General features: G+C 36.9%; 107 protein-coding genes and 1 tRNA gene. 32 read left to right on the plus strand and 76 right to left on the minus strand.

Features of this window, described 5'->3' with window-relative positions; translation table 11 throughout:
• Positions 1–14: 14 nt before the first annotated feature.
• The 6 genes from ABN217_RS15445 to ABN217_RS15470 all read right to left on the minus strand — a co-directional run bounded on the left by ABN217_RS15445 (position 15) and on the right by ABN217_RS15470 (position 2937).
• Positions 15–653 (minus strand): phage N-6-adenine-methyltransferase, encoded by a 639-nt coding sequence (locus ABN217_RS15445; RefSeq protein ID WP_191901980.1) that lies wholly within the window; start codon positions 651–653, stop codon positions 15–17.
• Positions 650–1744 (minus strand): phage replication protein O, encoded by a 1095-nt coding sequence (locus ABN217_RS15450; RefSeq protein ID WP_349459586.1) that lies wholly within the window; start codon positions 1742–1744, stop codon positions 650–652. Before ABN217_RS15450 ends, ABN217_RS15445 begins: the two co-directional genes overlap by 4 nt.
• A gap of 12 nt (positions 1745–1756) precedes the next feature.
• Positions 1757–1936 (minus strand): DUF4222 domain-containing protein, encoded by a 180-nt coding sequence (locus ABN217_RS15455; RefSeq protein WP_004251656.1) that lies wholly within the window; start codon positions 1934–1936, stop codon positions 1757–1759.
• Positions 1926–2105 (minus strand): hypothetical protein, encoded by a 180-nt coding sequence (locus ABN217_RS15460; protein WP_191901978.1) that lies wholly within the window; start codon positions 2103–2105, stop codon positions 1926–1928. The genes ABN217_RS15455 and ABN217_RS15460 overlap by 11 nt, the downstream gene beginning before the upstream one ends.
• Before the next feature lie 88 nt (positions 2106–2193).
• Positions 2194–2652, minus strand: coding sequence for a YmfL family putative regulatory protein (locus tag ABN217_RS15465; RefSeq protein WP_099659595.1), 459 nt, complete (start codon positions 2650–2652; stop codon positions 2194–2196).
• A 51-nt stretch (positions 2653–2703) separates the two neighbouring features.
• Positions 2704–2937, minus strand: coding sequence for a transcriptional regulator (locus ABN217_RS15470; protein WP_191901976.1), 234 nt, complete (start codon positions 2935–2937; stop codon positions 2704–2706).
• Between the two features lie 86 nt (positions 2938–3023).
• On the opposite strand from ABN217_RS15470, the gene ABN217_RS15475 reads away from it, so the two are divergent.
• The 4 genes from ABN217_RS15475 (at position 3024) to ABN217_RS15490 (ending at position 6061) form a co-directional block, all read left to right on the plus strand.
• A complete protein-coding gene (locus ABN217_RS15475) occupies positions 3024–3731 on the plus strand; it encodes a LexA family transcriptional regulator (RefSeq protein ID WP_349459587.1) in 708 nt (235 codons plus the stop codon).
• 384 nt (positions 3732–4115) lie between these two features.
• The gene (locus tag ABN217_RS15480) at positions 4116–4646 is read left to right on the plus strand and encodes an HD family hydrolase (RefSeq protein WP_161681277.1); all 531 of its coding nucleotides are present in this window, start codon (positions 4116–4118) and stop codon (positions 4644–4646) included.
• 61 nt (positions 4647–4707) lie between these two features.
• Positions 4708–4950, plus strand: a complete 243-nt coding sequence (locus tag ABN217_RS15485; protein WP_036894694.1) for an excisionase — start codon at positions 4708–4710, stop codon at positions 4948–4950.
• Positions 4931–6061: a site-specific integrase gene (locus ABN217_RS15490; protein WP_349459589.1), complete on the plus strand. Its 1131-nt coding sequence runs from the start codon at positions 4931–4933 to the stop codon at positions 6059–6061. Before ABN217_RS15485 ends, ABN217_RS15490 begins: the two co-directional genes overlap by 20 nt.
• A gap of 102 nt (positions 6062–6163) precedes the next feature.
• Here ABN217_RS15490 and ABN217_RS15495 read toward each other — a convergent pair whose 3' ends face one another.
• Positions 6164–6859, minus strand: coding sequence for a hypothetical protein (locus ABN217_RS15495; RefSeq protein WP_115349535.1), 696 nt, complete (start codon positions 6857–6859; stop codon positions 6164–6166).
• 100 nt (positions 6860–6959) lie between these two features.
• Complete coding sequence (icd, locus tag ABN217_RS15500; RefSeq protein WP_006537208.1) at positions 6960–8213, minus strand: NADP-dependent isocitrate dehydrogenase; 1254 nt, start codon at positions 8211–8213, stop codon at positions 6960–6962.
• Positions 8214–8351: 138 nt separating this feature from the next.
• On the opposite strand from icd, the gene rluE reads away from it, so the two are divergent.
• The 8 genes from rluE to ABN217_RS15540 all read left to right on the plus strand — a co-directional run bounded on the left by rluE (position 8352) and on the right by ABN217_RS15540 (position 16326).
• Complete coding sequence (rluE, locus tag ABN217_RS15505; protein ID WP_349459590.1) at positions 8352–8981, plus strand: 23S rRNA pseudouridine(2457) synthase RluE; 630 nt, start codon at positions 8352–8354, stop codon at positions 8979–8981.
• On the plus strand, positions 8974–9423 hold the full coding sequence (locus ABN217_RS15510; protein WP_349459591.1) for an NUDIX hydrolase: 450 nt from the start codon (positions 8974–8976) through the stop codon (positions 9421–9423). Before rluE ends, ABN217_RS15510 begins: the two co-directional genes overlap by 8 nt.
• Before the next feature lie 108 nt (positions 9424–9531).
• Positions 9532–10635 (plus strand): tRNA 2-thiouridine(34) synthase MnmA, encoded by a 1104-nt coding sequence (gene mnmA / locus ABN217_RS15515; protein ID WP_109409358.1) that lies wholly within the window; start codon positions 9532–9534, stop codon positions 10633–10635.
• A 2-nt stretch (positions 10636–10637) separates the two neighbouring features.
• Entirely contained in the window at positions 10638–11267 is a 630-nt protein-coding gene (hflD, locus tag ABN217_RS15520; RefSeq protein ID WP_349459592.1) for a high frequency lysogenization protein HflD, read from the plus strand.
• A gap of 31 nt (positions 11268–11298) precedes the next feature.
• Complete coding sequence (gene purB / locus ABN217_RS15525) at positions 11299–12669, plus strand: adenylosuccinate lyase (protein WP_115349533.1); 1371 nt, start codon at positions 11299–11301, stop codon at positions 12667–12669.
• Between the two features lie 212 nt (positions 12670–12881).
• Positions 12882–13556, plus strand: coding sequence for a two-component system response regulator PhoP (phoP, locus tag ABN217_RS15530; RefSeq protein WP_072069878.1), 675 nt, complete (start codon positions 12882–12884; stop codon positions 13554–13556).
• Position 13557: 1 nt separating this feature from the next.
• Positions 13558–15021: a two-component system sensor histidine kinase PhoQ gene (gene phoQ, locus ABN217_RS15535; RefSeq protein WP_197269340.1), complete on the plus strand. Its 1464-nt coding sequence runs from the start codon at positions 13558–13560 to the stop codon at positions 15019–15021.
• 183 nt (positions 15022–15204) lie between these two features.
• Positions 15205–16326: a ribosomal protein uL16 3-hydroxylase gene (locus tag ABN217_RS15540; RefSeq protein ID WP_072069880.1), complete on the plus strand. Its 1122-nt coding sequence runs from the start codon at positions 15205–15207 to the stop codon at positions 16324–16326.
• Between the two features lie 97 nt (positions 16327–16423).
• On the opposite strand, the gene ABN217_RS15545 is transcribed toward ABN217_RS15540, so the two are convergent.
• The 6 genes from ABN217_RS15545 to lolC form a co-directional block, all read right to left on the minus strand.
• Positions 16424–16732, minus strand: coding sequence for a hypothetical protein (locus ABN217_RS15545; protein WP_196553246.1), 309 nt, complete (start codon positions 16730–16732; stop codon positions 16424–16426).
• Between the two features lie 336 nt (positions 16733–17068).
• A complete protein-coding gene (gene pepT / locus ABN217_RS15550; protein ID WP_196553247.1) occupies positions 17069–18313 on the minus strand; it encodes a peptidase T in 1245 nt (414 codons plus the stop codon).
• Between the two features lie 52 nt (positions 18314–18365).
• Entirely contained in the window at positions 18366–19223 is an 858-nt protein-coding gene (gene cobB / locus ABN217_RS15555) for a Sir2 family NAD+-dependent deacetylase (RefSeq protein ID WP_196553248.1), read from the minus strand.
• A gap of 84 nt (positions 19224–19307) precedes the next feature.
• The gene (gene lolE / locus ABN217_RS15560) at positions 19308–20555 is read right to left on the minus strand and encodes a lipoprotein-releasing ABC transporter permease subunit LolE (RefSeq protein ID WP_349459593.1); all 1248 of its coding nucleotides are present in this window, start codon (positions 20553–20555) and stop codon (positions 19308–19310) included.
• Positions 20555–21265, minus strand: coding sequence for a lipoprotein-releasing ABC transporter ATP-binding protein LolD (gene lolD, locus ABN217_RS15565; RefSeq protein ID WP_072069987.1), 711 nt, complete (start codon positions 21263–21265; stop codon positions 20555–20557). The genes lolE and lolD overlap by 1 nt, the downstream gene beginning before the upstream one ends.
• Positions 21266–21305: 40 nt before the next feature.
• Positions 21306–22508, minus strand: coding sequence for a lipoprotein-releasing ABC transporter permease subunit LolC (gene lolC, locus ABN217_RS15570; RefSeq protein WP_072069885.1), 1203 nt, complete (start codon positions 22506–22508; stop codon positions 21306–21308).
• Positions 22509–22701: 193 nt separating this feature from the next.
• Here lolC and mfd point away from each other — a divergent pair, with 193 nt between their 5' ends.
• On the plus strand, positions 22702–26145 hold the full coding sequence (mfd, locus tag ABN217_RS15575; RefSeq protein ID WP_196553250.1) for a transcription-repair coupling factor: 3444 nt from the start codon (positions 22702–22704) through the stop codon (positions 26143–26145).
• An 86-nt stretch (positions 26146–26231) separates the two neighbouring features.
• On the opposite strand, the gene umoD is transcribed toward mfd, so the two are convergent.
• The 21 genes from umoD to yceD form a co-directional block, all read right to left on the minus strand.
• Positions 26232–26732, minus strand: a complete 501-nt coding sequence (gene umoD / locus ABN217_RS15580; protein WP_196553251.1) for a flagellar biogenesis regulator UmoD — start codon at positions 26730–26732, stop codon at positions 26232–26234.
• 853 nt (positions 26733–27585) lie between these two features.
• A complete protein-coding gene (locus ABN217_RS15585; RefSeq protein WP_196553252.1) occupies positions 27586–28893 on the minus strand; it encodes an NAD(P)/FAD-dependent oxidoreductase in 1308 nt (435 codons plus the stop codon).
• Between the two features lie 449 nt (positions 28894–29342).
• The gene (gene ycfP, locus ABN217_RS15590) at positions 29343–29882 is read right to left on the minus strand and encodes an alpha/beta hydrolase YcfP (protein ID WP_072069889.1); all 540 of its coding nucleotides are present in this window, start codon (positions 29880–29882) and stop codon (positions 29343–29345) included.
• Positions 29879–30898: a beta-N-acetylhexosaminidase gene (gene nagZ / locus ABN217_RS15595; RefSeq protein WP_072069890.1), complete on the minus strand. Its 1020-nt coding sequence runs from the start codon at positions 30896–30898 to the stop codon at positions 29879–29881. The genes ycfP and nagZ overlap by 4 nt, the downstream gene beginning before the upstream one ends.
• A gap of 38 nt (positions 30899–30936) precedes the next feature.
• A complete protein-coding gene (locus ABN217_RS15600; RefSeq protein ID WP_197269341.1) occupies positions 30937–31836 on the minus strand; it encodes a phosphotransferase in 900 nt (299 codons plus the stop codon).
• Complete coding sequence (locus ABN217_RS15605) at positions 31814–32395, minus strand: penicillin-binding protein activator LpoB (RefSeq protein WP_196553254.1); 582 nt, start codon at positions 32393–32395, stop codon at positions 31814–31816. The genes ABN217_RS15600 and ABN217_RS15605 overlap by 23 nt, the downstream gene beginning before the upstream one ends.
• A gap of 17 nt (positions 32396–32412) precedes the next feature.
• Positions 32413–32814 (minus strand): YcfL family putative periplasmic lipoprotein, encoded by a 402-nt coding sequence (locus tag ABN217_RS15610; RefSeq protein ID WP_072069893.1) that lies wholly within the window; start codon positions 32812–32814, stop codon positions 32413–32415.
• A gap of 39 nt (positions 32815–32853) precedes the next feature.
• The gene (gene hinT / locus ABN217_RS15615) at positions 32854–33204 is read right to left on the minus strand and encodes a purine nucleoside phosphoramidase (RefSeq protein ID WP_098943364.1); all 351 of its coding nucleotides are present in this window, start codon (positions 33202–33204) and stop codon (positions 32854–32856) included.
• A 42-nt stretch (positions 33205–33246) separates the two neighbouring features.
• The gene (locus ABN217_RS15620) at positions 33247–34032 is read right to left on the minus strand and encodes a metal-dependent hydrolase (protein WP_349459594.1); all 786 of its coding nucleotides are present in this window, start codon (positions 34030–34032) and stop codon (positions 33247–33249) included.
• Positions 34033–34110: 78 nt separating this feature from the next.
• A complete protein-coding gene (holB, locus tag ABN217_RS15625; RefSeq protein ID WP_196553256.1) occupies positions 34111–35094 on the minus strand; it encodes a DNA polymerase III subunit delta' in 984 nt (327 codons plus the stop codon).
• Positions 35091–35738 (minus strand): dTMP kinase, encoded by a 648-nt coding sequence (gene tmk / locus ABN217_RS15630; protein ID WP_196553257.1) that lies wholly within the window; start codon positions 35736–35738, stop codon positions 35091–35093. Before tmk ends, holB begins: the two co-directional genes overlap by 4 nt.
• Before the next feature lie 2 nt (positions 35739–35740).
• Complete coding sequence (gene mltG, locus ABN217_RS15635) at positions 35741–36763, minus strand: endolytic transglycosylase MltG (protein WP_196553258.1); 1023 nt, start codon at positions 36761–36763, stop codon at positions 35741–35743.
• Positions 36764–36780: 17 nt separating this feature from the next.
• Positions 36781–37608 (minus strand): aminodeoxychorismate lyase, encoded by an 828-nt coding sequence (gene pabC, locus ABN217_RS15640; protein ID WP_196553259.1) that lies wholly within the window; start codon positions 37606–37608, stop codon positions 36781–36783.
• A gap of 134 nt (positions 37609–37742) precedes the next feature.
• Positions 37743–38984, minus strand: a complete 1242-nt coding sequence (fabF, locus tag ABN217_RS15645; protein ID WP_072069900.1) for a beta-ketoacyl-ACP synthase II — start codon at positions 38982–38984, stop codon at positions 37743–37745.
• 74 nt (positions 38985–39058) lie between these two features.
• Positions 39059–39295 (minus strand): acyl carrier protein, encoded by a 237-nt coding sequence (gene acpP, locus ABN217_RS15650; RefSeq protein ID WP_004247087.1) that lies wholly within the window; start codon positions 39293–39295, stop codon positions 39059–39061.
• A gap of 157 nt (positions 39296–39452) precedes the next feature.
• Positions 39453–40187, minus strand: a complete 735-nt coding sequence (gene fabG, locus ABN217_RS15655; RefSeq protein ID WP_115349522.1) for a 3-oxoacyl-ACP reductase FabG — start codon at positions 40185–40187, stop codon at positions 39453–39455.
• 8 nt (positions 40188–40195) lie between these two features.
• Positions 40196–41128, minus strand: coding sequence for an ACP S-malonyltransferase (fabD, locus tag ABN217_RS15660; RefSeq protein WP_196553260.1), 933 nt, complete (start codon positions 41126–41128; stop codon positions 40196–40198).
• Positions 41129–41147: 19 nt separating this feature from the next.
• Complete coding sequence (locus ABN217_RS15665) at positions 41148–42101, minus strand: beta-ketoacyl-ACP synthase III (RefSeq protein ID WP_109409383.1); 954 nt, start codon at positions 42099–42101, stop codon at positions 41148–41150.
• Positions 42102–42105: 4 nt separating this feature from the next.
• Positions 42106–43143 (minus strand): phosphate acyltransferase PlsX, encoded by a 1038-nt coding sequence (gene plsX, locus ABN217_RS15670; RefSeq protein ID WP_197269343.1) that lies wholly within the window; start codon positions 43141–43143, stop codon positions 42106–42108.
• A 24-nt stretch (positions 43144–43167) separates the two neighbouring features.
• Positions 43168–43338 carry a 50S ribosomal protein L32 gene (gene rpmF / locus ABN217_RS15675; RefSeq protein ID WP_006537252.1) on the minus strand — a complete coding sequence of 57 codons (171 nt, stop codon included), beginning with the start codon at positions 43336–43338 and terminating at the stop codon, positions 43168–43170.
• A gap of 5 nt (positions 43339–43343) precedes the next feature.
• Entirely contained in the window at positions 43344–43877 is a 534-nt protein-coding gene (gene yceD, locus ABN217_RS15680) for a 23S rRNA accumulation protein YceD (protein ID WP_349459595.1), read from the minus strand.
• Positions 43878–44018: 141 nt separating this feature from the next.
• Between yceD and ABN217_RS15685 the strand changes: the two genes are divergently transcribed.
• Positions 44019–44618, plus strand: a complete 600-nt coding sequence (locus ABN217_RS15685; RefSeq protein ID WP_196553262.1) for a Maf family protein — start codon at positions 44019–44021, stop codon at positions 44616–44618.
• 45 nt (positions 44619–44663) lie between these two features.
• Positions 44664–45059, plus strand: coding sequence for a hypothetical protein (locus tag ABN217_RS15690; RefSeq protein ID WP_196553263.1), 396 nt, complete (start codon positions 44664–44666; stop codon positions 45057–45059).
• 105 nt (positions 45060–45164) lie between these two features.
• On the opposite strand, the gene rluC is transcribed toward ABN217_RS15690, so the two are convergent.
• Complete coding sequence (gene rluC / locus ABN217_RS15695; protein WP_197269344.1) at positions 45165–46118, minus strand: 23S rRNA pseudouridine(955/2504/2580) synthase RluC; 954 nt, start codon at positions 46116–46118, stop codon at positions 45165–45167.
• Positions 46119–46649: 531 nt separating this feature from the next.
• Between rluC and rne the strand changes: the two genes are divergently transcribed.
• On the plus strand, positions 46650–50147 hold the full coding sequence (gene rne, locus ABN217_RS15700; RefSeq protein ID WP_349459596.1) for a ribonuclease E: 3498 nt from the start codon (positions 46650–46652) through the stop codon (positions 50145–50147).
• Positions 50148–50330: 183 nt separating this feature from the next.
• Here rne and tmaR read toward each other — a convergent pair whose 3' ends face one another.
• Positions 50331–50669, minus strand: coding sequence for a PTS system regulator TmaR (gene tmaR, locus ABN217_RS15705; protein WP_036937771.1), 339 nt, complete (start codon positions 50667–50669; stop codon positions 50331–50333).
• 255 nt (positions 50670–50924) lie between these two features.
• A complete protein-coding gene (locus ABN217_RS15710) occupies positions 50925–52187 on the minus strand; it encodes an MFS transporter (protein ID WP_196553266.1) in 1263 nt (420 codons plus the stop codon).
• A gap of 340 nt (positions 52188–52527) precedes the next feature.
• Here ABN217_RS15710 and sbcB point away from each other — a divergent pair, with 340 nt between their 5' ends.
• Together sbcB and ABN217_RS15720 are read left to right on the plus strand one after the other, a co-directional pair.
• Positions 52528–53958, plus strand: a complete 1431-nt coding sequence (gene sbcB / locus ABN217_RS15715; RefSeq protein WP_349459597.1) for an exodeoxyribonuclease I — start codon at positions 52528–52530, stop codon at positions 53956–53958.
• A gap of 161 nt (positions 53959–54119) precedes the next feature.
• Positions 54120–55109, plus strand: a complete 990-nt coding sequence (locus ABN217_RS15720; RefSeq protein WP_349439776.1) for a DUF4917 family protein — start codon at positions 54120–54122, stop codon at positions 55107–55109.
• Positions 55110–55169: 60 nt separating this feature from the next.
• On the opposite strand, the gene dld is transcribed toward ABN217_RS15720, so the two are convergent.
• The gene (gene dld / locus ABN217_RS15725; RefSeq protein ID WP_349439774.1) at positions 55170–56939 is read right to left on the minus strand and encodes a D-lactate dehydrogenase; all 1770 of its coding nucleotides are present in this window, start codon (positions 56937–56939) and stop codon (positions 55170–55172) included.
• Positions 56940–57171: 232 nt separating this feature from the next.
• Positions 57172–58059: a LysR family transcriptional regulator gene (locus ABN217_RS15730; protein WP_349439773.1), complete on the minus strand. Its 888-nt coding sequence runs from the start codon at positions 58057–58059 to the stop codon at positions 57172–57174.
• A gap of 148 nt (positions 58060–58207) precedes the next feature.
• On the opposite strand from ABN217_RS15730, the gene ABN217_RS15735 reads away from it, so the two are divergent.
• Positions 58208–59857, plus strand: coding sequence for an alpha-keto acid decarboxylase family protein (locus ABN217_RS15735; protein ID WP_349459598.1), 1650 nt, complete (start codon positions 58208–58210; stop codon positions 59855–59857).
• A 199-nt stretch (positions 59858–60056) separates the two neighbouring features.
• Here ABN217_RS15735 and ABN217_RS15740 read toward each other — a convergent pair whose 3' ends face one another.
• The 28 genes from ABN217_RS15740 to yieE form a co-directional block, all read right to left on the minus strand.
• Positions 60057–60443, minus strand: coding sequence for a hypothetical protein (locus tag ABN217_RS15740; protein WP_082151817.1), 387 nt, complete (start codon positions 60441–60443; stop codon positions 60057–60059).
• 1022 nt (positions 60444–61465) lie between these two features.
• Positions 61466–61705 (minus strand): hypothetical protein, encoded by a 240-nt coding sequence (locus ABN217_RS15745; protein WP_196553273.1) that lies wholly within the window; start codon positions 61703–61705, stop codon positions 61466–61468.
• Positions 61689–61829 carry a hypothetical protein gene (locus tag ABN217_RS15750; RefSeq protein WP_349459599.1) on the minus strand — a complete coding sequence of 47 codons (141 nt, stop codon included), beginning with the start codon at positions 61827–61829 and terminating at the stop codon, positions 61689–61691. Before ABN217_RS15750 ends, ABN217_RS15745 begins: the two co-directional genes overlap by 17 nt.
• A gap of 26 nt (positions 61830–61855) precedes the next feature.
• The gene (locus ABN217_RS15755) at positions 61856–62101 is read right to left on the minus strand and encodes a hypothetical protein (RefSeq protein WP_349459600.1); all 246 of its coding nucleotides are present in this window, start codon (positions 62099–62101) and stop codon (positions 61856–61858) included.
• 116 nt (positions 62102–62217) lie between these two features.
• On the minus strand, positions 62218–62568 hold the full coding sequence (locus ABN217_RS15760; RefSeq protein ID WP_349459602.1) for a hypothetical protein: 351 nt from the start codon (positions 62566–62568) through the stop codon (positions 62218–62220).
• Positions 62569–63591: 1023 nt separating this feature from the next.
• The gene (locus ABN217_RS15765; protein ID WP_349439766.1) at positions 63592–63924 is read right to left on the minus strand and encodes a hypothetical protein; all 333 of its coding nucleotides are present in this window, start codon (positions 63922–63924) and stop codon (positions 63592–63594) included.
• Positions 63921–64094, minus strand: a complete 174-nt coding sequence (locus tag ABN217_RS15770) for a DNA/RNA non-specific endonuclease (RefSeq protein WP_349459603.1) — start codon at positions 64092–64094, stop codon at positions 63921–63923. Before ABN217_RS15770 ends, ABN217_RS15765 begins: the two co-directional genes overlap by 4 nt.
• Before the next feature lie 514 nt (positions 64095–64608).
• Positions 64609–64944, minus strand: a complete 336-nt coding sequence (locus ABN217_RS15775) for a hypothetical protein (protein WP_349459604.1) — start codon at positions 64942–64944, stop codon at positions 64609–64611.
• Positions 64945–65000: 56 nt separating this feature from the next.
• On the minus strand, positions 65001–66665 hold the full coding sequence (locus tag ABN217_RS15780; protein ID WP_349459605.1) for a VENN motif pre-toxin domain-containing protein: 1665 nt from the start codon (positions 66663–66665) through the stop codon (positions 65001–65003).
• Positions 66666–66855: 190 nt separating this feature from the next.
• Positions 66856–67455, minus strand: coding sequence for a hypothetical protein (locus tag ABN217_RS15785; protein ID WP_196553278.1), 600 nt, complete (start codon positions 67453–67455; stop codon positions 66856–66858).
• The gene (locus tag ABN217_RS15790) at positions 67455–68741 is read right to left on the minus strand and encodes a VENN motif pre-toxin domain-containing protein (protein WP_349459612.1); all 1287 of its coding nucleotides are present in this window, start codon (positions 68739–68741) and stop codon (positions 67455–67457) included. The genes ABN217_RS15785 and ABN217_RS15790 overlap by 1 nt, the downstream gene beginning before the upstream one ends.
• Entirely contained in the window at positions 68710–69522 is an 813-nt protein-coding gene (locus ABN217_RS15795) for a two-partner secretion domain-containing protein (RefSeq protein WP_349459606.1), read from the minus strand. Before ABN217_RS15795 ends, ABN217_RS15790 begins: the two co-directional genes overlap by 32 nt.
• Before the next feature lie 81 nt (positions 69523–69603).
• Positions 69604–71316, minus strand: coding sequence for a ShlB/FhaC/HecB family hemolysin secretion/activation protein (locus tag ABN217_RS15800; protein WP_349459607.1), 1713 nt, complete (start codon positions 71314–71316; stop codon positions 69604–69606).
• Positions 71317–71742: 426 nt separating this feature from the next.
• On the minus strand, positions 71743–72909 hold the full coding sequence (locus tag ABN217_RS15805; RefSeq protein ID WP_340896033.1) for a hypothetical protein: 1167 nt from the start codon (positions 72907–72909) through the stop codon (positions 71743–71745).
• 35 nt (positions 72910–72944) lie between these two features.
• On the minus strand, positions 72945–75530 hold the full coding sequence (locus ABN217_RS15810; RefSeq protein WP_349459608.1) for a fimbria/pilus outer membrane usher protein: 2586 nt from the start codon (positions 75528–75530) through the stop codon (positions 72945–72947).
• Between the two features lie 34 nt (positions 75531–75564).
• Positions 75565–76311 carry a fimbrial biogenesis chaperone gene (locus tag ABN217_RS15815; protein ID WP_349439758.1) on the minus strand — a complete coding sequence of 249 codons (747 nt, stop codon included), beginning with the start codon at positions 76309–76311 and terminating at the stop codon, positions 75565–75567.
• Between the two features lie 4 nt (positions 76312–76315).
• Positions 76316–77008 (minus strand): fimbrial biogenesis chaperone, encoded by a 693-nt coding sequence (locus ABN217_RS15820; RefSeq protein ID WP_197269355.1) that lies wholly within the window; start codon positions 77006–77008, stop codon positions 76316–76318.
• 8 nt (positions 77009–77016) lie between these two features.
• On the minus strand, positions 77017–77544 hold the full coding sequence (locus tag ABN217_RS15825; protein ID WP_349440171.1) for a fimbrial protein: 528 nt from the start codon (positions 77542–77544) through the stop codon (positions 77017–77019).
• 25 nt (positions 77545–77569) lie between these two features.
• Complete coding sequence (locus ABN217_RS15830; protein ID WP_072069924.1) at positions 77570–78124, minus strand: fimbrial protein; 555 nt, start codon at positions 78122–78124, stop codon at positions 77570–77572.
• Positions 78102–78800, minus strand: coding sequence for a fimbrial biogenesis chaperone (locus ABN217_RS15835; RefSeq protein ID WP_115351021.1), 699 nt, complete (start codon positions 78798–78800; stop codon positions 78102–78104). Before ABN217_RS15835 ends, ABN217_RS15830 begins: the two co-directional genes overlap by 23 nt.
• A 58-nt stretch (positions 78801–78858) precedes the next feature.
• Positions 78859–79410 (minus strand): fimbrial protein, encoded by a 552-nt coding sequence (locus tag ABN217_RS15840; RefSeq protein ID WP_072069926.1) that lies wholly within the window; start codon positions 79408–79410, stop codon positions 78859–78861.
• Between the two features lie 575 nt (positions 79411–79985).
• A complete protein-coding gene (locus ABN217_RS15845) occupies positions 79986–81365 on the minus strand; it encodes an APC family permease (RefSeq protein ID WP_072069927.1) in 1380 nt (459 codons plus the stop codon).
• Positions 81355–81564: a hypothetical protein gene (locus ABN217_RS20690; RefSeq protein ID WP_071788546.1), complete on the minus strand. Its 210-nt coding sequence runs from the start codon at positions 81562–81564 to the stop codon at positions 81355–81357. The genes ABN217_RS15845 and ABN217_RS20690 overlap by 11 nt, the downstream gene beginning before the upstream one ends.
• Before the next feature lie 757 nt (positions 81565–82321).
• The gene (locus ABN217_RS15850; RefSeq protein WP_072069928.1) at positions 82322–84340 is read right to left on the minus strand and encodes a ligand-gated channel protein; all 2019 of its coding nucleotides are present in this window, start codon (positions 84338–84340) and stop codon (positions 82322–82324) included.
• Between the two features lie 171 nt (positions 84341–84511).
• Positions 84512–85294, minus strand: a complete 783-nt coding sequence (locus tag ABN217_RS15855) for an ABC transporter ATP-binding protein (RefSeq protein WP_349439756.1) — start codon at positions 85292–85294, stop codon at positions 84512–84514.
• The gene (locus ABN217_RS15860; RefSeq protein ID WP_419775814.1) at positions 85294–86301 is read right to left on the minus strand and encodes a FecCD family ABC transporter permease; all 1008 of its coding nucleotides are present in this window, start codon (positions 86299–86301) and stop codon (positions 85294–85296) included. Before ABN217_RS15860 ends, ABN217_RS15855 begins: the two co-directional genes overlap by 1 nt.
• A 566-nt stretch (positions 86302–86867) precedes the next feature.
• Positions 86868–88358: an amino acid permease gene (locus tag ABN217_RS15865; RefSeq protein WP_072069931.1), complete on the minus strand. Its 1491-nt coding sequence runs from the start codon at positions 88356–88358 to the stop codon at positions 86868–86870.
• A 118-nt stretch (positions 88359–88476) separates the two neighbouring features.
• On the minus strand, positions 88477–89370 hold the full coding sequence (gene yieE, locus ABN217_RS15870; protein WP_072069932.1) for a DNA-binding transcriptional regulator YeiE: 894 nt from the start codon (positions 89368–89370) through the stop codon (positions 88477–88479).
• A 184-nt stretch (positions 89371–89554) separates the two neighbouring features.
• Between yieE and ABN217_RS15875 the strand changes: the two genes are divergently transcribed.
• Positions 89555–90649, plus strand: a complete 1095-nt coding sequence (locus tag ABN217_RS15875) for a YeiH family protein (protein WP_197269359.1) — start codon at positions 89555–89557, stop codon at positions 90647–90649.
• A 168-nt stretch (positions 90650–90817) separates the two neighbouring features.
• Positions 90818–91660 (plus strand): deoxyribonuclease IV, encoded by an 843-nt coding sequence (gene nfo / locus ABN217_RS15880; RefSeq protein WP_115351016.1) that lies wholly within the window; start codon positions 90818–90820, stop codon positions 91658–91660.
• A 46-nt stretch (positions 91661–91706) separates the two neighbouring features.
• Here nfo and fruK read toward each other — a convergent pair whose 3' ends face one another.
• Complete coding sequence (gene fruK, locus ABN217_RS15885) at positions 91707–92645, minus strand: 1-phosphofructokinase (protein ID WP_196553288.1); 939 nt, start codon at positions 92643–92645, stop codon at positions 91707–91709.
• Between the two features lie 186 nt (positions 92646–92831).
• Here fruK and ABN217_RS15890 point away from each other — a divergent pair, with 186 nt between their 5' ends.
• The 3 genes from ABN217_RS15890 to yeiP all read left to right on the plus strand — a co-directional run bounded on the left by ABN217_RS15890 (position 92832) and on the right by yeiP (position 95494).
• Entirely contained in the window at positions 92832–93248 is a 417-nt protein-coding gene (locus tag ABN217_RS15890) for a nucleotide triphosphate diphosphatase NUDT15 (RefSeq protein WP_072069936.1), read from the plus strand.
• Positions 93249–93538: 290 nt separating this feature from the next.
• Entirely contained in the window at positions 93539–94780 is a 1242-nt protein-coding gene (gene mtr / locus ABN217_RS15895; protein WP_349439755.1) for a tryptophan permease, read from the plus strand.
• A 141-nt stretch (positions 94781–94921) separates the two neighbouring features.
• The gene (gene yeiP / locus ABN217_RS15900) at positions 94922–95494 is read left to right on the plus strand and encodes an elongation factor P-like protein YeiP (RefSeq protein WP_072069938.1); all 573 of its coding nucleotides are present in this window, start codon (positions 94922–94924) and stop codon (positions 95492–95494) included.
• A gap of 141 nt (positions 95495–95635) precedes the next feature.
• Here the strand turns inward: yeiP and ABN217_RS15905 are convergent, their stop codons facing one another.
• Positions 95636–95965 carry a YmdA family protein gene (locus tag ABN217_RS15905; protein ID WP_072069939.1) on the minus strand — a complete coding sequence of 110 codons (330 nt, stop codon included), beginning with the start codon at positions 95963–95965 and terminating at the stop codon, positions 95636–95638.
• A gap of 266 nt (positions 95966–96231) precedes the next feature.
• Positions 96232–96543, minus strand: a complete 312-nt coding sequence (locus tag ABN217_RS15910; RefSeq protein ID WP_196553290.1) for a YmdA family protein — start codon at positions 96541–96543, stop codon at positions 96232–96234.
• 346 nt (positions 96544–96889) lie between these two features.
• Here ABN217_RS15910 and ABN217_RS15915 point away from each other — a divergent pair, with 346 nt between their 5' ends.
• Both ABN217_RS15915 and mepS read left to right on the plus strand, forming a co-directional pair.
• Complete coding sequence (locus ABN217_RS15915; protein ID WP_196553291.1) at positions 96890–97597, plus strand: phosphatase PAP2 family protein; 708 nt, start codon at positions 96890–96892, stop codon at positions 97595–97597.
• Between the two features lie 364 nt (positions 97598–97961).
• Positions 97962–98576, plus strand: a complete 615-nt coding sequence (gene mepS / locus ABN217_RS15920) for a bifunctional murein DD-endopeptidase/murein LD-carboxypeptidase (RefSeq protein ID WP_072069942.1) — start codon at positions 97962–97964, stop codon at positions 98574–98576.
• 125 nt (positions 98577–98701) lie between these two features.
• Here the strand turns inward: mepS and ABN217_RS15925 are convergent, their stop codons facing one another.
• From ABN217_RS15925 to rsuA, 3 genes are all read right to left on the minus strand, one after another.
• Positions 98702–99049, minus strand: coding sequence for a YejG family protein (locus ABN217_RS15925; RefSeq protein ID WP_072069943.1), 348 nt, complete (start codon positions 99047–99049; stop codon positions 98702–98704).
• 521 nt (positions 99050–99570) lie between these two features.
• Entirely contained in the window at positions 99571–100755 is a 1185-nt protein-coding gene (locus ABN217_RS15930) for a Bcr/CflA family multidrug efflux MFS transporter (protein ID WP_231619316.1), read from the minus strand.
• A 37-nt stretch (positions 100756–100792) separates the two neighbouring features.
• Positions 100793–101497: a 16S rRNA pseudouridine(516) synthase RsuA gene (gene rsuA, locus ABN217_RS15935; protein WP_164526138.1), complete on the minus strand. Its 705-nt coding sequence runs from the start codon at positions 101495–101497 to the stop codon at positions 100793–100795.
• Positions 101498–101690: 193 nt separating this feature from the next.
• Here rsuA and radD point away from each other — a divergent pair, with 193 nt between their 5' ends.
• Both radD and rplY read left to right on the plus strand, forming a co-directional pair.
• A complete protein-coding gene (radD, locus tag ABN217_RS15940; RefSeq protein WP_196553293.1) occupies positions 101691–103454 on the plus strand; it encodes a DNA repair helicase RadD in 1764 nt (587 codons plus the stop codon).
• A gap of 144 nt (positions 103455–103598) precedes the next feature.
• The gene (rplY, locus tag ABN217_RS15945) at positions 103599–103883 is read left to right on the plus strand and encodes a 50S ribosomal protein L25 (RefSeq protein WP_006537318.1); all 285 of its coding nucleotides are present in this window, start codon (positions 103599–103601) and stop codon (positions 103881–103883) included.
• A gap of 83 nt (positions 103884–103966) precedes the next feature.
• On the opposite strand, the gene yejK is transcribed toward rplY, so the two are convergent.
• Positions 103967–104971: a nucleoid-associated protein YejK gene (yejK, locus tag ABN217_RS15950; protein ID WP_196553294.1), complete on the minus strand. Its 1005-nt coding sequence runs from the start codon at positions 104969–104971 to the stop codon at positions 103967–103969.
• A 155-nt stretch (positions 104972–105126) separates the two neighbouring features.
• Here yejK and ABN217_RS15955 point away from each other — a divergent pair, with 155 nt between their 5' ends.
• The 4 genes from ABN217_RS15955 (at position 105127) to ABN217_RS15970 (ending at position 107691) form a co-directional block, all read left to right on the plus strand.
• Positions 105127–105354, plus strand: a complete 228-nt coding sequence (locus ABN217_RS15955; protein ID WP_004247042.1) for a YejL family protein — start codon at positions 105127–105129, stop codon at positions 105352–105354.
• A gap of 26 nt (positions 105355–105380) precedes the next feature.
• Positions 105381–107117: an LPS biosynthesis-modulating metalloenzyme YejM gene (gene yejM / locus ABN217_RS15960; RefSeq protein WP_197269362.1), complete on the plus strand. Its 1737-nt coding sequence runs from the start codon at positions 105381–105383 to the stop codon at positions 107115–107117.
• Between the two features lie 85 nt (positions 107118–107202).
• A tRNA-Pro gene (locus ABN217_RS15965) sits at positions 107203–107279 on the plus strand.
• A 178-nt stretch (positions 107280–107457) separates the two neighbouring features.
• A complete protein-coding gene (locus ABN217_RS15970; RefSeq protein WP_349459609.1) occupies positions 107458–107691 on the plus strand; it encodes a DNA polymerase III subunit theta in 234 nt (77 codons plus the stop codon).
• A 39-nt stretch (positions 107692–107730) separates the two neighbouring features.
• Here the strand turns inward: ABN217_RS15970 and ABN217_RS15975 are convergent.
• A partial coding sequence (locus ABN217_RS15975) for a phage tail fiber protein (protein ID WP_349459611.1) occupies positions 107731–109131 on the minus strand: 1401 nt, incomplete at its 5' end.

Raw genomic sequence — 109131 nt, forward strand, 5'->3', positions numbered from 1 at the left:
TTGCTCTGTGATTTTCATGCAACACCTCTCGATACAAGCCATTTAGCCTGTTCAACAAATGTTTTACCGATTTGCTCCAACTCACTACGTTGAATGTAATCAATAGCTTTACCATTCCACGTTTTATCAAACACCACGATAGCACCCGCAAAAAACGCACCCGTTGGCACTTGGGTTTCATCTGCAGGAACAAACCATTCAGGAACATCAAAACCAACACGACCGCGAATAAAACAAATATGATCCGCTTCTTCACACCACCATGTTTCGCTTGTCGCCACTTTCAACAGGAAGACATATCGACCACCTTTTTCACGCATCGCTAACGCATGATTCATAATGTGGCGAACACCAGTAACAGCTTGTTTTTCATGATATGAACTACGTGAATAGGGTGGATTAGCGAAAGCTGCACCGCCAATTTCTTTGAGTTTTTCTGACCAATCTTGGGTAAGCGCATTATCCTCAACGGTGTAGAAATGAGGGCATTTGCTGTTTTGCGCATCAGTAAATAGATCTAGCGTGAACGGCCCATAGAGTGAATTGATACCCCAATACAGATTTTCAGGTGTTCGCCATTGATCACCAATTTCTTTTAATTTGTGAGCAGATTGGCTTTTTAATGCCTGTAATTTCAGTGCGTAATCAATCATTGCTGAACCTCCTGTGACATTTCAGTCGCTTGTTTCCAAATGCTGTTCCATGCTTGACGACCAGAAAACTCACTCATACGACGAATGCCTGTCTTACCTGCTAATTCAAGTGCGATCTCTTCAATACGGTTTTGAGGTTTAGAACGAGAACCAATCAAGCGAGAGAAGGCGCTGTCACGTTCAACGGTATCAACTTGAACCTTCGGCTCATCCTTTGGCTTTTGGCTACGAACGATCAGCTCATCAAAGTGTTTACGTAATTTACGAGGGCTTAAAATGTTTTGGTGCCAGAATGAATCTTTGTTGGCCCAATCGAACAAGGCACAAATTTGTTCATGGGTACGTCCATCGATTTGGCGCATCAAACGAATATCGTTCGCCCAGTCATACCAAGTAGGCTCTAGTGCAAATGAATTCAGTTTTTTAACACGACCAAACATCCATTTTGCCGTTTTCAAATCACCTTCATCACCCCATTTCTGGAAATTAGTGCTGTAAATCACGGCTTCTGGATAGCAAGTTAAAAAATCATTTTTCGGCTGGTCGCTGGATTCGCCAGAATTCTGCGACGAATGATCTGTTTCTGTTGTACTCTCTGAAGTAATCTCTGTTGTATTCTCTGTAAGAACAGGCCATTTTGACCCGTTCAGAACAGCGCATTTTGAACTGTTTGAAGGTTTCAATTTGCGCTTATCGATAAGGTCATTTTGAACTGTTCGATGAGATGAGTTATCGCTATTCGATTGGGTCATATTGACCTCATCGGTCAGCAGATGATGACCGTAGTTAATCGCATAATAATTAGTACGGTCATGGTTCGATTTATTGATTTGCTCGATGCGTAAAACGCCCTGCTTTTTTAAATTAGTAAAAGCACGTTTAATCGTTGATTCAGAGAAAAAAGGAAATTGATTCTTCCACTCTTCGACGGTGTTATAAATCCAGCGCGAGCCGTCATATTCAACACCTGAAGTAGTTTCAGTTAGCCAATATTGAATTTGCTGTAACAGCATCGCCTCATTTAAACCAAGACGTACCGCTAATTCAGGAATAACGACTAAAGGGCGACTTTTTAGTAATAATAAACTCATCTTGCCACCTCATTACTTAATACGAGTGTACTTCTCTTTAAATCGCTGTACCGGTTCACATTGTGGATCGTCACAACCATCCAGCATAAAAATGACTCGCTGTTTTTCTCTGTCATAACGAACAACATGAACAACGATACCTCTGTGATTTTTGTAGTAGCGATCAAGTTGGTTTGGGTTCTCATTGTTCATTGCCCGCCCTTAAACCATGTTTTGAATTGAAATCATCTACAAGCCAACGCATAAATTGGTAGTTTGTTTCTTCATAGCCTTCTGGTACTTTAATTTCATAGACAAAACGACCATCACGCATTGAAGCCCGTACTTGCGTACAGCATGCTAAGTTTGATAATCTACTCATGCTAATTTCTCTTCACACAATTGAAATTTGCAAACCGAAGCCAGAGGCCGTACACCTTTGGCTTCACCCTTTCTGGATATAGCCATCTTTAATTTCTCTTTTGATGTAACGAAACAAACGCATTCATAAAGGTGCGGATTTGCGAAATTAATCCATCCAACATCATTTTTATCTTTTGCTCTTCTTCGTTATCAATAACGCCATCAGCCAAGCTATCTTTCATGAATAAAGCTAAACGCCCCTGCATTTCGTCAACACCACTACGCAGTACAAACAATTCCGTTTCATCCAGTTCCGCAGGACTGATCCGGTCCACAAGTAAGCGATTTGATTCCCGAGCGACAAATTCAGCAAATAAAACGGTCTTAGAAATATCTTGCATAGCTAACAGCTCGTTTAAATCAAACGAACGACAACCGTTTTTCTCATAAAGCTTGTTGTTGAATGATGTTAAAGACAGACCTAGTGCTCCAGCCATTGCCTCTCGCCCACCAGCTGTCGCTTCACACATTTCTTTCACTACCTGTTTTATTGATTGGTTACTCATTTCCTACCACCATTGATAAATTCTTGTAGTTAACTGCTTTAAACGGTTTTGTTATTGTTTTGGTAGACCATCGGTTTTATTTGGGTAGAGATCAGGTCGTAGTTGATGCGGTGATACAACCCAACCACCTAACTCACATAGTTGGATCACTCGCTCTGCTGGTACTTTGTTATTTTTAATCCAGTTAAAAACTGACTGAGGGGAATTAAAGCCAAACATTCGAGATACAGCAGATGGCACCCCGACTGTTCTAATTGCTTTTTCTGTATAATTTTCTTGGTGCATAGATGCCTCTCCTTAAGTAATACATCAATACTACTTAAAGTAGACAAATAAAACAACTTAAAATAGAAATGACAAGGGTGAGATTGGTGGATAGAATTCTACTTATGGTAGAAAATAACAAATACGATAGTTTCGCTAAACGACTAACCCAGCGAATGAAAGAGGTTAATGTAGATATTCGGCAATTGTCCGAACAAGTTGGTGTGTCTTATGAAATGGCACGTCGATATACATTAGGCACAGCCAAACCTAGAGATGATAAGATGGAATTAGTTGCTAAAACCGTTTTTTCAACCCCCGCATATCTTGACTATGGTGTAGGTCTACAAGCTGATCCGCAAAACGAATTTAATAAAAATACAGCCACAGTTAGACAAATCGAGGCTTTTGCGTCAGCAGGAAATGGCTATATTAATAATCCATTCCCAGAAGTAGTTAGATCAATAGAAATACCACAAGAACGTATTTATGAGTTATTTGGCCGTAGTAATCTAGATGGCGTAATGATCATCAATGTGGATGGTGATAGCATGACTCCCACACTGAACCCTAAAGACTTACTTTTTATAGATACCAAAATAAATCAGTTCAATGGTGATGGTATTTATATCTTTAACTTTGAAGATTCTACCTTTATTAAACGATTGCAACGCGTTAAAGGTAGAAAGTTAGCTGTAATATCAGATAATGATTTTTACCCTCCATTTTTTATTGATGATCATGAAATACATGAAGTTTATTTTCATGGAAAGCTTATAAGAAGCCTACCAATGTCATTTAAACAATTCGCATAAACATTAAAACCAACTAAAAGTTGGTTTTTTTACGCCCTTACTTTCTACTTTTAGTTGTTGACAATATCTACTTTTAGTTGCATTCTATTTCTAAAGCGAAATAAACTGTGTGAAGAGGAACAATGGCTGGCTGAGTCTTAAACCATTAACGGGGGTGTGGTGATAATGTTCTGCTCAGTCAGCCATTTTATCAAATCTAACAATAAGTAAGGGTGCTGGCATTCATCCATGACAGTCCATATCAGGTATCTACTGTAGCTAGTGCCCTTTCTTATTGTGTGAAGTGTAAATCCATTTTTATTTTTTATTAGCAACACCAGGGAAATGTAATCTCGATTAATTCGAGAGGGATTTTTATTACCTAAAAATTGTGTGGAGAGAATAATGTCTTATATTGCAACAGCAACAAATAAACATTTCTATTATCTCGATGTACGGATCGAAGATATAGATATTCAAGATATTGCTAGTGGCCTTGCTAATGAATGTCGCTTTAATGGACAGATTGATAATTTCTATTCTGTTGCTCAGCATTCTGTATATGCAAGTTATTTAGTTGCACCTGAATTTGCTTTAGAGGCCCTACTTCATGATGCCAGTGAAGCTTATGTCAAAGACCTACCATCACCACTTAAAAAGCTATTGCCTGAATATAAATTAATTGAATTACGTGTAGAAAAGATGATCCGCAAAAAGTTTGGGCTACCTGAATCTAAATCTGATGCAGTTCATTTTGCTGACTTAATGATGTTAGCCACAGAAAAGCGTGATTTAGAAATTGATGTAGGTAGTAATTGGTTAATGCTTGAAGGTATTCCAGCAAGTGATTTTGTTGTTAACCCACTAACACCACCACAAGCAAAAGCTTTATTCCTCCGCCGTTTTAATGAACTTTATAAAGAGAAAAAGGGCTAATAACCACCAGCATCAACTAATATCTATTTAAACTGTGTACGGACAGTGTGGAGAGAAAAATATGCAAATGTTGACTTTAGAGGAGTGGGCGCAAGAAAGATATAAAAGTCGTCCACCAAAGTTAGGAACGCTACAACGATATGCTCGTGGTGGCCTGTTCTATCCACCAGCAAGGAAAGAAGGTGGCATTTGGCGCGTGAGAGAAGATGCCGACCTTGTCGGTAATTTGACATCACCGGTTATCAATAATAACGATAACCCTATTTTACAAAGGATCCTCAAAGATGGCTGCCAGACCTCGTAAAAATAACGTCAATATCCCTAATCTTTACCCTTTATTTAGTCGTAAAGCTAACAAGGTTTATTGGCGTTACCGCCATCCTATAACAGGTAAATATCATGCCCTCGGTGACAATGAAGCCGAGGCGAAAGCAATAGCCATTGAAGCTAACACAAGGTTAGCGGAACAACGTAGCCGACAAGTTATGGCTATTGGTGATCGGGTGGCAAAAATAAAAGGTAAAGAAATTACGGTTAATACTTGGTTGGATAAATACTGGATTATTCAAGAAGAGCGTTTAAAGGAAGGTGATATAAAGCCGAATACTTATAAACAAAAAAGGAAGCCGGTAGATTTAATGAGGCAAGCCTTATCCATGAAACCATTACCCGCTGTTGATGCCAGAGATATTGCTGAAATTCTTGATGAGTATAAATCTAATGGCCAACACAGAATGGCTCAAGTTATTCGCTCTGTTTTAATTGATGTGTTTAAAGAAGCACAACATGCCGGTGAAGTTCCTCCTGGTTACAACCCTGCCCTTGCCACTAAACAGCCAAAACGAAAAGTAACTCGCCAACGCCTTAATTTTGATGAATGGAAAAAGATATTTGAGATTGCTGATAAACAACATCGTTATGTTGGGAATGCCATGTTGCTTGCACTTATTACAGGCCAACGATTAGGTGATATTTCCGCAATGAAGTTTAATGATATTTGGGATGATCATTTGCATATTACTCAAGAGAAAACGGGTACTAAATTAGCTATTCCATTATCACTACGTTCTGAACAATTAAATATGTCATTACGTGATGTTGTTTCCCGTTGTCGTGATCGCGTTATTAGCCCTTATCTTATTCATTATTTTCATACCACTTCACAATCTAAACGTGGTGATCAAGTTACAGCAAATACGCTAACGACTAACTTTAAAAAGGCGAGAAATAAAACAGATATTGATTGGGGAGAAGGAACGCCTGCAACATTTCATGAACAACGATCTTTATCTGAAAGGTTATATAGAGCACAAGGTATAAACACTAAAGATTTGCTGGGTCATAAAAACCAACAGCAAACCGATAGATATCATGATGACAGAGGAAAAGATTGGCTAGTTATTAAATCGTATTAACTTGGACTTTAGTTAATATATTTTTATAAGTAGAACATAATCAAACTTGATAATCTAATCTGAGCAAGTAGCAGACTTTATTATTTAAAATAATAGTAAGTCTTAATTTTTCAGTATTCTGATCTCGATAATATCTTTTGATGTTACAGGTATTATCTGACATCCATCTTGGTCAATTCCACATGCGTTTGGGTTGATTAACTTATGAAAAGAGGAAACTAATATTTTTCCCCAAGGATACTCAGTAAAAGTTTTTACTTGATTAGGATTAAGGGAGCACCGAACAACTATTGGTACTCCGATTTTTCCAAGTTTAAGTCCAATTGGGTCATCTAATTCAAAGCACATACTGACCTGCTCACCACCATATAACCCAAGTAGGTGCTTTGTTCCTTCGCCCCCAAGTGCAGATTCTGTAAAATTGAAAAAAATACGATTATTTCTAATGGAGCTCTGATTATGATTAAAATAACTCTTCCATCGATTCTTGATCTCCAAAATTTCTTTCTGTGTAAAGAGATGTCCATGTTCATTCAGAAATGTATCCCTGATCGTCTCTCCATCCCGAACTAATAGTCCTTGTGAGCGAATACTTTCAGGCATAGCTCTTGTGTAATGTATTCCTATAATTCGATTGCTTCTACAGTATTGATCAATATCTCTAACCAAAGAATAAACACTACATTGCTCGATTAGTGATTCTGAGTATTGTTCATCTATACATGAGTTTCCAATCGCCTTTAACCGATTAACAAATTTATTGGGCAACTCTAAAGGTTTGCAAAGGTCTATATTCATTTTGATAATTCGTTTTGATAACTTTTTGATAACCGTTTCAAAATTGACAATAAAAAACGGGAACTAATAAGCTCCCGTTAACTATTTATCAAATCAACAATTACATGTGTTTGATAATCGCGTCACCAAACTCGCTACATTTCAGCAGTTTAGCACCTTCTAACTGACGTTCGAAATCATAAGTTACGGTCTTAGCGGCAATCGCCCCTTCCATACCTTTAATGATTAAGTCAGCCGCTTCTGTCCAACCCATATGGCGTAGCATCATTTCCGCGGAAAGGATAATTGAGCCTGGGTTAACTTTATCTTGACCTGCATATTTAGGTGCTGTGCCGTGTGTTGCTTCAAATAATGCACACTCGTCACCAATATTTGCACCTGGTGCAATACCGATACCACCTACTTGCGCAGCTAATGCATCAGAAATATAGTCACCATTTAGGTTCATACATGCAATGACATCATATTCTGCTGGGCGTAACAGGATCTGTTGCAAGAATGCGTCGGCGATAACGTCTTTAACGATGATCTCTTTACCTGATTTTGGATTTTTAATTTTAACCCAAGGACCACCATCTAATAATTCACCACCAAACTCTTCGCGTGCTAATTCATAACCCCAGTCTTTAAAGGCACCTTCGGTAAATTTCATAATATTACCTTTGTGTACCAGAGTGACTGAATCACGGTCATTATCAATCGCGTATTCAATCGCCGCACGAACTAAGCGCTTAGTCCCTTCTTCTGAACAAGGCTTGATACCAATACCACAATCTTGTGGGAAGCGGATTTTGGTAACACCCATTTCATTTTGCAGGAATTTAATTACTTTATCAGCTTCTGCTGAGCCCGCTTTCCATTCAATACCTGCATAGATATCTTCTGAGTTTTCACGGAAGATAACCATATCAGTTAGTTCAGGTTGTTTAACTGGGCTTGGTGTGCCTTTATAGTAACGTACTGGGCGTAGGCAAATATAGAGGTCGAGTTGTTGACGTAATGCAACGTTTAATGAACGGATACCACCGCCAACTGGGGTAGTAAGAGGACCTTTAATAGAAACACGATATTCACGGATAAGATCTAAGGTTTCTTCTGGTAACCAAACATCTTTACCATATACCTGTGTTGATTTCTCACCGGTGTAGACTTCCATCCACTCAATCTTACGTTCTTTGCCGTAAGCTTTCTCAACTGCTGCATCAACAACTTTTAACATTGCTGGCGTGACATCGATACCGATACCATCCCCTTCGATATAAGGGATAACCGGATTATTTGGAACAACAAGCTTACCTTTAGCATCTAGTGTAATTTTAGCGCCATTAGCCGGAACAACTACTTTGCTTTCCATTTACCTCTCCTTTCATGTAAGCGCACGCTTTGTTAATTTTTTGTAAGAGACCTGTCAATACTACTTGATTATTCAGCTAACGCCAATCGCTTCTCTTTTAAGGTATAATCAATCTCCCATTTTTTACAAAAATTAACTATGCCAAATCAATTTAAAAATAGTGCTAAATCGAAAAAATACCATACTCCATCAGCCCAGAAGAAAGCAGTACGCCCTAGAGGTGAGCGCAAAGTGGTTATCTTTAATAAACCCTTTGATGTGCTAGTCCAATTTACCGATGAAAGTGGCAGAAAAACACTAAAAGATTTTATTCCTATTCGTGACATTTACGCAGCTGGACGTTTAGATAGAGACAGTGAAGGACTTTTAGTCTTAACAAATGATGGAAAGCTACAAGCAAAATTAACACAACCAGGTAAAAAAACAGGAAAAATCTACTATGCTCAGGTAGAAGGTGTTCCTTGTACAGTAGCATTACAACAATTTCGAGATGGATTAGAGCTTAAAGATGGCAAAACATTGCCAGCTCAAGTCGAAATAGTTGAGCAACCCGAATGGCTATGGAAGAGAAATCCGCCTATTAGAGAACGCCAAACTATTCCCACAACTTGGCTAAAAATTACCTTATTTGAAGGTAAAAACCGGCAAGTAAGGCGAATGACGGCTCATATTGGTTATCCTACATTACGCTTGATCCGCTTTAGTATGGGAAATATTGCATTGGATAATTTATTACCCGGTGAATGGAAGGAGATTGATTTTGTTTAAACCTCATGTGACTGTCGCGTGTATTGTTCATGCGCAAAATAAGTTTCTCGTTGTTGAAGAAACTGTCAATGGAAAAGCAACGTGGAATCAACCTGCAGGGCACCTTGAAGCCAATGAAACACTTATCCAAGCCGTTCAACGTGAGTTATGGGAAGAAACAGGATTAACACTTCCTGTTCAATATTTTCTTAAATTACATCAATGGATTGCCCCTGATAAAACCCCTTTTTTACGTTTTCTCTTTCTAATTGAAGCACAAGAACAATTTGAAACTCACCCTAATGATAGCGATATCAATTGTTGTTACTGGGTTAGCGCAGATGAAATTATCCAAAGCCAGCAATTACGTTCGCCTTTAGTAAGAGAAAGCATGCTATGTTATCAACAAGGTGAATGTTACCCTCTTTCTATTTTAACTAGCTTTGGCGCCCCCTTTAACTAAATGACAGAGAATGGAAAACAAAGCATCAAAAACAGAGCAACACTTGATGCACCTGTGTCAGTGATATGGTAAAGTATGGCGCTTATTTTTCCGCAGTGAGATCCAGTCATGTCAGATAACAGCCAAAAAAAAGTCATCGTAGGAATGTCCGGTGGCGTAGATTCATCCGTCTCAGCCTATCTTCTTAAGGAACAGGGATATCAGGTCGTTGGTCTGTTTATGAAGAACTGGGAAGAAGACGACGATACAGAATATTGTTCAGCTTCAACGGATCTTGCCGATGCGCAAGCTGTGTGCGATAAACTTGGCATTGAACTTTATACTATCAATTTTGCCGCTGAGTATTGGGATAATGTTTTTGAACATTTTTTATCTGAATATAAAGCAGGTCGCACTCCAAACCCCGATATTCTGTGCAATAAAGAAATAAAATTTAAAGCATTTTTAGAATATGCGGCAGAAGATTTAGGTGCTGATTATATCGCAACAGGTCACTATGTTCGCCGTCGTGATATCAATGGCAAAAGCCAATTACTTCGTGGCGTCGATAATAACAAAGACCAGAGCTATTTCTTATACACGTTAAGTCACGAGCAAATCGCACAAAGCCTTTTCCCTGTTGGTGAAATGGAAAAACCTGAAGTTAGAAAAATCGCTGAAAAGCTTGATTTAGCAACAGCAAAGAAAAAAGATTCAACAGGTATTTGTTTTATTGGTGAGCGTAAATTTACCGATTTCTTATCACGTTACCTCCCAGCTAAACCTGGTCCTATCATCACAGTTGACGGTGAAACTATTGGTGAACACCAAGGATTGATGTATCACACATTAGGTCAACGTAAAGGTTTAGGTATTGGTGGAACAAAAGACGGTGGAGATGATCCTTGGTATGTCGTTGATAAAGATGTTGAAAATAATATTCTTGTTGTGGCGCAAGGTCATGAACATCCAAGATTAATGTCTGTCGGCTTAATTGCTCAACAATTACATTGGGTATCGAGAGAGCCAATTACTGAAGCTTTCCGTTGTACTGTTAAAACACGATATCGCCAACCTGATATTGCGTGTACAGTAACACCATTAAGTGAAGATAAAATTGAAGTCCGCTTTGATTATCCCGTTGCTGCTGTAACGCCGGGACAATCAGCCGTCTTTTATCAAGACGAAGTCTGTTTAGGTGGCGGTATCATTGAAACCCGTATTCAGGAGTAGACGTGGCTAAAGATTTTCGTGATATTACACTTGCACTGGCAGGCGTCTGCCAGGCAAGTCGTCTTGTTCAGCAAATTGCTTACCAAGGTAGTGCGAACGAGAATGATATTGAAGTGATGGTTAACAGTATTTTTAATCTCAATCCAACATCAACACTTGATGTTTATGGCAATCAAATCAGTCATTTAAAATTAGGCTTTCAAACACTGAAAGCTATTCATCAGGCAGTAAGAAGAGAAAAGTTAACGCTAGAATTGATGACTTATCAACAAGGTTTAATCAACTTAGAACGCTTAATCGGACGAAATGATGATTATAGTTCACGTTTATCACAAAAAATTTCTCAATTAGAGCGTCAAAAAAGCTATTTTGAACCTATGTCCGAAGGTGTATTTAATGCACTCGCTGGAGTTTATGTTGATGCGGTTAGCCCTGTAGGCTCTCGCATTCAAGTTCATGGCTCTATTGAACTGTTAAAAAACCCAATTATTCAAGCTAAAGTTAGAGCGTTATTATTAACGGGTATCCGTAGTGCCGTGCTCTGGCGTCAAGTTGGTGGTCGTCGTTTTGATTTTTTATTGCATCAAAAGACGATCATCCGACAAGCTGATGATTTTCTCGCTCAATGTTAATACTTTAAATTCAACCTGGGAGTTGCCAACAATGGAATTATCTTCGCTGACAGCGATTTCACCGATTGACGGTCGTTACGGTAGTAAAACTTCGTCGTTACGTTCTATTTTTAGTGAATTCGGTCTTCTGAAATTCCGTGTACAGGTAGAAGTTCGCTGGCTACAAAAGCTGGCATCTTGCACCGACATTAAAGAAGTTCCCGCCTTTGAAAAAAACGCAAACGATTACCTTGATACAATTGTTGCTAATTTTAATGAAGAAGATGCAGCACGCATCAAATCTATCGAACGCACTACTAACCACGATGTAAAAGCCGTAGAATATTTTTTAAAAGAAAAAGTGGCAACTATCCCTGCTTTACATCAGGTTTCTGAATTTATTCACTTTGCTTGCACTTCTGAAGATATTAATAATCTGTCTCATGCCATTATGCTAGAAACAGCCCGCCAAGAAATCCTGCTACCTGCATGGCGTGAACTTATTGATACAATTAGTAAAATGGCGCAAGAATACCGTGACTTACCTCTTCTTTCTCGCACTCATGGTCAACCTGCTACCCCGTCTACAATGGGTAAAGAGTTTGCTAACGTGGCTTACCGCATGGAACGTCAATATCGTCAACTTACGCAAGTTGAGATTTTAGGTAAAATTAATGGTGCCGTCGGTAACTATAACGCCCACTTGGCCGCTTATCCTGAAGTAAACTGGCACCAATTTAGTGAAGAATTTGTGACTTCATTAGGTATTACATGGAACCCATACACAACACAAATTGAGCCGCATGATTATATTGCTGAACTTTTTGATTGTATTAGTCGTTTCAATACCATTTTGATCGATTTCGATCGTGATATTTGGGGTTATGTCGCACTGAATCACTTCAAACAAAAAACTATTGCGGGCGAAATTGGTTCATCGACCATGCCACATAAAGTAAACCCTATTGATTTTGAAAACTCGGAAGGAAACTTAGGGTTAGCTAATGCCGTTATGGGGCACCTTTCTAGTAAATTACCGCTTTCTCGTTGGCAACGTGATTTAACTGATTCAACCGTTCTGCGCAATTTAGGTGTGGGTATTGGTTATGCGTTAATTGCTTACCAATCAACCATGAAAGGCCTTAATAAGCTTGAAGTAAATGAAAAACATCTTCGCGAAGAGTTAGATTGTAACTGGGAAGTGTTAGCAGAGCCAATTCAAACTGTAATGCGTCGTTATGGCATTGAAAAACCTTATGAAAAATTAAAAGAATTGACTCGTGGTAAGCGTATTACTGAGCAAGATATGGTTATTTTCATCGACGGTTTAGAATTGCCTGAGCATGAAAAAACTCGCTTAAAAGCGATGACACCTGAAAGTTATATTGGTTTTGCAACTCAGTTTGTTGATAAGTTAAACTAATTTATCACACGAAAAGGCAGATAATTTCTGCCTTTTTTTATAACAAAAAACGAAGAAAACTATCTATAACCTAAACACGTTGCGGGCCACAGTATTTTTTAATCAATAGATTGTCTATGATAACCTTATATTTTTATCTAATAGACTGACTATCATGTCCTATATTTATTTTACAACGGTGTATTTTTACCGATTGTACTCAAGGTGGAATAATGCGGATCTTAATTATTGAAGATAATATTTTACTTCGTCATCACTTATCTGTGCAGTTTCGTGATGCAGGCCATCAAGTTGACGCAGCAGAAGATGCCAAAGAAGCAGATAGTTTTATAACCGAAGGTACACCCGATGTTGCTATTGTAGATTTAGGATTACCTGATGAAGATGGCATTAGCCTTATTCGAAGATGGCGAGAAAACAATATTACGTTACCTATTATGGTGTTAACTGCGCGTGAAAGTTGGCAAGAAAAAGTCTCCGCATTAAATGCGGGCGCTGATGATTATGTGACAAAACCTTTTCATTTTGAGGAAATTGTTGCACGTATTCAGGCATTAATGCGAAGAAACATGGGAATTGCATCACAAATACTCTCTATTGAGCCTTTTGAGTTGGATTTGTCACGTAAAGAGTTCATGATTTCAGGCGAGCAAATCAAATTAACAGCGTTTGAATATACCATTTTAGAAACATTAATGCGTAATCAAAACAAAGTTGTTAGCAAAGATGCATTAATGCGTCAGTTGTATCCAGATGCTGAATTAAAAGAAAGCCACACTATTGATGTACTAATGGGGCGATTACGTAAAAAAATCTTAGAAAAATACCCTGATGATGTTGTCGTGACAGTCCGTGGACAAGGCTACCGTTTTGATATGAAACCTTAATATGCAAAAAAAACAGCGCTCTCCACTCTCATTACGAACACGATTTTTACTTGCAACGAGTGCTATTATTTTAGCTCTTACACTCTCTTATGGGTTGGTTGCTATAGTCGGTTCTATTGTCAGTGTAGATAAAACCACTTTTATGCTGATGCGTAGTCAAAGTAATCTTTATTACAGTTTAGCCCAGTGGAATAAAGGCAAGCTGAATATTGAATTTCCAACAAATTTGAATAATAACAATACATCGCTGGTGGTCGTTTTTGATGATAAAGGTAATGTCTTATGGACACCTTCTGATTTACCTAAAGCCATTCCTAATAGCATTAAGCATAAATGGCGCCATGAAGAAGGGTTATTTGAAATTTCGGTTGATGTCAAAACAACTCGTTTAATGCTACAACAGTTGCCTCAATACCGTGTTTATCTCAAACGACTCGAAGAATATTCAAGTAACGAATTTTTAACTCACTCCGTGGTAATTAATCATTATCCTGCGGCTGATAATATGCCTTATATGGCAATCGCGGTTATTGATCCTATCCCTCAGCGCATGCAAAAAGTCAGTCAAGTTTGGGACTGGTTTTTATATATTATTCTCGCTAATTTATTTTTAGTTGTGCCTTTAATTTGGTTAGCTGCACACTGGAGTTTACGGCCTATAAAACAAGTGATAGAACAAATCAGTGCATTAGAAAAAGGTACACGTAATGATTTGGATGAAAACCCACCAACCGAGTTAAAAGGCTTAGTTAGAAATTTAAATGTGTTATTGCGTAATGAACGAAGCCGTTATAGTAAATATCGCACAAGTTTATCTGATCTTACCCACAGCTTAAAAACGCCACTCGCCGTATTACAATCAACATTACGCTCTTTACGATCAGGTAAGCAAATGACGATAGAGCAAGCTGAACCTATCATGCTTGATCAAATAGAACGAATTTCACAACAAGTCGGTTATTATTTGCATCGAGCATCTATTCATGGTGATCACGACATTACCACGCGAAAACTCCATTCACTATCAGGGTTGTTAGATAATCTTTGTAGTGCATTAAGTAAAGTTTATCAGTCAAAAGGCGTTGATTTAACACTCAATGTTTCACCTGAAATCATGTGGTTAGGTGAGAAAAATGATTTTATGGAAGTGATGGGCAATATTCTGGATAACGCTTGTAAATACTGCTTAGAGTTTGTTGAAATCAATGTAAGTAATAATGAAAACAGCGTAATAATGATTGTTGATGATGATGGCCCTGGTGTTAGCTCTGAAAAAAGAGAGATTATTTTCCAGCGAGGAACAAGAGCAGACACGCTACGACCGGGGCAAGGTTTAGGATTATCTATCGCGGTAGATATTATTGAACAATACAGTGGCGAAATTACTATTACCGATAGCCCTTTAGGTGGCGCTCGTATCACTGTAATCTTTGCTGAACAGCAACTTACCACTGAGCGTGAATAACCATTCATGATAAAAAATGCTTTTTTATCAAACTCCCCACTCCGTATATTGCATTATGTATGATATCTGCTCAGTTATTACAGTGTTACTCGCTATTACTCACATTGCTCAAAGTAATGTTTAGCAGGAAGTTAGAATTCATTATACTATGGCTTCAGGCTTCCCGAATTCAGGATATACACAATGGACTATAAACTTAATTTAGATTGGCAATCATTTCTCGAAAGCCATTGGCAAAAACGCCCTTTATTAATTAAAAACGGCTTCTCACGTTTTGTTGATCCTTTATCTCCTGACGAACTTGCTGGTCTTGCAATGGAAGATGAAGTGGATAGCCGTCTTGTTAGCTGTCAAGACGGACAATGGGGAGTCAAACATGGGCCTTTTGAGCACTTCGAAGGACTTGGTGATAAAGATTGGTCTTTACTTGTACAAGCCGTCGATCACTGGCATTTTCCTAGTGCGGCATTAATGAAGCCATTTCGTGTATTACCTGATTGGCGCATTGATGATTTAATGATCTCTTATTCTGTTCCCGGTGGTGGTGTAGGCCCGCACCTCGATCAATATGATGTCTTTATTATTCAAGGACAAGGTCGTCGTCGCTGGCGTGTGGGTGAAAAAATCCCGATGAAACAACACTGCCCTCACCCTGATTTACTTCAAGTTGACCCTTTTGAAGCAATTATTGATGAAGAATTAGAACCGGGTGATATTCTTTATATCCCACCTGGATTCCCACATGAAGGCTATGCGATTGAAGAGTCGCTAAACTACTCTGTAGGTTTCAGAGCGCCTAATGCTCGTGAACTTTTCAGTGGTTTCGCTGACTATGTGTTAGCAAATGATTTAGGCAGCTATCGTTATAGTGATCCAGACCTAACACCGCGTGAAAACCCAGCATTAGTGCAACATCAAGAATTAAATAAACTTCATGACATGATGGAAGATTTACTTGCTCAACCAGAAGTATTCCGTCATTGGTTTGGTGAATTTATTTCTCAATCTCGCCATGAACTTGATCTCGCAGTTCCAGAACCTTTATATGAAAATGCAGAAATTCACGATTTACTGCAACAAGGTGAGCAACTCCATCGTTTAAATGGTATTCGTGCGTTACGAGTTGGCGATAACTGTTTTGTAAATGGTCAATTGATGGATACTGATCATATAGAAGCGGTAGATGCGCTTTGCCAATATGATTATATTAATAAACAACACTTGGGTGATGCATTAGCTGATCCAAAATTTGTACGTTTATTAACACAGTTAGTGAATCAAGGTTATTGGTATTTTGAAGATTAATTATCACTAATTATAGTGATAAGTTATAAAGCCCAGCCATGTTAATGGCTGGGCTTTTTTATTACTCAATATCTTAAAATATCTCTGATTTTAAAACTCAGCGAATTAAATAATTTATAGATCCTTTTAAAAGCACTCTTGTATTATGAAAGAAAAAAGGAATTGAGACAAAAAAAACACTTTGTAAGAAAAAGAGTAATAAAGTGTGCTTACTATTTGTAATAAATAAAGAAAATAAAATTATAAAAGTGATAGCGAAATAACTAAAAATAATAATAAATGAATGCTTTTCAGACTTTCTGATTAAATATTCACTTTCATTATTAATATAATTTTCTTTTTGTTTATTTGATTTAACTTGTTTTTCAATTATGGGGTCAACTAATTTTTCTGAAATCGAATCCATTCTACTACCCTTATAGTATCGTTTTATAATAATTATAAATGAAATATGAACATTCTAATTTATCAATCTATTACGATAAAATAGCGTATATTTTAAGTTTAAAAAACTCATGATTAGCACTATCATTATTATAAAGTAGTTTTATTTTAGATTAAGTAAACCCATTCAATTTATTTCAGATTTATTTTAAACAACCTCTCCTATTTTATTTTATCAATTACCCTTAAGATAGAATTAAATTAAGAATGTAAATAAATAATCAAAACTAACAAGGTAGCTAAAAAAATAATAGCCGACATATCGGCTATTATTTTATTTTCTGAGCTATACAAGCGATTAATTAATCACTTTAGCCTTTTCTCTTTCAGCCGTAATTTCAGCAATACGCATGATCACACTCACCGCAGCTTCCATTCCTTCTAAAGAGATAAATTCATGCTTACCATGGAAATTATACCCGCCCGTAAAAATATTTGGGCAAGGTAATCCACGATAAGAAAGCTGAGCACCATCTGTGCCACCACGGATAGGCTTGATGTTAGGCTCAATATCACAATCAATCATCGCTTGTTTTGCAATATCAATAATGTGTGGGAATTGAACAACTTTATCATGCATATTGTAATAACTATCATCAATAGTCAGCTCAATATAGCAATCTGGGTGTAAACCTTTACCAACTTTTTCTGCAATCGCAATCATATTCTGTTTGCGTTTTTCAAATACGTTACGATTAAAATCACGGATAATATAGTGCATTTCCGCTCTTTCTACCGTTCCTTTAATACTTTGAAGGTGATAAAAACCATCATAACCCTCTGTATTTTCAGGCGTCTCATCAGTCGGTAATTCTTGATGAATGCGCGTTGCTAATCCTAATGCATTTACCATCACCCCTTTTGCACTCCCAGGGTGAACATTGTTACCAACAATTTTGATATTCACTGATGCAGCGTTGAAGTTTTCATATTCCAATTCGCCAACACCACCACCATCAACGGTATAAGCCCAGCTTGCACCAAATGCATTTAAATCGACATAATGCGCGCCACGGCCAATTTCTTCGTCAGGTGTGAACGCAATACGGATATCACCATGAGGTCGGTTCGTTTCTTTTAAACGCACCATAGCGGTAATGATTTCAGCAATACCCGCTTTATCATCAGCGCCTAATAAGGTTTTACCGTCTGTGGTGATTAATGTTTTACCAATCATGGAATGTAAGATTGGAAACATAACAGGTGATAACACTTCATCACCAATACCCAATGCAATATCTCCGCCACGATAATCTTCAAGCACTTGTGGTTTTACATGCTTACCAGAAAAATCCGGCGCTGTGTCAAGATGCGAAATAAAACCAATCACAGGCACTGGCCAAGAGACATTGGATGGCAAACTTGCCATTACACATCCTTTGTCACTGAGTGTTACATCAGCAAAACCCAGTTTTTTTAATTCTTGTGCCAATGCCTTAGCTAGTTTTAGCTGACCATCACTGCTTGGTGACATTTTTGAAGATGGTTTTGATTGTGTATCAAAATTAATATATTCAAAAAAACGTTCTAATAATTTATCCATTTTGCCCCCTAAGATCTCTCTAATAACAATAATAGGGAACTCTATAAAATAATTATTGCGTCAAATCAGCTTTAGGATCATTAATTAATTCAAACAATTTATGAACATATTCATCAACAACCTGACTTGCTGGCCCATAATGTTTTTCTTCAAACTGGCTTTCAACTAAACTTGGCTCAAGATTTAGCTCAACAGTATGAGCGCCAGCTAGCCTAGCTTCATGTACAAAACCCGCAGCAGGATAGACATTACCAGAAGTGCCAATAGAGATAAAAATATCAGCCTCAGCCAAAGCTCGATAAATATCATCCATGCCAATAGGCATTTCACCAAACCAGACAATATGTGGACGTAGTGGTGATGGAAATTGGCAACAATGGCAGTGATCTGTTGTTTCTAAATCACCTTTCCATTCAAAAACTTGGCGGGATTGTGGGCAACGTACTTTTAATAATTCACCATGCATATGTAAAATATGCTGACTACCCGCTTTCTCATGTAAATTATCAATATTTTGCGTTACAAGAAGGAAGTTATCTTTACCTAAGCATTGCTCAAGTTTTGCTAATGCATAATGCGCTTCATTTGGCTGAATTGTAGGTTGTTGTAATTGGCGACGACGTTCATTATAAAACTGCTGGACCAATTGTGGGTTGCGTTGATAGCCTTCAGGTGTAGCAACATCTTCAACGCGATGTTCTTCCCACAATCCATCTTCTGAACGAAATGTTTTAATTCCTGATTCAGCAGAAATGCCAGCCCCTGTTAATACGACAACTTTGGGTAAACTCATTTCATGTTCCGTTTTATGGGTGAGATGAAAATAACGACAACGTGAATGTTGTCGTCGTAAACTTTTGATCTTACGAAACTTCCTAAGCCGACGATGACGAAGTTTAAGTTTCATCATTACAATCCTTGGTTTTCAAATTTAAATATTGCGTTTCTAGCGTTACTATTTTAAGTGTTTTTTCTTCTTTGTATGTCAATAAACTTATTGTCCACTTAAAATTCTTGCAGGATCTAGTTTAGTGGCTCGACGAGCAGGATACCAACTTGCTATCAGGCTTAAGATCACAGTGGTGATAAATACAGAAAAAACATCAATCAAATGTACTTCTGAAGGGAGGAAATCGACAAAATAAACATCACCAGAAAGTACACTATGCCCTGTTAATGATTCAACAACAGAAACTAAAGGTGTCAAATTATAAGCCACTAATACACCAAAAATGACGCCTGCAATACAGCCAATCATGCCTGATAATAAGCCGTACCATAAAAAGATATTACGGATATGACTATCACGTGCGCCGAGCGTACGTAAAATAGCAATGTCACTGCTTTTATCTCTTACCGCCATAATCAGCGTCGATACAATATTAAAACAAGCCACACCAATCACTAAGATCATGGATAAATACATAATGCTACGGATCATTTGAATATCGCTATACATATAGCCATAGTCACTTATCCAACTTTTAGCATAAACATACTCTTCACTATTTAAACCCGCATTATGAATAATTTCATTAGCCAAAAACGGATCAACCGTTTTCACTTCAATTCCTGTAATACCTTGGCCGTAATCCATATATTGTTGAGCATCTGCTAGAGGAATTAATGCTAATTGGTGATCGAGCATTCCACTCAATTTAAATATGCCACTAACTTGTAAGCGAATACGTTTAGGCTGTAATAACTTAGTTGGATCATCATTATTCGGGATTAATACCGTTAGCCAATCACCCGGTTTAATTTTTAATGCGTCTGCAACACCTTGCCCAACAATAATTTGTTGCTTACCCGCACGAAAATCTTGCCATGCATTATTTTGTACATAGCGAGGTAATAAGCTGATATCTCCTTGTTTTTCAGGAGATACTCCCATAACTTGCACTGCTTTTAATTCAGTTCCTTTCTCTAACAATCCCGTTAATAAGATATACGGCGCGGCCGCGACAACTCCTGATGTTTTTTCAATTCGAGGTAATGCCGATTGCCATTGTACAAATGGCTGTTCTACTGAATAGATTTGCCCATGAGGCACTACCGATAAAATACGGTTTTTTAATTCGCGCTCAAAGCCATTCATGGCACTTAAGCCAATAATTAAAACAGCCACGCCAAGCATAATGCCCAGTGTTGAAATAACCGAGATTAACGAAACCATTCCCGCACGTTTTCGCCCTCTTGAAAAACGTAATGCGGTCACTAATGCAAGTGGCAATTGCGCCATTATTTCACTCCTGAAATCATATTTTGTGGCTGTAATTGACCATCTTTCATTTCAAGTTGACGCTGAAAACGAGCCGCCAGTGATAAATCATGCGTCACCACCAGAAAAGCAGTTTGCTTCTCTTTATTTAATTTAATCAATAACTCGAAAATACCTTCGGCGTTTTTCTGATCAAGATTACCTGTTGGTTCATCCGCAAGTACTAATGCAGGATCGTTAACCAATGCTCTCGCAATCGCAACACGTTGTCTTTCGCCACCTGAAAGCTCTGAAGGACGATGATGAGCACGCTCTTTTAAGCCAACCGCTTCAAGTAAAGACATTGCTTTCTCTTTCGCCTTTGCAACACTAACCCCACCAATCATTAATGGCATTGCCACATTTTCAAGTGCAGTAAAATCCGGTAATAAGTGATGGAATTGATAAATAAAACCCAGTTGTGTATTACGCAGGTCGGCTTTTTCTGAAGAAGATAATGTATTGAGTGATTGCCCTTCAAAGAAGACTTCGCCAGATGTCGGTGAATCTAAGCCACCTAATAAATGCAATAAGGTACTTTTGCCTGAACCAGAACTACCCACAATCGCTAAAAAATCGCCTTTTTCCATTTTAAATGAAACCGATTTCAGCACTTGGGTTGAAATTGTACCGTCTTGGTATTGTTTACACAGGGCGTGACAATCCAATAAACAATTTTTGTCAATTTGCATGTTTTTTTCTGATGCCATTGGCTGTTTATTAATAGAAGAATTACTCATAACGTAGCGCCTCTGCTGGCTGAATAGTCGCGGCCCGCCAAGACGGGTATAAAGTAGATAAAAGGGAAATCACAATGGCTGCAAAGCCAATCATAAATACTCTTCCCCATTCAAGCGTTGCAGGTAATTCAACACCTTGTGGAATAAGCCCTACCGCTGGCATAATAGTATTTAACTGGCTAGAGAGTAATGCCCCCAAAAGACCACCAGCAACTGCACCTAACATACCGGCACCAGCACCTTGCAACATAAAAATGGACATAATCTGGGAACGTTTTAAGCCCATAGTTTGCAAAATAGCTACTTCTCCTTGTTTTTCCATCACTAATAAAGAAAGTGAGGTAATAATATTAAAAGCAGCCACAGCAATAATTAAGCTTAATAATAATCCCATCATATTTTTTTCCATTTTAACTGCCTGGAAAAATTCACCTTTACGTTCGCGCCAATCTTTCCAACTTAAGTTTGTAGCTAAAGGCTTAGCACTGTATTTTTCAATATTGAGAGGATCAGAAAAGAAAAGACGCCACCCTGTAATATTACCAGGCTGATAACGCATTAAACGCGCCGCATCTTGTTGATTGACTAGAATTTGAGAAGCGTCAGCATCCCCACCACTTTGGAAAATACCTTTAACAGTAAATAATCGTTGACTGGGTAATCTTCCCATTGGAGTGAGTTGACTAACACTTGGCACAATCAGACGGATTTTATCCCCTTCTTTTGCTTTTAGTTGTTTAGCTAAGCCACTTCCTAAGATCACGCCATATTCACCCGATTTAAGCATAGAGAAATCACCATAACGAATATGTTTTGTTAAAGGTTCATCTTGTGCTTTTTCAATCCCTAACATGACACCAACGCTGATATTATCTTTACTCTGCAAAACAACATCACCTTCTACTAAAGGGACAACGTTTATGATACCTTCTCGCGTCAGTAGATTTTCGGCTATATTTGATTGTCGGGGTAATTGCCCGTTAGGTGATGTCACTATGGCTTGTGGAAGATAAGCAAGAATGCTTTCTTGCAATGAACGCTCAAAACCATTCATGACAGAAGTCACTGTGATAAGCGCTGCTACACCTAACATGATCCCTAAAGCGGATAGCCATGAGACGAAGCGACCGAACTTATCGACCGCGCGACCCCGCATATAACGGAGCCCTATATAAAATGAGACAGAATTGTACATGAAATCTGTGCTGTTCCTGTTGCTAATGCGAAGTGTTCAGGGATAATAAAGGGTAGTCTTACTGAATGGAACCACTCTATTCCCAAACTGTGGTTTTTCTTTTATCTTAACCTGCCCGCCAGTTTAAGCTTTAGCGAGTACGCTGAAGATGTGTTGGGAGTTAACTACAACAAAGAGTTCACATTACACGCTTATGTCCTCAGAATATCGTTATCAACTTCCTATAAAACAAGGGGATACTCGCCAGCTAGGTCAACTGACTGGTGCCGCTTGTGCTCTAGAATGTGCAGAGATCATCAAACGTCATTCTGGATTAGTCGTCCTTGTTACTCGTGACATGCAAAATGCATTACGTTTACAAGATGAAATCCGTCAGTTTTGTGATTATCCAGTAGAGACATTATCGGATTGGGAAACGCTGCCTTATGACAGTTTTTCACCTCACCAAGAAATTATCTCAAACCGCCTTTCTACGCTATACCGTATTCCATCACTTCTCAAGGGAATTTTAATCTTACCCGTCAATACGTTAATGCAGAAAGTTTGCCCTACGGATTATCTCGCAAGTCATGCGTTGGTAATGCAAAAAGGAGAGATACTTTCTCGTGATAATTTACGTAAAACACTCGATGAAGCGGGATATCGCCATGTAGAGCAAGTATTAGAACACGGTGAATATGCAACACGCGGTGCATTGCTTGACTTATTTCCTATGGGAAGTGAATTTCCTTATCGTATTGATTTTTTCGACGATGAAATTGATAGCCTGCGTACTTTTGATGTTGATACCCAAAGAACATTAATAGAAGTGGAGCAAATAAATTTATTGCCCGCACATGAATTTCCTACTGATGCCAATGCAATTGAGCTTTTTCGTAGTCAGTGGCGTGAGCGCTTTGATGTAAGACGCGATCCTGAACATATTTATCAGCAAGTCAGCAAACACATATTGCCTACTGGGATTGAATATTGGCAATCGCTGTTTTTTGAACAACCGTTATCTAACTTATTTGCTTATTTTCCTAAAAACACGCTGATAGTGACGCAAGATCTACAAGATTTTGCAGATAAATTCTGGCAAGACATCAACCAGCGTTTTGAAAGCCGTCGTGTTGACCCAATGCGACCATTGCTTCCTCCTGATGATATTTGGCTTAGTGTTGATAAATTTAATAAAGAACTTAAACAGTGGCCACGAATTCAACTTAAAACAGAAACATTGCCAGAAAAAGCTGGACAAACTAATTTAGGTTATCAACCACTTCCTGATTTATCGATCAACGCACAAAGCAAATCCCCTTTAGACAATCTACGTCGATTCCAAGAACAATTTTCAGGTAGTGTGATTTTCTCTGTTGAGAGCGAAGGCCGACGTGAAACAGTACAAGAACTGTTATCACGGATAAAAATTGCACCTAAACAGATCATTGAGTTATCAGATGCCCAAGAAAAAGGAGCCTATTTTATTATTGGTGCAGCTGAACACGGTTTTATTGATAATCATCGTCAATTAGCCATGATCTGTGAAAGCGATATGTTAGGCGAACGAATTAATCGCCGTCGTCAAGACAATCGCCGAGCAATTAATACCGATACTTTAATTCGTAACCTTGCCGAATTAAGCATAGGTCAACCAGTTGTTCATCTTCAGCATGGTGTTGGACGCTATCAAGGCATGACAACCTTAGAAGCGGGAGGCGTTAAAGCTGAATACTTGATGTTAAGCTACGCAGGTAATGACAAGCTTTATGTCCCTGTTTCATCATTGCATTTAATCAGTCGTTATTCCGGTGGTGCTGATGAAAATGCCCCTTTACATAAATTGGGGGGCGATGCATGGGTAAGAGCTCGTCAAAAAGCAGCTGAAAAAGTCCGTGATGTTGCAGCAGAGCTGTTAGATGTTTATGCCCAGCGAGAAATAAAAACGGGATTTGCCTTTAAAATGGATAAAGAGCAGTATCACGCATTCCGACAAAGCTTTCCTTTTGAAACCACTCCCGATCAAGAAACAGCGATCAATGCCGTATTAAGTGATATGTGCCAAGCCATTTCAATGGACAGATTAGTCTGTGGTGATGTTGGTTTTGGTAAAACAGAAGTGGCAATGCGCGCGGCATTCCTCGCGGTTAACAATAATAAACAAGTTGCGATTTTAGTCCCAACCACCCTATTGGCCCAGCAGCATTTTGATAATTTCCGCGATCGTTTTGCCAATTGGCCCGTTAATATTGAGATGATCTCCCGTTTTCGCAGTGCAAAAGAACAGCAACAAATTACAGAAAAACTGGCTGAAGGTACTGTTGATATTGTCATTGGGACACACAAATTACTGCAACCTAGCATTCACTGGAAAGATTTAGGACTCCTCATTGTTGATGAAGAGCATCGCTTTGGCGTTCGCCACAAAGAACGCATTAAAGCCATGCGTGCTAATGTAGATATTTTAACACTGACAGCAACGCCTATTCCTCGTACGTTAAATATGGCCATGAGTGGTATGCGTGATCTTTCTATTATCGCAACGCCGCCTGCACGTCGTTTATCCGTAAAAACATTTGTGCGGGAATATGATGATTTAGTGGTACGTGAAGCCATCTTGCGTGAAACATTACGTGGTGGGCAAGTCTATTATTTGTATAACGATGTTGAAAATATTGAAAAGGCGCGTGAGAGACTGGCTACACTTGTACCTGAGGCACGTATTGGAATTGGTCATGGGCAAATGCGTGAACGTGAACTTGAACGTGTGATGAATGATTTCCACCATCAACGTTTTAATGTGTTACTTTGCACCACCATCATCGAAACGGGTATTGATATACCAAGCGCGAATACCATTATTATTGAACGTGCCGATCACTTTGGTTTAGCGCAATTACATCAGTTACGTGGTCGTGTAGGTCGTTCTCATCATCAAGCTTATGCTTATTTGTTAACGCCACATCCTAAAGCCATGACAAAAGATGCACATAAACGTTTAGAGGCGATTGCTTCACTAGAAGATCTGGGCGCCGGTTTCGCATTGGCAACACATGATTTGGAAATTCGAGGTGCGGGTGAATTACTTGGTGAAGAACAAAGCGGTCAAATGAATACCGTAGGCTTCTCACTTTATATGGAGTTATTAGAAAGCGCAGTAGAAGCCCTTAAAGATGGCAGAGAGCCATCACTTGAAGATCTCACTAATCAACAAACAGAAATTGAATTAAGAATGCCTGTCTTATTGCCTGATGATTACATTCCAGATGTAAATGTCAGACTCTCATTCTATAAACGAATTGCAAGTGCGATTGATTTAAATGAGCTTAATGATTTAAGAGCAGAGTTAATTGATAGATTTGGTAAATTACCTGATGCTGGTCGTTATTTACTGCGTAATGCGGCCATTCGTTTAAATGCCATGAGCCTCGGTATTACTCGTATTGAAGCCCATGACAAAGGTGGATTCATTGAGTTTGGCGAAAAAAATAAGGTTGATCCAGGCTATTTGATTAGCTTGCTTCAAGAACAACCTACAGTTTTCCGCTTAGACGGCCCATCTAAATTGAAGTTTATTATTGATTTAGCTGAACGCGAAAAGCGTCTTACTTTTATTGATGATATGTTAAGTGCATTCGATGATCATAAGATGAAATAACACGAGAGCTAACCGTTCTTTAAGCTAATAAAAAGGCGTAACTGAAGTGATCTTCTCCTTCATTACGCCTTTTTATATTATTGGTATTAATCTTTACGGCAAGGGACTTTTTCATTCATTGAACAATAGGGTTCTTGTTCTAAGATCAGCCTACCATCAGCATCTAAAGCAATAACTTCACCAGGTTTAAACGTGGTGCGCACTTTACCTGGCGTGCCATCGATAGTGTAAAGCACATCATAACCCACAGTTCTACGTTCTTGTCGATAAATAGGAATACACTCTTTGAATTGAGGATAAGGGAAATTTGCAATATTGCTGTTATTAAGTGCTTCAATCATGTAAAACACACGACATTCTTGCTCTGCTGGATGAAATCGTGACAATTTTTCGGGTGTAAAAGGTGTTGGTAAGCCGATTCGATGACAGTATTCTTCTGTCACAAATACCGTTGATTTAATCGGTGTAGCGGAAACGACATGAGCAAATTGAGGCTGGGGGAAAACCCACCTCCACGCAATAAATAAAAGAATAGCTAATGCAATGATTAGTCCTATCAGTGTGTACTTTCTGACATCAACACTCACTTTTACCCCTTTTTATCTGTTTTATCCTTAATTGCTACAGATATGCAATACAAAGCCACTGTTTTACGATAACTGGCTAATATATTTAGTATTCAATAAATGAACTCTCTATCTGATAGCTTAATTCAACATCCATGCTGATTAGCATAATAAGCAAACTACGTATTTATGACATGTTAAATACACCACTTATTTCTGTTTTAATTACTTAATTAAATAAATATCACCACTTTTTTAGGATTTACCTATTATATTAAGAGTGGTCTTAATTTATTTTTCTGAAAAAATTGAAATCGTTATACTATTTATAATACATCATTATGATAACACGAGGTTAACAATTGTTGCTTAGAAATATGTGGCATTTCATTTTAAATTCATATTTTAAAATTTATCTCCAAGACTTATGAAAATATTTTAATCAATTAAAATTGAGTAAAAATAACAAGTTAAGCTTAACTTTAACGTTTTTTACTTATTATATTTTTAATACAAATTAAAGAAATACCATAACACTTTATTTGATTAATTAATGAATTAAACATCATTTTTTATTTAAGAAAAGTCTTAAATAATTCAGCATAATAACCAAAAACAGAGCCGAGCTTTAATATTACTCATTTATTCTTAATGATAAAATTATATTTACTATTGTCTTATTGAACTTTAGAGTTACTGGTTATTTTTGATATAAACAGATAAATCATCTAGTCATTTATGCTGAGATTATTTATCTTATTTAGATATTCTCATTTAATTATTTAATTTGAAAGAAAAAACAGATAAAAAACCCTCATATTATATGAGGGTTTAAAAAGATAACTTTTGCCTTACTTGCAAAGCAAAAGATAAATTAATGAAGTTTTAGCTTAGGTCTGATCACTCTGTTGATAGAACCAACCAACATCATAAGCCCTGTTTTGATATAACCATGTAATGCAATTTGATGCATTCGATATAAAGAGATGTAAACAATCCGAGCAATCCTCCCTTCGATCATCATGTCACCTTTCATCAGATTGCCCATTAAACTTCCTACTGTACTAAATTTAGAAAGAGAAACTAATGAACCGTGGTCAGTAAACACATAATCTTTTAACGGCTTATTTTTTAACATTGCAATAATATTGCTATAACAGCGACTCGCCATTTGATGTGCCGATTGTGCTCTTGGTGGAACAAAGCCACCTTCTTTACGAGGACATGATGCACAGTCACCAATAGCAAAAATCGATTCATCTAAAGATGTTTGCAAAGTCGGCTTAACAACCAATTGATTAATACGATTGGTTTCTAGCCCTGCGATCTCTTTCATAAAATCAGGTGCTTTAATACCTGCTGCCCACACCATTAAGTCAGCATCAATATGCTCACCTTCTTTAGTGTTTAATCCACCTTCATCTGCACTTGTGACCATAGTTTTGGTCATGACTCGCACACCTAATTTTGTTAATTCATGATGTGCTGCGCTCGAAATACGTACTGGTAATGCAGGAAGAATTCGCTCTCCCGCTTCAACTAAAGTGATATTTAATGCAGAAGGCGCTAATTTTTTTAATCCATAACTATTTAATTGGCGCACTGCATTGTGTAGTTCAGCAGAAAGTTCAACTCCCGTTGCACCACCACCAACAATAGCGATATTCACTTTGCGATCTTCAGCTTGTGCATTAGCATCAGCTGAATATTTCAAAAATAAATTCAGCATTTCATTATGGAAACGATGGGCTTGTTGTGGGCTATCTAAGAAAATACAGTTTTCTTTAATGCCTGGAGTACCAAAATCATTCGATTTACTGCCTAATGCCATGACTAAAATATCATAATCAAGCGTGCGTTCAGGGACGAGCAATTCTTGGCCTTCATCATAGATAGCCGCTAATGTAATATTTTTTTGTTCACGATCAAGGCCCATAAGTGAGCCTAATTGGAAGTTAAAATGATGGTTATAACCATGAGCTAAATAACTTAACGCATCAACTCCATCGTCTAAAGAGCCTGTTGCTACTTCATGTAATAACGGTTTCCATAAATGGCTATTATTACGATCGACTAAGGTGATTTCTGCTTTTTTGCTGCGGCCTAATTTATTGCCTAATTTTGTCGCAAGTTCCAAGCCACCAGCGCCACCACCGACAATAACAATTTTTGTTAATGACATTTAACGTCACTCCATAAAGATATTTACTGTTGTTATTTAAATAGCCTTGGTGAAATCTACTTATATAACGACAGTTAAATCGTTTCGGCTGTTATTTTTGTTCTTAAACAAAGTAATTGGAAAGATGGTCATACCAAAGTTGATTTATATCAAAAATAGTTGAATATTCATATCTCTTTTTTGAAGAAATCGACGATAACGTACCTTTATTTGATGATTAAACAACCACCAGAAAGATATACATAATGGATTTTTAAATAAATACAAAAAGTTAGAGCATAAAAAGAGACATTAGTGTAATAAAACAGGCTTTGATCATTAGCTGATGAAAATCTCATCTTAAAACAATTGTTCTAAAGTTGAAGGAAGTAAGAAAGAGATAAAAATCTTAGACGGGTAAAAATAAAAATGGATGGAAAACCACCCATTTTTTAGAAACGATTTTAATCTTATTTTTTGCTATAAAATGCTTTAATTTTAAATAGATGCTCAGAGAGACTCTTAAATTTATGCATCTGCACTTCATCCCAAATCACAGAATAATAAGGTGATAATTCATCAGCAGAACGCTGATTATCTAAGATCTCATCATTGCGAGATAAAATCACTAAAGCATTATCTTTGTTTTTAGAACGAAAATCTTTAATGCATTTCGTTGCTATATCTAAATATTCTTCAGGCCTGTCGATCTTATCAGTCATATTTTCATAAGGAAAAAGATTAGGATTAATCATTACCTGACGAATATTACATAAGAAACCAATACGCTCTGCCCAATATCCCCCTAACCCAACACCGCAAATTAATACGGGCTCTTTAGTGGATTTAATCACTTTATCCGTTTCTTTCAGTAAATGTTGCATATCATGACGAGGATGCAAGGTACTGTAGCTTAGAAAACGAACGTCAGGATCAATAAACTGTAGCTGTAAAACTTTCTCATGATTTCCAGGACTTGTGGAATCAAAACCATGTAAATATATAATCATGCGCGCTCCTGCCATTGCTCCTGTAATTGGGTCAGCAACTGATTCGCTTTTTTCCAGCGATCAGAAGTTTGTAGCTCACTCAATGTGTAACGACCACGGTGATGGTACAATGTGGAAATACGTTCTGCTTTGACTGAGGACAGGTTATCTAACACACTCACAGCCCCTTTTCGGTTATTACACACTAAAAGCATATCACAACCCGCATCAAGGGAGCGCTGTGCTCTTTCTGCATAACTACCCATAATAGCAGCACCTTCCATGGATAAATCATCAGAGAAAATAACGCCTTGGAAGCCAAGTTGTTCTCGTAGAATTGATTTCAACCAGTAGGATGAACCACTTGCTGGACGATCATCAACCTGAGAATAAATAACATGAGCCGGCATAATCGCATCTAATAACTGGCGTTGAATAAAGTCTTTGAAAATAGACATATCACGTTGGCGAATATCATTTAAAGAGCGATCGTCACGAGGTGTTTCTTTATGAGAGTCAGCCCTTACCGCGCCGTGGCCAGGAAAGTGTTTACCTGTTGATTTCATGCCCGCAGAGCGCATACCTTTAATAAAGCTCTCTGCCATTGTCATGGCAATCTCAGGTGAATCATGGAAAGAACGCTCACCAATCGCAATACAGTTATGACCTAAGTCGAGCACAGGTGCAAAACTGATATCAATATCCATGGCAATCATTTCTGATGCCATTAACCACCCAGCTTCTTGTGCTAAATGGCTAGCTTGATAACTTTCATTTAATGCTGCATAGGATTGTGCCGCGGGTATCCGTGTAAAACCATCTCGGAAACGTTGTACCCGACCACCTTCTTGGTCAACGGCAATCACTAGACGTTCATGAGATGCATCACGAATTTGACGGACTAATTCATTTAATTGTTCAGCATCGTGGAAGTTGCGGGTAAAAAGGATTAATCCACCGACAAGAGGATGCTTTAAAATTTCACGCTCTTCACTATCGAGTTCATATCCTTCAACATCAAGCATTACTGGACCCATAACATTCCTCTCTTTGTAATTGTGACAAGATAATGTCTTTAATTTGTCAGACTAAAATAACGACGTAAAGGTTCAGACATTATTAAAAATGATCCATTTTTTGTTTGTTGCCAACGAACTTCATACCACATTAGCATCATATAAAAAATGAATGGTTCTCTTGAAAAAATACGCTTTCTTAACTCTCTGACAGAATAAAAGTAAACCTCTTTTTGCTCTGTATAATGACTATGATACGAACAATAATAATCTAAAAATGCCGTTTGTTGCATTTCATCTAATTGATTAGTGGCAAAGAACGTCATTAATGAATCAGCTGTATCAATATCAGCCGCATATTCCCAATCAATAAATTTTATACCTGAATCACTAAGAAGAATATTCTCAACGTGCAAATCCATGTGAGCTGGCGCGTATTTTATGAGATCCCGTTGAGGTTGACGTAAAAAATGTTGTTGTAAGCGTAGCCATTTAGCGGATAACCGCTTTCTATCGATTTGTTGCCAATAAAGGGATAACTCATGGTTTAAATTAAGAGGAAAACCAAATGGTGTTTGCTGATGTAACGTTGCTATTTTTTCAGCTAATGGCTTTAAATAGACACTAAAAAGTGATTGATGGGTAAGGTGCTCACCGGATAACCAATGAAGAAAAAACCATTCTCCATGGCGTGTTGCAACTTCAGGGGATAAATCAAGACCCGCCAGTTGTTTTAAAATGGCGTATTCTTTTCTTCCGTGTACATAAAGTTCTTTTCTTTCATCTCCGTAGTAGCGAGCAATCCAATCAATATCAGCACATTGCACACGAAAAGACCCACCGCCTAATCCTGTTAATGCCGTTATTCTCCATTTACTTAATGCCGTTGCAGGGAAAAGTGTTTGCAAGGCATTAAGTAAACTTGAGTCATACCGATCACTCAACCTTGTTGCGTCCATTCCAAAGAATTTCGCCAGAAGAAACTGACATTAATTGCATACTAATAACGCGGTTATCTTTTTTGCCATCAACAGTTGAGAATAAAATATAATCTGCTTTTAAATTCCGCGCTAACCCAATAGCAGCACTACGAAGACCTAAACTGTCCTCTCCTGATAAGCCGAGCGCTTTTCGTGCTGACATCATTTGTGCATAAGGTACTGTTTGTAATGAACTAATGCTATTAACTGATTCTATAATTGCATTGGTTGCATTTACTGCTTGGATATTTCCACCTGAATTATTTTTGACATTATCAATGACAATTAATTTACCCGTTTCTAAATCGTCAGTAACCGCCATCTCTCTAATTAAAGGAGTTACCACATTATTCCAATTAATACTGGTGATTTTAGGTGGTGTTGGTACTACTTCAATTGGTGGCTCTATCGGTTTAGGAGGCTCTACAGGCTCTGTCGGCGTTACTGGCTCTACGGGCACAGGAGGTTGTTGTGGCAACATAGACGGACAACCTGCTAATAAAAACACAGACATCGCCACAAATAGAAGTCTTTTCATACTCGCGTTACCTTATCCTAAGTAAAAAGATAAACTCTGACATAACTAATGGTTTTATCTGGAACATCAGCGCTAATTTCCGTATCTCCATCACCAAGAATAGTTACATCATTTACATGTCCAGCCGGGGATACTTCAAGCCCTTGTTCGTTATACCAGTAAAAGCGATAGCGAATTGAAACAGGGTAAGATTGTGTATTTGATAGCATAACTGTCGCTCTTGTGCCGTTAGTATGGTGTTCAAGGATCGGTTGTCCTGCCACAATTCCCACAGCTAAGACCGAAGGCTCCATAATAATAGCCTGCTGCCGATTAAAATAGAGTTTATTATCTGAATGAGATGATAAACACCCAGAGAGCAATGTCGTCATACACATAGCGATAAGTAATGAGTAAATAGCCTTACTTTGTCTTATCATGTATTACTTCCTGTTATCTCGCTTTTAGCATCATATCGATCATTGACTTAATAATGGCCCTAATGGTTTTCCACCTAATAAATGCATGTGAATATGGAAAACTTCTTGTCCACCATGTTTATTACAGTTCATCACTAGGCGATAACCATCTTCAGCAATACCTTCTTGTTGAGCTATTTTTGCAGCAACAACAAATAGGTGTCCTAACACTTGTTCATCTTCAACAGTAACATCATTTACCGTAGGGATAAGTTTATTAGGAATAATCAAAATATGTGTGGGTGCTTGTGGCGAAATATCACGAAATGCAGTGACTGTATCATCTTGAAAAACAATATTAGCCGGAATTTCACCACGAATAATTTTACTGAAAATTGTTTCTTCTGCCATTACCATCACCTTATTATTTATTTTAATTCCTGATTAATTCAATTAAGCAGGTAAGTTTTGAATATAAAAGAGCTTAGCAAAATTGCGCGTTGTTTGTTGTGCTAACTCCTCGACACTCACCCCTTTTAATACAGCCATATATTCTGCAACGTCACGAACATAAGCGGGTTGATTTTCTTTGCCGCGATGAGGAACTGGCGCTAAATATGGGGAATCTGTTTCAACTAAAATTCTATCAAGAGGAACAATACGTGCAGCTTCTCTAATTTGTTCCGCATTTCTAAATGTCACAATACCTGAAAAAGAGATATACATTCCAAGGTCGAGCAATGCTGTTGCCGTTTCTTTATCTTCAGTAAAGCAATGCAATACACCACCACAATCTTGCACATTCTCTTCTTTTAAAATCGATAACGTATCTTCACGTGCGCTACGTGTATGCACGATAACGGGTTTGTTAACTTGTCTGCCAATACGGATATGCTCACGGAAAATTTCACGTTGTAATGCTGCATTTTCTTGTTGGTAATAGTAATCCAGACCTGTTTCACCTAAAGCCACAACATCAGGTGCAGCAGCTAAGCGCGTTAATTCTTCAACATCGTAGCCTTCGTCTAAATTCAAGGGATGAATACCACAAGAGAATGCAATATTGTCACGTTTGCCGATAAGTTCACGCATATTTTTGAAACCTGGCAAAGTTGTTGCTACAGCTAGCATATATTGAACATCACGCTGCTGTGCTTTTTCGACAACATCATCAATATTTTTATGTAGTTTTTCATAATCTAAGCTGTCGAGATGGCAGTGTGAATCAACTAAAAACATAACGTACTCTCATTTATCTGGTATGACTTATAGGTGTTTTTTATTACGGCTAGATCACAATTAATTTTATGCTGCTAATTAATGTTGTGTTACTAACTGATTTTCCCAATCTAGTAACTGTTCTGCTAGTAATAACTCTTTATTTAAGGCTGGAATGGTCATTAGCTGATAACGACACTGTTTCCATCCATCAATAATGGCTAACACAATATTTGAAGGCGATTGTGATAACGCCATAATTAAAGGTTGTTGATCTTGGTTGATACAATAAGCTTGTGCATTTGTTTGATACTTTAATGCATCGAGTAAAAGCGATAACAACCAATACAAGCGACGATCTACATTATCTTGATTTAGCTGTGGAAGAAACCCAAATAAATCATGCCGTTGTAAACTTGAATATAACGCTTGACAAAAAGTTTCTCTTTCTTGCCATTCATCTTTCAATAATGAAAGTGCCGCTATTGGTGCATTCTGTGACAAATTTAACGCAGTTACACTATTAGCGTAAGAGACATTCGGCAACTGCTGTTGTATCCAATGGGTAGCGTGCTGATGATCAGGCGAGGCTAAATGGTAATAAAAACAGCGGCTACGCAATGTAGCTAACAAAACTTCAGGTTGCTGGCAATTAAGTAAAAAATACGTATTTTTAGGGGGCTCTTCTAACGTTTTGAGTAATGCATTTGCCGCAGCCTCAGTTAAGGCTTCAACCTCTTTGATCCAAACAACTCTTGCACCGCTTTGCTGAGCATGTTGTTCCAGTTTTTCTGTCACTTTTCTAACGGCTTCTACGCCAATAGATGTCTTGCCCTTTTCATTTTGCAAAAGATGCCAATCAGGATGTGTTTCGGCAAGCATCAAGCGGCAACTATGGCACTCATTACAGCTTTTTAATCCCTGTTTATTCTGACACATTAACCAACGGCTTAATCCATAAGAGAGAGCATCTGCTCCCATTCCTTCGGTCGCATGTAAAAGCAAAGCATGATGACCACGCCCTTCTTGATACATGCTAATAAGTTGCCGATATGCCTGATTTAGCCAAGGATACCAATTCATAATACTTTATTTTCCTGCTGGACTAACCATGTAGTGAGTGCTTGGCGAATATCCGCTTGAACTTTATCGATAGTTTGAGATGCATCTATTGTAATAATAGAGTCATCACCTTTGGTTAATGCCTGATAACGTTCACGTGTGCGATAAAAAAAGTCCATTGACTCTTTTTCAATTCGGTCTAATTCACCTCTAGCGCGTGCTCTTGCAAGCCCTATAGCTGGATCTAAATCAAGATATAACGTTAAGTCTGGGCGAAAATCACCAAGAACCGTATTGCGAAGTGACAGCATAAGATCTTTATCTAAGCCACGACCACCGCCTTGATAGGCTTGTGAAGAGAGATCGTGTCTATCGCCAATCACCCATTTACCTTCGGCTAACGCTGGTTTTATCACGTTTTCAACGAGCTGAACACGTGCTGCATATAGCATTAACAGTTCCGCTTTATCGGTAACTTTCTCACCCTCAATGCCTTGTTTAATAAGCTCTCGTAATTTTTCAGCAAGTGGGGTGCCTCCCGGTTCTCGGGTAAATGCTAAGTTGGTGATGTCTTTTTCTTTTAACGTATTAATAACGGTTTGAATTGCGCTCGTTTTTCCAGCGCCTTCTAATCCTTCAATTACAATAAATTTACTGTTATTCATAATTATCTTTGTTGTAAGCGTCGATATTGTGCGACAGCTTTATTATGTTCATTAAGTGTGGTTGAAAATTTATGGCCACCCGTTCCATCCGCAACAAAATAGAGATAACGTGTATCCGCTGGATGTGCAGCGGCTCTGATTGAAGCAACACTAGGCATCGCAATTGGTGTTGGTGGCAATCCATCGATTTGATACGTGTTATAAGGGGTATAACCATTTAAATCACTGCGATAAATTGTACCTCTGTATTTATCACCTAAGCCATAAATCACGGTAGGATCGGTCTGTAATCTCATATTTGTTTTTAGTCGATTAATAAATACCGACGCGACTTTTGTTCTTTCTGCATCAATCCCCGTCTCTTTTTCAATAATTGATGCCATGATAAGCATTTCATAAGCCGATTTATACGGTAGGTCACTATCGCGTTTAATCCACTCTTCTTCTAATGTTTTTTCCATTTGTTGGTAGGCGCGCTTTAAAATTGCGACATCTGTTGTACCTGCCGTGTAATGGTATGTATCTGGTGCAAACCAACCTTCTAGGTTAGTAATTTCAGGTTTTATTCCTATTTCTTCACGTAATTTATCGCTATCCATTGTATGTGCGACAGTCATAAGTTGCGGAGCTTGTTCAAAAATAGATTGCCAGTCTTGTAAACGGCTACCTTCAATAAAACGGATCGTAAATTGAGCCTCTTTACCACTTTTGATCAATAATAAAACATCACGCAAAGACATACCTTTTGTTAAACGATATGTACCTGCTTTAAATTGGCTAAGCTCTGGTTTTACTTTTAGCAAAATTTGAAAATAATCGCCTTGGTTAAGTAGATTATTTTTTATTAGCAGTTGTTCCATGGCTACGCGCCCTGTTCCTGCTGGTACGGTGAGTAACATTTCATCTTGCTTTATAACAACATTTTCTTCTAAGCCACGAATATGTTGCATCATATACAACGCAATTGCACCAATACTAATTAATAAGGCAAAAAAAACTATCCATACTATTTTTTTTATCTTCATTTATAACTCATCAAATTCTATTTAAGTGACAAACTGTGTTGTAAAACAACATGATAATACTCTCTACTCGAATACTGATAGCACTTATCATCCGAGAAAGTGATACATGAAACAGGAAGTACAGGCATTAAGCTATTTGTTAACCAAACCTCATCTGCTTGATAAAGCGTTTCCGGCTTCTCTCTCACAATAACAATTTTCCAATTCAATTTTTGTGCTAATTGAATAATTGATTGGCGCATAATGCCATTTACACCAGAATCCGTCAGATCCGGTGTGAAAAGTGTATTCCCTTTACGCCAAAAAAGATTTGCCGCATTTGCTTCAACTAAATATCCTTCATTATCACATACTAAAACATCATCAAATTCTGTTTTTTCTAAATGGTGCTTAATAAGAACCTGCTCTAAACGATTTAGGTGCTTAATTCCCGCCAATTGTGGGTTTTTTCCTAAAGTAACAGGACTGATCGCCAGAGATATACCTTCAGTTTGCTGGTGGGAATAATGGGTAGGATAGGATGACAATGAGGTTATAACTGTTGGCGTAATAAATCCATTTGAAGAATAACCACGGCCACCACAACCACGACTAATAATAATTTTAATAACACCTTTCGCTTGAGTATCAGAAGCGATATCTATAATGTGCTTTTTTAAATCAGGCCAATTTGGATGAGGTAGAAAAAGTGCCTCACAGCCTTGTTTTAAACGATTAAGGTGTGCGGATAGCATGGAAGGCTTACCCTGCTCTATTGCTAGGGTAGTAAAACAGCCATCGCCAAACTGTACTGCTCTGTCACTTGCATCTACATTTTGTTGCTGTTGTCCATTTACCCAATGCATCTAACACACCCTAAATCTATGTTATTGATATCAATCTGCACATGATAAAACAACTGGCAGTAAAAGGACAAAAATAAAAGACCCAGAATAATCCTGGGTCTTTAAGTATATTTCAACTTTCTGCAAAAAACGGTTTAAACGCGCTTAAAGAGAATTGAACCATTAGTACCACCAAAGCCAAATGAGTTACACAGAGCATATTCCATGTTCTCAACTTTACGTGCTTTATGTGGAACAAAATCAAGATGACAATTTTCGTCTTGATTATCAAGGTTAATTGTTGGAGGTACGATTTGATCACGTAGCGAAAGAATAGTAAAGATAGACTCAATAGCTCCAGCAGCGCCTAATAAATGGCCTGTCATAGATTTTGTTGAGCTAACTAATACATCTGTGCCTTTACCAAATACGTTTTCTACTGCTTGTGCTTCAGCAACATCACCCGCATTCGTTGATGTACCATGTGCGTTGATATAACCCACTTGAGATGCATCAATACCCGCGTCTTTTAGTGCGTTTGTCATCGCTAGCGCACCGCCTTCACCATTTTCTGCTGGTGAAGTCATGTGATAAGCATCGCTGCTCATACCAAAACCTACTACTTCAGCATAGATCTTAGCGCCACGTTTTTTAGCGTGTTCGTATTCTTCAAGAACAAGAACACCCGCGCCATCACCTAACACGAAACCATCACGATCTTTATCCCATGGACGGCTAGCCGCTTGAGGGTTATCGTTCCGTGTTGATAATGCACGAACTGCACCAAAGCCACCTAACCCTAATGGAGTAGTTGCTTTTTCGGCACCACCTGCGAGCATTGCATCTGCATCGCCATAAGCAATAATACGTGCAGCGTGACCAATATTATGGACACCTGATGTACATGCTGTTGCAATAGAGATTGTAGGGCCACGAAGACCATACATAATGCTTAAATGTCCTGCAACCATGTTAATGATGGTTGAAGGTACAAAGAATGGGCTAATTTTACGAGGGCCACCATTTGTCATTGACGTATGGTTTTCTTCGATAAGGCCTAAGCCACCAATACCAGAACCAATAGCAGCTCCGATACGACTTGCATTGGCTTCTGTTACTTCAAGACCTGAATCCGCAATGGCTTGCACACCTGCCGCAATACCATATTGAATGAAAAGATCCATCTTGCGCGCGTCTTTACGCGAAAGATTATAATCTTCATGATTGAAATCTTTTACCAATCCTGCGAATTTAGTCGCATGATGACTGGTGTCAAAATCTTCGATAAGGCCGATACCACTCTGTCCGGCACACACGGCTTCCCAAGAAGCTGTTGCGTTATTACCGACAGGAGATAACATGCCTAGTCCGGTCACAACTACACGACGCTTAGACACGCTTATCCTCCAAGGAGGGAAAAAGTTTAGGATTAAAAATATAGGCGGTCGAGTGACCGCCTAGATTAGCAAGCTTATTTACCTGCGTTTTCAACGTAATCAATAGCAGCTTGAACTGTAGTAATTTTTTCTGCTTCTTCGTCTGGGATTTCGATATCGAATTCTTCTTCCAGAGCCATTACCAGCTCAACTGTGTCAAGAGAATCAGCGCCTAAGTCATCAACAAATGAAGCTGAATTTACAACTTCTTCCTCTTTAACACCCAGTTGTTCAACAATGATTTTCTTAACGCGTTCGTCGATAGTGCTCATACTATTAAATTTCCTATCAAAACTCGCTTGCGCGATGATTTTCTTAGTTTATAAATACAGGAAAAGATCTAACCAATCCCGACTGTGTGGACTACTTTATTCGCTATATTTTGCATTATATTGTACGCAAAAAGCAAATATAAAGACGTCCCCATAATTAGATCATGTACATGCCACCATTGACATGCAATGTTTCACCCGTGATATAGCTCGCTTCATCAGAAGCTAAGAAAGCTACAGCACTGGCAATCTCTTTGGCATCACCTAAACGGTTAGCAGGAACTTGAGATAAAATACCTGCTCTTTGGTCATCTGTTAATGCTCTTGTCATATCAGTTTCGATAAAACCAGGTGCAACAACATTTACCGTAATGCCTCGGGAAGCAACTTCGCGTGCTAATGATTTACTAAAACCAATCACACCCGCTTTTGCCGCCGCGTAGTTTGCCTGTCCTGCGTTACCCATGGTTCCAACAACAGAACCAATGGTAATTATACGACCATAACGTTTTTTCATCATAGCACGCATAACAGCTTTAGACAGACGGAAGACTGATGAAAGATTTGTGTTGATGATATCTTGCCACTCATCATCTTTCATGCGCATCAACAGGTTATCACGAGTAATACCTGCATTATTGACCAAAATATCAATTTCGCCAAATTCAGCACGCACTTCAGCTAAAAATTTTTCGATAGAGTCGTTTTCTGTGACATTTAACACAAAACCCTTACCTTTATCGCTTAAATATTCGCTGATAGCTTGCGCACCGTTTTCACTCGTTGCAGTACCAATTACGGTCGCACCGCGCGCAACTAAATCCTCTGCAATCGCACGGCCAATGCCACGGCTTGCACCAGTAACTAGCGCTATTTTTCCGTCAAATCCCATGAGATCCCTCAGTCATTTCCTAATGCAACATCTAATGACGCAATATCATTAACTGCTGCAGCGTTCATTTCTTTAGAAATACGTTTAGTTAAACCAGTTAATACTTTTCCTGGACCGATTTCTAATAGTTGTGTGATGCCTTTTTCGGCGATAAGTTCAACCGTTTCAGTCCAACGAACTGGGTTATACAGCTGGCGAACTAACGCATCACGGATAGCATTCGCATCAGTTTGCGCTTTCACATCAACGTTATTAACGACCTGAATTTCAGGTTGTTTAAATTCAATTTCTTGTAATGCAATTGCAAGCTTATCAGCGGCTGGTTTCATTAAAGCACAATGCGAAGGCACACTTACCGCTAATGGCAATGCACGTTTAGCGCCAGCTTCTTTACATAAAACACCAGCACGCTCTACTGCCTCTTTGTTACCTGCAATAACAACTTGGCCTGGTGAATTAAAGTTTACAGGTGAAACAACTTGCCCTTGAGCAGCTTCTTCACATGCTTTTGCAATAGCATCGTTATCTAAACCGATAATCGCATACATTGCACCTGTACCTGCAGGTACAGCTTCTTGCATCAATTGACCGCGCAATTCTACTAATTTAATGGCGGCGGCGAAATCAATAACACCTGCACACACTAAAGCAGAATACTCACCAAGACTGTGACCTGCCATCATTTGTGGCATTTTGCCTTGTTTTTCTTGCCACACACGCCAAACAGCAACGGATGCTGCTAATAATGCTGGCTGTGTCTTCCATGTTTTGTTTAACTCTTCTTCTGGGCCATTTTGAACTAAATCCCACAGAGAGTAACCCAATACATCAGATGCTTGAGCAAATGTTTCAGTCACTATCGGATATTGCTCTGCAAGTTCTGCAAGCATTCCAACAGTTTGCGATCCCTGTCCAGGGAAAACCATTGCAAAATCAGTCATGTTTATTTTCCTGATAATATTAAAAACGGATAAGTGCAGAACCCCAAGTAAAACCGCCACCAAACGCTTCCAGCAAGATTAACTGACCACGTTGAATGCGATTGTCTCTTACAGCTTCATCTAATGCTGTTGGGACTGATGCTGCTGACGTATTGCCGTGGCGATCTAATGTCACCACTACTTTATCCATTGTCATATCCAGCTTTTTCGCTGTCGCTGAAATAATTCTTAAATTTGCCTGATGAGGCACAAGCCAGTCCAGTTCAGATTTATCAATATTGTTAGCTTCGAGTGTCTCATCCACAATGTGGGCAAGTTCACGAACTGCGACTTTAAATACTTCATTTCCTGCCATTGTAACGTAAGCAGGTAAATCTTCATTTTCTTTACGCTGATAAGGTAATGCTAATAAATCACCAAAACGCCCATCAGAGTGTAAATGTGTAGAAATAATACCTTCGTCTTCTGACGCTCCCACAACTGCCGCACCTGCCGCATCACCAAATAAAATAATGGTGCCACGATCGTTAGGATCTAACGCATGGGATAATCTATCAGCACCGATCACAAGAGCATGTTTAACAGAACCTGCTTTAATAAATTGATCAGCAATGCTTAATGCATAAACAAAGCCAGAACATGCGGCTGCAACGTCAAAAGCGATGCAATCATTGATGCCTAACGCATTTTGAATCTGACATGCTGCGCTTGGAAATGCATGTGAGCCTGATGTTGTGGCAACAACAATCAATCCAATATCTTGTTTATCAATACCAGACATTTCTAGTGCTTTTTCAGCCGCACCTGCGCCCATCACAGCAACAGTTTCTTCTTCTGTTGCAATCCGACGTTCATTAATACCTGTTCGGGTAACAATCCATTCGTCAGATGTTTCAACCATTTTTTCTAAATCGGCATTAGTTCGCACTTGTACAGGCAAGTAACTACCAGTACCTAAGATTTTTGTATACATTCTATCAATCGCTCTTGGGTAATACTGTTGTCAGTCGAGAAGCGATCCGTTCTGGGATTTTTCGCTCAACGGCATGAACAGCCTGTTCTATTGCTGCTGTAAACGCGCTTTCATTTGCGCCACCATGGCTCTTAATGACGATACCGCGTAATCCTAACAGAGAAGCACCGTTATACTGGTCGGGGTTCATGTGTCCAAAACGCTTAATTAGCCGTTTTTGTAACCATTTCTTCAATATTTTCATCCACCACGACGTTTTTTTATTTTCAGTAGTAGAAGATTTAATCAATGAAAGGAAAACTCGAATAACTCCTTCCATCGTTTTAAGGGAGACATTACCTGCGAAGCCGTCACACACCAATACATCTGTTTTGCCTGTCAGTAATTCATTACCTTCCACATAACCAATATAATTGATATTAGGTGTTGACTTTAATACTGTAGCGGCTTCGCGGATATTATCTAATCCTTTGCTCTCTTCTTCACCAATATTCAAAAGTGCTACTTTAGGTGAACTAATCCCTGCAATTTCTTCGGCCATCACTGCGCCCATTACGGCAAACTGTACTAACATTTGACTATCACAATTAACGTTAGCACCTAAATCCAGAACGACAGTCTTACTTTTTTTCTGGTTGGGTAATACTGAAACCAGTGCAGGACGTTCAATTCCATCAATAGCATTAAGTCGCAGTTTTGCTAATCCCATTAATACGCCAGTATTACCAGCACTTACACATGCTTGTGCTTCGCCTGTTTTCACGAGATCAAGTGCCACTCGCATTGATGTACCTTTACTGGCTCTAATACCGTGTGAAGGTTTAGCATCATTGGCGACAATATGTTCTGCGGGTATAACATGTAAACGGGAGATTAGCTCAGCATTTTGATCTGCAAGCAGAGGAGAGATAGCGTCTGGTTGACCTACCAGCAATATTTTTAAATGAGGATTAGATGCCAGCGCCCGCAAACAAGCAGGCACTGTGATGCGAGGACCGAAGTCCCCGCCCATCGCATCTAACGCTATGGTTAGATTTGTCAAGGTATCAACGAGCTATAAAGCTAATTACTTGTTGATAACCTTGCGACCACGGTAGTAACCGTCAGCAGTTACATGGTGACGCAGGTGAGTTTCACCAGAAGTTTTGTCAACTGAAACTTGAGTTACTGTCAGCGCGTCATGAGAACGACGCATACCGCGTTTAGAACGAGTTGGTTTGTTTTGTTGTACGGCCATTGACCTTACTCCTTAGTACTTTTCTTTAAACTGGCTAATACGGCAAATGGATTTGGTTTCTCTGATAATTCTTCAGGGAGTTCACCAAACACCATATCCGCGTCGGACACTTCACAGTGTTCAAAATCATGTACCGGAACCACCGGCAAGTTGAGGATTATTTCATCTTCAATCATCGCCAGCAAATCTATTTCACCAAATTCGTTTACATAAACTGGTTCATATTCTTCCGGTAATGTCTCGGCCCGTTCATCACTGACAATAGGGCTAAAACAATATGTTGCGTGAACATGATAAGGAAAATGGCCACCACAACGTTGACATTCTAAAGTGACATCCACATCGGAATGTCCTTTAATCACGGCAAGACGTTGATGGTCAATATCAAATGATAAAGCCACATCAATATTACTGTCCACACTGACCACCGATTCAGCTAAGCGGCTTACTTGCTCTGGAGAATAATGACCGTCATAGTCTAAATTCTTCTGAGCTGCTCGCAGCGCATCAATGGTCAGGGGTAATTTTACCTTTTGCATAAGGCGCGCATATTATCTTTGTAATGGAATATAGTCAAAGAAAAAGGCGGGTTATCTACACCTTTCCACCAAAATTCGCTTTATCAGCGGCGCATAGTTTAGAATGTCAGGCATCATTTTGCTACGGATTTTAAAAAAAATATGTTGCCACTCGTTCTTGCGTCTACTTCACCCTTTCGAGCTCAGTTGCTGAAAAAGCTTGGAATGCCCTTTATACAGGCATCTCCCGATATTGACGAAACCCCGAAGCCCACTGAATGTGCTCAAGATCTTGTCACTCGCTTATCCTATGAAAAAGCTAGCGCTTTACAAGTAAAATTTCCACATCACCTTATTATTGGCTCTGATCAAGTTTGTGTGTTAAATAAAAAAATCACAGGTAAGCCCCATAATTTTGATAATGCTTTCGCACAATTAAAACAAGCTTCAGGACAATGTGTGTCGTTTTATACCGGATTAACAGTATACAATAGTTTAACTTTAGAACATCAAACACATTGTGAATTATTTCAAGTATACTTTCGCCATCTAACTGATGATGAAATTACCCATTATTTAAATAAAGAAATGCCGTTCAATTGTGCGGGAAGTTTTAAGTCTGAAGGGTTAGGTATTACTCTTTTTGATAAAATGGAAGGCAATGATCCAAATTCTTTAATTGGTTTACCACTTATCCGATTGAATAAAATGTTACTCTCGCAAAGAATAAACCCAATATTATTCTCTGATGATCAAAAATAAACCCGATCATCTTATTTTTAATCTTATGTAGCGATAAAACGTATTATGAATAAACTAACATCCGTCTTGATAGCGTTAGTGATGGCAACAGCATTAGTAGGTTGTTCCGATGAAAAAGACTCAGAAATAGCCAAAACGACTAATGTGGCCAATACTGTCCAAGACAGTGTAATTTCAAATAAAAAAGATGACAGCACATCCTCATTCAAAAAGAATTTTGTCAGTAGTTGCATATTAGGATCAGGTATTACTGATGATGCACTCATTCCTCAAATTACAGAAGTGTGCGAGTGCACCTACGACAGCATCATTAAAAATTACGGTATTACCGAATTTATTCGTGTTGATATGGAAATGCGCAAAAATGGTTCAAAATCACTGCCTAAAGAGTGGGATATTGATAACATTGTTGAGCAATGTATGACAAAAGTAGAAAGTTAATGGTATTTTTAAATTAACGATTTTACATAATGTTAGAAAAAATACGCCCAGCTAACTGGGCGCATTGAGCGTTCGGATTTTCTGTCGAAATAAGAATTTTCAGACCTAAGATTTTTGACTACGTAACACCTGCAAACAATGGCGTAATGAATTATCCATTGGTGCTTCAATTCGCATCTGTTCACCCGTTGAAGGATGAGTGAATGTCAAAGAACTTGCATGTAAAAATAAACGATTAAGCTTTGTTCCAACCAATTGCGCATCAAAATCACGATCACCATAACGATCATCAAAAGCAATAGGATGACCTGCATGTAATGTATGTACACGGATTTGGTGTGTTCTTCCGGTAACAGGGCTTGCTTTCACCAGAGTAGCAAACTCAAAACGCTCTTCCACTTTAAAACGTGTCTCTGAAGGCTTCCCTTCATTACTCACTTTTACTACACGTTCACCACTTTGAAGAATATTTTTCAATAACGGTGCTTGTATCACTTTAGTGTGTGATTGCCACTGACCACGAACTAATGCCAAATAATCTTTTTGCATCTGTTTTAAACGTAATTGCTCATGTAATGCACGTAGTGCTGAACGTTTTTTTGCAATTAACAATACACCGGAAGTATCTCTATCAAGGCGATGAACAAGCTCTAAAAAGCGAGCTTCTGGGCGTAATGCACGCAAGCCTTCAATAACACCAAAGCTTAAACCACTGCCACCATGCACTGCTGTACCTGATGGTTTATTAATCAACATTAAATGTTCATCTTCATATAAAATACAATTAGCTAATGCAGAAACTTTGTCTAATTTTGGTGATACAGCAATTTCTTCTTTTTCTGCTACCCTCACCGGTGGAATACGAATACTGTCACCTGCATTTAATTTATATTCAGGTTTAATTCGCCCTTTATTGACTCGAACTTCCCCTTTACGGATAATTCGGTAAATCATACTCTTTGGTACACCTTTTAAGCGTGCCAGTAGAAAATTATCGATACGCTGGCCTGCTTCATCGCCATCAATGGTGACGAACTGAACTTGATTAAATGATTTCATAGTGGCGATTCTTTGGCTCTCTTAAAATAAAAATAACAAACAACTTTGTGGTGCACAAAATAACATCAATTCTGTCGTCTATTTTAACCTGAATAATGGGAAAAAGACGAAACATTAGCTAATCTCTCATATTTATACAGAAAAAGTCACCAAAGCGGAAAAGTCATCTTGCTATAACCCTAACACCAATGGAATAATGCAGACTCTCCTGATTATGTTTATCAGGTATATTTATGAAAATTTTGTTTGTTTGATTTTCAAAATGCAGCAATGGCGTAAGACATAGTCGAAAATCAAACAATTTAGTATGCCACAAATACATCGCTTATTGAGTTGAAACATTGTGTTCAATTAAAGAGTGCTGAATTTTTGAACTAAAAATCAGACTCACCGAGATATTGCACCTCTATACAATCGACAGCCGTGAGGTTGACGCATTTGTAAAAGACACGAGGTCATCGGTTATCAATAGTGTAATTACGTATGTTAGTGGCACATTATAAAACGTGAAAATAACGAGTAAGTCACAATATGAAAAGAATGTTAATTAACGCGACTCAACAGGAAGAGTTGCGTGTTGCCCTTGTGGATGGGCAACGCTTGTACGATCTGGATATCGAAAGCCCCGGTCATGAACAGAAAAAAGCAAATATCTATAAAGGTAAAATCACTCGAATTGAACCCAGCCTAGAAGCAGCTTTTGTTGATTATGGTGCGGAACGCCACGGTTTCCTTCCTATTAAAGAAATAGCCCGCGAATACTTTCCTAGCAATTATCACTCCCATGGCCGTCCTAACATCAAAGATGTCTTGAAAGAAGGTCAGGAAGTTATTGTTCAAGTAGATAAAGAAGAGCGTGGTAATAAAGGTGCTGCATTAACCACTTTTATCAGCCTTGCAGGAAGCTATTTGGTATTAATGCCAAATAATCCTCGTGCAGGTGGTATTTCTCGCCGTATCGAAGGTGAAGACCGTACAGAACTCAAAGAAGCCTTATCAAGTCTTGAAATTCCAGATGGTATGGGTCTGATTGTACGTACTGCGGGTGTCGGTAAATCGGCTGAAGCACTACAACAAGATTTAAGCTATCGCCTAAGACATTGGGATGCCATTAAAAAAGCAGCAGAGAATCGCCCCGCTCCTTTCTTAATCCATCAGGAAAGTAACGTAATCGTTCGCGCATTCCGCGACTATTTACGTCCTGATATTGGTGAAATCTTAATTGATAACGCAAAAGTTGTTGAAATGGCTCGTAGCCATATCGAAGCGATTGGTCGTGGTGATTTTGCTAGCAAAATTCGTCATTATACTGGCGCTGTTCCATTATTTAGCCATTATCAAATTGAATCACAAATTGAATCTGCATTTCAACGTGAAGTCCGCCTACCTTCCGGTGGTGCATTAGTTATTGATACCACTGAAGCATTAACGGCAATTGATATTAACTCCTCTCGTTCAACGCGTGGTGGTGATATCGAAGAAACTGCATTCAATACTAACTTAGAAGCCGCTGACGAAATTGCACGTCAATTACGTTTACGTGACCTCGGTGGTTTAATTGTTATCGACTTTATCGACATGACGCCAGTGCGTCATCAACGTGAAGTTGAGAATAGAATGCGCGAGGCTGTACGCCAAGATCGTGCTCGTATTCAAATTGGACGCATCTCTCGCTTTGGCTTATTAGAGATGTCTCGTCAACGCTTAAGTCCTTCATTAGGTGAATCAAGCCATCACGTTTGTCCTCGTTGCTTAGGCACTGGTACTATTCGTGATAACGAATCATTATCTCTTTCTGTGTTACGTCTAATTGAAGAAGAAGCACTGAAAGAAAATACCCATGAAGTACATGCAATTGTCCCTGTTCAAATTGCCTCTTATTTGCTTAACGAAAAACGTAAAGCCGTAACAGATATTGAATTACGTCAATCTAACGTTAAAGTGGTTATTGTACCTAATGACCAAATGCAAACTCCTCATTTTTCTGTTATTCGAGTGCGTAAGGGCGAAGAAATTACGTCTCTGAGTTACAACTTAGCGCAATTCCATGAAAGTCAGTTAAATGAAGCTGAAGACGATGTTGTCACAGAACGTAAAGTGCCTGAACAACCTGCAATTTCAGCCTTTGGATTGCAAGAAGAAAACACTCCAGAAACGACGACGAAAAGTAAAAAAGCACCTCAACCTCAAGCTAAGCCAGTTAAATCAGAGCAAGCCCAAGGTACTGGCTTCTTTGCCTCAGTTGCAAAATTCTTCTCTAACTTATTTGGTAGTGAGCCAGAGCCTGCGGTAACACAAGAAAAACCACAGGAAACCAAGAAAGAGAATACAGACAATCGTCGTGAGCGTCGTAATAATAACAATCGACGTAACAACAATCGCCGTGACCGCGATAACGATCGTAATCGTGATAACACGAATAACGAAGACAACCGCAAGAATCGCAATCAAAAACCACAAACAACTCCAACAACTGAAGTGAGTAGTGAGCAAGAGATTGCAGAACGCGAAGCGCGTCGCCAACAACGTCGTGAACAACGCGCAGAGCAACGTCGTCGCCAAGAAGAAAAACGTCAACAGCAACAAGAAGCCGCGAAAGCACAAGTTGCACTTAGCGAAAATGATACGACTGGAAAAGACAGTGCTGATGAGAAGAAAGAAGAACCTCGTCGCCCTGCTATGCAACGTCGTAATCGTCGCCAATTAACGCAATCTGTGCGTGTAACCGACAGCGATACAACGTTAACCATTGCTCCTGTTGCAACTGTTGCAACAACAGAAAAGGCAATCTCAGAACCTCCTGTAGCTATCGCACCAGCTAAAGTTGCTCCAACGGAAAAAACAGCACCTAAAGCCGATGCTGTTGTAAAAGTTGAAACAAACGAAGCACAACCAGTAAAAGCCTTATCTGATGTAGCACCAAAAGCACAAGATGATAATAAAAATGAAGATAACAACGGGCAAGAAAATGTCATGCCTCGTCGTTCTCGTCGTTCACCTCGTCATTTACGTGTAAGTGGTCAACGTCGCCGTCGTTATCGTGATGAACGTACATTAACAGTGTCACCAATGCCACTTACAATGGCAGTTGCATCACCTGAGCTTGCTTCTGGTAAAGTATTTATTCGTTACCCTGTAACACCAGTCAGTGATGCTCCATTTATTGAGAATAGTGTTGAAAATAATAACAATATTGTTGAAAAGAACATTATTACTCATGCAGATCCTCAAATGGTTGCTATCGCACCGGCGGTTTCAGAAGCTATTGTTGCAAAAGTGGAACAAGCTGATACAGCAGAATCAACCTATACTGTGACTGTTAGCTCTGAATCAACCACTGAAGCTGTTGCTGAGATTATTGCAGTAGAGCCACAATCAGCACCGGCAGAAGCAAATAGCATTGAGAATCAAGTTGAAGAAAGTGTTGTCAACAACGTTATCGATGATGTGAATACCGAAGAACATGTCACTCGTAAAGAAAACATTTCTGCGGTATTAAACACAACTGAAGCTTATATGCATGAAGCTTCACAGCAAGTAGAAACAGACGCAGAGGCTGAAAACGTTACACAAGAAGTCATTGCACCAATAGAACGAGAAGTAAGTGAAACATCTACTCCTGAACCTCAACCTATTGCTACTTCAGTTACAACCGAAGAAATAGCAGAGCAACACAAAGAAAATGATGCTGAAGCTATTGTTGAAACAGCTGTTGAGCCTGTCGTTGAAACGGCTATTGAAAGTCAGCCTGAAGAGAGTGAAAGTGTAACGCCTGCAGTAGAGCCAGTACCAGTAAAAGAAAGTAAACCTACAGCCGTTATTATTCGTCAAGAGCCTGTAGTACGCCAACTTCATGCAAGCGCACCAATGACAAAAGCGCCAGCATCTGATGAACCTACTGTCGCAATTGAAATCAAAGCATGGGAAACTCGACCTGCTTTTGATAAAAAAGGCCGTACTGGTGCAGGTGGGCATTGTTCAACCAACCAAGCTTCATCAGTAATGACTAAAGCTGAAAGTCAAAACTAATAATAAAGTGTTATTAAGAATATCTTGATAATACCTTTAAATTGAGAACCCACTTTTTAGTGGGTTCTTTTTTTGGATAACTATTAGTAAATTAACTTAATGTACTTAAACCCCAAATAAGATAAAAAAAACCCCTGTATATTCAATTCAGAGGCCTTTAATTTCTTATTCTTAGTAAAATAATCAGTCTTTTAGATCAGGAAGATTTTTAATTTCACCCATCGCTTTTAACTGTTTAGAAAGCTCACGGCGTTCTTTAGACAGATCTGCATTTTTAATAATATAATCATCAACACGATCGTCATAGTCACTACGCATATTCGCAATAATACCTAGAACATCCTCGATAGACATACCAGGTTTAATATATTCACTTAAGTTGTCTAATAAAAGAACACGCTTTTGGTTATCACGGATCTTTTTCTCATTGTCAGTGATCTCACGACGGATTTTGTTTTTACGACGATACATACGCACAAACTCCAGTACGTTTTGGAAAGACGGCTTGTTTGCGTTATCCATTTCCTACACCTTTACAATTGATATTTAAGATAAATAGTTCTGTTTAAGATTATCGCTTAATCGTGTCAATAAACAAGCAAAGTTTACAAATTTAATTGATTTCACTTAATTAACAAATAATTAGGATTATTTGTATTAATAAATATAGTCAACATTTTTTAATGAGTAAATGTTGACTTACTTATGAGTAAAAAATGGCTACACATTTTCATGGGTAGCCAAAATCGACACGACAAAGGATAAATTAGAGCACGATTAAACAGGCTGAGCTTTATTTTGATCTCCATGTTGTAAGTTATCAAATGGCAATAACGCTTTCGAATCTGAGCGTAAAAATACAGCTGAAAGAAGCGTTGTTCCTATCACAATACAGCCCATCACCATATAAGTTGGTGCAAACCCATAATGATCATATCCATAACCTGCTAATGGTGAGAGCAATGTTGCAACAATGGAACTCACACATTGGAAACCCACTAAATAGAGTGTTGAAGATAAACGTTTATCAAAATGTTGACTGTTATATTTAAAAATTGAAATTAATAAAATAGGTAACTCAACGGCATGTAATAATTTCATACAAGAGATCAAGATTGGCCCTTCAACTAATCCAGAACCAATAATACGCGTGGCCATAACGCTACTAGCTAGCAATAAACCGTTTTTAGCACCAATTTTATTGACTAAGAACGGAGCGATAAACATACCACCAGCCTCTAGGAACACTTGTAATGAATTTAGATATCCATACATCTCATTACCCTGCTGTAAAGTAGCAAATTGTGATGAGAAAAAGACTGGAAACTGTTGGTCATAAACACCATATACACAGGTTCCAATCACAAATAAAATAAGAGCCCAAAAACGAGGTAATGAAAGTAAATTAAGTGCGTCTTTTACAGTAATACCTGATGTTTTCCCATGCTCTAATTGATTAAATGCGTCTGATTTACCTGTTTTTAATAGAGCCAAAAGAATTAAGAACACGACACCAGAAATAGATGCCATCACAAAATTATAATTAGGATCGATATTAATATTGTGCCCAGCAACAAATGTTGCAGATGCCCACCCAAGCGAGCCCCACATTCTCGCCCTACCATATTCAAAACCACGAATACGACTCACACGTTCTGTATATGACTCTAATACACCAATACCTGCATTAAAGGTCATACCTACATATAACCCCCCAAAAATGGAACCAATAAAAATATTCCAACGTAGTATTGAAGCAAAACCAAGAAAAAATGGCCCAGAAAGAATAAGTAATATCGCAATTACTAATAACAGATTTTTTCTTAGACCTAACTTATCCTGAATAAAGCCATATAAAGGTTGTGCACATAATGCAATAAGAGAAATTGCAGAGAATATCAATCCGGTATCAGTCGCCTTTAACCCAACATACTGGTTTAGCCAAATAGAAACTAATGAAAATGATGAAGACCAGGTAAAAAAGAAGAAAAATAACAGCGCACTTAAAATCGCATAGTATTTTTTTGAGTCTTTGTTCATTGGTTAAGCGCCTTATAAAGTCATTCCACCTTTAAATGTTAACGTTAACTTTTCACTTAACAAACTACTATCTCACTATAATGTGATATAAAGCACAAAAGTTAACGTTAATAACATTGAGTTATGTGTTCTAGCTCTGCTTTTATTTTTCATTGCTATTGTTCAAATAAAACGCACAAAAAAGGATCAATATAAGTGGGGTATTCTTTTACTTATCCTCACGCTAATGCCCTCTCTCAGAAACTTTATTAACCTGCTTTAATCTGATATTTCACGTTTTCAACTTTATGGTTTACCATGTCTGCATATCTATCAAGCAAATAAATCATGGAAGGAAACCTTGTCTAACTCAGCGAAAACGCCCACATTTTACTTTCACGACTACGAAACCTTTGGTACACACCCAGCGCTAGATCGCCCAGCTCAATTTGCGGGTATAAGAACTGATATGGATTTCAACATAATTGAAGATCCTCTCGTTATTTATTGCAAACCTAATGACGATTATTTGCCCCACCCCGAAGCGGTAATGATCACGGGAATAACACCACAAATTGCGTTAAAAAACGGTGTTATTGAAGCTGAATTTACTCGTCAAATTCACCAAGCATTTAGCCAACCCAATAGCTGTATTATGGGTTATAACAACCTTCGATTTGATGATGAAGTAACCCGTAATATCCTTTATCGTAATTTTTATGATCCTTATGCCTATAGTTGGCAAAAAGGGAATTCTCGGTGGGATTTGCTCGATGTATTACGAGCCTGCTATGCACTACGTCCAGAAGGTATTGTTTGGCCTGAAAATGAAGACGGTTTCCCAAGCTTTCGTCTAGAGCTATTAACTAAAGCCAATGGCATCTCTCATGAGAATGCACATGATGCAATGTCTGATGTTTACGCCACCATTGCGATGGCAAAAAAATTAAAACAAGCACAACCGCGGATGTTTGATTATTTCTTTAATTTACGCGATAAACGTAAAGTTCAGGCGTTAATTGATATTCCCGCCATGACGCCAATTGTACATGTTTCAGGTATGTTTGGAGCTGCTCGTTCTAATTTAAGTCTTGTGGCACCATTGGCATGGCATCCTGATAATCGTAATGCTGTTATTGTGTGCGATTTATCTGCCGATATATCCCCATTATTAACTTTAACATCAGACCAATTACGTGAGCGTTTATATACACCACGCAGTGAATTGTCAGTTGATGAGCCACCTGTTCCCATTAAATTACTGCATATTAATAAATGCCCTATTGTGGCTCCACAAAATACATTAAGACCACAAGATGCAGATAGAATTGGTTTAGATGTTGATACTTGTTTAAATAATCAAGCTATTTTATTTTCACATCCTGAAATACGCAATAAAGTCGTAGAACTCTTCGCTCAACAGGCACCTTTTGTTGTCTCTGATGATGTTGATTCTCAAATTTATAATGGTTTTTTCAGTGAAAATGATCGTAGTGCAATGGACATTATTCGCTCAACACAACCACAGAATTTACCTGCTTTAGATTTAACCTTTGAAGATGCAAGAATGGAGCCGTTATTTTTCCGTTATCGTGCCAGAAATTATCCATCAACATTAAATTATGATGAGCAACAGCGTTGGCTCGCGCATAGAAAAGAAGTGTTAACGCCCGAAAAGCTGACTGAATATATCAATACGATCCAGCTTTTAGCAGAAGAACATAGCGATAACGAAGAAAAACTAAAACAATTACAAGAGCTTTATTTATATGCTCAAGAAATTGCGAGTTAACACTATTCAATAAATTATTAATCAATACCAGAGATTATTATAATCTCTGGTATTAACACACCTTTTTAGGTATAAATTGATTATATATTTACGAATAGCTACGCATAAAAACTAAATGCAAATAAATAAAATAACCACTCATATTTTATACTGAGGTTATTATGCGTTTTAATGTAAAAGAGTGGAATGCTGTTTCTGAGTTATTTACAGGAAGTTTATTATTAGGAAATGGATCATCAATTGCTATAGATCCTAATTTTAATTACTCTAATTTATTTTCCAATGCAAAGTTGCCAAAAAATGTAAAAAATATTTTTGATTCTTTTCACTCTCAAGATTTTGAATATATTTTAAGAAAGTTCACCCAAGCTACAGTAATTAATAGCATCTTCAACATTGATTGTAATGATATTCATATTGCTCACAGTCAAGTGAAAAAAACCTTAATTAATACAGTGAAAGGTATTCACCCTTGCATTGATAAAGTGAGAGATAAAATTAATAATTGTGCTAGTTTTATTAGGCAATTTGACACAATATTCAGTTTGAATTACGACATTATGCTTTATTGGACTATCATGCAAGTTAATGATAATCATCCATATCCACTTTTTAAAGATTGTTTCAATCGTAGTAGTTTTTATGAAGATTTTGAAGAATACCGCGAATACAGAGGTAATCGTTCTAATCTTGTTTTTTATCCTCATGGTAATCTTATTCTTGCAAAGAATGAAAATGATGAAGAGTTAAAATTAAGTATTCAAGGTGATAACCATCTTATCGATCAAATTAGTCAAAATTGGGATGATCATAATTACTCTCCGCTGTTTATCTCTGAAGGTACAAGTGAGGAAAAACTAAAAACCATACGTTCAAGTAACTATTTAACACGTATTTATCATGAAGCTATTCCAACCATTAATGATAGTTTACTCATTTTAGGCTGGAGTATGGGTACTCAAGATGAACATATTTTAAAACAAATCCCTTTTGATAAAATCAACCATCTTGGGATCGTGATTTTTATGAATGATAATTACGAAGAGACATGCGATTATTTTTATTCTCGCATTCGTCATTTTATTAACCCTGATGAAATTGATGTTCATTTTATTGCTCATAACAGTGAAGCATTATGGGCTAATGACTAAATAGACAAAAGGCAGGTTTTATCCTGCCTTTATTATTTTCAATCACAAAGAAATAAAATTTTATTCTTTATTCTCAATGTTACTTATTTTAGGTTCACTATGTGCATGCCCACAGCCACACTCTTCTCCCCAATATTTTAATTTCGAGGTTTTACCTATACCTGGATTCATGCTATTGGTTGGATCGTTATGTTTATAGAACGCTTTTAATTGAGGCTTCGCATAATACATATGGCCAACATTATGCTCTGCGGGGTACTCTGCTCCACGTTTATCTAATAACGCTAACATTTCTTCTTTTAGCGCCTTCGCATCAACACCTTTTTTAATAATGTAGTCCTGATGCATAACGTGGCACATAAAATGACCACAATAGAGTTTATAAAGTAATTTACTTTCTATTTCTGGTGGTAATTTTTCAAACCAATCTTTGTCATTACGACGCAATGCAATATCTAATGGCAATACATCTTCAACGTCATTCACATGAACAGCATGATAACGAACAGCGGCACCAGCAGCAGCAAAACGGTGCAAGAATGCTTTATTCCCTTCCTCTTCAGTGCATTCAAAATAATCACCCGAAGCTTGTTTAAAGTATTCTTTTAAATAGGTTGATGCCTCTTCAATGCCCTCATCAGCCATTCTTAACATTAAATGATGTTCATATTTATCGCGGAAATCTGTCATACGTTCGGGTAAATGAGCTGGCCATAATTTGCTCATAAACTGCATGGTTCTATCGACCATATTTTTAGGTAAAAAAGGGACTTTATTTAATACCGCATCTACTCGCCCTTTCACGGTAAATAAAATAGGCATTTTATCTGTACCCAATTTATCAATCACTAAAAATGTATCTTTTCCATACACTTCAGCCATTTTATAGTAGCTTCTATGCATATACTCTCCTGCAACAGGAAGCTTTTTAAAATGACTTAAAATATGGCGACGAACATCTTCTAGCTCGTCAGGATTATTAGTACCAATATAAAAGACTTGAGTACGATGATCCGCTGGGAATGTATCTAATCGCACAGCAAAAACAGATAATTTACCCGCACTCCCCGCGGCCTCATATAAACGGCGTTCATCATTATTAAATCGAGAAGGCGTATTGGCATCTACATCACGCACACGTTCATGATATTCATGATCGGATGCTAATTTTTCTGTCGCTTGTATTTGTTTCTCATGGTAATGACGATTATCTAAATTGGTTAAAATCTCTTCGGGGGTTTCGCCTAAATCAATTCCTAAATGGTTAACTAATTCAGCCTCGCCTTTTTCATTAACACGTGCATACAGCGATAATTCTGTATAAGCAGGTCCTCGACGAACTAAAGCTCCGCCGGAGTTATTGCAGATCCCTCCAATAACAGAAGCACCAATACAAGACGAGCCAATAACAGAATGAGGTTCACGTCCTAATGGCTTTAATACTTTTTCTAAATGCCACAGCGTGCTACCAGGAAAGGCAATAACTTGATTATGCTCTGAGAGAACCTGTATTTTATCTTGACGTAATGTACTAATAATCACAATATCTCTATCATAATCATCGCCATTAGGCGTCGAACCTTCTGTTAGTCCCGTATTCGCCGCTTGCATAATAATAATTTTATCAGCTTCAACACAGGTTTTAAAAACACGCCATTGTTCTAATAAATTGGCAGGAAATACAACTGCTAATGCCTTTCCTTGTCCTGAACGAAAGCCTTTACGATAACGTTCTGTTTTATGTGCTTGTGTTAATACCTGTTTTTTACCAACAATACTTTCAAGTTTACGAATAAAATGTTGATTTACAGAGCTATTACTCTCATTCATTTTCCCTATCCTATTCCTGTCTTGTCTGATTAATTTGTATTTTGCTCGCTTTTATTATTACTCATAAGGCTACGTGCAAAATATAAACTTATCATTTATATAACTGCTTTTATACTGCTATCCACATTTCCAAAAAAAATAACATAATTTGTGTTCAGCCATTTTTGTTATTTAAAAATATTTTTGATATTTATTTCTTAAACAGAATATAGATAAGCCTCAATTTGCTATTTTATTCTATTATTAGCTTTTCTCTTGCTAGTCGATCCCATGCTTGGCAACTTCGACTTTTATAACCATTTTTATTATTTGCTAATGCCAATTGATATGACAATATAGGTTCAACAACAGGAAGTACCACTAAATCACCTATGGGATTTTTATTGCACATACTCCTAGGCAGTAGTGTTACACCTACACCCGCTTTTACCATCGCTATAATTAAATCTAAATGATTGCTACGTCCCGCAACAATAGGCGTTGTATTATAAATACCACAGGCACTATAAACTAAATCATTAATGCGAAAATCTTCAGAGAAGAAAATAAATGATTCATTAATCAACTCGTTAAAATGTACTTCTTTCTTGATGGCTAAAGGATGTGATGGAGACACTAATAGCATCAAGCTTTCTTCTGAAAAAGGTGTTAATTCAAATATATCATTATTAAAAGGTAATACTACGGCCGCGGTTTCTACTTTTCCCTCTATCATCGCTTCTGCCATTTGTTTAGTTCCTAATTCAAATATTTTTAGTTCAACCTGAGGGTGTAGAGAACTAAATGCCATAATAATGTCGGCAAAATATGTCGAAGCTATTACCGGAGGTAATCCCACATTTAATGCCCCTGTCAATGGTCCAGACTTGTCTTGTATAGCTTTATTCATACTATTAAATTGCGTGAGTATCTTTTTTGCATGTTCAAAAAGTATTGCACCATCATCAGTTAACCTTACACCATTGACCTCTCTCACTAATAAAACAACACCTAATTCATCTTCTAATTTTTTAATACTGCGACTAATCGCAGGTTGCGTAATAAACAATGCATCAGCTGCTCGGCTAAACCCATTTAATTGAACAACCTCAACAAAATAGCGAAGCGTGCGAATATCCATTAGCAATACTTACCTTATTACATTTAGTTATACCATCAATAATAATAAACCATTTCATATCAAATAATATCCGCGATAAAACATTAAGCATAATATAAATGAATAATTCTATTTTTAGAGATTATTATTCTGATTTTATGGAGATAATATGAACAACACCGTTATTGAATATATTTTAAACCAATTATATGACTTAGGTATAAGTGATATTTTTGGCGTTGCCGGCGATTACGCCTTTCCTATTGAAGACACAATTTGTAATAGCAACCATCTGCGTTGGATTGGTAACTGCAATGAATTAAATGCGGCTTATGCTGCTGATGGTTATGCTCGAATTAAAGGTATGGCAGCGTTATCGACAACATTTGGTGTGGGTGAATTAAGTGCGATTAATGCTATTGCAGGCTCTTATGCAGAAAATCTACCTATTTTTCATTTAGTGGGTATGCCAGCAAGTGGCGTACAAAAAAGCAAACGTCTCGTTCACCATACCTTAGGTAATGGCGATTTTGATATTTTCTATCAATTAGCCCAACGTCTTGCGTGTGCTCATGCAATATTAACGCCTGAAAATTGTATTGCTGAAATGGAGCGTTTAATTGCAACAGCATTAAAAGAACGTCGTCCTGTTTATATTGGCTTACCATCTGATTATGCAGTGATGCCAGTAATAGAAAATACATCTGTTACCACACCGAAAAAACCAATAAGTGATAAAGAAATATTAGAAAAAGTGGCATCACTGATTATTGATAAGCTTACACAAAGCAATAATATCTGCGTATTACCCGGTATTTTATCCGCACGTTTAAGGTTATCAGATAATGTCCAAGCTTTTATTGATAAAACAGGTTTACCTTACGCCACTATGTTTATGGATAAAAGTATATTAAGTGAATCTAATGCTCAATATGTTGGGATGTACGATGGAAAATTAATGACGCCTGATGTCAGAGAGTTTGTCGAAAATAGCGAGTATATATTAGGGATCGGTGCAATGATGACAGACTTTAATACCGGTAGTTTTACCGCCAGTATTAAACCAACGCAATTTATCAGCATCATGTCAGATTATGTTGAAATTGATTCTGTTGTTTATGACGATATTTATATGGAAGATGTTCTCTCCGCGCTCACAAAACAACTACCTTATAAAAAATATCATCAGATAAAGGCTAAAGGGTTAAACAACGCGGTTTTATCTGAACATGGTGAAATTACGGCTCAATATCTTTATCCTCGTTTAGAAAAATTCTTTAAACCTAATGATATTATTATTGCTGAAACAGGCACCTCATCAATGGGATTAGGTTTTGCTTTATTACCCGAAGGTGCACAATTTCATAATCAAACACTGTGGGGCTCTATTGGTTGGGCAACACCAGCTTCATTTGGTGCTGCACTTGCTGCGCCTGAAAAACGCGTTATTTTAATTACAGGTGAAGGCTCACATCAATTAACCGTACAAGAAATTAGCCAATTTGTTCGCTTTGGACTAAAACCAATCATTCTTGTTTTAAATAACGACGGTTATTTAATTGAACGACTGTTGTGTGATTATCCCGAAGCTTATTATAACGATCTTGCTCAATGGAATTATCATCAATTGCCTAAAGCTTTCGGTGCAAAAGATTGGCATTGTGAGAAAGTTACAACGATAGATGAATTAAATAAAGCACTTGAAATAGCCGAATCAATAGAAAGTGCCTCTTACATCGAAATAGTAACAGAGCGATATGAAGCTTCTGAATTAGCACAAAAATTAAAAGAGTCTAAAGATTCGCTTTATTCGTTTTAACGTAAACATGTAAAACTAAATCTTAAATAAACTCATTTTATTAGGCTATAAAAAAGCCTAGCTATTATTTTAATCTTTTTTAGCTAGGCTTTATTTAGATGTAAATATAACATAGTAAAATATAAATTAATTTATAATTCCATGAGTTTACAATTAATTGATTTTTATTTTACTAATAATACAAAATTTATATTATTAATTATAAATAACGTAATTCAAGTTTTGACATCGAAGATGCTACCGAATCTTTATCTTGAGGATTTTCTTTTATATAGTTTTTTGATATAACTCGCATTAATTCAACAAAATTTTTAGGTGATATAGTTGAAGATTCATAATCACCAATAAAAAAAGTTACCGCTTGAAAATCAGCGGGATCATCTAAATCCATATCTAATACATATTCAGAACCTTCACAAATAACATTACCAATTCCCCTAGATGCATCATAAATAAATTGTCTAAAATTCATTTTTTCCATTTTATACATCGTCTCTAATAAGTAGAATAAATCTCCACCATTATTTTCATAGAGATAATGTTCACTTTCTTTCAACCATTTTAAATTATCACTAGACTTCATCATCATAAGCACCTTGAGAATTAATCACTTTGTATATGGAAATAGATATTTTAGTTAAATGATAATAAGCTCACTATCTCTATCAAAAGGTTTTTTTACATCATAGTGATAAATTCTATTAGGATCATCAGTTGCTGTAAGTAAAAAGTAGTACTGAGTATAACTTTCCACTGAGATAAAAAGTGATTTTTTATCTAATAAATCATACTATTGAATAGTAGGTAGTTCCTCTCTCATTCCTGATTACATCAATATACTTCCTCTTATTGTTTTTTTGATTTCTATAAAAAAGAAGAGGATCATCGCCAAAGAGACCACCACTAAAACGCCCTATGCTGGTTAAAAAATCATAAAGGCTTGGTAGAAATTGGTCGTAATTTAGATTTGAAAAACTAGCGTCAAAGAATTAGTACTAAATAGCGATTCCAAAACTGACATCATGGATAATTAATCGAATTTACTAAAATTTATGGTTAGAAATCGCTTTATCCTCACATGCTACGCTGGATCGTTGATAATTCAATTAACTATGGTCTTCATCACCACAGGGCAATTCAACATAACACTAGGAGATTATGTACAATTGATACTACCCAATCACGTATAATCAGCATTATGTCTTGCGCCCTTTAGTGATAATAATTACAGACTGATGTCTGGCTGGACACTACAAAGTTAATATCTATTTAATGATTGACTTAGCCACTCAATGTTTATTTTCCCAATAATTCACAAATAGATGAATACCACTAAAACTCAAACCAAATACTCCCCCAAAAACAATCGGTTTTTTTAAAAAAAATATATCAATATAAAAAACACCTAATTTCATATAATGAATAAATTCAACAATAAAACCAAGAAATAAGAATGTAATAAAAACCAGTATAAAGTAACAAAAAAACAACATTAAAAAATAATTAATTACTTTCATTTTCGTTCTCTATTGTGATTTCCTTCAATACTTCGCTAGTCTCTTTATTTAAATATTCTGAAACCCCAGCACTTGGACTGGGATCTTAACATCATCTACGTAACTTATATTCTATAAACCAATTACCTATACCAGCTATTATTCCACAAACCACACTTGCTTTAATTATTTTTTTTAATGTTTCAAATGAGAAAATAAAATCACCACTAATAAATAACCCAATAATGCTACGAATTATGAGATAGTAAAATGTTCCTATAAAAAATAGCCCAACGGAAGATAAAATTGTTACAATGAATAAATATTCAATAGAATTAATTTTTTGGCTCATTATCTTTTTCTCTTTTTTGTTCATTAAAATATTTAATTTCCTCTTGGATCTCTGTATTAGTAATTTCTGTTATAAAAGCAGCTCCCATATTTCCAGCAATGCTAGGAACTATGCTCGGTTTCATATCCTTCAAAAGTCCGTATAATCCGTTTATAGCTCCCCCTGCAATTTAGGGTTGTATTTGGGATCCCAACCTCCAGATTTCCAATATCCCAATTGGTTAACCCCATAACTGATAGGCTTACCCGCGAAGCTATACCCCATACTAGAACCAAGACCTGCACTGAACGTATTTGTAAAGATTGCAGAAAGATCATCACCTTTAAACATGCTTAAAGCTCCCCCCATGCCTGCATTCCAAGCAATGGTTCCCCCTAATTTCGTGTACACCGTCATGCTACCCGTCCCAAAAGCAAACACCACATTCACCGGGTTGACTTCTCCTGTAAACACATATTGAATCCCAGCATTTGCTGTAGCTCCTATTGTTCCGGTTGTAAGCATCATTTTGCCTACTCCATCCCCCAAGAAATATGTTGCCATTCTGCCTGCCCACCCAATAACGGCGCCATAACTTTGCTTGCTACACCTCCCTGCAATACCTGAAGGGGAGCATCGCCTATAGCCGCATTATCTCTATGGTAACCATACGTATTACCGCCCGTGCCAAAGTCAGATTGGTTGGTATAGTCCTGTAAGCGTTGTTGGAAAAGGTAGTTTTGAATATCACGTTCAGTGACGTTATCTTTAATTTCTGAAAGGGCTTGATAGAGATTGTCGTAAGCCGTATCAGAAAGATTGTCGAGTCTTGACTCTTCTTTGGCAATATTAGTGCCACGAAGGGTATCAACCGTGGTTGCCAAATCGATAACCTGCGCACCAATTTCGCCCACTAATTGCTGTTTCTGTTGGCGATTTTGCTCTTTTTCTTTGTCGAAGATTTTATTTAACGTGCTGTGGGCGTTATCGGTGTCTTGGCTTAATTGCGCGATATCTTGCTGTTGATTGTCGCTATCACGTATTGTCCATGTGCCTTGTGATACCGCAGATTGGGTGGTGTTTTCAGCGCTGTCACTATGGTTTTATACTCTCTGTAGCGCTGTAGCGAATTTTTTATATTTATAACCTATCAAAAGCTAACGAATATTAAATCTCATAACAATCCAAACGACTGTTCCAACACTGCTACCAATGAAGCCACCTAGTTTGATAGAATTCACCCAATCTAATTGGTTTATACTTTGATCTGTTAAAAGCCATTCTCCTGATAAAGATAAAAAAGAAAAAAAATAAACCATATATAAAAATCATAAAAAATAAGGAATATATTGAGAGTTTCATTAATATGCACCTTTATCTAATTCTAAATAATGTTGATCTTCATTGTTATCCTCTTTAACATCCTTATTTTTCATAATATATCATCCTAATAGACTACCACTTAGCTCTAATTCAAATGAACTAGCTGCCCCACCTACAATCCCTGGGAGAGGACTTAATTTAAAGCTTTCTGTCATAAAATTTGAATATTTGCACTCCATTCATAGCCGTAGATAATATTAGAATACTCATATTCTTAACCTGTTCTTCTATATAGCCCAAAGAATATTTTCATTTAAATATAACCAATACTATAAACAGCTCAGTTTTAAATAATTATTTCCAAATACTATATCTACTCGCTATTTAACTCACATTAAACAATTTAATTAGAGGCTTTCGAATCAACTTATTAAAGTCAATTTCGATTATTCATTTCTTTTACGAACGCAGGTAAAAAAACACTCTAAAAAACTTCGTCTAAAGTTGCCTACTTTTAATTATAAACTAACACATCAAAAGCAGGCAAATACACAATATAAATTACAATTTTGGAGTATCTTACTTTAATCTTCGTACCTAAAATCCATATTAATTTTCATTGTTTCCAAATCTAAAGTTACTTCACAGCCTTTCCAAATAGGTAGACCATTAGTTAAATTATTTTCTATATAATAGTTTCTTAATTCAACCAAATAGTGAAGCATCTTTGTATTTGCAACACCACCAGCTGTAAACCATTTTAATAAATTTTCATTATCAATATAATCATATTCATATTCACATGTATTACCTTCCACTGATAAACTAGCCCTCATATTTATCTTTTTAGCACCATTAGGAGCTATATCATATAATAACACACCTATATTATTATATATTTCCTGATCTGTTTTCATTTTTCACCTTTAGGTTCATTAATAAACATTTTTTCTTTATGAGGTTCATTCCCTATTTTGTATGTAACGTTAATACTACTTGGTCTATCACCATTTTCTATATATACAGGCTCTATCTTAACACTTATCTCTTTATTATCTTTTAACGATCTTGCCCATATATTCTCCATTTTTTCCATTCACTACGATTTAAATTAGAATCCATTTACACTATGTTTATTTTTCACCAGACACTAAAAACATGAACAAAAAAATTTTTTATAGAATATAATTAATTTATTATTTAGTCTCTTTTCTGTTCACTAATATTGTTAATTTTTTCTTGGGATTCTGTATTAGTCATTTCGGTTGATATCGCTAACTCTATAATGTTTTTTATTTCATTGACTTTAAGTAAATTTGGATTATCTGAATAAAATAAAAAAATTCTACTAAAAAAAAGATAATACTACTGATGAATATAATTATTTAAACAAACGCATCATTTAATATTAAAGTGAAACATTAACCAAAAAGTAATGCCAATCCCCCCACCAAGTAGACTACCAAGCTCCAAGCTATCTATCCAATTAAGCTGATATACGCTCTTATTAGTCAGTAGCCACTCAGACGCTACAAAACCTAACGAACATGTAATAATACAAATAAAAATCAATAAAATTAAGTGGTTAAATGATAGTTTCATTAACGTTTATCCTCTTGATTCACTTTATCACTAGTCATTTTATTACTAATATCATTTTTTTCTATTATTTGATCACTTGTAATATTACTGTTCATCCCTGCTCCACTATATTCCAGAAAACCAGAACCCAAAGCACCTCCTGCAATCCCAGGAAATGGGGGTAATGTAAATTCCTGCGATATATAATTGGAATAAAAAGGTATTTCAGTATACTTTAATGCATAACGGCTTACTGGCATACCAAAATGACGCTTAATCAATTGCTTTTCCCAATAATTAGTGACCCCAAAACCAAGCCCATACCCCAGCGTTGTTCCAAATATAGCTCCAACCACTGCAGCTTCTGAATTTTCGCCTGCTATTTTACTCCCTAAATAAGCACTACCTGCGTTTAATTGAACAAATAAGCACTACCTGCGTTTAATTGAACATTGGAATGTAGATTTCGACCTGTTCCTGTCCAACCGGTAAAGCCTGCTAGCCCAAAGCTTAGATAATCAAATTTATCACCAGTATTACCGTTGTATATTTGTACACCTGCATTTGCACTCATACTCAATCCAGTTCCTATCAGTTTAGCCTCTGCTGAGGCTGCTGAATTAAATAATGCCCTGCCACCTAGGTACAATCCGAAAACATTTTCTGGCTCTCCAACAAAGGAGGCAAATCTGTCCCAGTTATCTGAGTGTTTATTAGCAAATTCAATATCCTGATTATTAATATACAATACAGCATTTCTAACATCTTCATTATCTAAAGAACCATAAAGCCATGTTGGTCTCTCGGCCGCCGAAATTCCTCCATTCAGCTTGAGCCTTTCATAGCCAGCTGTGCATTCTAATGAGTTTCTTTGGCATGCCTTTCTAAATTCTTCTGAATTTTTTCCATGAATTTTGGCATATTTGTCAATGATAGGCTGGCAATTCTCACCAGCTGCTTTACATATTGTCATTTCTTTATCAAACGCACGAGCCTCATCAAAACTCAGATAATTATTCTCAACCACCACTTTCCCGGCTTGGGCGGCATTGGCAACTCCGGCGCTATTATCGCTGATTAAACCGCCGGCAATGCCGGAAGCTAACGTTGCCCATGCACTTATATTCTGCTTTTCAGCCTCGGTAAGTTCTTCGGGGGTTTTGCCATAAAGTGAATGCGATAAAATATCCACCGTTTCGCCGGTCATTGCCCCAGCGGCTTGCACTAAGGCATTTTCACCTTTTGCCAGTGCAAGACCCGCATTGAGTAAACCATGCGCTATCGTGCGCTGAATATCACTTTCAACACGATTGCCTTGAATTTGGTTTTTCACTTCATGGGCAAGATAAGGGGCGGAACCATTTGCAATCGCGGTAACAATGCTATTGCCCATCATACCTTGTGTAAATGCCGTGACTGCTTGGATTGCTCGGTTGTATTTACCGCCCGTGCCAAAGTCAGACTGGTTGGTGTAATCTTGTAAACGTTGTTGGAAGAGGTAATTTTGAACATCACGTTCAGTAACGTTATCTTTAGTTTCAGAAAGGGCTTGGTAAATATTGTCGTAAGCCGTATCAGAAAGATTGTCGAGTCTTGAATCTTCTTTCGCTTGATGAGTACCACGAATGGTATCAACCGTGGTTGCCAAATCGATAACCTGTGCACCAATTTCACCCACTAATTGCTGTTTCTGTTGGCGGTTTTGCTCTTTTTCTTTGTCGAAAATTTTATTTAACGTGCTGTGGGCGTTGTCGGTATCTTGGCTTAATTGCGCGATATCTTGCTGTTGATTGTCGCTATCACGTATTGTCCATGTGCCTTGTGATACCGCAGATTGGGTGCTGTTTTCAGCGCTGTCACTATGGTTGCCTGCCATTGCTAAAGCGTGCCCCATATTCGCCAGCATATTACCTTCAACACCACCAGAAGTACTTACACCACCAGATTGATGCTCAACTTTATATTCTGCGTAGTTATGGATATCACTAAAGCCTAATGTGCCTGTATCAAGCTGATTATTTTTAGCCTCTGCGGTACTGCTGATCACAGCACCATCAAGTTGGGTATGTTTACCCACGCTAATATCAAACCCTTGATTGCCTGCAAATAAGGCTGATTAAATAACAAGTTAACACGGAACCATGTGGGAATACGGTTCCCCAACATGGCTAAACTAAACAGTTGACTATCTGGTTGAATAAGGAGTGAGTAACGTATAAAAACTTAAGGAGATCTTCGCTTACGCTAAAATATCCTTAGTAATACTATTACTTGCTATACATTCTTGGAAAGTATTCATCAATTTTATCGTTATCCAATACTCTATTGAGAGTAAAATCTACTGTATCAGAAACGGCTATTCCATGACGTAATTCTTCAGGAAAGTCATAGATTGAAGCGTATATCGTTGGTACTAAGTACCTAAAATAATCACCCATTTTAGTTTTTCCAGTAAAACCAACCGGATAATCTTCCCCTTCCATATTACCTTCTATACCGTGATATATAAAAAAGCCTTTTCTAGATGGCATATTAATTTCATTAAGTTCTCCACTCAGATGCCTATTTACCCAATATTCAATATCTTCTCTATGTTTGAAACCTCGATATACAAGAGATGAATATAAATCAAGAATAGTTTTTCCATTTTTATTTTCAGGATATGTAGTATATTTTTCTGATTCTTCCCACTTAAATTCATTGAGTTCATCTAATAAATTTTCAAAGTTATTAATTGATAAAAGAGAGTTAGGTAACCAGCCCCAACAATTATTAACCATTACAGCTATCTTTCCATTTTTATCCATTGCAAACCAAGTATAAATAGTACCAAAACCGGGTTCCCAATGACTGTTTGATGTATTCATTATTTTATTTCCTTTGGCCATGTGACTTTACAATTATCGCATGTTTCAATAATTATCTTTTCTGAATTTAAATTTCCATTCTTTTGACTAGATGCTTGCCTAAATGCTTTAGGTCTTAATGCATCAGTAAATTTAATATTTTCAGGTTTAGCACCTTGGCGAACCAATGAATCTGCCGCCGATACCTCAGCACATGCACCAACTTTATTTTTACAAAAATGAGTAAACTCACCTATTTCGACTCCTAACTGTTTCTTAATATAATCTACTGTTGTTGGGTGTAGCGAATCTGCAGTAATTTCTTTATTGCTATATCCTACGGCTGTTTTACCTGTTTTAGAATCGTAAGCACCAATCATTGTTGCAATTTTTTCAGCTTGAGTATTAGATTTAAACTTACCTATTTCATTGATAAGTTCTTGATGAGCCTTAGTCGCAAATATTTGTTCTTCTTTAGTTAAATAATCACCAAACTTCGAAGATTCATTTCCTTTCTGACTTACTTCTAAATTCTTTTTCAGAGCATCTTCTATTGCATGTTCACCTTGAGTGATCTTGTCCAGATAGACAACATCATCTAGTGTTGGTTTTTCGGGTAGTGGTGTTTCTGTAAAGTTATCTCTTGGTTTAGGTATCTGGTCACCACCAGTATCCGTCCAAAGCTGATCATGTATTTGGTTACCACCAGTATTATTCTGCCCTTGGTCTGGTATCTGATTGCCACCAGTATGTGATGGTATACCAAGTCTGTCACCCCAAGGTTCAGATCCAAATATTAACCTTGCGAGCCCTTTGTCATGAATTATTTGTTCATCAATATAAGCAACCTGTTCCGGTAAAAGGTTCCTCATAGCTTCTATATCACCATTTCTAGCAGCGTTTCCTGCGTCTATGGCTTCTTGAATTTGTGCTGATGTTAAACCAAAATTTACCCCTAATTGCATAAGACTATTTCGACAGGTCACATTTTTCATGCATGATTCGTAACCCTTTTCTAAGCCTTTTATGATTGGCTTAGTAGCACCTATCGCATTATTCTCAACCACCACTTTCCCGGCTTGGGCGGCATTGGCAACTCCGGCGCTATTATCGCTGATTAAACCGCCGGCAATGCCGGAAGCTAACGTTGCCCATGCACTTATATTCTGCTTTTCAGCCTCGGTCAGTTCCTCTGGCGTTTTGCCATAAAGTGAGTGCGATAAAATACCCACCGTTTCACCGGTCATCGCACCAGCGGCTTGTGCTGCCGCATTTTCACCTTTTGCTAATGCAAGACCCGCATTCACCAAACCGTGGGCTACCCGTCGTAATTTCTAATTTATTGGCTTGAATGCGTGAATTGACTTCTACGGCGCGCGCTAAGATACGCGTGTAATCACTACCAGTGTCATTTAATCCATTTTCTGAAATAACAATTTTACCATTGTTAATTTCATATCCGGTTATTGCACCTTCTTGTGTTAACGCATTTCCGGCAACGAGTGTGGTGTTAACCGCATTAATAAACCCACATCCTTGGCAACTAATTCCTGCTGGGTTGGCAATAATAATTTCAGCTCGTTTGCCAGCAACTTCAATAAAACCATTAAGCTGGCTCGGATTTTGGCTATTAATTTCATTTAAAATAACGTTAGCTTCACCATTAACAAGCCAAGGGTTGCCCGTTACCATGCCCGCTAATTGAGTTTGCGTATCTTGCAGACTGTTATTAAGGATCGCACCTTTATTATCCACATCAAATTGCGTAAATTGGTTACGTGATACTCCATGTGGATTGGGTTGTTGAATATTAACTTGAGCTAAACCATTGCTTGTTTGCAATACTGTGGCTTGTTGATTTTGAGGAGCCTGTTGATCAGCAATAATCTGGCTCGCTTGTGCTGAAAAACTCACTAATCCCTGCATCACTAATAGAATAAAGGCGACACTATTAAGTGAAGTACGGATAGATGAGGCAAAAAGGCTATTTCGCTTATTGCTTTCGCCACAAGATTTCGTTAATTCAGAAACGACAACCATTAATTGTAGAGTACGATTATAAATAACGCGATAACATAATTTATTCATGTGTGAGATCCTTGCCAAAAAGACAATATAAATTTCATTTAATTATTATTTTTTATTTAATATTTAAGTTAATGCTGTATTTTAATAATTAAAGTTAATACTAAATCCTAAATTAACATGATCCGTTTTAAATCCGTCTGGTTTAGATAATGGCGTACCAATAAACGAATCATATTTTATTATGGATGAAAATAACGAGCCTTTTATGCCCACGACACCACCAGCAAGATGTTTACCTAATAATCGAGGATTATTCGCGTTGGTTTTTAGTTCACCATAATCAGTACCAAAATAAATAAATTGTTCTGATTTAGGGTATTGCCAACTTAATGTATTTTGTAAATACCAACCTTCATTAGCGCTCAGTGTTCTTTCACCATCAAATCCACGAATAGTCCAACGATTTCCGATTGCAAACTGATCAATGGGCGTTAATGCATCGTGCGTCATTTGTTTACGATAACTTACTTGGTATTTAAATTGCTGCTGAGCAATAGACATTGGAATATCTAATTCAGCACGCCATGTTAAAATATCAGCTTTATCTGTTGCATAATAATTATCACGATATTGTTCTTCATACGCTGCGACTGAACCAAACCAGCGTGTTCCTTTTTGATAATTAATGCTGGCATCAAAGGTCGCAAAACTAAAATATTGGCGGTGAGATAAGTTAATTAACCAGTGACTAACCCTTCGCCGCTGAATTTCAATTTCAGTATTATCAACATAATTGCGTAAAACTTTAGCTTGGATAGCATAACGTAAGGTCGTTTTACTTTTCTGATTACGAAAAAGAGTGTATGACACACCCGCATTAATACTCTCACTTTCACCTGAATAGAGAATATCTTTGATATGACCTGCAACTGTTTGGGAATAATCATATTTAGAAGCGTTAATATCAAATAGCCAATACCCAAAAGGCACAGAGTAATGCGCCATAATATTTTGATTATTTTTATTCCCAGCGAAGTCTAAATCACGTTCTGTTGATAAATAGAACAAATCACTCAGCGCTAAAGGATTATCTAGTGCTAACATTAAGCCACCTTGATAACGCCCTGTTGCAGGCGATCCGGCATCATTGATCCATAATGAAGTATGCCAGAAACGAGATTGTTTTCGTTTTATCACAATATCGCTTTCCCCTGCATTTTTCCCTGGTTTAATTTCCATTTCAGCACTCACAACCGGCAATCGCTGTAGGTTTTCTAGCCCTTGTTCAATATCTCGTAAATCGAGTAACTGTTTTTTATGCGCAGGCATACTGGTATACAACAAGGCGTATTTATCAGAGTCATCAGTAAATTTAACATTACGAATAATCCCCGGAACTATTGTTAAATATAATGTTCCACGACTAATATCTTGTTCAGGTACAACAATACGTGTGGTGATCCACCCATGCATTAATAGACGATTTTGCATTCGAGTGACAACGGTATTTATTCCTTTTATACCCAAACATTGCCCTATAAATTCTGTTTTAAAACGAGATAAATTAACCCAATGAGGAATAACTTCTGCATTGGTTATTTCAATATGTTCTATTTGGAAACAAAGCTTTTCTTCTGTTTTATGCTCTATTTTTTCATATTGGCTAATATCAAAATATATATTAGGTACTTCAGGTATTAATTGTTGATAAAGCGCTTCTTGTTGACTTTGATTATGTTGTTGTTGCTGATTAAATATTTCAGTCGTTTTCTCAGAAGTATCAGCTGAAGATATGGGAATATTAAATAGCGCAAAAAATAACCATAATTTTAAAAAGAGTATAATTTTTTTCATATTGTGCAATAAATAGGGTCTGTGATTTTAATCATATTTATTTATGATACATCTAATCTTTAACATTATTGATATTAAAATATATAAAGTAAATATCAAAAAATGAATAACAAATAAAACACCATAACTTTTAGAATATAAAGATTAAAAAAATCAACTTATGTTAAAAAATTAGTCTTATATAATCACAAAAATCACTTAACAAGTTAATTAATGTTAAGCTTATTTAATTATAAAAATTAAAATAAATTTTATTTAAAATAAAAAATTGATCATTTATTTAGTTTAAACAATCTAATTTAAAATAGTTTGTAATTGAAATATTTATTCGATTTGAAATAAAATTTTAAGTTGAATTAATAGAGGTAAAAATATCTTTCATAAAAAAAGTGGACCCTATGATCCACTTTTTTTAAAACACTATCTTTATCCACGGACAAAAATATTCACATCCACTTTTCCGCGATATTCACCCGCTTTTGTGCCATCTGGTTTGCAAAGAGCCCATTTGATACCAAATATATCAGGTTGGTTATTCCCCATATTGGTTCCTTTTAGCTCGATATCTGTATTATTGAACTTTAATAAATTGTTATTATTTTCATCAGCACATTTTAAATTCGGTGTTGAAGTTTGCTTATAAGGCAATCCTATAACCCAAGGTTTTTTGTTAGATACAGTACCATTAATAGGTGCTAAGACTAATTTATTTACATTACTTGGATCTAAACTTCCCTCTTTAATCACCGCAGACATATTTACAGGGTTACCTGTACCACCACAGGATAGTGTAAATACAGAATCTTTAATGACTTCATTCGTAAATGTCATATTTTCATTAATTTGTTGATTAGATACACCAGTAACAGCACAAGAACGTTTTACTGTTACATCTGCAATTACGTTAACTTGTGCAAAAAAGTCACCACTAGCACTCCGACCAAAACTACCTACATAAAAAGGAGTACCTCTATACGTTAACTTACCTGGCGTTAAATTAGCATCAATATAAACAGGAAATGAACTTGGTGTTGTGACGCTAATAACTTTTGAACCACCACCAGGAACTGCTGTTGTTGCATAATTATATGGCACAAAACATACATTAATACTAGATGATTCTTTATCAACAAGATTACTGTTTACCTGAAAAAATTGTCCTGAATAAGCACTTTGATAATTAGAGCTAAAATTAGATAAACTGACATTGAAGTTAAATTGTGGTGTTACATATACTGCAGTCCCTGAATTATTGGCATGCGTTAACTTCAGACCATATTTATTAGTTTGCCCAGGAATTTTAGAAACAAATGTGGCATCACATCTCGTTTTTGACTGACTTAATGAAATAATCGCATACTTAGTATCCCAGGAAGAGTTACTGCTACTATCATAAACAGGACTCCCAGGAAAACTACTAGTTCCACTCAATGTACCATTTATATATTGAACTTGAGTGGGGCTAATGTTCATATCAATCACCCCAGTTAAGTTTAATGTCATAGCCCCCCTATCTGTTCCAGCTAAAATATTAAATGACGAAGTCATTAATACTGAAGTCAGTGATGCCATCATTAAATTACGTATTTTCATAGTTCTGCATCCACCTATAAAATAAGGATTATTTTTTATTGGCAAGAAAGAGATAAAATTCTTATTGGTTGCTTGCTATTGACTTCAATATTACTTAAGCCACTATATGAAACGTTGCAACTTTGCTGGATTTTATTACCCCATTTCACTAACAGCTTGCCATTATCAGGAAGTCCACTCATATAAAGCTGACCATTTTCACCAACAATACCTGTATTCAAATCATTAGGATTATCAGCATCAATTAACGTAGCAATAGCACCAAATGGGACAACACTTTTATTCTGAGAAAGATTTAAAATAGCTTGGAAGCCAATCTTTGTTTTAAAGGCAACCTTAACAATAGCGCCTTTTGTCGGAACTACATTTTGAGATGTTGATTGTAGAGTCGTATTATCAGGCAATGTATTGACATTTAATGCAATTGTGTTTTGGCGGTATTCTGTAAGATATGGTGATAACGCATATCCCTGACCATTAATCGCACCATTTCCTGAACTTAACTCAGTTCCTTTTGCTCCAGGCGCTTCAACAATAGCCATACTATTACCCATACTTCTACCCAGCAACAAACCACCTGAATGTAAAAGTAAACCACCATTCATGCTGCCATTAACATTATAATAGTCACTTGAATAATTATAATTTAGAGAGGATGTACCGTAGTTACCTGAATAATTAGCATATGCTGAGCCATTATTAGGCTGGCCTTGGTTAGCCCAAGATTGAGAAATACCATAAGATAAAGAGTTATCAAATGCACTACCAGATAATCCAACTTGCTGATTAGTTCTTCCATTATTATCATGGTTTATCATGTAAGTGCTATTAAAATTACTAAGCGCAGGCGAATTACTAAACACACTAAATGGAACACTCACATTAAAACTAATTTGCCTGTTCTCAGGCCAGCTGTCATCTGATTTTATTCTATCAATACTGTAATTAATGCCAAAGTTAATACCATGAATATTACCATTATAGCCTGTCGTAAGTTGAGTAACATTCTTATCTTGTTCCCAATAATTATAACGGCTACCAGATAAATAAATACTACCGTATTGACCTAATGATTGTGATAATGAAGTTGTAAAACGACTTTTTTCTCGTTCACCTAACCACGGTGAAGTACCATCTTTTAACCGATAATCTTCAGTATTAAATTGATTAAAATCGTAATAATCTTTAGTTGAAAAACGTAATGCTGTTAAGTCAACAGAGGTTCCGGTAGTAGTCATATTTTTAGAATAACGGAATCGATAAGATTGCCCATTTTGAGAGCCTATGGTATTAAAGTCAGCATGAGCATGGGTGATATCTGTAGACAGAGCCCCCCAATTACCTAATGAAATTCCTATCCCAGAGGAAATAGCGTAATAATCTTTCGCCCCTAATAACCCACCATAAAGAGTGACATCATAAGGTAAACCATAAATACCGCTGGCAAGCAAAAAATCTGCCTTTTTAGAGCCAACCGTTGTGCCACCATCAAATCGCCCAGTACTAATTTCATATTTCCATCCCCCCGGTCTTAACATTACGGGTAATGATGAAAAAGCAACGGTAAATGTCCTTTCTGAACCATCTTCTTCTTTCACTGTGACATCCAAGTTCCCCCCTGAGCCACTCGCATAAAGATCCGTTATTTTAAATGCGCCGGGTGCAACATAAGTTTGATAAATAACATTCCCATTTTGTCGGATAGTAATTTGGGCATTAGATTGAGCAATCCCACTCACATCTGGAGCAAAACCTTGTTGACTCGCTGGTAACATTTGTTCGTTAGAAACTAAACGCATACCTTTCATTGGAATACTATCAAAGACATCATTTCCAGTTGTAGTTTCACCAATTATAAATTCCGACCGTAAAGAATAAAGATTACGTGAAAGGTATGTATTAGAAAATTTATTACTATTATTACTTTGAGTCTCTGCATTATTTGAATTTCGGGTATACGTCTGTGTCATTGTAGAACGTAAACGCCAATCATAAAGATTAAACCCAGCTCTTAGTTGAGCAAAGAAATTATCATTTTTTTGTTTTCCATTATTATTCATTTTATCAGAATGACTATCGTTAGAAGAATGGCCTCCACTAAACATATAATTGATAAACATGGCAGTAACACCACTATCAAAAGAGGCTGGATCAATATAGCCAACGACATCATTAGACATAACAATTTGAGGAAAACTAGTGATTAGTTTTAATTCAGATAAATTTACTTTTATTAATGCATCAGGAATATATTCGTTAATATCATAAATCACCTGATCGTTTTTTAACGCATTTAATTTAGGTATTACCTTAGTATTAACACCTAATTTATCTAATAACTCTCTGGTTATTTCAGGTACCACTTTATTATTAGGCCCTTTTACTAAATTAATGACGAATTCACCATTGTTATTATTATTGACATAAACTAACAAAGATATTTCACCTTCAGGTAACGCATCTTTTTGTGAAAATTGGCTTAAATCAATTTCATTTGCAGATGCACCTAATTGTCCATCAAGTAATGCGGGATCAAAATAATCCTCTGAAAAAGAATTAAATGAGAGCAAAATAAGTGATGTAAAAAAACTGTATCTAAACATTGCCATTGATTTATTCATTTTTACACTCTTAATATTTGGCTTTATAAATTTATTAATTTACTGTTTTCATTTTTTCATCTAATGGGAACATAAATTCATCTAATACTTGCCAATGAATAGATGTAATATTTTCTTTATTTAAAAATAAGTATTCTTGCGTACCAAATGGAGGCACATTTTTCGATAACTCTTGCAGTTCGATCTCTTTTCCATTTATCTTTATTGTGTTAAAAGCTAGATAAATAGGTGAATCATTTTTAGCAATTATTTTATTACCATCAATTGAGAATGTTAATTTTTTTTCTGCATCTTTTATTTTTATACCTTCAAGAGATTTTGGTCGATAATATACTTTAAAGTTTAATGCCCTAATAAAGTTCATCTGCACATTTGGTGTTTCTTCAGATGTGGATGGTATTAATCGAAATTGAGAAATATAAACACTCTCTCTATCTGTTGATAACGCACTTTCTGAACCAGTAAACTTAATTACCCACTCATAGTATTCTTCAGGTTCTATTTTTTGTAATAGCGGAGTTAAAATAAAAGGAGGATTCTCTTTTTTATCAATTAATTGTAACCCTGTAGATTCATCTAACCATCTCATACTAGCTTGAACAAGATACGCTTTTTTTTCATTATTTCTTAAACCGATAGAGATGCTTTTACTACCTTCATTATATGTCATTCTTTGTAATGAAAATTCAAATGCATTATTTGCAGGCCATGCTAATTGGCAATAAAAAAAACCTAAGACCAAAATAGTAATAAAAAAAATACGACTATTCAAAACGTTCATTTCATTAATCCTTATATTTGAATTCTTTTGATAACTCACCATAGTCGTTAATTATATGCCAGCTAGCTTCTTTTATTGAAAGTTCTACTAATTCAGTTTTACTATAAGGTGCCAACAAGAAAGTTTTATTATACTTTTCATTATTAACTGTAATTGATGTCAATGTCATATAATATGGAGTTGGATTATCTAAAAACCACTTTCCTTCCTGTTTTTTAATAAAAACTTTTTTATAATCTTGTTCTAAAGGCCTAGCTATATTTTCAGGTCGATAAATTACTTTAATCACAAAATTAGTTATTAATACTAATTTTGATTCCTGTAATTCACTTTCATTAGGTCGTTTAGTAGATGGTATAATTTTTGTATTCAAATAAAAGAGTGACTCTTTATTGCTGGATAAATCTTGAGTGTCTTTTAATAAGATACGTAAAGATGATACACTCTTGCTTTCTAAACGAAATACAGGAGGAGTAACGATAAAATTAGATGACAAATTCCCATCAATTTTTTCAGTAACGCCAGCTTGTATTAAATAAGGTTGATTATCATCATTTGAAATATATACACTTTCACTTGAACTACCTTCAGAAAAAATAACCCGTGTTTTGCCTAAACTAACCCCTTGAGCGTTAGCATTAAAATAACTAAAAGCTAATATTAAAATGACAGAGATTTTTATAAAAAAATTATTCATATAATATCTTAATCAACGATATACGAAAAAGTTAATGTTGCCGAAAACTCTCCAGATTCGGGATCACAAACAGTGGGATCTTTGCATTTGACATAGGTATAAAGTGTTTTTTCTAATTTATCTTTACTTATGTTATTCCAAACAGTATCTTCAGATTTAAAAAAATCCGTATTAGTATTAGATTGAGCAACATTATTTTTACTTGATACTCTAATACCAAAGCTTTTATTGAGATCATCATTAAAAGTAATCGTATTTAAAGTACTTTTTGCCTTCATCGTCACATAAGTATCAAAAAAGTCATTCGTTTTACAGTCACTCAGTAATACCTTTATCGGAATAGGCTCTATAAGATTATTTTTAATTTTATTCGATTGAATACTGCCAAAATCAACTTCATTACTACTTGTTCCTGAAACTGATAGCTTACAGGTCTGTTTATCAATGGTCACTTTAAAATCAAATTCAATACTTTGAGCACTAAAACTAATAAATAGTATTGGTGTAATAAATAAACTTAACAAACTCCTTTTCAATAGAAATATATTCATATTTACTTTCTCAAGGTTGTATAAGTGTTAATGCTAATATTGCTTTTAGCGTACCGGGATTAACCGCTGAACTGTCTTTCTTAACGAGCTCGACTTCAAAGTCTTTATTTTTATTACCATTTCCTGTTGTAATATAAACAGAACTTGTTCCAGCATTAAAATTAACTAAAGAACAATGATCATCTTTACAATCGTATAGAGCAAAACTCGCATTAGTTGGATTATTCACCGGTGATATTTTGTTATTTGCAATTTGTGTTCCTGATCCCGCTTTTATAACAACTTCCATATCAGGTGTTTCATCAACATAATCCTGGCAAAGATAATTAACTGAAAAAGGTATTTTGTTTTCTTTTTTTACACCTATTTCATCAACATTTTGCATTAATATTGATTGAGAAAACTTCACCGCTTGGTCTGATAAAGTAAAAGCACACGTTCCTTTTGTTACTGAGCCTTTTACTATTACAACCGCAGAATCATCAACAGCGCTATATCCATAAAAAGAGATACAAGTTAATAATGCACCCAATACAATTGGTTTAAAATGTGGCTTTATGTTCATTAAATCCACCTAAATCATCTATTGTACGCCATTGAACACTTCCTTTAGTTACACCTGTAGGTAAGGTATATTTTATCGAACTATAAGGCGCGATCATGGCATTGTTATTGGCCAAACTAACATCTAGCTTTATATTGTTGACAGAAAACCCAGCAAAGTTGACATAATAAGGGGAATTATTAACTACCTTTAATTGTTTACCTTCCACACTAAATCCTAATTTCTTTTGCGCATCCTCTGATGTCATCGGTAAATTTTTAGGTCGGTAGAAAAGTTTTATAACATTATCAAATCCCACACTTAGGCCCGCTGTGTCAGAATTATTGCTTTGTCCAGGGATCATCTTTGCATGAAAATAAAAAATACTTTCTCTATCTTTCGGTAAAGAATTACTCATGGCATAAATTTTCACTTCATGCCTTGATAAACTATTAATTCTAAAAAGAGGTGGAGTGACTTGAAATACAATTGGGTTTTCATCAGAGGAAATATAGGCTTGTACCAAATAATTCATTTTTGGTTCTTCATTACGAATGATAACACCTACACTATTCTCACCTTCAGGATAAATAATACGTGTAGCGTTTAAACCCACACCTTTAGAATAAGCAAGTGGAGATATAATCATTAGTAAAATAACAAAAAATTTTCTTATTCTATTTGTAATTTTAATCATTATATTTCTTCTTTAATGAGAGGCTCTATTAGATAGAGCCTCTAAAAATTAAGTAATATTAGTTATAAGCAACAGTAAAAGTAACAGGTACTTTTAATTCATCACTTGTTACTGCACCATTTGTTAAATACAGACCAGCAGTCATCGGAATACGACCAGTACCATCTTTAATGATCTCTTGTCCTAATTTCAGACCTGTTTCAACATTTGGTTTAACTAAAGTATTACTTGCTGTTGCTAGCAATTTTACAGCTAAAGAAGCGGCTGTTGCGTTAGCAAACATTTCAGAATCAAAGTTTGATTTATTACCACGAGCATAAAGGTTGATTGTTCCATCAGCTGCTAGTGCTGCTGTACAATTAGAAAGCTCTAAATTAAACGTCTTGTTATCTCCTAATTGATCACCGACGTTTTTGCCAGAAACTTCATCACTCGTGAAGGTTCCCCAATCAATTCTAGAACCTTCTGTTGTTGAAGAAACATCACAACTTGCGGCACGAATTAATGCTTCGAATGACACAGTTGTACCCTGTGTTGCAGCAAAAGCATTACCTGCAACCATAAATCCAGACAACACGATAAACGGAGCAACTTTCTTAATTAAAGACATATTGTTACCTTTCGTTTTTTAAATAAATCGTCTATTGGAATTAGTATTATTCCCTTAATTACCTCAATTAGATGTGAACTAAGAAAATATATTTTCTAATTCTTATTAAAGCGTAGCACAACAATCAAAGCTTACTTATATAACACGCTTAAATTACATAAGGATAATTATTTAAAATTCTTTATTTATAAAACATTTTCTTTATTTTTAGAATATTCAGCTAATCTTTAATTGAGCATCGATATAATACTTAAAAAATAAAAAAGTATATTTCCAATATATATACTTTGTTTTTCATATATATAGATATGTTTATGTTAATATAAATAATAATTTAATTTAATCTAAATAGGTAAATATAACTAAATACAAATACTTAAGAATAAACCTAGATCCACATAAAATTATTTTTAATTTTTTTATTTAAATGAGTAAATACCCTTAACTTTATTGTATTCAAATTAATCAATTGGTTATTTATTATCCTGTTCAATTCTAATACTATTTATTCAATGCAAAAAAATGGCCTCATTACTGAGGCCATTTTATTTATCATAATGACAATTCTTAGAATATTACTTCTCTGGCATTTGTGGCATTGGGCGACGGAAACGACGTGTGATCCACACCATATAAAGTATACCAATAGCGCCCCAAACAAGGCCTAATTCCATAGAACCTGGCTCAAGGTTTATCCACAAGACCCCCATTGTCGCTGCACCAATAATAGGTAATATCAGGTAATTAATGTGGTCCATTATTCCTTTATTACGGCGCTCACGAATATAGAACTGTGAAATTACAGACAAGTTCACGAAAGTAAACGCAACCAACGCACCAAAGTTAATTAATGCCGTTGCAGTGACTAAATCGAAGAACACTGCACCTAAGGCTAAGAAACCCACTAATAGCACGTTAAATGCTGGGGTACGCCATTTAGGGTGTACATAACCAAAAGTCTTCTCTGGGAATACCCCATCGCGTCCCATAACATAAAGTAAACGAGCAACACCTGCATGAGCCGCCATGCCTGATGCTAATACTGTTACGCAAGAGAACACTAATATAATGGACTGGAATAAAGCTCCAGCAACATACAGCATTATTTCTGGTTGTGATTCTTCTGGATTTTTGAATCGTGAAATATCAGGGAAATACAGTTGTAAAAAGTAAGAAACCGCAATAAAGATAATTCCGCCAATCAGCGCTGTTAAGAAAATCGCTTTAGGGATAACTTTACCTGCATTTGGTGTCTCTTCTGACAATGTACTGATACCGTCAAAACCTAAGAATGAGAAACAGAGTATTGTTGCTCCAGTTATCATCGGTATAACTTCTGCATCAACAGACGCAAATGGTCTAAAGGTCCATAACTCCCCTGCACCTTCTCCGTTATATACACCGTGGATAAGTAACCCTACAAATACAACCATTACCGCAACTTGCACAATAACAATTGCTGTATTTAAGTTAGCGACAACGTTAATACCACGTAGGTTAAAGAACGTCATTAAAGCCACTAAACCAAATACAAAGATCCACGGTTCAACACCCGGGAATATTGCTTGTAAATAGATTTTCGCCAATAAGATGTTGATCATTGGCATAAATAAATAGTCGAGTAAAGAAGACCAACCCACCATAAAGCCCACATATGGACTCATGGATTTTTGAGCATAAGTATACGCCGAGCCGGCTGATGGAAAACGCTTAACTAATTTTCCATAACTTACTGCAGTAAATAAAATTGCAACTAAAGCAATTGCATACGATGTTGCTACGTGACCATTGGTAATGCCAGAAACGATACCAAATGTATCGAAAATAGTCATAGGCTGTAAAAAAGCAAGCCCCATCATGACTACCTGCATTAGTGTCAAGGTTTTACGTAGTTGAACTCGATTGTTAGCACCAGTTTGGTTAGTGCCGATAGAGGAGATGACGTTATCTGACATTCGCGAACCCTCCCATAACTTCGGTTTGAGTATTCAATAAACTCAACCGACAGTTACTGGGAAGACTTCGCATCTGCCTATAAACAGAATAGAATGAAGTTTTTAAGGATGTGTATGTGTTTAGGAGACGCCGTGCTCCGTAGTCATCATTACCGCAGGTGCCGTTTGGCCCGACTGCGAAAGAGAATAATTGTACCATATTAGCATTCCTCTATCATGACAACCCTTTCTCTAAGGGGCTGGCTGCTAATCAAATTATGTTATCTATTCAGACTCAAATGAATCTGACCTCTTGGTGTAGTAATAAATAAAAATGCAAAAAAAAACCGATGCACTTTAAACGCATCAGTCATATTTTTAGTGGGCGCATTTTGCACGTCTCAGACTTAAATAGCAATACATTTTCATCAAAAAGCCCTCTTTTTTTACGATCTTTTCAATTCGCAAACTAAGTCAACATATAACGCCACATTTAATTAACAATGTTCGTGCTTTTATCACAAATATTGAAATGCAAACATTTAAAAAAATAGAATAACCATAAAAAAAACACATCTACAACCAATTGATAAATAAGACTAAAAGAGAATTTAAATTTACCATCAATATCAAATCATCAAAATAAAGCATTTAAAATACATTAATAAGACTAATGATATTGTTTTGTTAAAATCCATTTCCATTTTTTAAATAAAACGTTTTTTAATAAAAAACACCTATTTTTTATAGATTTATTTCGCATAATAAAAATGTCAGTAAACAAATTAAGAACAAAATGATGAATAATACGTAGAAATAACAATATGATAGTCAGAATAAAGCGATTGATAAGATAATTTATTGAGCTAAATATAGACCTCAATATTTAAACTTTCCAGTATTAATTCTCAGCAAATAAAAGATAAAAAAAGACTCCACAAGTGGAGTCTTAATGACACAAACTGAGGGGTAATTAATTAGAAGTTATAGTTCAGACCAATATTGTAACGACGACCTTCTAATGTAGTATTAAAATGTTCTTGGTCAATACGACGATCTAACACATTGTAAACACCACCAATCACATTTAATTGCTTGGTTAAGCTGTAGCTGGTACCAATATCAACAAATGCATAAGAAGGCGTACCATGTGACATAGAGGTGCGTGATAAGTAATCAGAGGTTTTACCACGGAAGTTAATACGCGCCCATGTTTCCATTTCTGGCGTTGTTTCCCAGTTTAAAGTTGCATTAGCCATATGACGTGGCTGTTTATTTAATGGCTTACCTTTGAAATCACCACTTTTTTGTTCAGTATCTGTAAAAGTATAGTTAGCCGCTAAATTCCACTCTGGTGATATTGTCCAGTTAAAGGTGGCTTCAATACCACGCATATTAGCTTTATCTACATTCGTTCTATCGCTTACAAAGTCATAAGGGCCGCCACTATTTCCGACACCATCTGCTAATGTACAATCACGTAGATCCGTCATTTTAGAGCCGTCTTTATTGGTACGGCTATCACAACGACGCTCTTCCATGATCTTATCTTTAAAGTCGGTATTGAACAGACCAAAACTTGCTGTCAGGTTTTCACGGTTATCCCAAATAATCGAGATTTCTTCGGTAACTGATTTTTCAGGTTTTAAGCTTGGATTACCATAAATAACCGCATCATAGTTACCACCACCCGTACCTTGTCCCCATGATGCTGTTGCTTGACGTAAATCAGGTGAACGATAACCGGTAGATACCCCACCTTTTAATGTCCACTCGTCAGCAAGATGCCAGACTCCGTAAACACGAGGTGTCCAGTGTGTACCAAAGTTTTCATCTTTATCCATACGCAAACCGCCCGTTAAAGCGAAATCATTGGTCATCGCCCATTCATCTTCAGCAAATAGTGCCCAACTATAACGGTCTAATTTATTGCTACCTTTAAGTTTATTCCCTTCATCTTTTAATTCTTCATAACGATACTGGGCACCAACACTTAAGGTATGATCACCGAACATTAAAACTGTCTGATTACGTACTGTTGTGTCGTCATAATCCATTTTACGGGATGGATTACGGCTTTCATCACGCTGAACATAAGTATTCATCGTACCAAAGTCATAAACACCATCATGAGTAAGTGCATAATGTGTCAGTTCATAGTCGGTAAAACTACTTTCAGGGGCTTTTCCTCGACTAGGTGCTCCTGATTTAGAATGCCACACGCGAGAGTCACGATGTTGATTATCTTTTTTAAATTCAAAATCAATCGTGTTCTGCTCATCAGGCGTCCAACTTAAAGTACCACCACCTGTTGCTGTGATCTGACGGTTATAGCCATTCACAATTTTGTCTTCGCTACGATGTGAATATTGACCTTGAATTTTCAAGCCCAACACATTATCAATTAGTGGACCACCCGCATAAAAACTGCCTTGATTAGTGTTACCTGAATCTTTACGCTCTGTGATAGTGCTGTCTGCACGTAAACTAAAGTTCCACTCTTTTTGCGCTTTACGGGTAATAATATTGATAACCCCACCCATTGCATCAGAACCATATAAAGAAGACATTGGGCCACGTACAACTTCAATGCGTTCAATGGCAGGTAAAGGCGGTAACCAGCCTTGTTCAATACCCGAGTTATCACTATTAGGACGCGTCTCACGCGATGCAACACGCTTACCATCAACCAAGATCATGGTATATTTTGCATCCATACCACGAATACTAATATCAGAACTACTTCCACCACCTGTTACTAATACGCCAGGAACGTCTTTTAGCGCATCAGTCACGTCACGATAAGACTTAGTTTCTAATTGTTCACGTGTAACAACAGAAACTGACGCAGGCGCATCTTCAACCGTTTGTTTAAACCCAGAAGCAGTTGTAACAAGTAGTTTTTCTACATTTTCAGCTGTTGCAGTCATTACAAAACTTGATGCAATAGCAGCAACAACGCCAAGCGCGATTTTATTTTTATTTAACACTACCATTCCCGATTCTCCAAGAATATATATTCTTTACATTTTATATAGATGGACAGATCGACAATTGCTCAGAAATTAAGGTAACAAATAAAATTTAGTTACCCTTAGTTATTTTAATATTATTTTTATATCCCTATTTACTGCATCCCTATATTTACTTTTTTCTTTTTTACTTCTCTATAATTTATCCACTAAACCATCAATAATAATTTGAGGTATTCCTTGTGAACAATATTCCAATCGACCTTGAACGCCATAAACATCAGCAAGGCTTTGTGCTGTAATAACTTTATCTGGTGCACCTTGCGCCATTAACTGCCCTTGCTTTAACATTAATATATGTTCACCATGTCGTAAGGCTATATTAATATCGTGGACAACAACGACAGTAATAATATTTCTACGGTGTGTTTCTTTAGCGACTAAATCCATTACATGATATTGGTAATTAAGATCTAATGCGCTTAATGGCTCGTCCAATAATAATAAAGAGGGTTGTCTAATCAATGATTGTGCAAGCCCAACTAATTGTTTTTGACCACCTGACAATTCATCTAAATAACGTAACGCTAAATGCTCAATACTTAATTGACGTAATAAGTGCATTACCTGAGCTTCACTATGTTCATTATTTAATCCACCAGAAGCACGCTGCGCCACAATAATGGATTCTAAAACATGTAAATGAACACCTGCTGGTAATGTTTGTGGCAAATAGACGACATTTTGGGCACGTTGTGCAAAATTCATCGACGCCAGATCGTTCCCATCTAAACTGATAACACCTGATGATTTATTTAATCCAGCCAATGCTCTTAATAATGTTGATTTTCCACTCCCATTTGGCCCCAATAGTACAGTGACCTTTCCTTTAGGTAATGGCTCAACATCAAGTGCCTTAATGATGAGATGTTTAGCATAACCAGCGCTAAAATCTTGAATTTTTAATCCTTCAATCATTAGATATTCCCTCTATGACGTAAAATCATGCTGAGGAAAAATGGCACACCCACCAGCGATGTCACAATACCAACAGGAATAATAACACCAGGTATTAAATTTTTAGATGCAATCGACGCCAATGATAAAACTAAAGCACCGATTAATGCGCTTGCTGGTAAATAGAAACGATGATCTTCACCAAACATCATACGGGCAATATGAGGTGCAACTAACCCAATAAAAGCAATTGGTCCAACAAAAGCAACCGCCAGTGCCGTTAAAATACTGATCCGCAGTAATGAGCCTAATCTTAAGCGTTTTACATCAATACCAAAGCTAATCGCCCTGTCTTCACCTAATCGTAATGCGGTTAGTTTCCATGAACTTAGCCATGAAATCACCATAATGACAGCGAAAGCCCCAGCCATAACCCCAAGTTTTATCCATGTTGCACGCGCTAAACTTCCCATTGTCCAGAAAACAAGTCCTTGAAGAGTATCTTCTGTCGCAATAAATTGCATCATTGAAACCAATGCGTTGAAAGTAAACACCATGGCAATACCAAAAAGCACAACACCTGATGTCGGAACACGAGTCCAACGTGTAATTCCATCCAATAACAAGGCTGATAACAATGCAAAAAGAAATGCATTGGCTGAAATAAACCATTGATCAGGAATGCCAGGAATACCAATACCAAGCACAATGGCTAATGCCGCACCAAATGATGCCGCATTTGATAAACCTAATGTAAATGGGCTTGCTAAAGGGTTATTTAAAATGGTCTGCATTTCTGCACCCGCTAACCCTAGCGACATGCCGACCACCACTGCCATTAAGGCATAGGGTAAGCGAATATCCCATACAATTACTCTTGAACCTGCATCAACAAGCTCAGGCTGAAAAAGTGTTGTTAATAATTTATCCAGTGATAAACCTGAAGGTCCCATGGTGAAATCTAACACCACCGAACCACAAATAATTAAAACAATTACTCCTAACCATAACATGCGTTTATTCATCATTTTTCGATAATGTACCTTTACATTATCTGATGTACTTTTTGCTTGTTCTTCTGTGGTAAGTCGCTCTGGCATAATGCTCATATCAATTGTTGTACCTAGTCTTTTTTTACGTTCTTCTGCTTTTTACCTGTGTTTTACGTTGGAAAAAGCATACCGTACAACTCATCAAATGCTTTTTATTGCATGGAGCAAATTATCAATCAGGGACTATTTATCTAACAAAGAAATGAGTCGCCAAATCATTATACGGTGAAACATATTCGTTATGTAATTTATTATACTATGCTGAGTGACAGTTCTGCTGTAATGAGCAATAGAAGGACTAACAATGATCAGACTTATTACATTAAGCATATTATTTACAATCAATAGCGCCGCTATTTTATTTATCAGCCAATAAATCACGCGCTAACAATAAAGCAAATAATAATAATTATCAATGCGATTGCCAATATAATTGAAGATTTTGTATATTTTCTATAATGATTAAATTGAAAAATAAAAAAACGCCTGTTTTAATGTGAACCAAATCACAAAACAGGCGTTTTAATATATTGAATTATCGGTTATTTTTTATTCGCAATATGTGTTGGAAATTCCATTTCGTTATAACGAATAAAACGGGTTTTCTTCACAATTTTATAAGTAAACCAGATTAACAAGAATAATGGGATACCAATATACGTTGCAATAGCACCATACCAATCAATTGTATCTTCCAAAAATGCTTGGTAATTTTGACCTAATGTAATAATTAAACACAGTACAAAGGCAAAAATTGGACCAATTGGGAAGAAACCCGAGCGATAAGGTAAATCATTTAAATCACGCCCTTGTGCTACATAACCTTTACGGAAACGATAATGACTAATTGCAATGCCTAACCATGCAATAAATCCTGTCATTCCTGAGGTGTTTAATAACCATAAGTAGACAGTTTGGTTTCCATACATTGAGCTTAAGAAGCACAGACCTGCAACAACGGTTGTTGCATAAAGTGCGTTACGTGGCACACCATTTTTAGACAATTTACCAAAGCATTTTGGCGCTTTGCCTTCTCTTGCTAGTGTAAATAGCATCCGAGTTGAGGCATACATACCTGAGTTACCCGCAGAAAGAACCGCCGTTAAAATTACGGCATTCATAATTGCAGCAGCAGACAATAATCCTGCATTTTTAAAGACTAACGTGAATGGGCTAACGCTGATATCGCCAACATCATTACGTAATAAACTTGGATCAGTATAAGGAATAATTAAGCTAATGATTAAAATAGCAAAGATATAAAACAGCAAAATACGCCAGAAAACTTTACGCACAGCCTTTGGAATGTTTTTAGCCGGATCTTTAGATTCTCCCGCCGCGATACCAATTAACTCTGTACCTTGGAATGAGAAACCAACAATCATAGCGACACCAATCATGGCTGCAAATCCACCCGCAAAAGGTGCATCACCAATTTCCCAATTATGCCAACCTGCGTTTTCAGCTCCTTTCATAATGCCAGTGATCATCGCAATACCTACAACAATAAAGATAATCACGGTGGAAACTTTGATCAAAGAGAACCAATATTCAGCCTCACCAAATCCTTTTACAGAGATATAGTTAAGCAAGAATATAACGCCAAGGAATAGAGCACTCCAGATCCAACCATCAACATCAGGGAACCAATAGAGCATGACTAATTGTGCAGCAACAAGGTCAACTGCAATGGTAACTGCCCAGTTGTACCAATAGTTCCAACCTAATGCGAAACCAAAGCCTTCTTCTACATACTTAGAACCGTAAGTTGAGAAAGAGCCGGATACGGGCATAAATGCGGCTAACTCACCAAGGCTTGTCATTAGAAAATAGACCATCAGCCCAATTAAAGCATAAGAGAGTAATGCCCCACCAGGCCCAGCTTGAGCAACCGTAGCCCCTGATGCGACAAAAAGCCCTGTACCAATTGAACCACCAATAGCGATCATCGCTAAATGCCGCGCCTTTAATTCTCGGCGCAAAGTCTGCTGTACTGCGCCCGACTTAGCAGTACTTTTTTGTTGTTCTGACATAACATTCCACTTTTATATTCACTTTTCTGACGAGGATTGTAGCAAATCTGTCGTTCGTGAATAGCAAGGATCCATGATTATAAGATACCTTCATAATCGGGCGTCAATTATTAGCAATTTATGAAAAATTGCTGATTAAGTGTTCAGCATTACAATATGTCAGCAGTTTTTTCAGTGCATCAGAGACATGTTTTTGGCGGTGATACACCAGATATAGGGTACGTTGTAATGCCAACCCTTCTACTTTTATCTCTTTTAATGAGCCGTTATTAATCTGTTCCTCAATAACTCGACGAGATAAACAACTGATACCCATTTCATACATAACTGCGTGTTTTATCGCTTCTGAATTACCTAATTCCATTTCAATGCGATAGCCTGGCAAAGAAGCAAAAAGAAGATGATTAAGAACATCTCGAGTTCCTGAACCATTCTCTCGTAAGATCCAAGGTGCTGATTGTAAATCAGCTAAAGTCACTTTTGTTGCTTTAGCTAAGGGATGATCTGGTGAGCAAAAAATAACCATTTCATCTAGAAGCCATTTTTGGCTAATTAACTCAGAACTTTGACAAGCACCTTCAATTAATCCTAAATCAACCCGAAACTCACTCACGAGCTTAACGACTTCTTCTGTATTCCCAATGCTCATTTCTAATGGAATATCAGGGTAATTACGATGAAAATTACCCAGCATTTTTGGAAGAATGTAATTACCTATTGTGGTACTAGCAGCAATACGTAAAGCACCATTTCCAGCCTGAAATAGTTGTTCAATTTCGATTGCACGTTCAAGTAAAGATAATGCTCTGGGATAAAGTAATCGACCATGTTCATTCGTAACAAGACGTTTTCCCACCCTATCAAAAAGCTGTACTCCTAATTGGCTTTCTAGATCAGTTAAAGAAGCACTGACAGCAGATTGAGATAGAGCAAGCTGTTGTGATGCTTGCGTTGTAGAACCACTTTTAAGAACTTCAGTAAAGACTTCCAGTTGCCGCAACGTAATTCGCATGTCCATTCCACCTTTGAGCCGTCATTGTAATAACATACTATCCACAAACCAGTAACATACCAAGCACATTTAAGAAAATACACCTATATTAATTTTACTGGTTATTATTATAAAAATAATGAGTTTAATAAATAAGATTGGTTGTTATATGCTTATGCAAAATTCATATAAGCAAGGTTTTTCTATGTCAGAGCAAAGTCAACCTATTACATTGGCGAAAAAATGTGTTACTCCAATTTATCGCTGGCTCCCTGGTTTATTATTAACAGGCGTATTAACTGCGCTTGCTATTTATATTGGTGACATCCCTTGGTTTTCTAACATGGGTTTAGGTGCATTAACGCTGGCGATCTTATTCGGTATTATTATTGGTAATACACTTTATCCTGTTGCAAAACCCTATAGTGATGAAGGTGTCAAATTCGCCAAACACTATTTATTACGCACAGGTATTATTTTGTATGGTTTCAGACTAACGTTTCAGCAAATTGCTGATGTGGGTGCAACCGGTTTAATTATAGATGCAATTATGCTGACATCGACTTTTCTTATTGCAATGTGGATCGGTCGAAAATATTTTGGGCTAGATGAACAAACGGTGATTTTAATTGGTGCTGGTAGTAGTATTTGTGGTGCGGCGGCTGTTATGGCAACAGAGCCGGTTGTCAAAGCACAAGCAAGCCAAGTAGCGGTTGCGGTGTCTACGGTTGTGATTTTTGGGACTATTGGTATTTTTCTTTATCCTTGGTTCTATCATTTAAATGCATTTGCAGGCTGGTTACCATTTACAGAAGAAACTTTTGGTATTTTTTCAGGTTCAACAATTCATGAAGTGGCTCAAGTCGTTGCCGTAGGACACTCAATTAGCCCTGACGCTGAAAATGCAGCAGTTATTAGTAAAATGATCCGCGTAATGATGCTGGCACCATTCTTAATTATTCTTTCAACTTATTTAAGTAAAAAGAAAAGTAAGGCAAACAATGACGCACAAACTACTGAAAAAAGTCCAATCACTATTCCTTGGTTCGCCGTATTCTTTATTTTAATGGCTGGTTTCAATTCTTTAAATTTAATTCCAGCGTCTATTGTTAGTTACATTGTGACTATCGATACCATTTTATTAGCAATGGCAATGGTGGCATTAGGTTTAACAACGCATATTAGCGCTATCCGACAAGCCGGTATCAAACCATTATTGTTAGCTTTATTCTTATTTTTCTGGTTAACCCTTGGTGGTGCGATAATTAATATCTTTATTCAAAATGTGCTGATGTCTTAATAGGAATATCGATAAAAATTACCCTCCCCTTAAATTTTCGCCTTGAGAAGTATTTTTTATTATTGCGCAACTTTTTAGTTGCGCTTTTTTGCTTTTATTATCTCAATATGATGTTATACGCTTGTATGTTTGTTATCGTGGTGTGAAATAAATCTAAGGAGAGAAGTAATGAAATTTGTTGGCGCACATGTCAGTGCTGCTGGTGGCGTCGATCAGGCGGTATTACGCGCACATGAAATCAAAGCTACTGCGTTTGCTCTTTTTACTAAAAACCAACGCCAGTGGAAAGCCGCTCCATTATCCACAGAAGTCATTGATAAATTTAAAAAGAACTGTGAACTTTATGGTTATGGCCCTTCTCAAATTTTACCCCATGACAGTTATCTAATTAATTTAGGCCATCCTGAAGAAGAAGCGCTTGAAAAATCGAGAGACGCTTTTTTAGATGAAATGCAACGTTGCGAACAACTTGGCATTGAACTACTTAATTTTCATCCTGGTAGCCACTTAAATAAAATTGATGTTGATAAATGCTTACAAAAAATAGCTCAGTCAATTAACATCACTTTAGAAAAAACAAAAAATGTTACCGCTGTTATTGAAAATACAGCTGGCCAAGGTACTAATTTGGGTTACCGTTTCGAACATCTTGCGGCGATTATTGATGGTGTTGAAGATAAATCTCGCGTTGGCGTTTGTATTGATACTTGTCACACCTTCGCTGCTGGTTATGATCTAAGAACCCGTGAAGAGTGTGAAAAAACCTTTGCTGAGTTTGAAAAAATAGTCGGCTTCCAATACTTAAAAGCGATGCACTTAAACGACGCTAAAAGTGAATTAGCAAGTCGAGTTGACCGTCACCATAGCTTAGGTGAAGGTAATATTGGCAAAGTTCCTTTCAGTTATATTATGCAAGATGCACGTTTTGACGGTATTCCACTAATTTTAGAAACTATTAACCCCGATATTTGGCCTGATGAAATCGCTTGGTTAAAATCACAACAAGCCTAAATTTGGTATTCTTTGCGGTTTATCCCAAAATAAACCGCAAATAGCATTATTTTATTGGTATTAACTCAATTTTAGTCATCATCTGAGCAAGTTGGCTTCTATCTTTAATTCCTACATCAGGCTGACTCACAGATAACGCAGAAATGGCCGTTGCTAAACGTAGCGTATGTTCGCTAGTTTGGCTCATTAATAAACCGTAAACTAATCCCGCAACCATTGAATCACCAGCTCCCACAGTGCTTACTACATCACAATGCGGTGGTTTAGCTAGCCAAGCACCAGAAGCATTTACCCATAATGCTCCCCTTTCACCTAATGAAATAACAACATGTGCAATGCCTTTATCCCTCAATTGATGCGCTACTTTAATAACATCTGTCATTTCAGTCAGTGAATGTCCAACCCAGGCTTCTAACTCCCGATGGTTTGGTTTTATTAACCAAGGTGCGGCTTTTAACCCTGCCACTAGTGCATCACGACTACTATCAAAAATAATACAAGGACACAACTGCCTTAATTTAATCATCCACCGTGTAAAGGCTTCAGGGTCAACACCATTAGGTAGGCTGCCACTAACAACCACCATATCAAAATGCCCCAGCCAATTAAGTGAGTCTGTTGCAAAGCGCTGCCAATCTTGTGGTGATACCGTAAACCCTGAAAAATTAAAATCAGTAACCTGCCCTTTTCCCTCAGTCAATTTCACATTAATGCGTGTACGGCCAGATACCAAATAAAAGCGGTTAGCCATTCCATTTTCACTAAAAAAATGCTGAAACTCCTCTTGATTCTCGCGCCCCATAAATCCGCTGACAGTAATATCTACCCCTAAATCACGTAAGACTTTCGCGACATTATTACCTTTCCCCGCGGGATTAAGCCCAGCTGTTCGGACTAAATTAACACCACCTACGTCAATCGCGGAGCAAGCACCAACAAGATCATAGGCAGGGTTTAAAGTGATCGTAGCGACACGGCGACTCATGCCTTTACTCTCCAATCGTTTTTATTATGAATATTTAGGGGCTATATATAGCACTAATTAACCTTAAGTTCAGTGAAATTGCATCGGTTCTTCTTGACTCTCACTCTTCTCCAAGGACAATAATGCTCATAAAAAATGACTTATCTATCCGTTATCAATAACTATATAAAAAATAAGGAGCCTAGAATGTCAGTCGTGGTCGGTGTTGGCGTGATTATTGTAAATGAAAAAGGTGAAGTATTATTAGGAAAACGCTGTGGAACTCACGCACCTTATTGGTCAATTTTTGGTGGTCATGTCGATGATGGCGAAACCTTTGAACAATGCGCCATTCGCGAAATAAAAGAAGAAATCGGCATAGCTATTACATCACCTAAAGTAATTGGCATTAGTAATAATTTAGAAACTTACCAATTAGAAGGTAAACACACTGTTTCTATTTGCATGATTGCACAATACCAAGGCGATGAGCCTAAATTAATGGAGCCAGACAAATGTTCTGAGATCCGCTGGTGTTCACCGAATGATTTACCTGAACCTCATTTTGAAGCCAGCCGTAACTCCATTGCATTATGGAAAAATAAACAGTTTTACCAAAGCTAATTGGAACCCATCTATCACCTTCATTATTCTGAATGTTTTTTGTTCAGAATAATGTTTTCAACGTTTGATCTTGCCTAAAAAACTACTTATTTAATTCTCGATTTCTTTATCATTTCTGATAATGCTTACACTAATCTATTGATTTATATGATCGCCTCCTTCTACTGTATTATTTTTATTCACTTTTTTCTTTTATAAAGCACAATAACCTCTATTTACACTCTGAATACAAACGTGTATTCTTTACACTATCAAGCTAGTACATTGAGTCAATTTAATAAGGACATCTTATGTCAGAAGTCACATCAATAACAAAGCGTCCATCCATACTTGGTGGCGCAATGATCATTGCAGGCACCGCTGTCGGTGCTGGCATGTTTTCCATCCCTATTGTGACTTCCGGTGTCTGGTTTACCGGTTCTATTTTTCTTTTGATCTACACTTGGTTTTGTTTATTTATGTCTGGGTTAATGATCTTAGAAGTGAACCTTCATTATCCTTTAGGCTCAAGCTTTCATACCATTACCAAAGACTTATTAGGAAAAGGCTGGAGTACTATTAATGGACTATCGATTGCGTTTGTTCTTTATATTTTAACTTACGCTTATATTTCTGCGGGTAGCTCCATTATTGTGCAGAACTTTGCAGAGGTGGTCAGCGTACCACAAGCTATTGCAGGTTTAGTCTTTGCATTAATTGTTGCTTTCTTTGTTTGGTTATCAACACGTGCAGTGGATAGATTAAGCACCATTTTAATTGGCGGGATGGTAATTGCCTTTGTATTAGCCATTGGTGGATTATTTACAGAAGTAAAAATGCCTGTGTTGTTTAATACAAATGAAAGTAATGCGAGTTATTTACCCTATGCTTTAGCCGCACTCCCTTACTTACTGACCTCATTTGGTTATCATGGCAATATCCCAGGCTTAGTAACGTATTACCGTAAAGATGGCAAAGCCGTCATGAAAAGCTTGTTGATTGGTACACTGATTTCACTAGCAATTTATATTTTATGGCAGTTTGTTGTACAAGGTAATATTCCTCGTGAAGGATTCAAGCAAGTCATTGCTGATGGTGGGAATATTGGTAATTTACTAGCACAAATGCGTTCAACAACGGCCAATGCTACTGTATCATTGTTACTAGATTTGTTCTCTTATATGGCATTAGCAAGCTCATTCTTAGGAGTTTCATTAGGATTATTCGATTACTTAGCGGACTTCTTTAAATTTTCCAATACAGGAAGTGGTCGATTTAAATCTGCTCTAGTGACGTTTATACCACCGACTATTTTGGCCATTATTTTTCCTGATGGTTTCTTATATGCTATTGGATTTGCAGGACTCGCAGCAACTATTTGGGCAGCAATTATTCCAGCCTTAATGGCAAAGGCCAGTCGCCAACGTCATCAAGGTCAGAGCTTTAAAGCTCCAGGTGGTATGTTTATGATTGGATTTGTTATTTTATTCGGCATCATCAATGCTAGTGCACATATTTTAGCAAACTTTAATCTTCTTCCTATCTACCGCTAATCACTTCACTAAAAGCCAGCATTGCTGGCTTTATTTTTTCATCAAATCTTATAAAAAATTGCGTGAATAACTTGCCAAGTTTCTGCACTGCGAGTAATTTTGTCGCCATTATCGTCAATGTTATTTAATGGAAGGTTTTATATGGCAAAAGCCAATGAAATTAAACGTGGTATGGCTGTTAGTTATAACAACAAATTATTACTGGTAAAAGATATCGACATTCAAGCACCCAGTGCTCGAGGCGCAAGTACTCTGTATAAAATGCGTTTTACCGATATCCGTACAGGCCAAAAAGTAGAAGAGCGTTTTAAAGGCGATGATATGGTTGATACCATCAACTTAACTCGTCGTGCTGTTAGCTTTTCTTACATTGATGGTGATGAGTATATCTTTATGGACAACGAAGATTACACTCCTTATACCTTCAAAAAAGATCAAATCGAAGACGAATTACTGTTTATTCCTGAGGAAGGCTTAGCGGGAATGCAAGTATTAACAATGGATGGTCAGGTTTTAGCATTAGAACTGCCACAAACTGTTGATATGGAAATTGTTGAAACTGTTCCAGGTATTAAAGGTGCGTCAGCAAGTGCGCGTACTAAACCAGCAACATTACCTACAGGATTAGTTATTCAGGTCCCTGAGTACCTTTCTACTGGCGATAAAGTGCGTATCCATATTGCTGAACGTCGCTATATGGGACGAGCTGACTAAAATTAATAGTCAAAACATCTACTCATTAGCGTATTGCTAATGTTGCTCTAAATAGGTCAGATAATCGTAAGAAACCCAATGTGACAAACGATTATTTGACTTGTTTATCTTGGTTACTTTTCTCTACAACCCATTGATGCTTTAAAAGTATTGAACGTCAATAACACCATTTTTTTGCGTATTATCCATCCAACGGATCTCAGCTTTGCCCATATCTTGAGGCAAAATTATTATTTGTTGGGATTTATCAAAAGAAGCAGGAACAATGGATTGAGTAGATGTAAACACTTTGTTGTGTTTGTAACACTGATATTCAGCTTTATCTAAAGTGAAATTCATTTCACATGCAGGATCAACAATCGCACCCCGCAGATAAATCTGCCCTGTTGTTTGAATGGGATCAGATGCCCAAGCTAATGATATCGAACTGGAAACGAGAAGACTGCATACTACGGTCAGATATTTTCTCATAACGACCTCACTTCTTGTTTGCGCTAGTAGGTATGAGGATCACACCCACCCGACATATTTTCATCATAGCAATAAAATATGACATTCATATAGACATAAGAAGAATATTTGATGTCTATCAAATATAATTGTTCGGTATTTATAAATAAGAAATCAACGTTGATCAAACTTAAGTCAAATATTTGTAACTTTAATAACTGTTTTATAAAATCATTAAAATTTTATTTAATAAATACAATTATTGTTATTATTCTATTTTCGTGTAATTAATTATAAACAATATTCATTATAGCTAAATTGTCATTAATCCACTTAATATCCATAGAACCTTTGTTGTTAATCAATTTCGAGCTAAATTGTTTATTCCTTTCTAACTGATATTGAGATTCCTGCATTTCACTTCCATTCCAACACCTTGTTTTAAAAGTGTTTTTATCTGTATCCATTAAACAATTACCTTCAACAATCGCACCAACAAAAGTGATTGTTCCGGAGCCTATAACTTTATTTTCCTTACCAAAAGAAGGTGCACTTAATAATAAAGGTAAGCACATGGCTGCAATATAAAGCTTCTTCAAAACTGATCTCCTCTGATTATTGTGCGTAGAAATCTGACAAGCCAATATGTTATTAAAGTCATAACTAATATCGGCTTGTTACTTTATTTATTTAATTTTTATCTTTAATAAAAGAATAGAAAAAAATTATAGAATGCTCAAATTAAGACTACCCAAAAAAAACACTATAAATTTAAGTTAAGTGAGAACGAATGGGGATAACAAAAATGAAATAAATAGGTAACATTTATCCAAGCAATAAATTGCAAAGATATATTTTTTTATTTTGACTATAGTCCTATAATCAAACTTAAATTTATTGTGATCTAGATCACCAAAAACATGTGAAATTTGTTATTTAATTATTATGAAACTTTCTAATTTTCACCAAAAAGCTCTCGCTATTTTTCTACTTAACCTTGTGAGCATCATTATTTTCCTCTCTTGGTATCTTCCAGCACAACATGGATTTTGGCTATCAATAGACACCCATATTTTTTATTATTTTAATCAACATATTTTGCCTGATACTTTTTTCGCGACTTTTGTTGCTTACGTTAATAATAGAAAATTTGATTTAGTCATTTTGTTAGCTATGGGCGTACTTTATTACAATACTTTTCGTCAAAAAGATTATAACGGTAAACGCCATCTTATAATTGTAGGATTAGTGATGATAATCAGCGCTGTACTGATTAATCAAATTGGACAAAATATTCCAATAGAAAGACCCAGCCCAACACTTTATTTTCAAGATGCACATAGAGTGGGAGTTGTGACTGGCATTCCAACAAAAGATGCCTCTGGTGACAGCTTTCCTGGCGATCATGGCTTAATGTTACTTATCTTTTGTAGCTTTATATTACGTTATCTTTCATTCCGCGCTTTCTTATGGGCACTGCTTATTACCGTTGTGTTCGCATTACCGCGAGTAATGGCTGGCGCACATTGGGCTTCTGATATATTAGTTGGTTCTATTTCTTTAACTTTAATCACAACAAGTTGGTTATTAATCACACCATTATCAGATGTTATTGTCAGACAATTAGAAAAATATCTTCCTTTTAAAAAATAAAAGAAAAAACACCTCAGATTAATTAAAAAAGAATAAGTGCAAACATAATGGCACTTATTCTTTTGGTCATTTTTTGACATTTGAATGATATTATGATGACAAATGAGATCTATTTTAAGTATTAGCACTTTATTATCTAATGTTTTGTAAATTAAACCTCTTTTCTCTCGCCATTTAACGCCTCTTTCTGTACACTTTTCTGGTTTCCTCATTATTTATTGTTTAATGTGGATATTTACGTGCTTTAGAGCACGTTTTTCGCGAAATAGGGTTGCCAGAGTTAAATTACACTATATTCTCTGGTTATTTGGTGAATAATTCAGGTGCACTTCTGCACGTAAGGATGTAAGGGAAATCTGTCACAATGAGAACAAAACCGTATATGAGAATGCTTAAGCTCATACCGGCGTTCATTGTTGTAGCTACGCTATCGGCCTGTAGCTCACAGAACGCAAATTCACGCTTAGCGAATTCAAGCACTACCCCACTTAATACATCATCAAGCACTTCTATTTCCCAAGCATCTCAAGATGAATTTGAATCATTGGTGAAGAATCTCGATATAAAATCTAAGATACTTGACCAATATGCAGACTGGAAAGGCGTCGCTTATCGCTTAGGTGGAGATACTAAAAAAGGCATCGACTGCTCTGCCTTTGTACAAAGAACCTTCCTTGACCAATTCGGTGTAGAACTACCTCGCTCAACCTCAGACCAACAATTCTCAGGTACTCAGGTTAACAAATCAAAATTACAAGCAGGTGATTTAGTTCTATTTAAGACAGGCCGTACTATGCGCCATGTTGGTATTTATATAGGAAATGATAAATTTGTACACGCATCCACCAGCAATGGGGTGACGGTGTCAGAAATGTCTAATGTCTACTGGAATAAACGTTTTTACGCGGCAAGACGTGTTATAGAAAATAATGATGCAACCCTTGCTGAGAACAACTTTTCAAAAAGTGTATTAAGATAACTAATTCCCTTATATCTTATTGCAAATAAAAAGCCTCATTATCAAATAAATGAGGCTTTTTTGTGTTCTTTAATCATTTTGTAAATCACACAATCATCACGTTAGTTTTATAACGATAGGTAGTGTTATAAATAAGAGTACGCCGTTGGAAAGGGCTCAGCAATAGCAACACCTGCATTCTTCAAGCAACATAACGCAGCACATTCATCATCACTACATAAGAAAAGGCATGGCACGCCATCCCACTCGATCACAACACTATCAATATGGAGATTACTCAGATACTGACGCAAATTCTGTATTGCTTCATCCAGTGTCATACCATCATGACTTAATAATTTTAAGCCAATCAGTGTATTTTGCTTTCCAGCATCATTTTCAGGCAGTATCTCTACTCTTGTACCTGCAAAGCCTGCTAGCCACCGATAACTCAGCGGCAGCTTATGAACTACCGAAAGTTGTACATTATCCACAAATCAATCCTGTTTCATCAACACGTTAATTTAATACATCATCAATACGAGTTTGAACTGACTTGCTCACACGTCATATTAAAACCTTGCTAATCATAAAACATAATTATTACAATTATTTTACAATAAAAGCGAAGAGACGTATCAAACCATTTATTTAGCTTAGCGTTTGTACGTATTCATTTCTACGATGATTAATCTCTTCAATTATTCTTTCATTTTTTTAACATTTTATCAACCATATAAAATAATTGTATAAAATATTACGCATTCAAGTAAAACAATTCATCAATTTTTATCACTATGCTTCATACCAACAAAACAATAATAGATGATTATTAAAATAAATTTCACTTAATTTAACAAAACAACAACATTGAGTATTGATTCAAATCAAAAAAGCATACTAATTTGAAACGATTCATAAAGTACAACAGAGGAAAATGTGGCTTATTCAGTGGGAATAAAGGAGAAAAAGGAGAAGCACGCTATAAATATCTCTTATTTATAGCGTGATATTCTTATTTGTAACGACGTGCAAGTAAAATAAAGCCCATAGCAAATAGCACACAAAAAGCCATAGCACTTACCATTGGCCATTCTGATTTTGCTGGAAACATAGCAATAGCCGTTCCAACTAAAGCCCCAACACCAAAACGCACAGTTCCTGCCAAAGAAGAAACCGTCCCTGCCATATGAGGATAATCATCAAGAATAACAGCCATAGCGTTTGATGTGATCATTGCAATACCACCAACATACATCGCTACTCCCACAACGAGATAATAGAAATGTAAATTAAGGGCAACAACTAATAGTAAAAAGATCCCCATAATACATTGAATAGTTAGCCCTAAACGCAACATCTTCAACGCACCAAATCGACGAACATATCGCCCATTTATGCTTGTCATGATAATCAAAAAGATAATATTAAAACCAAAGTACAAGCCAAATTGATCGAATGGGATACCGTGTAATTCTATATAAACAAAAGGCCCTGCACTCAAAAATGAGAACATGCCGGCAAAAGAAAAACCTGATGCCAGAATATAACAAAGAACACGACGAGTTCTAAATAAACTAATAAATTGGCTAAATGTTACTCTTAAGCTAAAGCGCTGGCGACGCTCTTTGGGTAAGGTTTCAGGAATATAAAATGCAATTAATGCACCTGCAATCACAGCGGCTATCGCAATACTCCAAAAAATAGCATGCCATGAAAACCAATTCATCACCCAAGCACCTAGTAATGGTGCTAATAAAGGCGCAATCGTCATCACTAATGCAACGAAAGACATACTTCTAGAGAAATCATCTCTAGAGAACATATCTCTCATTAATGCATTAATAACCACACTCGCAGCAGCTGCCGCAAAGCCATGGAGAAAACGCATACCAATTAGCATATCAATAGATTCAGATAATGCACATGCACTAGAGGCAAAAGCAAAAACAATCACACCGCCCAAAATGACAGGCTTACGTCCCAAACTATCCGCCATAGGACCATAAACTAGTTGCCCAATAGCAAAACCAAAAATATAGATACTTAATGTCATTTGCACTTTACCACTAGGCACACCAAAATCTTGCGCGATAGTAGGTAAGCTTGGCAAATACATATCTATGGCCAATGGCATAAGCATGGAAATGAGTCCCAATATTAAAATGAGACTAAGGTACGACGAACGTTGCTGTTGCACGCAAATAAACTCCCAAAAACGACAGGACAGATAATAATTATTGAGGTAAGTGAATGCTGTTGATCTCTTCTTCTGTTAATGGACGATATTCGCCCTCAGCTAAAGTTTCATCTAATGTAATATCCCCAATACGCTCACGATGTAATGCGCTGACATGATTACCCACAGCTGCAAACATACGTTTTACTTGATGATATTTGCCTTCACTAATTGTGAGTTTCACTTCTGTAGGTGTAATAATTTCTAATTTGGCGGGTTTAGTCAGATCTTTTTCACCATTCAGCTGCACACCTTTTTGGAATTTTTCAGCGACACCTTCAGCAATCGGCTCTTCCAATATGACATGATATGTTTTTTCACAATGATGTTTTGGCGCTGTAATACGATGTGACCATTGACCATTATCAGTCAATAATACAAGCCCCGTTGTATCAATATCTAAACGCCCAGCAGCATGTAATTTATATGCCAGAGGCTCATCAATAAAATAAAGGATAGTTGGATTAACTGGATCATCTGTTGAACACACGTAGCCAATGGGCTTATTCAACATAAAATAACGGGGCCCTAAAATTTGAGTTAACACATTACCGTTATAAGCCACTTCTTGTTCTGGTGCTATTTTGGTCGAGCCGCTTTTCACCATTTCACCATCAATTGTTACAAGCCCAGCTCTTAACTCACGAAGTATCAAGCTACGGCTAATCCCCAATTGCTGGGATAAAAATTTATCTAATCGCATGAATTTCTCTGAAAAATGGATGAATACCATCTGATATGAGGTATCTATTAAAAATGAATATTAACAATAAAACAACTAATTAATTTATAAATAAACTATTACATCCTTTACTTATCAAGCAGCACTTACCTTATTCGCGCTACCTATAAAAAAATGCTACGCTGACGCCCTGTTTGATTTCTTATGTAGAGTTATGGCATTTACACTCAGACCTTATCAACTTGACGCCGTTAACGCGACAATCTCTTATTTTCGTCAACACAACACACCCGCGGTGATAGTCTTACCCACTGGTGCAGGAAAAAGTTTAGTTATCGCTGAACTTGCTAAAAGAGCGCGAGGACGTGTCTTAGTCTTGGCACACGTAAAAGAATTAGTCGAGCAGAACCATAACAAATATGAAGCTTATGGTCTATCTGCGGATATTTATGCCGCAGGCTTACAACAAAAAGAGAGTAGTGGAAAAGTTGTTTTTGGTAGCGTGCAATCTGTTGCACGTAATTTATCGCAATTTAATGATACGTTCTCGCTTCTTATAATCGATGAATGCCATCGTATTAGTTTATCTAAAGATAGCCAATATCAACAAGTTATTAAACAATTACAATCCATTAATCCCAAATTACGGATCTTAGGATTAACTGCAACACCTTATCGTTTGCCTACAGGTTGGATTTATCAATATCATTATCACGGTATGATTAGAGGTACTGAAGAGTGTTTTTTCCGTGATTGTATTTATGAATTACCATTGCGTTATATGATAAGCAATCATTTTCTAGTCCCTCCAACTCGATTAGATATGCCCATTTTGCAATATGACTTTAGCCAAGTCCGAACAAGTCAAAATGGAATATTTAATGAAGAAGATCTTAATCGTGAAATAAAAAGACAAAAACGTATTACTCCCCACATTGTTTCACAGATTATTGAATATGCAGAAAACTGCCGTGGCGTCATGATATTTGCAGCCACCGTTGAACATGCAAAGGAAATTCTTTCTCTTTTGCCCCAAGATGAAGCGGCATTAGTGAGTGCAGATACGCCTTCTCATGAACGAGATACGCTGATTTCTCGTTTTAAACAGCAACAGTTACGCTATATGGTCAATGTAGCCGTGCTAACAACAGGCTTTGATGCACCTCATGTTGATTTAATTGCTATTTTGCGCCCTACAGAATCAGTCAGCTTATATCAACAAATTGTAGGACGAGGATTAAGATTATTTGCAGGAAAAACCGAATGTCTGATATTGGACTATGCGGGTAATCCTCATGATCTTTATCTTCCTGAAGTTGGCACCAAAAAACCCAACCCTAATAGCAAACCCGTACAAGTATTCTGTCCTGTTTGCCAATTTGCTAATACTTTTTGGGGAATAATAGATGCTGATGGCGATATCATTGAACATTATGGACGGCGTTGCCAAGGCTGGGAACTAAATGAACATGGGCAAAAACAGCAATGTGAATTCCGCTTCCGCTTTAAATTATGCCCTTATTGTAATGAAGAAAATGATATTGCCGCGCGTCGTTGTGTTCACTGTGATGAAATATTAGTTGATCCTGATGATATGCTTAAAGCCGCATTAAAGCTAAAAGGAGCGCTTGTTTTGCGCTGTGGTGGCATGCAATTTCAATCAGGGAATGATGTTAAAGGAGAATGGTTAGACATCAATTATTACGATGAAGAAGGCACTTTTGTATCAGAGCGTTTTCGCTTAACCACCCCAGCACAACGTAAAGTTTTTGAGTTGAAATTTCTACGTGAACATCAACGAGCACCCGCTGTTCCTTTTGTTTGGCATAATGCTAACGATATCATTAAGCAGTTCGATTTATTACGCCATCCTGATTTTATTGTCGCCCATAAAGGTAAAAAAGAACATTTTTGGAAGATAAGAAATAAGATTTTTGACTATACAGGACGCTATCGAAAAGCAGATACCTTATATTAATCTGGATTTATATTTGCTGTTAGTGGACTTTTTCGTTAAAATGCGCCCCGCTTTATCTATTTTTAGATAAACCAAATCTCGAGCTTGTTGCTGGGTCGCCTGTAACAAGTATGTATTTTCTTTCTTTTTTATAAGAGAAAAAAGATGTTAACTATTAATGCAACTGTACGTAAAGAGCAGGGTAAGGGTGCGAGCCGCCGCCTGCGTGTGGCTAACCGTTTTCCTGCTATCGTTTATGGCGGAAATGAAGAGCCAATCGCTATCGATTTAGATCACAACGAAGTGATCAACCAAGAACACAAATCTGAATTCTATTCTGATTTCGTTAACCTGGTAATCGATGGTAAAGAAACTAAAGTTAAAGTTAAAGCAGTGCAACGTCACGAGTATAAGCCAAAAATTACTCATATTGACTTCCTGCGCGCTTAATAAGCCACCCTTCGAGCTTTATTTTTCGGGACGCCGAGCATGTAACGCCACTTAATGTGGCGTTATTTGTTTCTACTAGATTATTATTTTTCTGATGCTCTACGCTGTAATTGATCACGTAAATTAGGTGGAGTACCCTTGATCGTGAGTGTATCTGTTGCTGGATCCCAGAATATTCTTTCACCCAATAATTTCGCATCAAAATTAACGGTTAATCCACCGCCACTACCAGAATATTTCATCAATTGGCGTAAAGTACTGCGATCAGCCGGAAAAGTATCAGCTAATTCATAGCCCTTCTCTTCGGTAAATTGAACAAAGTTTTGATCACCCAAAGATGGTAATTCCTCAGCAAGCTCAGTTAAGGCAATTTCTTCACCAGATTGTAATTGCTCATTACAGTAACTATATACTTGTTCACGACAAGCCTGACGTGCTTGCTTGTCCATTTCAGAAGCTTCACAAAAGTCATCAACCGCTTGTAATAAACCTTTATTTTGAACTTTAGCGTTTAAACCTTCTTGAGCACCTAAAAAGTCCATAAAAAAGTCAGAGACTTTGCGTCCTACTCGACCTTTTAAGAAAGTTAAATAGCGCAGAGAATCTGGAGCCGTTTCCCATTCAGTTAAATCAATACGAGCAATAATATCTGCATGAGGAATATCTAGATAGCGTGTTGATGAAACATCAAGACTGTCATTCACCCACATACTATTGCAGCTACTCAATACTGCAATTAGAAGATAATCCACCGCTAAATAACGATAATGACAAAAGAGAACCGTTCCCCCTTCTGCAAAGGGGTATTTTGCTAATTCATCTTTTAATCTCACTGTGGCGGCACGCGAAAAGCCTAAAAAGTTTTCTTCACCTTTGCGCTGCAAACGTAATGCTTGCGCTAATTCACTTTCTTCATTAAACAGACCATAAGCTTTATTTTTTGCACTGTAGACACGATGCAACTCTTCAATCATTTCCTGAACAACAGGTTCAATCTCTAATACTGAATCGCGTAACACAACTTCTAATGTCTGCTCATCTCGCTTGATAAGCTGATGTAAGACTAACTGACTAATATCTAGACTCATGGTCGTCCTCTTTTATTCCTTCACTTTCTCATGCGCGTATTCAAACACTCCCCACTTTCAGTATCAAGGGAAAATTAATTAATTTAATAGCGGAAAAAGGCCCAGTAATACGGTAATATATAGCGTTTTATTCATTTAGTAGGAATTCTGATTTTATGCCACAAAAATCCCGTTATAGTGATGAACAAGTTGAGCAGTTATTAGCAGAACTTGTCAGCGTTCTTGAAAAACATCATACTCCTACAGATCTTTCTTTGATGGTGTTGGGAAACATGGTGACAAACTTAATTAATACAAGTATTGCCCCTGCTCAACGGATGCTGATTGCTGATTCTTTTGTTCACGCATTGCGTGCTTCAATTGATGAAGGCAATATTCACTAATAAACATAGAAAAATTATTTATAGACATGGTAACGAGACCTCAGTCCTATCGTGAAAAAGTATCCCAAATGATCAGTTGGGGTCACTGGTTTGCGCTATTTAATATTATTCTAAGCTTATTGTTTGGAAGCCGTTACCTGTTTATTTCAGATTGGCCTGCAACTTTTGCGGGTCGTTTTTACGCAATTGTAAGTTGGATGGGACACTTTAGTTTTATTGTTTTTGCTATCTATATTCTTGTTCTTTTTCCACTTACCTTTATAGTCGTATCTCAACGGCTACTTAGGGTGATCTCTTGTGCTCTTGCCAGTGCGGGACTCACTATCCTTATCTTTGATATGGCTGTTTACCAGCAATTTCAGCTTCATCTGACTCAACTTGTTTGGGATCTAGTCATTAATCCAGATGAAGGTGAAATGGCTCGAGAATGGCAACTTATTTTTATTGGCATTCCTATTATCTTTCTTGTTGAGATGCTTTTTGCAACATGGAGTTGGCAAAAATTACGCAGTTTAAACCGTCAGCGATGGGGTAAACCATTAGCGGGTATTTTTATTACTTGTTTTGTCTTATCTCACTCTATGTCAATTTGGGCTGATGCTAATTTTTATCGCCCGATTACAATGCAACGCGCCAATTTACCATTATCCTACCCGATGACTGCACGTAAATTCCTTGAGCGCCATGGTTTTATTAACCAATCAGAGTATGAACAACGAGTGATCAGTGAAGGTAACCCAGCCGCACAAGGTATTACCTACCCTCTTGCACCATTGATTTACTCAAAAGAAACATATTCTTATAATCTATTAGTCATTGTTGTTGATGGTTTAGGTAATGAAGAAGTTCCTGAATTACCAAGCTTGCAAGAATTTGCACAAAATAACCTCAATTTTACCCATCATTATTCATCGGGTATTGATAATGATACAGCATTGTTTGGTTTATTTTATGGGATCTCACCTTCTTATTTAGATAGTGTATTGAGTAGCAGAAAAAACTCTGCACTATTTGATGCCTTAAGTTATCGAAACTATCAATTAGCAATGTTCTCAACATATGGCTTTCAAACACCATTGTTTAAACAAGCGTTGCTATCAGATTTCTCTATTCCAACATCACGCAGTGGTAATAACGATGCCACCATTGATAGCTGGCGCAATTGGCTAATAAAAAATAACCAAACAACACCTTGGTTCTCTTTCTTACAAATTAATGGTCACACCAATAAAACGTCTCAACGTATGACATTAAATCAGCAATTAGAGCGCGTTTTTAATACATTGCAAGAAACCAAAGTACTCGATAATACCGTTGTGGTTGTCACTTCTAGCTATCATCAAGACGGTGATAAACAACAAAATAACCGATGGCTTTCTGATAAAACCACCTTTAACTTAAGCCAATCACAAGTGCCTCTAATGATACACTGGCCAAACATGAAACCACAGTTGATTGATAAAATGACTAGTCATCAAGATATCATGACAACCTTAATGCAACATGTTTTACGTGTGATTAGCCCTGCGGATAACTATTCACAAGGTGAAGATTTATTTGCAAGCACTCGTAATCATCCATGGATTTTTACTGGTGATGACGAAGCATTTGTGGTCTTTTTACAAGACAATACTTTGTTGATAGATAAACATGGCCGATATGCTTTATTTGATAAATCAGGAAAAGAAATTAGCTCTGCAAAACCTGACTTAAAATTATTACTACAAGTTCTTGCCGAACAAAAACGCTTTATTGAACGCTAACACATTTAGTGATGTATAAAATTACGTCACTTAATTAGCAAAGGGTTGCTTTAGTAGCTAAAAACAGTAATATACAGGGCACAAACGGCATGTAGCGCAGCCTGGTAGCGCACCGTCATGGGGTGTCGGGGGTCGTAGGTTCAAATCCTATCATGCCGACCAAAATTCTTTAGAAAAACCAACCTCTTAGGGTTGGTTTTTTTATGCCTGAAATTTGCTTGGTGTAAAACTGGTGTAAAACTGGTGTAAAACCCCCATCAGATTTACCCTAGTTAAAGCTCAATTCTCGCCCTGTTTCTATGCTATAATTCACCTCAAATTCATTAACAGAGCTTATCAAATGAAAAATCTAGCTGAGTTAACTCAGGAAGAAAAAGACAAGATTAACGTCGATCTATCTGCAAGCGGTATTGCATATAAAGAACGACTCAATATGCCAGTTATTGCATCCGAAGTTGAACGACAACAACCAGCACATTTACGATCGTACTTTAATGAACGATTAGCGTTTTATCGTGAGAGAAGTAAGAAGTTACCGGACGGAAATTCAGTGCAGTATTTGAAAACAGAGTAGTGCCGATGCTCGATGGAACCGACCGAGTTATATAATCAATCAGTTATCAATTTCTGGTGTCTTATTGGTGTCCTGATTTTCTTCCTCTTCCTTTTGTCTGCGTTCCTCTTCCGCTTTCTGCGCCTCTTCCATCTCACGCATTTTCACGCTATAGATTGAGCCTTCTGGCATCTGTACACGCACGGAAATAAAACGACCATCAGGGATATCAATTGGGTCACCGTCATTGAAGCCGTCAATGTCATTATTAGCAAACTCAGGCGCATTAGGATGAGTTCGATGATACGTTTTAACGAGGATAGAACCGTCCTCCATAACTTTAGAGTCTACCCATATCAACGGCTGTTTATTGACATCGAGAGGAATTTCAATACCACCATCGATACCACCCCAGCCTGCGTCAGCGTTAAACCCAAGAACTCCTTCAATGAGATATTCACCTTGAGCTACTCGAGTAACAGTTGCACCTTCTGATTCGTCGTTAGTTGTAAATGTGCCGTCAGGATTGATGTCGATGATTGGAGAGGATTTTTTGTAGAAGCCGTTAGAGTCTGGTTTAGCGTTACCCAAATGAAGCACTTCATAAGTCCCAATCCAGCTACCGTTTTCCTTGTATGTATAGAATAATTTTTTATTCCTGCCAAATAATCCTATCTGGTAGGCAATCGGCTGAGTTGCGTGAGCTGAGATAAAACCCATGTAAACAGTGCCTGATATATCGCTGTCAATATTTGTGGATGTATAGAATCCATTATTTTTAAAGTCATTTTTTGATGATTTTACATTATCACCGCTGAGCCTCATCACCTCTATCCATTCTGAAGTTTTACCATTCCCCATCCATCTATACGCAAGCCCCTCTGGAGTTGCCTGAATTTGAGAGTTATTACCCTCACCATTCGCACCACCACCTCTTGTCATGCTCAGTAACGGGTAGTATGAATTGTAGTAATTTACAGCATTACCCCCGTTCGGCGTCGCAAATCCTGTATAATTAACACTGTTAGCATCCTGAGTGTGTTTATCTCCAGTTTCATTTGAACGACCTAACCCAAAATCACCAGGAGATAACTTTCTACTGATATCCTCCTGCATCTTCTTAATGCTATCGAGAGTGGCAATCTCACCATTTGGCATCTCAATTTTTGTCTGCCCTGTTTCGCTCATCCATGTATTCATCGCATCGAGAAAATATTGCGTATAACTATTAATAGCAACCATCGTTCTTGCTGCATCACTATTATTATCGGGCTCAGTAATATGAATTGAGAATGTGGTGTTCGTTGCTGTGGCTAATGCCGGATGTGCTAATACTAATTCAGTATCAGAATTAACGGATTTAATCATGTAAGGAATATTCGTGTTTCCCGATTTAATTAAAATCGTCATTCCAATATTAATGGCGGGATTATTATTTTTAAATTTAGTGCCAGTGCCTTT

It is taken from the genome of Proteus sp. fly-1067 (assembly GCF_040139345.1).
In the GTDB taxonomy this organism is placed as follows: domain Bacteria; phylum Pseudomonadota; class Gammaproteobacteria; order Enterobacterales; family Enterobacteriaceae; genus Proteus; species Proteus vulgaris_B.

What these genes read in the sequence shown, in the direction of transcription:
- ABN217_RS15770 (WP_349459603.1), bottom strand. Translation starts at nt 64,094, where the DNA reads ATGGAGAATATATGGGCAAGATCGTTAAAAGATAATAAAGAGATAAGT.
- ABN217_RS15785 (WP_196553278.1), bottom strand. Translation starts at nt 67,455, where the DNA reads ATGAATACATCAAACAGTCATTGGGAACCCGGTTTTGGTACTATTTAT.
- yejM (WP_197269362.1), top strand. Translation starts at nt 105,381, where the DNA reads ATGGTAACGAGACCTCAGTCCTATCGTGAAAAAGTATCCCAAATGATC.
- ABN217_RS15875 (WP_197269359.1), top strand. Translation starts at nt 89,555, where the DNA reads ATGTCAGAGCAAAGTCAACCTATTACATTGGCGAAAAAATGTGTTACT.
- ABN217_RS15620 (WP_349459594.1), bottom strand. Translation starts at nt 34,032, where the DNA reads ATGTTTTTAGTTGATTCACACTGCCATCTCGACAGCTTAGATTATGAA.
- ABN217_RS15750 (WP_349459599.1), bottom strand. Translation starts at nt 61,829, where the DNA reads ATGAAACCGAGCATAGTTCCTAGCATTGCTGGAAATATGGGAGCTGCT.
- ABN217_RS15905 (WP_072069939.1), bottom strand. Translation starts at nt 95,965, where the DNA reads ATGAGAAAATATCTGACCGTAGTATGCAGTCTTCTCGTTTCCAGTTCG.
- rluE (WP_349459590.1), top strand. Translation starts at nt 8,352, where the DNA reads ATGCCAAATCAATTTAAAAATAGTGCTAAATCGAAAAAATACCATACT.
- pepT (WP_196553247.1), bottom strand. Translation starts at nt 18,313, where the DNA reads ATGGATAAATTATTAGAACGTTTTTTTGAATATATTAATTTTGATACA.
- yejK (WP_196553294.1), bottom strand. Translation starts at nt 104,971, where the DNA reads ATGAGTCTAGATATTAGTCAGTTAGTCTTACATCAGCTTATCAAGCGA.
- rne (WP_349459596.1), top strand. Translation starts at nt 46,650, where the DNA reads ATGAAAAGAATGTTAATTAACGCGACTCAACAGGAAGAGTTGCGTGTT.
- ABN217_RS15820 (WP_197269355.1), bottom strand. Translation starts at nt 77,008, where the DNA reads ATGAATAATTTTTTTATAAAAATCTCTGTCATTTTAATATTAGCTTTT.
- lolD (WP_072069987.1), bottom strand. Translation starts at nt 21,265, where the DNA reads ATGCAAATTGACAAAAATTGTTTATTGGATTGTCACGCCCTGTGTAAA.
- radD (WP_196553293.1), top strand. Translation starts at nt 101,691, where the DNA reads ATGGCATTTACACTCAGACCTTATCAACTTGACGCCGTTAACGCGACA.
- ABN217_RS15445 (WP_191901980.1), bottom strand. Translation starts at nt 653, where the DNA reads ATGATTGATTACGCACTGAAATTACAGGCATTAAAAAGCCAATCTGCT.
- yceD (WP_349459595.1), bottom strand. Translation starts at nt 43,877, where the DNA reads ATGCAAAAGGTAAAATTACCCCTGACCATTGATGCGCTGCGAGCAGCT.
- ycfP (WP_072069889.1), bottom strand. Translation starts at nt 29,882, where the DNA reads ATGATTATATATTTACATGGTTTTGATTCCACAAGTCCTGGAAATCAT.
- tmaR (WP_036937771.1), bottom strand. Translation starts at nt 50,669, where the DNA reads ATGGATAACGCAAACAAGCCGTCTTTCCAAAACGTACTGGAGTTTGTG.
- rsuA (WP_164526138.1), bottom strand. Translation starts at nt 101,497, where the DNA reads ATGCGATTAGATAAATTTTTATCCCAGCAATTGGGGATTAGCCGTAGC.
- ABN217_RS15815 (WP_349439758.1), bottom strand. Translation starts at nt 76,311, where the DNA reads ATGAACGTTTTGAATAGTCGTATTTTTTTTATTACTATTTTGGTCTTA.
- purB (WP_115349533.1), top strand. Translation starts at nt 11,299, where the DNA reads ATGGAATTATCTTCGCTGACAGCGATTTCACCGATTGACGGTCGTTAC.
- phoP (WP_072069878.1), top strand. Translation starts at nt 12,882, where the DNA reads ATGCGGATCTTAATTATTGAAGATAATATTTTACTTCGTCATCACTTA.
- ABN217_RS15665 (WP_109409383.1), bottom strand. Translation starts at nt 42,101, where the DNA reads ATGTATACAAAAATCTTAGGTACTGGTAGTTACTTGCCTGTACAAGTG.
- ABN217_RS15545 (WP_196553246.1), bottom strand. Translation starts at nt 16,732, where the DNA reads ATGGATTCGATTTCAGAAAAATTAGTTGACCCCATAATTGAAAAACAA.
- ABN217_RS15865 (WP_072069931.1), bottom strand. Translation starts at nt 88,358, where the DNA reads ATGTCAGAACAACAAAAAAGTACTGCTAAGTCGGGCGCAGTACAGCAG.
- rpmF (WP_006537252.1), bottom strand. Translation starts at nt 43,338, where the DNA reads ATGGCCGTACAACAAAACAAACCAACTCGTTCTAAACGCGGTATGCGT.
- nfo (WP_115351016.1), top strand. Translation starts at nt 90,818, where the DNA reads ATGAAATTTGTTGGCGCACATGTCAGTGCTGCTGGTGGCGTCGATCAG.
- ABN217_RS15730 (WP_349439773.1), bottom strand. Translation starts at nt 58,059, where the DNA reads ATGGATATTCGCACGCTTCGCTATTTTGTTGAGGTTGTTCAATTAAAT.
- mnmA (WP_109409358.1), top strand. Translation starts at nt 9,532, where the DNA reads ATGTCAGATAACAGCCAAAAAAAAGTCATCGTAGGAATGTCCGGTGGC.
- ABN217_RS15685 (WP_196553262.1), top strand. Translation starts at nt 44,019, where the DNA reads ATGTTGCCACTCGTTCTTGCGTCTACTTCACCCTTTCGAGCTCAGTTG.
- ABN217_RS15460 (WP_191901978.1), bottom strand. Translation starts at nt 2,105, where the DNA reads ATGAGTAGATTATCAAACTTAGCATGCTGTACGCAAGTACGGGCTTCA.
- ABN217_RS15455 (WP_004251656.1), bottom strand. Translation starts at nt 1,936, where the DNA reads ATGAACAATGAGAACCCAAACCAACTTGATCGCTACTACAAAAATCAC.
- ABN217_RS15765 (WP_349439766.1), bottom strand. Translation starts at nt 63,924, where the DNA reads ATGAAAACAGATCAGGAAATATATAATAATATAGGTGTGTTATTATAT.
- ABN217_RS15450 (WP_349459586.1), bottom strand. Translation starts at nt 1,744, where the DNA reads ATGAGTTTATTATTACTAAAAAGTCGCCCTTTAGTCGTTATTCCTGAA.
- acpP (WP_004247087.1), bottom strand. Translation starts at nt 39,295, where the DNA reads ATGAGCACTATCGACGAACGCGTTAAGAAAATCATTGTTGAACAACTG.
- ABN217_RS15490 (WP_349459589.1), top strand. Translation starts at nt 4,931, where the DNA reads ATGGCTGCCAGACCTCGTAAAAATAACGTCAATATCCCTAATCTTTAC.
- ABN217_RS15855 (WP_349439756.1), bottom strand. Translation starts at nt 85,294, where the DNA reads ATGATTGAAGGATTAAAAATTCAAGATTTTAGCGCTGGTTATGCTAAA.
- ABN217_RS15800 (WP_349459607.1), bottom strand. Translation starts at nt 71,316, where the DNA reads ATGAAAAAAATTATACTCTTTTTAAAATTATGGTTATTTTTTGCGCTA.
- rluC (WP_197269344.1), bottom strand. Translation starts at nt 46,118, where the DNA reads ATGAAATCATTTAATCAAGTTCAGTTCGTCACCATTGATGGCGATGAA.
- hinT (WP_098943364.1), bottom strand. Translation starts at nt 33,204, where the DNA reads ATGGCAGAAGAAACAATTTTCAGTAAAATTATTCGTGGTGAAATTCCG.
- phoQ (WP_197269340.1), top strand. Translation starts at nt 13,558, where the DNA reads ATGCAAAAAAAACAGCGCTCTCCACTCTCATTACGAACACGATTTTTA.
- ABN217_RS15835 (WP_115351021.1), bottom strand. Translation starts at nt 78,800, where the DNA reads ATGATTAAAATTACAAATAGAATAAGAAAATTTTTTGTTATTTTACTA.
- icd (WP_006537208.1), bottom strand. Translation starts at nt 8,213, where the DNA reads ATGGAAAGCAAAGTAGTTGTTCCGGCTAATGGCGCTAAAATTACACTA.
- ABN217_RS15600 (WP_197269341.1), bottom strand. Translation starts at nt 31,836, where the DNA reads ATGGACGCAACAAGGTTGAGTGATCGGTATGACTCAAGTTTACTTAAT.
- ABN217_RS15540 (WP_072069880.1), top strand. Translation starts at nt 15,205, where the DNA reads ATGGACTATAAACTTAATTTAGATTGGCAATCATTTCTCGAAAGCCAT.
- fabG (WP_115349522.1), bottom strand. Translation starts at nt 40,187, where the DNA reads ATGGGATTTGACGGAAAAATAGCGCTAGTTACTGGTGCAAGCCGTGGC.
- pabC (WP_196553259.1), bottom strand. Translation starts at nt 37,608, where the DNA reads ATGCATTGGGTAAATGGACAACAGCAACAAAATGTAGATGCAAGTGAC.
- rplY (WP_006537318.1), top strand. Translation starts at nt 103,599, where the DNA reads ATGTTAACTATTAATGCAACTGTACGTAAAGAGCAGGGTAAGGGTGCG.
- ABN217_RS15970 (WP_349459609.1), top strand. Translation starts at nt 107,458, where the DNA reads ATGAAAAATCTAGCTGAGTTAACTCAGGAAGAAAAAGACAAGATTAAC.
- mfd (WP_196553250.1), top strand. Translation starts at nt 22,702, where the DNA reads ATGTCCTCAGAATATCGTTATCAACTTCCTATAAAACAAGGGGATACT.
- ABN217_RS15805 (WP_340896033.1), bottom strand. Translation starts at nt 72,909, where the DNA reads ATGAAAATACGTAATTTAATGATGGCATCACTGACTTCAGTATTAATG.
- ABN217_RS15605 (WP_196553254.1), bottom strand. Translation starts at nt 32,395, where the DNA reads ATGAAAAGACTTCTATTTGTGGCGATGTCTGTGTTTTTATTAGCAGGT.
- ABN217_RS15740 (WP_082151817.1), bottom strand. Translation starts at nt 60,443, where the DNA reads ATGATGAAGTCTAGTGATAATTTAAAATGGTTGAAAGAAAGTGAACAT.
- lolC (WP_072069885.1), bottom strand. Translation starts at nt 22,508, where the DNA reads ATGTACAATTCTGTCTCATTTTATATAGGGCTCCGTTATATGCGGGGT.
- mltG (WP_196553258.1), bottom strand. Translation starts at nt 36,763, where the DNA reads ATGAAGATAAAAAAAATAGTATGGATAGTTTTTTTTGCCTTATTAATT.
- nagZ (WP_072069890.1), bottom strand. Translation starts at nt 30,898, where the DNA reads ATGGGTCCAGTAATGCTTGATGTTGAAGGATATGAACTCGATAGTGAA.
- mtr (WP_349439755.1), top strand. Translation starts at nt 93,539, where the DNA reads ATGTCAGAAGTCACATCAATAACAAAGCGTCCATCCATACTTGGTGGC.
- ABN217_RS15840 (WP_072069926.1), bottom strand. Translation starts at nt 79,410, where the DNA reads ATGTCTTTAATTAAGAAAGTTGCTCCGTTTATCGTGTTGTCTGGATTT.
- fabD (WP_196553260.1), bottom strand. Translation starts at nt 41,128, where the DNA reads ATGACTGATTTTGCAATGGTTTTCCCTGGACAGGGATCGCAAACTGTT.
- ABN217_RS20690 (WP_071788546.1), bottom strand. Translation starts at nt 81,564, where the DNA reads ATGGTACAATTATTCTCTTTCGCAGTCGGGCCAAACGGCACCTGCGGT.
- ABN217_RS15480 (WP_161681277.1), top strand. Translation starts at nt 4,116, where the DNA reads ATGTCTTATATTGCAACAGCAACAAATAAACATTTCTATTATCTCGAT.
- yieE (WP_072069932.1), bottom strand. Translation starts at nt 89,370, where the DNA reads ATGCGAATTACGTTGCGGCAACTGGAAGTCTTTACTGAAGTTCTTAAA.
- ABN217_RS15755 (WP_349459600.1), bottom strand. Translation starts at nt 62,101, where the DNA reads ATGACGGTGTACACGAAATTAGGGGGAACCATTGCTTGGAATGCAGGC.
- ABN217_RS15845 (WP_072069927.1), bottom strand. Translation starts at nt 81,365, where the DNA reads ATGTCAGATAACGTCATCTCCTCTATCGGCACTAACCAAACTGGTGCT.
- ABN217_RS15955 (WP_004247042.1), top strand. Translation starts at nt 105,127, where the DNA reads ATGCCACAAAAATCCCGTTATAGTGATGAACAAGTTGAGCAGTTATTA.
- ABN217_RS15720 (WP_349439776.1), top strand. Translation starts at nt 54,120, where the DNA reads ATGCGTTTTAATGTAAAAGAGTGGAATGCTGTTTCTGAGTTATTTACA.
- tmk (WP_196553257.1), bottom strand. Translation starts at nt 35,738, where the DNA reads ATGAATAACAGTAAATTTATTGTAATTGAAGGATTAGAAGGCGCTGGA.
- ABN217_RS15795 (WP_349459606.1), bottom strand. Translation starts at nt 69,522, where the DNA reads ATGAATAAATTATGTTATCGCGTTATTTATAATCGTACTCTACAATTA.
- dld (WP_349439774.1), bottom strand. Translation starts at nt 56,939, where the DNA reads ATGAATGAGAGTAATAGCTCTGTAAATCAACATTTTATTCGTAAACTT.
- ABN217_RS15745 (WP_196553273.1), bottom strand. Translation starts at nt 61,705, where the DNA reads ATGAGCCAAAAAATTAATTCTATTGAATATTTATTCATTGTAACAATT.
- ABN217_RS15585 (WP_196553252.1), bottom strand. Translation starts at nt 28,893, where the DNA reads ATGTCATTAACAAAAATTGTTATTGTCGGTGGTGGCGCTGGTGGCTTG.
- ABN217_RS15710 (WP_196553266.1), bottom strand. Translation starts at nt 52,187, where the DNA reads ATGAACAAAGACTCAAAAAAATACTATGCGATTTTAAGTGCGCTGTTA.
- ABN217_RS15830 (WP_072069924.1), bottom strand. Translation starts at nt 78,124, where the DNA reads ATGAACATAAAGCCACATTTTAAACCAATTGTATTGGGTGCATTATTA.
- ABN217_RS15690 (WP_196553263.1), top strand. Translation starts at nt 44,664, where the DNA reads ATGAATAAACTAACATCCGTCTTGATAGCGTTAGTGATGGCAACAGCA.
- ABN217_RS15735 (WP_349459598.1), top strand. Translation starts at nt 58,208, where the DNA reads ATGAACAACACCGTTATTGAATATATTTTAAACCAATTATATGACTTA.
- fruK (WP_196553288.1), bottom strand. Translation starts at nt 92,645, where the DNA reads ATGAGTCGCCGTGTCGCTACGATCACTTTAAACCCTGCCTATGATCTT.
- ABN217_RS15485 (WP_036894694.1), top strand. Translation starts at nt 4,708, where the DNA reads ATGCAAATGTTGACTTTAGAGGAGTGGGCGCAAGAAAGATATAAAAGT.
- ABN217_RS15495 (WP_115349535.1), bottom strand. Translation starts at nt 6,859, where the DNA reads ATGAATATAGACCTTTGCAAACCTTTAGAGTTGCCCAATAAATTTGTT.
- ABN217_RS15465 (WP_099659595.1), bottom strand. Translation starts at nt 2,652, where the DNA reads ATGAGTAACCAATCAATAAAACAGGTAGTGAAAGAAATGTGTGAAGCG.
- cobB (WP_196553248.1), bottom strand. Translation starts at nt 19,223, where the DNA reads ATGATGAAACTTAAACTTCGTCATCGTCGGCTTAGGAAGTTTCGTAAG.
- lolE (WP_349459593.1), bottom strand. Translation starts at nt 20,555, where the DNA reads ATGGCGCAATTGCCACTTGCATTAGTGACCGCATTACGTTTTTCAAGA.
- ABN217_RS15470 (WP_191901976.1), bottom strand. Translation starts at nt 2,937, where the DNA reads ATGCACCAAGAAAATTATACAGAAAAAGCAATTAGAACAGTCGGGGTG.
- holB (WP_196553256.1), bottom strand. Translation starts at nt 35,094, where the DNA reads ATGAATTGGTATCCTTGGCTAAATCAGGCATATCGGCAACTTATTAGC.
- ABN217_RS15915 (WP_196553291.1), top strand. Translation starts at nt 96,890, where the DNA reads ATGAAACTTTCTAATTTTCACCAAAAAGCTCTCGCTATTTTTCTACTT.
- ABN217_RS15810 (WP_349459608.1), bottom strand. Translation starts at nt 75,530, where the DNA reads ATGAATAAATCAATGGCAATGTTTAGATACAGTTTTTTTACATCACTT.
- ABN217_RS15860 (WP_419775814.1), bottom strand. Translation starts at nt 86,301, where the DNA reads ATGATGAATAAACGCATGTTATGGTTAGGAGTAATTGTTTTAATTATT.
- ABN217_RS15610 (WP_072069893.1), bottom strand. Translation starts at nt 32,814, where the DNA reads ATGATAAGACAAAGTAAGGCTATTTACTCATTACTTATCGCTATGTGT.
- mepS (WP_072069942.1), top strand. Translation starts at nt 97,962, where the DNA reads ATGAGAACAAAACCGTATATGAGAATGCTTAAGCTCATACCGGCGTTC.
- ABN217_RS15890 (WP_072069936.1), top strand. Translation starts at nt 92,832, where the DNA reads ATGTCAGTCGTGGTCGGTGTTGGCGTGATTATTGTAAATGAAAAAGGT.
- ABN217_RS15850 (WP_072069928.1), bottom strand. Translation starts at nt 84,340, where the DNA reads ATGGTAGTGTTAAATAAAAATAAAATCGCGCTTGGCGTTGTTGCTGCT.
- yeiP (WP_072069938.1), top strand. Translation starts at nt 94,922, where the DNA reads ATGGCAAAAGCCAATGAAATTAAACGTGGTATGGCTGTTAGTTATAAC.